This is a genomic window from Pelagerythrobacter sp. Soil_C_18, assembly GCF_057657235.1.
Map to the genome: position 1 here is coordinate 1 of NZ_JBDGIU010000004.1, position 110,578 is coordinate 110,578.

Sequence of the window (110,578 nt, forward strand, 5' to 3'; positions counted from 1 at the left end):
GCCGTGCTCGACAAGACCGGCCTCAGCCGCTCGACACTCTACCGCAAGATCGAGGAGGGCACGTTTCCGAAGCAGATCGTGATCGGCGCTCGCTGCGTCGCCTGGCTGGAGGCCGACGTGGAGGAATGGATGCGCAAGCCGATGTGCTACAAAGTCGAAGATCAATTGCAGGCAGCGGAGTAGCGCCCTGTGGCGCCCCTCAATGGGCGGAGCGACCAGCAGATGATCAAGCCATACCGCCCCGCGGCATGCCCCGCTCAAACTGCGCACATGACCTATCCCTGCTGCCGGTCGTGGCGGCCCTTCTCTGCGCCAGTCGGATCGAGATTGCTTCTAGTGCCCGTATTTTTGCGAGGCAGATGTCGCGGCAAACTATCACCAGGGCCGCAATGGTTGCAGCCGCCTCAACCGCGATGGACAAAATTTTCACAGCGCGCGCGACTCTTTTTGTGGTCCTCGACCGTCAATGATTTGTGGACGCAAGTGCGAACAGGAGGCGCGCATCATGAACTTGGAGAACCAGACGGCCGTGGTCACCGGAGGGAGCCGCGGCCTTGGGCTGGGCGCTGTCGAGGCGCTCGTTGATCATGGCGCGACGGTGACAGTCATTGCCCGGACCGCCAGGGACCTGAAAGTCGTCGAAGATAGACTCGGGGTCGCGACGATCGCGGCTGACGTCACTGACCGTGAGGCCGCAATGACAATCCTCGCGGAGGTTAAACCGACGATCCTGTTGCTCAACGCAGGCGCCCCTCCCGCAATGGCGCTACTTGACGAACATACGTGGGATTCGTTCAGCAACACTTGGGAGACGGACGTAAAGGCCGGGCTTCACTGGCTTCAGGCAGCGCTTTCGACGCCGCTCGAGCCCGGAAGCCGCGTGCTGGTCGGATCCAGCGGCGCCGCGATCGGTGGTTCGCCGATGTCCGGCGGCTATGCCGGCGCGAAACGCATGTTATGGATCATGGCCAATTATGCGGAGCGGCTGTCCGCGGAAAGGAATCTGGGCATTCGATTCCAGACGGTCGTGCCGCGTCAGATGATCGCTGGAACCGGGACCGGCGACGCCGCATCATCAGCCTACAGCACCAAACTGCGGATCCCCATGGACGAGTACATGCAGCGGTTTGGTGCGCCAATGCCGCCCCGCCAGTTCGGCGAGTACATCGTTTCCATTCTCACACAGCCCGAATTCGAGGAGCACCGGGCGTTCAACGTCAGAGGCTACGACGGCGTAACGGTTTTAGAGGAGGCCGGCAGATGATGGAGCGGCCGATGCGCAGAGTAGGGAAGAAGGGAGTATCCTGCAGGCTCACCCGCCTCCGTACCACTTGGGGCCCGGATTGGCAGGTGCCGCAATGATCCAGCACTCCGAGCTCGGCACGCCGCGGCTTCGCGTTCGGCCGTTTCGAAATAGCGACCAGGATGCGCTCGTTTCGCTGTTCGTCGACCCCCTGGTGGCCCGCTACGTGGACGAAGGCCGGCCGTTGAGCGAGGCCGCCGCCAAACTCTGGATCCGACGCTCCAGGGAAAACCTCTCCTTGCACGGATACGGAACCGGTGCGGTCGTGGAGAAGGGTTCGGATGCGTTGGTCGGGTGGGCGGGCTTCGCCCGGCCCGATGGCGGCGATCAGGAAATCATCTACGGGTTGGCGCGCGCTCATTGGGGAAAAGGCTACGGGCGCGAGCTTTTGGGGGGCCTCGTCACGTTTGCGCGACAGAAGAAGATCGATCCGGTCAAGGCGACGGTTCATCCGGCGAACGCGGCATCGATCCATCTTCTCGTATCGAGCGGGTTTAGGCGTGTTCTCGAGAGCCCCGACGAGGACGAACTGACGCATGTCTACTGCCTCGAGCGCTGAGCGCGTAGCCTGCTGCGACGTGTCAGCGCTATCTCATCGAAGACATCCTTTCGAGGCGGCTTCGAGCTATTGCGCAGACGGCGCCGTCGGCGGGAGTGTCCCTTCCGGCGCCTCGTTGGTCGCTGCTACAGACGGGCGAACATTCGCGGAAGTGAACCTGCACGGGTGTCCAAGCGAAATCGTTCTGTGCTGAAGGATCCATAATGTCGACCGACAGCCGTTATCGCGGCTTCCTCGAAACGGCGTGGCACGTTCGTGAGCGACTGCACCGCTATTGCACCAGGATGACCGGCTCTCCGCTGGACGGCGAGGACGTGATGCAAGAAGCGCTGCTCGAAGCCTATCGAAAGCTCGGCGACCTGGATAATCCGTCTGCGCTCGGCTCCTGGTTGTTCCGCATAGCGCACAACCGGTCGATCGACTTTCTCAGGCGGCAGGAGCTTCGTCCTGCAGCCGAGGCTGCCTTTGCCGACGACGAGCTGGTCGACCTCACCATTCCAGGAGATCCCGGCGTCACGCACGCGATCGAGCGGCTCGTCCTGCAGCTCCCGCCCAAAGAGCGTGCTTGCGTCCTGCTGATGGACGTTTTCGACTATCCCCTGGCAGAAATCGCCGAACTCACCGGCTCAACCGTCGACGGGGTGAAGGGGGCGCTTTTCCGCGCTAGAACGAAGCTGGCGGCTCTTCCCGGCGAAGCCGGCACGGCGCCGACCGTGCGAGCCGATCCGCAGCGCGCCGAATTGCTGCGTCTATATGTAGAGCGTTTTAACCGACAGGATTGGGACGGCGTGCGCGAACTGATCAGCGCCGATGCCCGGCTGCGTGTCTACGATCGCTTCGAGGGACTCATGAGCGAGTCACCCTACTTCCTGCGCAACGAGCAGTGGCTGCCATGTTCAGCCGTCGTCGCCACGCTCGGATCCGAGGACGTGATTGTGATCCTGCGGGAGTCGGATGGTCGAATGTCCTTGGGCGCGGTGGTGCGGATCGAAACGGCAAGGGACAGGATAGTTGGGGTGCGAGACTACCGTCATTGCCCTTGGGTCAACCGAAGCATTGCCGGTCTAATCACGAGCCATATGGGCGCAAGGCGTGGCTAATTCCGGTCCAGCCCCGCGCCCCTCCGATGGCGCGAGTGTGCCGAAGGGTGCCCCATGGGCCAGAAAAAAGGCGGCACGTCCTTTCTTCGGCCGCGTTCTGCCTACGCCAGCGAAGGAACGGACGTCGTCTCGGCGACATGGAAAGGCGAAGCGCGCGGCTCGCGGAAGGCCGAGGCCGCGCGCAGCCGCCCCTAATCCGAGCCGAACCGCTCGATCACTTCCTCCAGTTCGACATGGCCGCGGCATGCTCCGCTGCCTGGTTGCATCTCCCGGTTTTCCAGCGCCGTCGCATACACGACTGCTGGGTCGGATTCGATGCGCGCCCTGAGTGCGGAGAGCTTCGGCCAGCGGGTCTTGTCGGCGACCTGGTGGAAGTCGAGCCATCGGGCCACGCCAACCAGGATCCCATCGGCCAGCGTGGGATGGTCTGAGATCATAAACGGGGTGTCCCCGAGCATTTCTTCAAGCTTGTCGTGGCGTTCGATGACGCCCTCGCTCCCCCATTTCTTCAGCGCAGACTGAAGCACCGGATCGGGAGATTGCATTTCCATCGCCGCCCAGAGAGGCCCGAATGCGCCGGTGAAGCCGGTGTTGATGAACGCCATGAACTGGTGCATCCGATCGGCTTCGAACGACAGCGGATCGAAGCTTACCCGGCGATCAGTGTCCCGCACTTCGAGCCATCGGGCGATCGCCATGGTTTCGGTGATCACGTCGCCGCGATCGGTGATCAAGGCGGGTGTTTCGACGCGAGGGTTGATGCGCTTGTAGGATTCCTCGCGCATTTCGCCCAACATGTCGACGCGGCAGAGCTTGTAGGGCTTGCCCAGCCACTCAAGAGCGGCGACGAGCCCCATGGAGCTGCCCGCGGGGTAGCCGTATACGAGGATAGGTTCCATGTTTATGGTTCTCCGTGATTTCTTGTGACCACGCTGCGCAGCGAAACCCGGCACTAGCTGACGGCTGCACCAAGTAAATTACGCACCTTTTTGTTACCACGAGAATAGTATGAAAGACCTTGTTTCCCGCTGCCCCATCGAAGAGGTGATGCAGATCCTCAGCGGTCGGTGGCCGACCTTGCTGATCTACTATCTGCAGGAGGGAACGAAGCGGTTCAGCGATCTTCGCCGGGACAATCCGACGATTTCGCACAAGATGCTGACGCTCGAGCTGCGCAAGCTGGAAGACGCCGGCATCGTCCGCCGCACGGAATTCGGAGGCTATCCGCTTCGTGTCGAGTACGACTTGACCCCTGCAGGAGTGCGATTGGTGCCGCTCATCGATGCACTGGGCGATTGGTGGGAAGCTGGTGACGGCAATAATGAAGAAGTGGGTTCGGAAACCGACAATGTCGTCGGTCAGCAGGCCAGTGCTGCGTGAACCGCAGACAAAGGCGGCTTGTGGCATCGACCGCCGTTATGGCGCATTCAAATGAAGGCGCTGAAGAGACGCTCTAGCCCTCTCGATCTTTGCAGGCGCTCGCTGCGGGCGGGCCGGGAGCCGCTTGCCGCGCCATTAGGGGCTCCCGCACCTTGCGCCGCGCTAGCTGCGCAATCAGCCGCGGCACGAAGTCAGAAATCAATCTCGTCACCTTCCTTCGGCTCGATCGACGGTTCAGCTCCTCGGGAGAGTTCGGTTGACCTATGGGACGCCTCAATCGCATCCGCATACGAATCGATCTCGCGCTGAAGACGCTGAAGGCCGGCTGCCGCGTTAGCCTCCGCCGGCGCGCCGACGTAACCGCGGGGAGTAAGCGCTTTCGCACGCGCTCCTCCCATTCGCCATTCGCGCAATCGCTCTGCGCTGAGTACAACCGGGGGGAGTTCCCTGGCCATATCCGCATCGACATCGCGCGGCGCTGCCAGGAGCATGGCCGAGGTCTCCGCGGCCCCGGCGTGGAGGTCTGGAAACCCACGCGTTTCAACGGGCGGCCAAGCGGCGAACACGAACCACGGGTCAGCCGGCTTAAGCCCAAGTCGCGCGCCCAGCGTGTCCGGAACGACAAACCTGGCTTCCAGGATGCCCTGCTCGTTCGCCGCTCTGACTGCTTCGGCGATGGCGCGTCCGTGTGCTGCATCGAAATGCCCTGTGATGCAGTAGACTTCGCGAAAACCGCTCTGTCGCAAGCTGCGGAACACGTCGAGCATCAGTTCGATCATGACCTCGGGGCGCACATGGATGGAGCCCGGGAACGCCCCCGTGACGGCGTTGACACCCCAATAGTACGGCGGGATGATTGCGCTCTCAATCCCGCGGCTCGCCAGCGCCGACCTTACGCCGCGCAGCTGCGCCGACGGAATGACGATGTCGGTTGAAAGCGGCAGATGCGGACCGTGCTCCTCGATGGCGCCGAGCGCCCAGAGCGCTACGGCCCCGTCCTTCATTGCAGCTTCGACCTCGACATAGGTTTCGTCGGCGATCGTGCCGCGCAGCACGTCCTGCGCATCCTTCACGTCTGCGGCGAACGCCGTGGCGCGCGTCATTGAGGCGGAGCTTTCCCACGCCGTCGTGTCGGGCTGCGCAAACGCGGCGGCGGGTGTGAGCAAGCCTACGGCCATTGCGCAAATGGCAGAAAGCAGGCTGCGCTCGAGTGCGTTGCTGTCGATCATGCTGGTCTTCCCAATGGTTGGAGGGCAGAGTCTACCTACCCCTGCTAGTGCGCGTCGGCGCGGCTTTGCCGCCGATTATCGGGTTCGTTGTGCGTCAACGCCTATTCTTCGAAAGGCGCGTCCCAGAGCGCGTCGACCGCAGACGGCGGACTGTAGTTCTCGACGAAGCGCCGGCCGAAGTCGGCTACCCAGCTTGCCCAAGTAGTGGCCGGACGCAAACGAACGTGCTGGCAGAGGCATTCGGTGAAGGCCGCCTTCATCGCCACTCGGGGAAATGCTTCCAAAATTGATCTCGTGCGCTCGTCGCCGATCTCGCTAAGAGCCACGCCCGCGTAATCCGCGACCACACCGGCATTTGTTAATGCCACTTCCGGCTCTTTAAAGCGCGCGATCGAGGAGGTGCCGTGGAGCGCGATCGCATCCCACACCCGCTGGCGGCGAACGGTATCGAGATTGCTCGCGAGCGCCCAGGCAGCATCCGCGCCGGCGACTTCGAACCTGACGTCTTCCCGCGGCTCGACCAGGCCCAGGTCATGTAGGATCGACGCCACCGCGAGAACTTCGGGGTCGTGCTTCATGTGCCGAACCTCGGCAAGGACCGAAGCGAACACCCAGGAGCGCATGACATGGTTGAAGAGCCAGGGCGGTGATGTGTCTCTGACTCGTTCGAGCGCCTGATCAACGAGCCGGCTATCCGGAAGCTGGAGATCCGCGGCGTGGTGTGCACGCGAGCGGGGCGTCACCACCGGAGGTCCAGCCGATAGGTGACGAATTCAGTGTCCAGCATCCAGCCGGCACTTTGGTACAGCCGCTGCGCCCCATCGTTCGTGCGGCTGGTGCTGAGGGCTAGCTTATCGATTCCGGCGGCTCGCGCTGCGGAACGTGATGCCTCAAGTAGGGCAGCGCCCGTTCCCCGGCCTCGCGCCGATGGATGGACGAACAGGTCGTTCAACACGAGCATCGGTGCGAGCGCCAGAGAGGACAAGCAGCGATAGAGCTGCGCGAAGCCCGTAAGATGGTCGCCCTCGTCGGCGACGATTATAATGCTATCGCCTTCGGCCATGCGCATCGCCAGGAATGCGCGCGAACGCTCAGCGTCCGTTGGCTGGTGGTAGAACCCGCGATAGGCCTCAAAGAGCGGAGCCAGTCGGTCGAGATCGCCGGCGTCTGCACTCCTGATGCTATACACCGGCGATTACCTCAGGCGCGAGCGAGATGTCGGCGAAAGCGTCAGAACCTGAGGCGCGCGTTCCTCGTAGTCTTTCAGGCGCAGTCCAGCATCGTCGCGCCACACCTTGCTCTTCCGTAGTTCTCCGAGCACCTGGTTGTAATGTTGCTTGTCGCGCGCGAGTGTAAACCAAACAAAGACTTTCTCGCCTTCCCGGACGGGGAGGCGCGGGAAATTGTTCCTCACCTTCGCGCGTACATAACTCGACAGGACCGGCAGGCCTGCGGCTTCAAGCAGTGGTCTCACCGCCTCGTGGTAGAATGCGCTGAAGCCTTCGTCGGGATCCTTCCAGAGGTAGTGGATCGTGGCGATAATCAGGTTTGGCGCGACGGCCGCCGCTTCCTCCCCAGCGGACGAGGTGAAGCCGCTGTTCGGCGTCGCAGGCCGCAACAGCAACACGTTGTCGTTGTCTACGAGGAACGGGTTGGCCTCGCTCCGAAGGGCTCGCCAGACGGGGCCAAAATAGAAGTCGTGCAAGCTCTTTTCGCGCTTCTCGTAGCTCGGAAACTCACGCATCCAAGTGAAGCGATCTGGATCGTCGAGATCCCGGAAGAGGCCCACAAGGCGCATGCCGAGAGCTTCCTGTCCGTCGACGAGTTCGCGCTCAAAGAGCGTGACGAACGCGTCGCGCTGATCCTCGACGATTTTGTACTGTCTGAGTTCCAGCAAGCGGTCGTCGGCTGATTCGCCAGCGAGCGTCTTCGAGCCCAAGGCTAGCGTGCTGATGGCCGCTGCAGTCATCATGTTTCTCCTGGTGAAGCTCATCGAAAACGCTCAGTCGCGCTCAAACTGCATGATCCAATTGGTTTCCCAGGTGGCGCCGCCGTCTGCCGAAAAAGCCTGCTCCCAAAGGGCCGAGCTCTGTGCGATGTTCGTCCACAGGAAGCGAATGCGGATCGGGCGCCCTTCGAACGTGTCAGTGCCGAAGAAGATGCCGCGTCCATCGCTAAACTTGCCATACATCGGTGCATCGAGCTTGGGATCACGGCCATCGATCCAATGGATGCTCCACTGGCTCTCGTCGATATGGAACATCCGCAGCGTACAGGCATGGTAGCGCCCTTCCGGGAGATCGAGCACATTTTGATCGAAGTTGCCCAGCCCATCGAGAATATGATCCGCCGACATCGTGCCTTCGAATTCGAACCACTCGTCACTGCCGATGAGGCGTTCCCTCAGCTTGCGATGTCGAACGCGCCAGGATCCGATTAGGAAGTCGAACCCCTCCGCGCCGGCAGGTCGGGTTTGATTTTTGCTGCCGTTCACGAGCCCCTCCGGGTGAAATCCATGATCCAGTTGACCTCCCAGGTCGCGCCACAGTCCGCCGAGAATGCTTGGGTCCATTGCGCGTTGCTCACGTCGAACGACTCATAGGTGGTCCGAACGCGGATGGGATGGCCCTCGAAACTGTCTTCGGCGAAAAACTGCCCTTGCGGGCCGGCAAAATTGCCAACCACCGGTGTATCGGTTGTCGGGAAGCGCCCGTCTAACCACCAGATCGACCACGTGTCCGCGGCGGGATTGTAAAGGCGCAGAGAGTGCGCCCGATAAGGCCTGTCTGGGTCATCGAGCCAGTTGTCGTCGAAATTGCCGAAACCGTCGAGAATAGGTGCAACGTCGAGCATTCCGGGGAAGCTGTACCAGTCGGTGTCCCCCGCCAGCCGGCTCTTGAGCTTGCGGTGGGTGACGTTCCAGCTCCCGTGCAGGAAATCGAACTTCGAGCGTGCCTCACGCTCTCGGCTTGAGAGCGCGGATGTCTGCGCAAGCGCGCTCCCCGCGTGCGCCGCCATGAGCGACGCTGTGGCGCCGCTCACCATGTCTCGTCGGCTCATGACCAACTGCTCGGGTTCCGAATCATAGTCCATAACAGACAGGTCATTCGGTTTGTTGTCAACACATTTGCAAAGAAGACGAAGCGGAGGATATGATCGGCTCATGGCAACGAAGGAACGGCCGGCGCGACGGCGAACCAACGATCCGGAGGCGACGCGCGGGCGAATTCTCGACGCGGCTGCGGACCTGCTCCAGCGAAAGGGTTTTCACGACACCTCGGTGCAGGACATTCTAGTCGCAGCCGGGGTGACTTCAGGGGCGTTGCACCACCATTTTCCTTCGAAGAAGCAACTGGGGCTGGCGGTAGTCAACGACCGCGTGGCTGCCGAAGTGCAGGCGACATGGATCGAGCCGGTGGAAACGGCGGAAGACGCCGCGACCGGCATCCGTGCCGCCTTCATCGCAAGCGCCAACGCGCTTCGGGATCAGGGCTTCGTGCGGGGATGCCCGCTCAATAACCTGGCGATCGAACTCGCTTTTGCTGATCCTGATTTCCGGCGTGCGCTCGACGCGGTCTTCGACAGATGGCGGCAGGCCATCTCGATCAGGCTAAAGGAGAGATCGGACGGGGCGAGCGAGGCGTATGCCGATGAACTCGCCACACTGGTTGTTGCGTCCTACTCAGGCGCGATGACAATGGCGAAAGCCAAGCAGACGCCCGAGCCGCTCTACAAGGCTCTACGTGGTCTGGAGCGACTTCTCGGGTTTTAGAGGGTGAGCTCGACAGGACCGAGGGCTCCGCGACGAGAAAACGCTCGACGCACCGCCATCGCACTGCATTGCTTTCGGCTGGCGGCGCGTACCGGATTGCGGGCTTTAGTCGCGAACCTGCGGCCCTCTCTTCGCAACAATCACACCAGCTTGTTTTCGAGCGCCGCACGATAGGGCCGGCTACCGCGCAGTGTTCGTCCGTTCGCGAGCATGACGGTGAAATCCTCGTTGCGACAAGCCAACTGTTGCCATTCTCCGACGAAAGCAAGGACCTCGGTAAGGTCCGAGATCGCGAATGTACTTGTACGCCGCGCCACCGGGATTATCGGTCTCGGCGGAAAGCGGCAACTCGCCGGAGACACTAGTTGGCCGATACAGGGCGCAGGTCTGTGCTCATGGCGATTGGGTAGGCAACTTTGCCATGACGCCGGCGAACTTCGCCAGAAGGGAAACCGCGTGGCATGACACGATTAGCAAGGCTGCCGTACCGGCTCGAGGGATGCGGCAATGCTTCGAAGCTGTTGCTCGGTGAGCCTGTCGAGTTGCTCAAGAGGGGCAAGGAACGCATCGTGGCCCTTGATATCCGTTGCGATCTACAGCCTCTTGTTCGGCGGGACGAGCGGATATGGAATCGCCAACAAGCGACTGATGGGCGAGCTAGCCGAGTGGATTGCCGCGCACGACGACAGCGCCAACAATGCATTGAGAGCGAACCGGATCTCCGACAGCCTCGCCCGGTACTCAACTTCGGCGTCCGCCAATGGGCAGGTGCCGATGAGCGTTGGTCCGAATGCCGCCATCGCCCGATTTGCGTTCGGTTTGCGCCTCCAATCGCTGACTTCTTCGGCCAGACGGCCCGGCGGATTGTGCCTGAAAATGAGCCAGTATAGCCTGCCGCATGGATCCCTCCCAACCGCAAGTGTATGGGACGGCCGATAGGGGATACGCCCGGAAGCGTCAGCACAGGCGCATTCTCGGTAGAACGCTTCGACTTCGGTGATCTCTGCGCCGGCTCGCGTTGGCAGCGGCAAATCACGGCGCTTCGTTTACGTCCGGCAAACGGGAGCTGCGACTGCAATGGTACAAGAACAAGTGCGTGCCGAACGATGTAGATAGATTAGCTTTGACTAATTGATTATCGGCAGTCTATTCGACAGGTATGGATCAAACATCCGCAATCACAGCCACTATGCGCGCGCTCGCCGATCCAACACGCAGGGCGATCCTGGAGCGGGTCGCGCGGACCGGCGAAATTACGGTTGCCGAACTCACACGCGAAAGTGGGGTTACGCAAGGGGCCGTCTCACAGCATCTAAAGCATTTGAGGCTGGCGGGTCTTGTGGCGGAGCGGCCGGAGGGCCGGAATGTCTATTACCGCGCCCAGCCGAAGGGGCTGGCACCGCTCGTTGACTGGATGGATCACTACGCCGCCTTCTGGCGTGATCGGTTCGACGACCTCAAATCCCTTCTGAAGGAGATCGATCAGTGAGCAGCGCTGGACTAAAGTCCGCCACCCGAGAAATCGTAGTCGACGAGGTCTTCCCCCATGCGGCCGAGATGTTGTGGAAGACATTAACAACCCCCGAATTGATGGGTCGCTGGCTCATGGCGCCGACCGGCTTCGAGCCCATCGCGGGCAATCGATTTACCTTTCAGACCACACCGGCCGGTGAGTGGGACGGCGTCATCCATTGTCAGGTGCTGGAAGCTATCCCGAACGAGCGACTGGTTCATACCTGGCAGGGCGGAAGTGAGTCCAACGCCGGCTACGGATCGCGTCTGGATACGGTCGTCACCTGGATGCTCTCCGAGGTAGCGGGTGGCACAAGGGTTCGCCTTGTTCACTCGGGCTTCTGCATGCCCCGCAACGATTTCGCGCTCCGCAACATGAGCGATGGTTGGCCGAAGGCCATTCAGGCGATCGGCACAGTTGCAGAAGGCAACCCATGAAGATGGCGGGCGAGCAATAACCCTGCGCGTTCATGGTCGCGCTCGGCGATCGCAGTGAAGATTTGGCGATGCTCGTGGTTGGAGCGCGGCTGCCAAGTCGACGACCGCCCCATCGCGATGACGATACGTGAGTGGGCGAGCCGAAGTTGATCGAGCAGCGTCAGCAACCGCTTCATGGGACACGGCGCGACCAGGGCTGCGTGGAACTCGCGATTGGCCCGCTCCCACTCGGCCACCGATTGGGCGCGCTCGCCTGCCTCGACGGCAACCTCGATGAGAGCGATATGTCGTGCATTGAAACGCTGCCTAGCGTGATCGAAGGCTAGCCGCTCCAGGACTGCGCGCAACTCCATCACCTCCTGCTGATGGACAGCGTCCATCGGCGCAACCCGCATTCCCCGCCTTGCCTCGCTTACAGCAAGACCCTGCGCCTGCACGAGTTGCAGAGCCTCACGTACCGGTACATGGCTCACGCCGAACTCGGTCGCGACGTGGTCCTGCCGCATGGGCGTGCCGGGGGCCAGTTCACCCGTAACTATGCGCTCAATCAGAGCATCCGCGATGCGATGGGCAACAGAGGGCGATCGTGGTGGAGCCTGAATCATAGATTATCTACTGTAATTCTTAGTGCATACGCGATCATGCATTGATAATCTGGCTACGCCAACAGAATTATAGATAATACGCACAGTTCTCCGGACCATTATGCTGGCGCGACTTGCATAGCGCTCCGGATCTTACTTTGGAGGATCCTCTGGCACATCATCTGCAAACACGCCCTGGATCGCGCGTGCTGATCCGAACCGACTGGAGCCGGGAAGAGATTGCGGAGATCCACGACCTACCTTTGCCGGATCTCCTCCACCGGGCACAGGACGTGCACCGGCGCTTCTTTAATCCGTCGCAAATCGAGGCAGCGAGCCTACTTAGCGTGAAAACCGGCGGCTGCCCTGAGGACTGTGGCTACTGCTCCCAAAGCGCACGCTACAAAAGCGGTGTGGAGGCTTCGCGGCTGATGAATGTTGAGGCGGTCGTTGAGGCCGCCCGTGCGGCACGGGAGGCTGGAGCTTCGAGGTTCTGTATGGGGGCCGCTTGGCGAAACCCGAAAGATCGCGACATAAGCAAGGTTTGCCGGATGATTGAGGGCGTACGAGCCCTCGGGATGCAGACCTGTGTGACACTCGGCATGTTAACCGCCGACCAAGCGGCTAAGCTCCGCGATGCAGGGCTCGATTACTACAGCCACAATATCGATACCTCGCCCGAGTACTACACCCGGATTATCACTACCCGCACACTCGAGGATCGACTGGAAACAATTGATCGCGTTCGCGATGCGGGCATACGACTCTGCTGCGGTGGTATCGTCGGCATGGGCGAACAGCCCTCCGATCGCCTTGGGATGCTGCATCTCCTGGCCTCGCTTGATCCACACCCCGAAAGCGTCCCGATCAACCAGTGGAACGAGGTCCGCGGTGTGCCTGTCGCCGACACCGCCGAAAAGGTTGATCCGCTCGGGTTCGTTCGTCTCATCGCGGTAGCACGAATCGTGATGCCGAAGAGTGTGGTACGCTTGTCGGCCGGCCGCACGGCCATGAGCGAGGAGCTACAGGCGCTCTGTATCGCTGCGGGCGCGAACTCGATCTTCATTGGAGACCGTCTGCTCACGACTGAAAACCCTGTGCTCGATCGAGATCTCGCGATGCTGCGGAAGATGGGCCTGGAGATCGTCTCCTCGCCGGCGGCTGGCGCCATCGAGGCTGGAGATCGTTCGACTGTATCCTCGACTTCGCAGATATGAGATGCTCGTTTCGTCAGTGCGAAGAATGCATCGCACTGACGGACATCGATCGCGTGCGCATGAGAACCCTGACTGACCACGGGTCTCCCGAGTAGCTTTAGCCTGATCAGTCCTGAGTTTCGCCGGCAAGCGGCGTAGCCCGCATCGAAGGCCGCTGAACGAAAGTGTCGAACCAAGAGCTTAACCGAGAAGATGTGCGGAACGACGGGAGTCCGCGGAACTCAAGCCAGTCAAGGGCGGTGGCTAGGGCAATATGGCCGACGTCCACAGCCTCGTCCGACCAGACTTGATTCTCAAGCCAAGCATAACTCTCGCTCAGCTTCAGCGCATATCCATCGGCGAGAGGCGGGTACCGCAACCTTTCCGGTCGCCGCGCCTGTTCCCACCGAATCTGGATCCCGGCATCCGCAAGGCCTTGGGCGACCGCTTCCAAGCGTAGCGCGCGCCAACGTGCCTCACCCTCTGCGGGGATGAGCCTCGGTCCGGCGTGGAGGGTATCGAGGTAGGCACAGATCACAGCCGAATCGAATATCGGCTCCTGACCTTGCCTCAGCAGGACGGGAACTTTGCCGAGGGGGTTCTCGGCGAACACCGTTGGATTTGCGCGAGTCGGGCTTGTCTCGTGGTGCTCGACCGTGAGCTGATCGCCCAAGCCCGCTTCGAGTGCGAAAACCAGAACCTTGCGAGCGAAGGGAGAATGGGTCTGATAAAGGAGCTTCATAACTCAGCGGTCTTTCATATGGTGAAGGATATAGGCCAGCGCGGCGGTCAGCTTGCGCGCCGTGGGCAGGTGAAGAAATTCGTTGGGGCCGTGCGCGTTTGATTCCGGGCCCAGAACGCCCGTCACTACAAATTGCGCTCCCGGAAATCGTGCGCCCAGCATCGAGAGAAAGGGAATACCGCCGCCGCCACCGATTGTCGCAGCAGGCCGTCCGAATGTCGCCTTGGATGCTGTATCGACGACTTCAGCCAAATGCGGGCTGAAGCATGGCGCCTCCCAGCCCGAAGAAAGCATGTCGAGACTGAAATCGACGTTGCAAGAGTAGGGCGGATCCTTCTCCAAAAGCTCTTTGAGCGAGGCCCCCGCTTCAATCGGGTCCAGCGTCGGTGGAAGGCGAAGGCTGATCTTCATTGCGATCACTGGCCACATGACGGGCGCCGCATCAGCAACGCTCGGCAAACCCTTGATCCCGGTAACCGCAAGCTGCGGACGCCAGGCGCGGTTAAGAAGTTGCTCCGCCGCACTCCCGGTGACAGGCAAAGTACCATGCGAGAGAGGCAGCGCTGCGTCCAACTGGCCGATCGCTTCACCCGTCGCGAGCGCCTCCGCCTGCCGCTCGCTCGGTATCGGCACGTGGAACGCCGGGCTAATAATTTCTCCTGAGACCGGATCTTCGATCTTGCTCAATAGGTGTCGGGCGATGCGAAATGGCGAAGGCACGACGCCCGAGGCATCGCCCGAATGCACCGCCTCGCGCATTGTTCGCACGGTCAGCGTACCCGCGACCTGCCCGCGCAACGAGGTCATCGTCCAGAGCTGATCGTAGTTGCCGCACGAGCCATCTAGGGCGATCACGAGACCCGGGATGCCGAGCCTGGAGCTTAGATGCTCAATCGTTGGTTCGAGATCTCCGCTTCCGGACTCTTCTGTTCCTTCGATGAGGATTTTAACCGGAGGGCAAGATGCGTTCTGAGCTCTTAGTGCCAACACGGCAATCACGGCGCTGAAGATCGCGTACCCGTCGTCCGCGCCGCCACGTCCATAGAGCCGATCGCCTTCGAGGACCGGAATCCACGCCCCTTTGCCAGGATGCCAGCCCTCCATCGGAGGCTGCTTGTCATAATGTCCATAGCAGAGCACCGGCGCTCGATCATCGTCACCCGGAATGTCGATATAGACGGACGGGGTTCTCGCGGGCAGCCGGACTACTTCGACGATTGCGTTCGGGATGCCAGCTAGGTGAAATTTTGCCCAATTCGCAAGCAAGTCGACGGCACGATCGAGGTGGCCATGTTTTTCCCACTCGGGGTCAAACGCGGGAGACTCCGCTGGGATCGCGATATATTCCCGCAGCCTCGGCAGAATGTCGCGGTTCCAGGCATCCGCCACGAACGCCTGCACTTTCGAATAATCCATCGCACGAAGACTCCGACCTGAGCGAAGCGGGAGACTACGAGGGCGCGCCGCCGCTTTTCCGCGAGTTCAGGGGTCGTTCCGCCTTCAAACGGCGCAAAAAGGCGGTACCGTAGCGCGATGAAGCTCGACACTTTCGATCGCCGCCTCCTTGAGCTCGTGCAGGAAGATTCTTCCTTGACGGCGGAGCAGCTCAGCAACTTCGTGGCGTTATCGATCTCGGCCATTCAGCGTCGGCTGCGTCGCCTACACGAAACCGGCGTCATCGAGCGGAATGTCGCAATCGTCGATCCCCAGCTTGCGGGTCGACCTACGCTCTATGTCGTGGCTCTGCAGGTCGAGCGCGAACGGCCGGAATTGCTGGCTCAGTTTCGGCGTTGGCTCGCGAACGAAGTCCAGGTTCAGCAGGCGTTCTATGTAACCGGCGAGGCCGATTTCGTGCTCATCATAACTGCGCCAGACACCGCCAGCTACGACGCTCTAATGTCTCGGATGGTCAAAGAGCATGCAAATATACGGCGCTTTACAACCAACGTTGCACTAGAGGTCGTCAAGCGCGGCCTGACCATTCCGGTCCCGATGAACGGAGCGGAATGACTGCCCAAGGCGTGATTGCGCAGCTTTAACGTGGATTGGCCCGGCAGATCGGGAAAATGCGGCGCGATTCGCCGTGCATTATCGCGACATGCTGAACTTCGCTATTTCCGAGAACGGGTTGATCCTTCCTGCCACATCGCTGCGCGACGCTCCGGCGCTCGCGAGGCGCACCGGCGTGGCGCGAACATTCGTCAAGCTCGAGAACGAGCGCCCGTTGGGGAACTTCAAAATTCTTGGCGGCATGTATGCGGGACTTCGTGTTCTGGCTGATCGGCTGGGGTTTTCCGTGTCAGAGCTCGTCGAGCATCGAGGGCGCCGCGGCGAGTTGCCTCAATTGATCTGCGCCAGCGATGGCAATCACGGGTTATCTGTCGCGGCCGCTGCAAGTGTGGCTGGAGCGCAGGCGACGGTCTACCTCCACGGCGGCGTCGGGGAACACCACGCGAAGCGCATCAAGGAATTTGGCGCATCGATCGTTTGGTCCGATGGCACCTATGATGACGCAGTAGACGCGGCCGCTGCCGCTGCGCGCGCCGGACGCGGGCTGCTTGTTCCCGACACGTCTTCGGACCCCGATTGCCCGGTCGTACAATACGTAATGAAGGGCTACGGGCTTCTTGCGAACGAACTGCTCGCCCAACTGGGCCATCTCGGAGCTGGCCTGAGCCATAGCTTTGTCCAAGCGGGCGTGGGCGGCCTGGCGGCGGCCCTCGCTGACGGGTTGCAGCAGACCAGCGCCGCAATGGTTGTGGTCGAGCCGGAAAATGCGGCCTGTGTTGGGCATGCCTTGGCAACAGGAACGCCCGGTCGGCTGAAGGGCGATCTAGTTACCTCCGCCCAAATGCTGTCATGCGGCCAGGCGTCAGCACAGGCACTGAAAATCCTCCTGAATCATCGTGCACGTGCGGTCACGGCGAGTGAGCCTCAACTCTCCGCTGCCGTTCGTATCCTTGAGGAAGACATCGGCGTCGAGACCACTCCTTCCGGTGCGGCTGGCCTCGCCGGCTTTCTGCGTGTGGCGGCGGATCCGAACCTGCGGATCGTGCATGGCCTCGATCGCGAAAGTGTAGTGCTTCTCATTGTTACCGAGGGCGCCGGCCTGCCGTCCGCGCGGATCCGCGATCTGGAGCCAGAGATCCGATTTCGCCGAAATTTTGAAAGCCGCTAGATAGCTGGTCGCAAGTAGCGCAGCTACCGTGGCCGGACCGAGCACAGACAGCGCTGACCGCAGGCCCCAACGAGACAATCAAAAAATCCCGACCAACTGGCACGATCCTGGATGCCCTTGCTCGCCGCCGTGCCGGTCGATGCAAAGGTGTTTTCAGGTTAAGATTAGCGTTGACTAATCAATTAGCGTGTACTAATATGTCGGCATGCTGGGAAACACCCGCAGTCGACGCGATCATGCGCGTTTGCGTATCCGACACGCGGGTGTGGATAGAGTCCGTCATCCTCAACGGCGAGATCACTGCGGAAATGACACGTACAAGGAAGGGCCACCGAATTTCGACAATTCCCCAGCATCCGCAACCGCTCAATCGGCTGAGCGGGTTCCGAGCGCCCGTGAGTCCGACGTGTTTAATCATGCCGAACCCGCGGGCGTTGGCGCCGCGGCTCGACTGGAGGAGTCATCACGCGCTCTTCGGGCGCGAGCGTACCGCCGACATCCACACATTGTTGAAAGGACTCAATCTATGAACGCTACAGCATTGCATGCCGACACCCATGACATCGTCGTGGACGAAGTCTTCCCCCACGCGCCCCAGACGATCTGGAAAGCGCTGACCAACGGAGAGCTTATCGGCCGCTGGTTGATGGTTCCGTCCGGCTTTGCTCCCGTTGTCGGAACCAATTTTACGTACAAGACCGCGTCCGCAGGCAAATGGGATGGGACGATCGATTGCGAGGTGCTCGAAATAGTGCCGAACGAGCGGCTCGCCTATTCGTGGAAGGGCGGAGACGCTGAGAACGTCGGCTACGGATCGCTACTGGACACCGTGGTCACTTGGATACTCCAACCTGCCGAGAACGGCACGCGTGTGCTCCTCGTCCACGCCGGCTTTGTGCTGCCGCGGAATGAGAGCACGTACCGCAATCTGGCGGAAGGCTGGCAGAGCGTCGTCGGTAAGATGGTCGACATCGCCGTGAAGGCGGCTGCCGATGAGTGAGCCCTACACTGGCGGCTGCAAATGCGGTGCCATCCGCTACGAGATATCCGGCGAGCCTGCCGCGATGCTCTATTGTCAATGCCGTCAATGCCAACGCGACGCTGGCACTGGGCATGGAGCGCATCTGACGTTCATCGGCGCGTCAGTGGTGCTGGCGGGAAAGGCAAGTCAGTGGACGGTCACGGGCGACATGGGAACACGCAAGGCTCGCGGCTTTTGCTCCGATTGCGGTGCGCCCGTCTACCTGACTTTCCCGGACAATCCCGAGGTCTTCGTCGCAAGTGCGACTAGTCTCGACGACCCGAGCCGCTTCAGGCCTGAGTTCGTCACTTGGACCGACTCGGCCCAGGCTTGGGACCAGATCGACCCGGCACTACAGCGGTTCGGCAAAATGCCGCCGAATGGATCCTCCCAGTGACCTGACCCTCTGATTTTCCTCAACACTCGATTAGCGCCCGGGCCTGGTTGCACGGTTACCCAACCTTGGGCCACTCGGGCCTGGAGTTTTCCGCTTTGCTCAGGTCCGGTGGGCTGGTTGCACCGGCTGAGTTTGCCAGCAAGATCGGGGGGATATTCCCGATCGCGCTGTGCGGTCGCTCTTCGTTGTAGTGTCTACGCCACGCCTCCAGCTTTTCGCAAGCATCTTGCAGCGACAGGAACCAGTGCGCGTTCAGGCATTCGCTTCGCAGCTTGCTGTTGCACGCGTTATCTGTGGCTTACCAGGGCGGGAGAAGTCCAGGATCACACCGCGCTGGTAAGCACACAGATCCGTGTCGCGCGAGATGAACTCGCTGCCATTGTCCACCCGTATCGTCTTTGGGTAGCCGATCTTCCGGCAAGCTCTTTCCAGCGTCACAACCACGTCCTCGCCGCGATAGCTGAACCTCGGATCGATCACCGGCGACAGACGCGAGAGCGTGTCGACCACCGCCAGGATCCGCAGCTTCCGTCCCGTCGCCAGCTGATCGTGAACAGTTTCGAAGCGAAGCGGAGAAGGGCAAGCGACGCGCACCCAACTCCATCGCCCACACATCGTTCGGTCGGATCGCCGTCGTGCGATCCTCCCGCAGCTTCGCTTTGACCCGACGCTTGGGCGCCTTGTTCCTGAGCTGAAGACCTTACTCCCTGTAAAGGCGATAGACCTTCTTCATGTTCACAACCCGGCCGTCGCGGCGAAGAATGTAGTACACGCGCCGGTAGCCGTAGCGGACATGCGTCTCGCAGATCTCCTTGATACGCTTCTTCAGAAAGGCCGGATCGGTGCGGCGGGACCGGTAGTGATAGGCCGAGCGATCAAAGTGCAGTGCGGCACATGCCCTGCGGATCGTCACCTGCCAGTCCTGCCGAACCTCGTCGATGATCTCGCGCTTCCGAACCGGCCTTAGAGCTTTCGCTTGATGACATCCTGCAGCATCTCGCGGTCCAGCGTCAGGTCCGCCAATGCAACGGACCGTCAAAAGATGAGTGCCAGCGGCGCGGGGAGCACTTCTTTCTGAGGTCGGCGCGAGGCACTGCGACGCGTAGCAAATTGCGCCCCCCCCCCCCCCGGTACAACAACCCTGCTACTTCACATTTGCTGCATTCGTAGCGATCGCTTCTACTATGTTGCGCGTCTGCTCAGGCGGCAGGTCATGCCCCATCCCGGTCACCAACAGGAACTGCGATCGCGGGATTGCCTCGGACACCTCACGGCCGAGTTGAGGAGCGATCAGCGGATCGTCGGTGCCGTGCAGGACGAGCGTGGGAGCCTCGATGTCAGACAGCCTTTCACGAATATCTCCCAGCACAAGAAGGGCCGCCCCCTGGCGAGCAAAACCATAGGGATCGCGGTCCCTCTCTACCGCCCGCTCCATTACTGTGCGCGTTCTGGTCTCGTCGAAGGTCGCGTCAGGCGCCGCAAGAGCGTGAGCTGTGACAATGCGCCGCCGCACAGCGTCTGCGTGCGATTCGTCCGGGTGCGGCTGAGGCAGGCCAGCGAGGCGATCGGGTTGCGCCGGTATCGCAACCGCGGGGTTCCCGGAGTTCGCCGCGATGAGATTCAGCGAGCGGACGAGGTCCGGTCTGTCCAGTGCCACGAGACTCCCTATCGTCGCCCCTCCGGAGATCCCGAGAATATCAGCGCGATCGATCTCCAGATGCTCGAGAAGTGCAACAGCGTCGTCGCGCATGTCGGCAGCAGTGTAGGGTAGGGTGACCTCCTTTCCTGCCGCCATCACAGCAAAGTCGGGAACTCCGGCGGCGGCAAAGTGGCTAGAGGCACCGGTGTCGCGATGTTCGTAAGCGATGACACGAAATCCGCGGCTCACCAACTCGTCGATAATCTCCGGCGGCCATTCAATGAGTTGCATGCCGATCCCCGGGATGAGCAGAATCGGACGCCCCTCCGCCGGACCGGTGGCGCTGTAGGCGATAGTGATGCCATTGACGGCAGCGGTTCGAATCCGCTGCACTTCCTCGGCAGAGACGGGGGCGGGGGCAGCGCTAGCCTGAGGGGCGGAAGCCATCATGCAGCAGCTCAGCGCAATGCACCAAAAGTTCATTTCATGTCTCCCAGATTGGACGAGGTCGCGTTTGTCATCACCGATCCAGGAACTGCTTTTAGCGTAATGTAATTTATGTGTCACGATAATTATTTCTTGATATACGATCTTCTGCGGCGTATATCCGGTCAGCGCTATCAATGGAGATGGAGACCTGCCAATGTCCCTTCGCTTTCTCACCGCAGCCCTCCTTATTGCTCAGCTCATGCTGCTGATTGCGGCGCTCGTGGTCTTGCTGACGTTCGTCCTACAGGTCGTTCAGGGCGGGCCGTTCGTCACCAGTTGGCCAGTTGCTTCTGAGACCGCCATCGCTGCCTTCCCGCTATCGGGGAGTGAAGGCGTGATACGGATCGACAAGGGAGTCCTGACGATTAGCGGCGCCGACTGGAAAGCGGAGTTCGTTCAGTTGATCGTGTTCGGCATCGTCGTAACCGGAGCATACTTCGCGATTGAGCGGCTGAAGCTGATTGTTGCAGCCATCGCCGCCAGGAAGCCGTTCAGCGACGAAGTCGTGCGCGGACTGCGTGTGATTGGCTATCTGATGCTCGGGTGGATGGCACTCGACTTGATCGAGGCATTTCTGATCCAGCCCGCGCTCATCGAGGCCTATGCGCCCGCGGGCGATTCAATTGCGGTTCACAGTCTTCCGTGGGCGCACAGCAGTGATGCAGAGCGCTCCTTTCATCTCACGCCCGATCTCGATCTGCTGAAGATCATCGCCGGATTGGCCGCACTCGCGATGGCTCACGCATTCGCGATCGGCGGGGCCTTGGCTGAAGAGAACGAGGCGATCGTCTGATGCCGATAGTCGTGACACTCGATGTTATGCTCGCGCGGCGCAAAATGATGTCGAAGGAGCTATCCGAGAAGATTGGGATCTCCCTTCCCAACCTGTCGCTGCTGAAGACGGGTAAGGTGAAGGGCATCCGCTTCCAGACCCTGGAGGCCATTTGCCGTGAGTTGGACTGCCAGCCGGGAGACATACTCGAATATGTCCCTGAGGATCCGGGGCCGGAGCAAACTAAAGGTGCCTCGTAATCTTTGCAGGCAGGTCTAGGATCCGCCTAAGCCGGCAGAGCAGGCTATCTCTCGAACGTAAGTCTAAGCGACTCTTTTCCCGGATTTGGCCGACTGCCTGGATGCGATTAAGGTCAGCATTCAGCACCTCTCTATCGGTAAACGTGGCCTCATGGCGCTATTACGTGACGGCACTCTCGCGCCCACCGTTCCTCGCCGTGACCTTGATCCGAAAAAAAGCGACGCTTAGCGGCGCTGCATTTGAAGGTCCTGCCATTCTCAACCAGCATCGTTTGATCGTGTGACAGAACGGGAGGCCAGGATTGTTTCAGATCGCGATACCTTTCTGAATGGCTATCCGCGGCCGCCCGCCAAACTCCAGTAAGGCCGCCCTGGGTGATGGCGCCCCATGTTGCGGCCCGGCTCGCGTTGCGTTTGCATCGAGTTGTCGCTGTGTGGGACAGGGTGCCGCCGTTCGCGTAGAACGACGCTCGCGCGGTCTCACGCCATGAGGAACACATGACGCATCCCTCCTCCTACGCGCTTGGCTTCACAACTTTGGCGCGCGAAGAACGCCAGCTGATGCTTGCGGTATCCGGCACGCTGCCGGGATGGTTGGCTGGAAGCCTGATCCGCACCGGCCCCGCTCGCTTCGAGGTGGGGAAGACCGCCTATACCCATTGGTTCGATGGCCTCGCCATGCTGCACGCCTTTGAGTGCGATTCCGGCTCTGTGCGCTATTCCAACCGGTACATTAGCTCGGACAGCTGGCGCGATGCTGAAGAGCAGGGCCGCATCGCTCGTAGCGAGTTCATGACCGATCCCTGCCGGACGATCTTCGGCCACCTGTGGGCACTCTTCAAGCCAAAGCGGACCGACAACGCCAATGTCAACGTGGACGTGCTGGCGGGGCGAGTGGTCGCGCTCACCGAAACGCCGATGCCGATTCAGTTCGATCCGCACACGCTTGAGACCCAGGGCCATCTGACACTGGACGACGCACTGAACGGGCAGGTGTCAACGGCGCATCCGCATAGCGACGGAGCACGCACTTATTCTTACGTCATCCAGATGGGTCGCAAGAGTTCATATCGTCTGTTCGTTGACGAACAGAGTGATCAACGCGTGATCACGGAGCTGCCGGTCGAGGAGCCAAGCTACATGCATTCGTTCGGAATGTCGGAAAGGCATCTTATCGTGGCCGAGTTCCCGCTGTGCGTGAACCCGCTGCGTATGGCACTGTCGCGCAAGCCCTTCATTAACAACTATCGCTGGAAGCCGGAGCGGGGCACGCGCCTGACTGTGGTCGACAAGGTGAGCGGCGACGTGGTTGCTCGAGCAACGGCACCGCCCTGCTTCAGCTTTCATCATGTCAACGCTTTCGAAGAGAACGGTGCGGCAAACGTCGATCTGGTTGCCTACCCCGATGCATCGATAATCGAGCGGCTTCGGCTTGATCGACTGCGAGCGGGTGATCCGCCGCTGGTGACGGGGAAACTGACACGATTTTCTATCCCCCTCGACGAGCGTGCGGATTCCGTCTTCATTGAGGGAAAGGTCCTTTGTGACACTGAACTCGAGCTGCCACGCATCGACTACCACCGAAGGGCGGGTCAGAGGCATTCCTGCGTCTGGGGAGTGGGACAGAATGATCCGCAGGCCTTTCACGACACCATTGTAAAAGTCGACCTGTCGGGTGAGCGTGCGGTGTTGAGGCGGTGGCGGGAAGATGGCTGCTATCCGGGTGAAGCGGTGTTCGTCGCTCGTCCCGCAGGCCATGCTGAGGACGACGGGGTGCTGCTGTCGGTGGTCCTCGATACGCGTTCAGGCACCTCGTTTCTGCTCGTACTGGATGCCGCAACACTGTCGGAATGTGCGAGGGCAGTGGTTCCACACCACATTCCTTTCGGTTTTCATGGCAATTTCTTTTCCGCCGATCGCACCGGCCGCGTGGAGGAGGCATCACCGTCGCAAGGAATCTGACTTTGCGCCGAGGGAGATTGGCCAATGCCTCGTTCCGAGAGCAGACGAGCGCTCGATAGGAGGGATGCGGCGGGTCTGGAGAATGCCGCCGAACTTGCGTTGACGGCATTCTGCTGGTGGCGCGCCGACATCGCGCGGCAAGTCTGCGAGACCTACTGGCGCGACGTGCATGGGATTTTGTTCGCCCGCGCTCCAGGCCTTTGGCAATGTCGGCAGCTGCATCTCGCAGCGAACCGGTCGGATTTCTGGCGGGAAGTCCCAGGAATCTCGTTCACTGCACCGGAAGCGGCCCAGCCACATGGCATCGGACATGCGCTCTTCCTGTCGAGGGACGATCTCGAAGCATTCGGCAGCCACCCTCTCCCGAATAAGGTCATCCCTGAAGACGCACACAACTTTATCGGTCGCATCGGCGCCCTGCTTTCGGATCGTAGCAGTGGTCGCACGTTCGTCGACCGCATCAACGATCCCGCCATCCAGGGAGCACCTCCGGCACCAACCTTTGTTCTCTGCTTTGTCCCAAGAGCAGAAGCTGCGCCAAGCGAATTCCATCGCTATCTGATTGAGCATCTTGCGCCGATGTGGAGCGGCCATTCCAACGTAGTTCGCTTACGGGTCGAGCCGCTCCCACCGTACGAACTATCGGCAATGGCGTCGCCAGGGCTGCCGCACCAGTGGCCGAATGAGCAACCCTACCTAGGCTGGGCCGAACTGACGGTGCGCGATGTCGGTGTGATTGGCGATCTCATGACAGACATCGCCGTTGACGAACTTACCCGCCACATCAGGGCCATCCACACCTACCCGGTTCGCGAGATCTATACGATCGTCTCCGCGGGGCAACCAACCGAAGTCGGTCTGCGCGGCTATCCGGCGGTACAAACGATCATTGCTGCGGACGCTGAGAACCAGCGCAGCAAGGCCATTCTAGATCTCCTTTATGGCTGAGCTGCGAGAGCCTCTATCTAAATGAGACTGGTTTGATTTGGTGGCTCACACTGAGCCTCGAACCGTCACTGTTCGCCTGACCACTCCCAACGCGATATCGCCACGTAGATGCGGCGCGCGCCAGAAAGTGGTGTCCCCGCGATGCACGACATGCCCGCGCACGTGGTGCAGTCGCGGCGTTTGCCGGGTTTTCGCATTCGCCCCGTGCTCGCCCGACAGGATGCTCCTCCGCGCGAGGTCGAGGCCGACTTCGGCATGATCGAGCAATGGGTGTTTTCCCCTCCGTCGTCGCGCCTTGTTCAGCCGGGACAAGTCGCTCGAGGAAAATGTCAGGGGTGTGCGGCTTTCTAGGACAGAGACGAACGCCAGGATCTGAGGGAGAAGATACCAGGTGTTCTCCATGCAATGGTGCATTAACTGAGGAAAGCGCTCAGGTTCGCGGCGAGCGAGAAACTCCTCCCACGTAGGATCCAGCCAGGCAACGACGTGCGAAAGCAGTTGGTCGAGCTGCGGAAGTGCGGCGTTGCGCACGGCGAACGCGTTCCTCCCGTTTGCCGCCGTTGCCATTGGCAGGTCCAAGTCGAACTTGACCGAGAGGATATTCAGATCTGGCATTGCACCCTCGCCCGCCCACCAGGAGCGAATTTCTCCGCTGCGACCGTCGGGGCCCGAGGTAACGAGAGTGCCAAAGTAGTGCCGAGACGTCGTGTCTTCCGATGGCCACTCCAGCCAGAAGGCGGGATGAGGCATCTTCATGCGTGGATTGCGGGTATCGAGATAGCTGTCTGCCGAGCGGACGATCTCGGAGCACCAGGATGCAACCTCCGGCCGCAGGATATATCGCACCGGCACGTTTGCGATCTCTTTGTTTCGACAGCCCACGCCTGTCAGAAGCATCGGCTTTGGCAAGCCATTCGAAATCCGGACTTTAGGAGGACAGATCATGATCCTGTCCGCCAGCCGCGCTGTCCGCGCGGCCAACGTGCGGAAATCGGCGATATTGCCTCTGTCCATGATCTCGCCCGGGCGGCCAAGTGCCCCGTCCCGCAACTTCGTCGCCATGCGTCCAGCCCCTTTGTAGACACTCGGGAGCAAGCGTGAAGGGTGGGCTTCGAGATCGCAGTGATCGACTCTGTCAGCGGCAAAACAATGTAGCTGAGCGCATCGGGAGTCTGCCGAACGCTACATCCGCGCCGATCAGCGCTGCCTGGCGAGGCGCATTCGGCTCATCCGCGGCGGACTGCATCACCGGACGCATGGCCTCAGAACCGCGCCGTTCGGCGACTTCGGTGTGGGAGGATCAGTCTCAGGTTGGAATTGTCCCGGTGTGCAGAGGACAACGTAAGATGACCCGAAGAACTGTTTTCAAAGCCGTCTTGATTGCAGGAACACTCGATATCCTGTCGGCTATCGTGCTGACCGTCATGGCGGGGCAGCCGGTGGACCGGATGCTCGCGGGCATTGCCTCGGGACCGATGGGCGATGGGATATTCGCCCTTGGCGTCACCGCGTCGATATTGGGATTGGCCACTCACTACGCTCTGATGACCGTAATGGTGCTCGTATTTGCCTGGCTGGTCTGGCGCTACCCTGATTTTGGCCGTCGGGCTGTCGCTGCAGGTATCCTGTACGGGTTAGCGATCTATACGGTCATGTACTGGCTCGTTCTCCCAGCGCGCTGGCCGGACGCGGCGCAGGTAGTCACAATACGAACAGTGGCCATTCCGATGCTCATCCACGTCGCGCTCGTTGGGCTGCCTATATCGCTGATCGTTTCGGGTGCTGGTCTCCGCGGCACTCACCTGTCTCCCGGGCTCGGCTCGGCGAACGAAAAGGCTTGAAGTGGCTCGGGCGGCAACGTGAAAAATCATCCGATTGAACGCGAATGTCGCCCGATCCGCGTGATCACGCGAACGCTGACCGGGGCGAAATAGCCGTTCGGCGAATGCCCTCCGTTCAGCGGCATTGAACGGCCACTCACCGGCAAGGCCCAAGTCATTCGAATTCTCCGCTCCTAGCAACAACGAGCCAAGTCCGAGCAGTGGACCCGCGCCGAGCCTTCGTGCGCACGTGCGCAACGGCAACCGCCTGTTCCTCCGCTCAGTGACCGCAAACAAAGAAGTACACAGGGAGGAAGTAATGAGGACCAGAATTCGGGCACACCTGTTCGCATCAACCGTACTTGTCGCGGGGCTTGTCGTGCCAGCGCACGCGCAGACTGCGGATGCTACACAAGCTCCAGAAGCGGGGGCCGGGGCGACCGAACCACCGCTGATCGTCGTGACGGGCTCGCGCATCTCGAACCCCAATCTGGATCAGTCGAGTCCGGTCCAGGTGGTGGGAGATGCCGAGATCAGCCTTCGGCAAGCAACGAACGCAGAAGAACTCATCGGCGAACTTCCGGGCGTGTCTCCAGGTGCCGGCGCGGGCGTCAACAACGGCAGTGGCGGCTTCGCGTCGCTCAATCTTCGCGGAGTAGGAACCAACCGCAACCTGGTCTTACTCGACGGAACGCGCCTCGTCCCCTCATCGCTGTTGAGCGAGACTGATCTGAACATCATTCCCGTGGCTTTGGTCGAGAGAGTCGAGATCGTCACAGGCGGTGCGTCTTCGGTCTACGGCGCCGACGCCATCGCCGGGGTTGCGAACTTCATCACAAAGACGGATTTCTCAGGCGCCGAACTCGCAGGGACGCTGGGTATCAATGAGCGCGGCGATGGTGCACGCTACCGGGCGGATGTCACCCTTGGCGCGAACTTCGACGACGGGCGCGGCAATGCAGTGCTCAATGTCGGATACCAGAAGGTAGAGCCAGTTTTGCAAGGCGACCGCGCGGTTTCGCGCGACACCTACTCCATTGGCGGCGGACAGATCGGCTCCGGGACAACATCTCCGACGCGGATCAACGAGCGCATCTACAATCCGGAGACTGGCTCCCTGCGAGACTACGTTAGCTCGAGGGATGCATTCAACTTTGCACCGGACAATTACTTCCAGACGCCGCTTGAACGCTATAACGTCTTTGGGGCCGCCCGCTACGAGATCGCCGACGCGATCGAGGTGTACGCCAAGGGCATGTTCACCAAGTCCACGGTCCAGCTCAGCTTGGCTCCGTCTGGCATGTTTGGCGACACCTGGCTCCTGCCGCTGAACAATCCGTTCCTGCCCGATGCCGTTCGAGGCGAAGTTTGCGCTTCCAACGGAATCTCGGCAGCCGACTGCGCAGCCGCCGCGGGCGCCACCGATCCGACCGACCCGAACTATCGCGAAGTCGCGGCGACCATCAATCGGCGGTTTATCGAGCAGGGGCCGCGCCTCAGAAATCTCACGACCAACCAATTCCAGGTCTGGGCAGGTGTGCGCGGCGAGATTACGGACACGATCGACTTCGACGTATATGGACTGCACGGCGAGTCCGACCGCAAGAATAGCAACATCAACTGGGGTCTGAAATCGCGCGTCCAGCAGGCGCTCCGCGCCGTCAGCGAGACCGAGTGCGCGGATCCGTCCAATGGATGCGTGCCGATCAATCTTTTCGGCGACGGAGCCGACATCTCACCAGAGTCGACCGCCTTCTTCAACCAGCCGGCCGGTGCGACCATCAGCACGCGGCTTTCGGTCGTTAGCGGAAGCGTCTCGGGCGAGGTCGGCAACTTCCTCGCCGGTGAGACGCCGATCGGCTACGCATTGGGCGCAGAGTACAGGAAGTACGGAGCGTCGCAGGTCTCGGACGTCGCTTTCGGTACGCAGGACGAGGTGCTGGGGACTGGTGCACCGTCGCCCTCGTTCTCCGGCGCCTACGATGTCAAGGAGGTGTTTGCCGAAGTCATCATCCCGCTGGTCGAGGATGTACCTGGTATCCACGGGCTGACATTTGAAGGCGGTCTGCGCCTCTCCGATTACTCCAACACCGGCGGGAGCACGACCTGGAAGGCCGGCGGCACCTGGGAGCCAATCCGGGGCTACAAGATTCGCGGAATCTTCCAGCACTCTGTGCGGTCTCCCAACATCTCCGAATTGTTCACGCCGGTAACGACCGGGCTCTCGAACTTGGCAGAAGATCCGTGCGAGGGGACGAACCCTGTCGGAAATCCTGAGTTGACGGCGATCTGTATCGCGCAGGGCGCGCCTCCGGCCACCATTGGGCGCATTCCATCGCCCTCGGCCGGACAGATCAACCTCACAAACGGAGGAAATCCCGACCTTGGGGTCGAAACCGCGGATTCCTACACGCTCGGGGTTGTCCTGACGCCGCCCCAGATCCCCCGGTTGGCGGTGACGGCAGACTACTATCACATCAAGATCACCGACGCGATTACGCTGCCTACACCTAATGACATCTTCGGACCGTGCTTCGACGAAGGTGATGCCGACGCTTGCGCCCGGATCAGGCGGAATCCCTTAAACGGTTCGCTGAACGGCGGTGGGGATACGCCGGGTCTCATCACCGTTCTGAGCAACCAGGGCACCATCGTGACATCCGGCGTTGACCTGCGGATAAATTACGACCTGCCGACGAGCTTCGGAGGGTTGAATTTCGATCTGACAGGCAACTGGACCGAGCAGTCTAAGTTCCAGGCATCGCCAACTGCGATCAATCGCGAGTGTGTGGGCCAGTACAGCTCGAACTGCGGCTTCTTCGCAGGCGAGATCACACCGGAATTCAGCGTCAACCTCCGCACGACGGCGAGTATCGATGAGGTAGGCGACATATCGCTGTTCTGGCGCTGGATTGATGGTGTAGATTACGAGAGGGTTCTCTCCAGGGACGGTGTCCACCCCGACTATCTCAGCATACCCAGCTACAGCTACCTCGACCTGACGTTCCGCACCGAGATCGCCGACACTCTGGGCCTCACGTTCTCGGTGCAGAATCTGCTCGACAAGGATCCGCCAAACGTCAGCAATTATGTCGGAACCACGGCGCAGAACTCAGGCAACACCTACCCCAGCACGTATGACGTTCTCGGCCGGCGGTACAGCATCACGGCGACAATGAAGTTCTAGCCATTCTCCCGGAGAGGTACTGCTCACATTCTTGAGGAAAATACCCAGCGGATGAAAGCTTGCCCAAAGCTTTCATCCGCTTCATTTTGACGGTCTAGGTTAGCTGTCCGAGAGAAGATCATTCTTCCTGAAAAGGTCGCGCAGCGTGCGAAAATTGACCCGTCCCGCAGGGATCTTCTCCCCGTTTTTCAGGATCACTTCGCGTCGCCCCGAAGGCGAGCGCCGCACCTCGGCGATTGAAGCCAGCCGGACTAGTGCCGACCGATGAACGCGTACGAACTGGCCCTCGTCCAACTTTGGCTCGAGCGCACGAATAGATGATCGTACAAGATGTGTCGTTCTGTCGAGGTGAAGCCGGACGTAGTCGTCTTCGCTGCTGATCCAATGAACGTCAGGCAGCGACACACGGCTGAAGCTGCCGTTCGCACTTCTGATCCATAGTTCGCCGTCATCCGCATCCTTCTGTTGCTCATGAAGAGCAGCGCGCAGGTTCTCGATGACTTCCTGCATTTCCTCGATGCGCGAACTCCCTCGCTCCTCTTCGTAGCGACTTCGTACCCGGCCCAATGCGCCTTCGAGACGCTGTGCGTCGATCGGCTTCAACAGGTAATCGATAGCGGCCTGTTCGAACGCCCTGACCGCGTAGTGATCGAACGCTGTCACGAATATCACATACGGCTGGCGATCTTCCCCCTGGTTCTCGATCACGTCGAAGCCGGTCCCGTCGCGCATCCGGATATCGAGCAGAAGCACGTCGGGCGAACTTGCTGCGACCACCTCCAACGCCTCCGCACAACTGGACGCAGCCCCCACAAGCTGCACATCCGGCATTTCCGCGAGCAGGAGCTTCAATCGCCTTAGCGCGAGCGGCTCGTCGTCGACGATGACCACACGGAGCGGCAGCATCAGACGAAGGCCAGCGGGAACGAGAGCTTCACCTCGAACCCGTCCTCTTTCGTGATGGTGACCAGCTCCTGCTCGCTGCCAAAGCGCTCGCGCAATCGGCTTCTGATGTTATCGAGGCCGATTCCATGCCCATCGCCCCACGGCGCGCGCGCTTCTATCGCTCCCCCATTTTCCACGCTCAGAATGAGCCTCTCCGGGTTCGCGTCGGCCACGACGCGGACGAAGGTCGGGGGTCTCGATCGGGCGACGCCGTGTTTGATTGCGTTGTCGATGATCGGCTGCAGGATCAACGCGGGCACCGCGGCGTGCCGCAGGCGATCGGGCAAATCGATCTGCACCTGCATGTCGGGATAGCGCAGCTGCTCGACCGCGAGATACGTGCGGTGGAAATCGATCTCCTTTGATAACGGCAAATCAGCAACGGGATCCAAGCTCAGCGACTGCCGGAGGTAGGATGACAGGAGGCCCAAGGCCTTGTCCCCGTCCTCGCGCCTTCCTTCCAGCACGAGCGCCGAGATCGAGTTCAGGCTGTTGAACAGGAAATGGGGATTGAGCTGGTTCGACAGAGCCCGGAGCTTCGCGCGATGCGCATGAATTTGCAGTTCGGCAGCGCGCTGCTGCTCTCCTCGCGCAAGGAAGCTGTACTCGATCGCCAGGTACAGCCCGGACCACGCGATGAAGAACCAGGTATAGAGGAGCAACTGGCGAATGGCCGCATTCCAATCCTCTACTACGAACGCCAGGGGCGCGCCGGAGAGCCATGCGAACCCGAAATAGTTAGTCCACGCGAAGATTTCGGCCACGACGGGCGCCGCAACAATCAGTGTCGCGGCTCGTGTCGAGAACCGGTGCGACCGCATCGACTGTAACAAGCGATGCAGCGCGTAGCAGAACCCGATCCCCAGAAGCATCACCGCGGCTCGCATTGCCGCAGCAGGACCGAACGCCCGCTCCGATTCGATAAAGCTGAGAAGCGTGAATGCTATGAAGGCAGAACCCCACATCGCAAGCGTCAGCCAGACCTTCGCTCTGTTCTCAGCACGGTGATAGTGCGATCGCCCGCCTTGAGAAGGCGAGGCGCCGAGAGATGGACCCGCGTCCAGAATAGGCATGACGTTCATTTCGACAGTTTCGCAGAGCGGCGCAAATCTGTCGATGTACGCTCGGCCGCAGAAAGATGACGTTCGGGCATCCCTGCAAGGCAACGCCCAACCGGAGGTTAGGAAAAAGATTCGCCAGGCACACGCGCGTTCGGCGGCCGATGTGCCGATTATCCCTACGTTGGGCCGCAGAATCGCTACGCCCGCCGGATTGCATGTTTGGTCGGTTGGACATGTCGACCATCGGGCAGGTGACCGGATAAACAGCGGAGAGGTTGCTCTTGAGGCATCGGCGGTACTGGATTTTGGCGGCAGCGATTGTACTTGCCCTCGCGGGCTTCGGCGTCTGGCTTTTCAGTCTGCCGGCGTCGGGCGCCGGTGCCCCGGCACCGCCGGTTCCAAGACGTGAGCAGGCCGCGATGCTTGCGGCGCTCCGCCCCACCGATAATGAGCGGCCCTTGATAGCGGTAGTTGGGGTCAATGATGCAACCGAGACGACCGATTATCTCATGCCGGCAGGTATCCTCAGGCGGGCGGACATTGCTGAGGTAGTGCTTTTAGCAACAGAGCCTGGTCCTGTGCACCTTTACCCGGCCCTGAAGGTGCAACCCGACGCGACCATCGCCCAGTTCGATGCGGCGCATGCTCGCGGGGCAGATTACGTGATCGTTCCAGCAATGAGCCGCGACGACGACCGGGCAGTGCTTGAGTGGTTGAACGAGCAGGCTGAAAAAGGAGCGATCATCATAGGCATCTGTGCCGGTGCAAAGGTCGTCGGTGCAGCCGGTCTTCTCAATGGCAGACGGGCCACCACGCACTGGTACTACCTGGATGAGCTATTAACCCGGCATCCGACGATCCAGTACGTCAAGGACCGCAGGATGGTGGTGGACGAACGCGTCGCAACAACCACCGGGATCTCGGCCTCCATGCCCATGATGTTGACACTCATTGAGGCGATAGGAGGCCGTGCCAAGGCGGAGGAGGTCGCCGGCGAACTCGGCCTTGGCGATTGGAACGCCCAGCACGCCAGCGATTCCTTTCGGCTCACTCGCGACTTCGCCACGACAATCATGGGCAATCGAGCAGCATTCTGGAGACATGAGGACCTCGATCTTCGGCTTGAGCCGGGCATGGACGAAGTATCGCTCGCTCTGGTGGCTGACGCTTGGTCCCGAACATACCGCGCGAACGTCACTTCATCTGCATCATCGGCATCGCCCGTCATAACCGCGAACGGTGTCCGCATCCTTCCGGATGCGACGCCGGCAGCCCCAATGAGTGGCGGGGAGCTCTCGACCTATGTTTATAATCCCCCAGCGGCGGCACTCGACCTGTCACTCGAAGCTCTCCGCCGACGGTATGGTGACAAGACTGCCGAAGTCGTTGCGATGCAGCTCGAATATCCGGCTGAGCGAGCACGCTGATGGCCCGCTCGAGCTGCCCGCCGCAGAGCGACTGTTGCTGGACACAGGGGCCAAGTTCTTGGCAGTTGAATCGCGGTCGATGTAAAGCTTATCCGCGGCGGGCGCTCGGTGCGAGAGCTGCGGGAGTTCGGGGTCGAGATGGACGAAAATGACCTAGGTGACCGGTTGAATGATCTCGAGGTTCGGCTCAGCAGTTCGAGCGATTCCAGCGCTGCCGCGCTCAACAAGCTGCTGCGGCTTTTGCCGCTCTTCACGGCGGCACAACTGCTATTTGCGGTTCCAGCATTGATCGGTTCTCTGGCTCTGGCCTATTTTGCCTTTGTCCAGGCGGACGCCACCAGAAAAATGCAGGTCGGAGGTGCGATGCCGTTCGTCACCTACGGTACCAGCAATGTCGATGACCAGGGCGGCCGCGAGATTTCACTTTCGCTGGCCAATAACGGCCTCGGGCCTGCGATCCTCGGCCCGATCGAAATCCGGTATGAGGGCAACATTATCGACAGCCCTGCCGATCTGCTGGAGCAATGTTGCGGCTTCAAACCGAACAGCGGCCTCGCATTCATGACCTCGCCCGCGAGCAATGTAGCGGTGAGACCCGGCGAAAGCGTCCAGTTCTTTCGTTTGAAGCGCACGGTCCAAAACAGTTCAACCTGGGACCAGCTAAACGAAGAACGTTGGAAACTGCAGGTTCGTGCCTGCTATTGCTCTATCTATAACGACTGCTGGGTAATTGAAGGCGCTCAGACCATTCCAACGCCAGCGGCTCAGTGTCCGTCGACTTGGAGGGCATTTAGCGACGGTGCATCCCGTTAGCGCTTGGCTGCATCGGTCCACACTGCAACCGGCAAGAGAGGAACAGGCCGATGAAGCGACTTCTGGCGATCACACTCGCCTGCACCTCAATCGTGGCAACTGCTGCCGAACCCGCGCCCGACGTGAGCCTCACCCGTCTCGATTGCGGACGCGCGACCGAGCCCTGGCCGCTCGATGGGTTCGACGATACCGGCGGCGCGGACGGTATGAAGAAAGCCATCGTCGGATCGTGTTATCTCATCCGGCACGGCGAGCGGCTCATGATCTGGGACACGGGCATCGACCCGGCCACCAGCGGAGATCCCGATGGAGGCTTCTTTCTCGATCGCACTCTGGTCGACCAGTTGGGGCAGCTCGGCATCGCCCCCGCCGACGTGGAGTTGGTTGGTATCAGCCACTACCACTACGACCATACGGGCCAGGCAAAAGCCTTTCCGCAGGCGACCCTGCTGATCGGCGAGGAGGACTGGCAGGCGATCACGCACGATCCACCGCTTGGCAACGCGAACCCCGCGGACTTTCCAGCCTGGGTATCCGGCCAGGCGAAGGTCGAAGCTTTCGCCGGCGACAAGGATGTCTTCGGCGACCGGAGCGTGAGAATCATAGCCACTCCAGGTCACACGCCGGGGCACCATTCGCTGCTCGTGCGCCTGCCGGAGACCGGGCCGGTGCTGCTCACCGGCGACGTTGCGCATTTCACCGCGAATTACGAACGTGAAGGGGTGCCCACCTACAACACCGACCGGGCCGATACGCTCGCTTCGTTCGACCGCTTGAAGAAGATGGCGAAGAACCTGGGCGCGAAAGTGATCATCCAGCACGAACCGGCCGACGTCACCAAGCTGCCCGCGTTTCCGAAGGCGGCCCGCTAGACGCCCGAAAGGCCGTATACGCCGCTTCGAGCAAGGTTGAATTTCGCTGCTCTGCAATGGCTGGCCGCGATGGCGGGATTTCGGAAGTATTGCGGTTCAAATGCGAGCTGGTTGCTCTCCCGGGGTTCCTCGCCGAGGACGTGAGCGGAGCGACTATACACGTTCAGGAAAAAAACGGGAGCTCGGCTGCAACTGGAATGAGTTCTCATTCGGAGCATACCAGCGGAACGACGGAATCGACGTGGAGGGCGAAAATGATTGCCAGGATGCTTGCGGCGATGCTGTTAACCCTGACCATTGAGGGGGCAGCTTTCGGGAACGGTGTTCCCGATCTGAGCGGCGCACAGTGGCGCGAAGATGTCGCTGCGCTTGTCGCTGGGATAGAACAGAACCACCGTGACGCATGGAACTTTGCCTCGAGGGTCGAGGTCAGACATCTGGCAGATGATGTCATCGAACAAGCGGACGGCGCCGAAGATTATGAGATGCTCGTTTCGCTGCAACGGATCGCTGCAGCGATCGGGGATGGCCACACCTTTCTCGCGACGTCCGACATATACTCGCGATATCCGTTGGAAGTTCGACCAATTGAGGGTGATCTTTATGTCACACGAACGGCGCCGGCGCATAGTTCCAAACTCGGCGCCAAACTTATAGCAGTTGATGGGACACCGATCGAATGGGTCGTCGAAAAGCTGTTAGCGCTGGTGCCCCGCAATGAAAATCGCTGGTATGAGCAAGACGCGGTCGCTCGCCTGCTGACACAAGCTGAGCCCTTGGCGGCGCTCGGCATAATCCGCAGTCCCGCCAGCGCCAATTTTACGTTTGAGCTGGCGGGCGGACGTCGCGAGCATGCGCACTTTGAGCCCGATGATCCCTCTAATCGTCTGAGTTTGGTGACGATCGGTCCCGAAGGCGAGCTTGTTGCTGCGGAGCCGAAACTCGGCCTGGAACTGAGCATCATAGATGATGTCGCCTATCTGGATTTTGAGAGCTACCACGATCTTGAAACGAGGAGCGCTGAGATTTGGGCTGCAATTGATGAGGCTCGCCCCCGCGCATTGATCATCGATTTTCGAAGCAATCGCGGCGGCTCGCTGCCGGCTGGACGCCGGCATATCGTCTATCCGACATGGGAGCGGTCGCAACTTAACCGGAAGGGCTGTCTCTTTGTGCTGATCGGGCCCGCTACGTTCTCCGCAGCTATGACGAACGTTACCGATCTGCGGAGAGAGACAGAGGCCACTATTATCGGCCTACCCACTGGCGCTCGGCCGAATGGATACCAAGAGAACAAATGGTTTACCCTGCCCAACTCCGGGCTGCGCGTTTCGGCCGCGCAACGTCGCTATCGGTTCGGTGTACCAGGCGAAACAGCCGTAATGCCTGACCTTGAAGTGGCACAAACAATCGAAGATTGGCGCAAGGGTCGGGACACCGCCTTGAACGCTGCCGTGTCAATGGCGCAAAGATGCGACGCCAGCTCGATGGCTGCTTGGAAAATGGACTAGATCGAGGCGAATGAGATTCGAAATCGCCCAAACGATGAGCGGCTTCGCAATGGCAGCGGAACCGAGACGTACGGGGAAGCGACCGCTCGCTCGAACGGTGCCTCCGATTGGGTGCTACGTGGGTGGACGTAGTGTGACTGCTTCTTCAGGGTCGCCGGTGGTGAGTGCGAATAGGACCGAACCCCTCGGACCTAGGAACCCCGCACGAGAGGAGGCCTCGGCCTTGCCTGGCCGTGGAACCTCTTCAGACCCTGAGACCGGCGGACCATGCGATGCACTCGCCGCTTGATCGCCTACGGCAAAGACTGGACGCCAACGCGCGCCTAGCTTGGCACAGTCACGCCGACCCCTATGCGGCGCTCGTGTTGGACGGTGACTATGAAGAGTGCGGTGACGGGGGGCGCCGCCGCGTGGGCCCCGGCCATCTCGTCATCCATCCGCCCTTCTCGGCGCACGCCAATGTCGTCGGCAGACGCGGCGCGACCGTCGTGAACCTGCCGCTGACCGTCGCGGAGGCACTAACGCTGCGATCGGGCGTACTGTCGGAGCCGGAAGCAGTCGTGCATCGCTATATGGACGATCCCGTCTCCGTCAGCGACGCTTTGCGCTCGGGCGTCACTCCGGTAGCCCAGCTGGACGATATTCCGGATCGCCTTGCCGCTGCACTCGCCTTGCCGGGACGGGTGGCAATCGCCGAGTGGGGCGCCTTGCACGGTATTTCGGCTCGATCCGTCACGCGCCACTTCTCGGCTGCCCTGGGTCTTCCGCCGGCACAATTTCGCTGGCGTGCGCGGACGCATGGCGCCTTACGCGCCCTGATCACGACTGCTCGACCACTGGTCGAGATCGCGCACGACTGGGGCTTCTCTGACCAAGCACACATGACACGTTCAATTCGTCGGCTAACTGGCAGGTCCCCAACTGCGTGGCGCGCGACCGTGTCCGATTAATTCAAGACCTAGCCTCGGGGGCGAGGCAATGACCGTGGGTATGAGAACACTGCTTTTCGGCCTGCTGCTTAGCTTCATGGCAAGCTCTGGCGCCGCTTCCACCTTTACCGAAGCCCAAGCCGCCTATGGGGTGTACGACGTCAACAAGGCGGAGTCGCTCTATCGCCAAGTCGCCTCGGACCCTGCCGCACCAGCCAAGGACCGGTCCTCTGCAAACCGAGAGCTGGCGCGAATCGCTTGGCTTGTCGACGGGCAGCGCGACAGGGCCCTTGCGATTCTTACCGCAAGTCTCCCGGAGGATCCCGACCCGTGCCCAGCCGCGAACCTATATGCCCGAATTCGTAACGAGGGATTGCACTTCAAGTCCAACCCTCTCCTCGCTCGGCTTGAAATCCAGTGTCTCGAGACCGAGCCCGGTGTTGCACTTGAGGGTATCCGCTCGCTGAAGCTCGCGGCGCTCGATGTGGCCGGTAACGGAGCTCAGCGCTCGGCCGCAGTCGCGGCGCTACGCCGATTGGATGCTCTTCCTGAACCTGCGCGCTTCTCCGCGCAGGGAGCGAAGCTGAAGTTGTCGCTCGGCATCCTAGCAGCGGACGCGGATGTCGCGCTGACCGGCTGGCGAAGATATTTCTGGCTCGGTGACCGCACGCATGCGCCCCAGGCGATAAAAGCGGATGTTCCTCGCGTGTTTCGTGAAGGTCTCGCGCCACAACCGACGACTGGCGCGGCGCTTCGGTTCGCAGGCTTGTTGATGCGCACAGGCTTTTATGAGGAACTACAGGCCTACGCTGAACGACACCAATTGGAGCGAGTTGAGGGATGGGAACCGATCGGCGTCTACTTGGACTTACATGACACGCTCACCGGCGAGATACTTGCACACGACCGACGCTATGCGCGGAACGGCCCCGCCGACGAGAACGCCTTCGAGGAGAAGCTGACAAGCATACTCGCGAGCGCCGCCGAGCAGGTCGCTCCGGGCGCGGATTGGCAAGACGCACTGTACCGCGCGTTCGGACTGTGGGGAACGAAGCCAGGCAAGTCCAACGGCGTATCCGGCGTTCACTTGGGTCACGTCGTGGTCGACCAGCGTCAGAAGGTGATGCAGGACGACCGCACCGGTGAGATCCGCTTCATCGTGCTGGACAATATGGTCCATAACTCATTTTCCGCCTGGCTGATGGATGGCGCTTCGGCACCGGGAGGTTGGGCGGTCGACGGCGCGACGATCGTGCAGGTCCGACCCCGCTATCTTACCTTGATCGACGGCTTCACCCGTATCGCCCGCCCCGGTGCCGCGCGAGAAAAAGCGTTTGTGGAGGCCGAGGCGCAGCGCGCAAGCGACAGGGAGATAGCAACCAGAACGCCGATAGCCTTCCTGAGCGGTGTGCGATCCCGGCTCCGATTGGCTGGCATCGATACTTTGGCCGCCAGGGTGCGCGCGACCTTGGGCCCCCACGAAAGCTTCGAAGCGGCATTCAAGAAGGCTTACTATGGCGCCCTCGTAGAGAGCGCGATCACCGCTCACGAGGGGCGGCACGTCCTCGACCAGGCAACCTTCCAAGGGCCTTGCGAATTAGAGAACGCTGAACTCGAGTACCGGGCAAAGCTGTCAGAGATCCGGTTCGCGCCGAATGCGAAGCTGGCGCTGTCGTCGATCTACAGTCCGCTGTTCGGCGGGACGAGTGGACATGGCGTGGCCAACGAGCGCCTCCTGAGGGAGATTGCCGAGTGGATTGCCGCACACCCGGAGGAGATCGAGGACTACGATGCGTCTCTGACTCCCCTCGAACAGCTCGACAATCTGACCGAGCAACAAATCCGAAGCATCGCGTCGTCTCTCGAACCAGAGATGATGCCTTGCTGATCGCGCGATCGTGACCGTTCTTGGGAAGTGCCGGCCCCTGCAAAAACTCAATACTATCCATGGAAAAATCGCCCTCTCCCATCCCTCGGGATCAGGCTGTTCTCTAGCGATTCTCCAATTCAAAGAACCAGCAGCGGCCGGCGGCTTTTGCAAGCATAGGGTATTGCGGATCGCGCATTCGACAGGGCGGTAATTCTCGCTGCGCAAGCGTTGTGATCATTGTGTCGAGAAACTGACTCTGGGTTGCAGACTCGGACCTTTTCAACACATGAAGACGCGTTGTTGACCGAAAGGTCGCGCCAGAAGCCGCTTTTCCGCGGGGGCTTCTGATAGCCCGGCCTATTCAGAGCGGCTGCCCCGTTCTGCCGATTTCGCGGCATGTGGTGCAGAGACTTCTGGTCTGCTTTCAGTCTGCCCGCTCGCAGTCGAGATAATCCCCCATGGTCCAGCGTCCTTCGGCCCGTGCCACCTCCCATACCTTCGTTAAGCGGCCATTCGCTATAGTGTAGGTGAAGCGGTTCGGCGCAAACGGATCTGTGAGAAGAGCCCGCTGGACCAGCGTCAGTGAGCTTTTCGTCCAAGTCTCGGCGACATACGTTACCGCGCTCGGTTCGGCGGTTCGGCCTGACCCGGTCAGTGCGAGCGAGACAATATGCCCGCTCTCTCGATCGAAACCCCAGTGCGACTCCTGACGATAGCTGTGCGGGGGCCGATCGACATGGGAGAAGCGAGTTCCGAGCCCATCGAAAACAGGCTCAAAACGTAGGTCGGCCTCTATCGCACGCCCGTCTGCAAACGCGCCGCGGCAGCGCCATTGGCCTTGGACGGCAGTCATTAGCTCTCGCGCCTCCGCCTGCCGCGGATGTGGCGTGGGTGTCGTCGACTGAATGACGAGGGCAAGCAACGGCGGAACAAGAGACATAGTGACTCCACAGTAGCGGTGACGACATGTCGCTTGATAACGGTCTAAACCAGGCTCTCTCGATAGCCGCACGGGCAACGGTCGCTTTTATGCCGCTGAACGCACGACAGCGGCAGCCCGGCTGACGGCGAACCTGCACTTGCTTTGCTTGCCCGGGCACCGAGGACCGAATGAAAGAATGCTTCTGATGTTCCTGAAGGCCGCCCGGCAGCAGGAAGTCGACGTTGCTCGCAAATCCATTTGGGCATTGCTGCGGTGCGATCAATCATTGGAGGTGCGGCCGCCGACCGCCCTGAATGCCAGCAGGGGAGCAGCAAGTGTGTCATTAGCTCGCGTTCAACATTTCTCCATCTCGCTAGACGGCTTCGGTACCGGTGAAGGTCTAAGCCGTGAAGCTCCGTTCGGACACGCCGGTGAAAGACTCCATGACTGGATGTTCGAAGCGCGGTGGGGCCGCAAGTTGCTCGGACGAGCCGGGGGAAGTGGCGGCATCGACGATTCCCTGCTGCGCTTGTTCTCGCCGGGAATCGGTGCCGAGATCATGGGCGCAGGCAAGTTTGGCTATCCTGGATGGGAAGATGATCCGAACTGGCATGGCTGGTGGGGTTCCAACCCGCCATTCCATACACCGGTCTTCGTACTAACCCATCACCCGCGTCCGCCGATAGAGATGGAGGGCGGTACCACATTTCACTTTCTCGACGCCTCGCGCGAGGAAGCATTCGCTGCCGCTCGCCAATCGGCCGGCGGTCAGGACGTGCGCATCGGCGGAGGCGTTTCGGTTATTCGGGATTTCCTTGCAGCGGGGCTTATCGATCACATGCACTTGGTCGTCGTGCCAATCCTGCTGGGACGAGGCGTTCGCCTCTGGGATGGAATGGAGGGACTGGAGGAAAGCTACGATGTCGAAACCGTATCGTCCTCAAGCGGCGTCACGCATATGATGTTCAACAAGGCCAACGGATGATTGCTGGATTGGGCGCCCCTGAAGTCCGCACGCGCCGTTCAGTTGGCAGCGTTTAAGCGTAAGCGCCCTCGCTCGAGAGGGGCGTCTTCCGCGCAACGACCGGCTGCTGCGCCAGCGGCACTGTCGAGTCGAAGGCATGCGCCTTTCGTCGTTGCTGCTAGAGCAACGCCAGTTTATCGGAACGCGACTTCGATTGCGGGAGGCGTGCGGACCGGTAGCGACCGGTTACTGGGAAGGGCAGTCGGTCGGGCTGCCGAAAATGTTGGTGCCACGTCCAGCTCGGCGAGCGCTTCGACGAGCTTGAGGCAGGCGGGCGTAGGGGCTGCTACGACGCCGAGAAAATCCGGGCGGCTGTCGATTTCAAATGACGCCAGATTGTCCAGAGACAGCCATTGTACGACATATGTGTCAGCGGTTGGAGTGCGCAGCCATGCAGTCCTGTCTGGCTCGCTTGTCCGCGAGGTCCGTCACGCAGCGTCACCAGTCTCAGAGTTGGCCGCACTTGGGCATCGCCCTGCATGCCAAGAGTTCCGGCAGGATCCGCCCCGACAGCGCCCAACCAGCACAGAAAATAAGGTGATCGCTGCTGGCGCGGGCAAGCGTCGGTATCAGGTTGGTCGGCGAAGGCCCTCCGGGCCAGGATTCAGGCGTGCAGCTCTGGACGGTAGACAAGTTCCTGGATCCGGCCATCGAGAAGCTGACTCGAGACCAGGTCGAGATCGAAATCCGCCGCGCCATCAAAGATCGGTTCGGCGCCTGACTGACCTGTAATCACGGGGAACACCGTCACCTGGACGAAATCGACAAGGCCGGCTGCCATCAGCGCCCGGTTCATCGACAGGCTTCCGTGAGAGCGCAGGGGTAAATCCGACTCTTCCTTGAGCCGAGCAACGACCTCGATTGCATCACCGCTCTCTAGTGTAGCGCCTGGCCAGTCGAGGGGGCCTTCGACGGATCTCGATACGACAGAGGTCGGCAGATTCCGCATGCGCGCAACCCATGGGTCGTGCAGTTCGGATTCAGCTCCGGTCGCCGCCAGCATCCGCGTGAAAGCACGATATGTGTTGGCTCCAAGAACCATTCGTTGGTCCTTTTGGTACAGATCAAGGCGATGCGCGAGCAGTTCAGGCCCCTGCTTGCCCCAGTATCCGCGCCACCCGCGGCCGGCGGATCCGGAGCCGTCGAGACTCATGAATACGTCGAAAGTATACCTCGCTGTCATGTCTTTGCCTTCCCCAAATCTTCGGATCGGGAGCTCTGAATGGCTGATCCGATACTTCGAGCCTCCGCAGCCATATCTGGGATGCCGGCGCTCGCTCGATCGCTGCACCATTGATGGACGGGACCCACGCTGCGAGTTTGATACCGGACGCTAACGCCGTTGACTTGGCGAAGTTGGATTCGTCGCGGATGCCGGTTGTGGCATCTGAGGACCATCCTGCGCCGGTGTTGCGATCGCTGCGCAAGGTCGACAGCTATGCTAGACGCCGAAAAAGTACTGTACATTTGAGCATTTCTTCATCTCCTAGGGTCGGCCGCGCGACACGTGTCGCAATGATCGACGCGATGAGCATGCCCAAACCGAACGCAGCCAAGCGTCGCTTTTTAGCGGGCATACGGCGAACCAAGCTTGATCAGGAACGAATCTGACGACGCGTCCGCCCGCCCCACACCGGGACGAGATGCTGCGCACAAACGCCGCCATGAGCAGCGACGGCAACGTTTGCACCCGGTTTGCTGAGTGCGATCGCGATCGCACGACCAATGTCGGAGTTCGCGCCGGTAACGACGTATTTTTGCCTGTAGGGCCAAAGTGAAGCTGCATGTGGAGGACTTCCAGATAAGTATCCGCAACAAACCGCACCAGGCGCCTGGCGGCTCCCTCTGTTGACGTCATTTGACGTCGATCAGATGCGGGTCTGGTCAGCCATGATGCCTCTCACGTGGTTCCGACACTAGCTCGCAGTTTGTATTGCTACTCGGAAAAGACGCATCCTGACTGCTGACGCCCCGGGTTGTCTAGTCGCTATCCAGCGGCAGTCGGTGTCGAGCCACCCGTGTAGTGATGGACAACCGAGCCTAGGTAATGAGCTGACGTAGCTAGTTCGCGTGACTCGACGGCAGCAAGCCCGCATTCCCTTCTGCAAGCTGCCCGTCTCTAAACTGGCCGGCTTCTTCCAGCCCGCCAAGCAACCGTCGGGGTGATTCAGCGTCGGCTCGAACCTTGCGGGACCGCAGTGGCGGCGCCTAGCACGCCGGATCGCGCGCGATCCGATCCTCGGCGACATACTAGCAATGGGCGATATCGATCAGCTCCTCGTGGCTAACGACAATCAGGAGATCGAAATCCGACTGATAGCCATTCTCCGGCTCGTCCACTGCATTGCGGATTACGAGTATGGCGGCTGTGCCTTTTGATGTTGCCGCGGGCCGTTTGACCACAGTCGAGCGGCAATCAGCTCCTCTTGGAGTGCCAGGTCACAGACGGGGAGCGAAATCACCAGCCCAAGAATTCAGTCGCACTTTCGCCCGATGCCGACGGTCATCGAGCCGTCCATGCTGGTAACGGGGCGTGAGACAGCGCGGCAGTTCTTCCCTTTTGCCGGCGGGCGAAGGGCTTTTCGTTCAGCGGCCGTCATGCACACCTGTTCGTAGAGCCATCGATCAGCGAAAGCCTTCCCATCGAGGCGAACCCGGCGTCGGTAGCGAGACTGATAACGCGACTTGTCTGCCGGAGACAATGACTGAAAGGTGCATTTTTCCGGTGGCTCCGCCGCCGTTGCCCGAGCCATTGCGGGGGAGGAAAGTAAAGCCAGAAGGCCTGCAACAAAGATTGCGAGGAAAAGCCTGATGCGCATGCGGAACCTCGCGGGACGTCGGTTTCGGGTGCAGGATAGCTGTCCGTCCACCTCGAACAAGTGAGAAGTGCAGGTGGCCGATCAAGCCGCCTACCAGGAGGATCTGCAGCCCGCGGCACTATAGAGCCCCGTCGCAGCCGCTTGCGGCAAGGCCGGAGCGGCAAGCGCGGCGCCCACCCAACCAGCGGGACAACGGCCATTCGAGAACGGCGAGCGGCTTTGATCACGCGTCGCGATGCGATTGCAGCTCCGATTGTGGCCCGAAAGTCGGAAGAATCCGAAACTCAGCACTCCTAGAACGCGAGCGAGAACGTCGCCTTGCCGCTGTGGTTTTGTGCACGCGAGGCCGCATCTCCGCTGTAGGCCACGTCGAGCCGCGCCCGACTGGATAGATCGAGGCCGAGGCCGATGTCAGCCGACAGCGCATCGGCCCGCGCCTATCAGCGCGATCTACCGGACGCGGAGTTCCACATCCTCAACGACGCAGGACACTGGCTGCTGGAAACCCCATTTTGAGGACGCGCTGCCGCTCGTCCGCCAATTCCTTTCGCGAACGCTGCGCTGAGCGCTGTGCAATCGACGTGGCGGCACGAAGGTCGTGCCAGTGCATCGAAGCAGGCCGACCGCTATCACGTCCAGCAAGACCTCCGCACGACTGCCCTCGGGCGGCAACGGAGAAGATCCGCTCGGTGGTAGACGGGTGGTAGACGGCCCATGAGAGCCATCCCCCCGCTTTACGGGTGCGAAAGTAACTCCCTGAATTTCTCGGAATTTTTGGAGCGGGCGAAGAGATTCGAACTCTCGACCCCAACCTTGGCAAGGTTGTGCTCTACCCCTGAGCTACGCCCGCTCACTTGGCGCTGCCGGACGCCTGGCGTTCCGGCTGGAGGCGGCGCGATTAGCAGTGGGGACCCAGGGCCGCAAGGGGAAAATCGCGCGGCGCTTTTTCCTTCACAATCCGGGCAAAACACCCACATTGGCCGCTTGTCCGAACACCTAACGAATGGGAGCGCGCCTTGGCTAGCATGGGCCTCAATCTCGACGAGCAGAAGGCGGTCGATCGGTTCCGCAAGGATGTCGTCGAACCGTCGATGTCGAAACTCGTCATCCTCGATTTCTGGGCCGAGTGGTGCGGGCCGTGCAAGGCGCTTGCGCCGATGCTGGAGAAAGTCGCCGCCGAATATGCCGACAAGGGCGTGATGCTCGCCAAGCTCAACGTGGACGAGGAGCAGTTCATCGCGAGCCAGTTCCAGGTCCGCTCGATCCCGACCGTCTATGCGCTGTTCCAGGGCCAGCCCGTCGCCGACCTGACCAATGCGCGCAGCGAATCGCAGTTGAAGCAAGTGCTCGACCAGTTGCTGGAGCAACTTCCGGTGAACGGCGGGGACGGCGGCGCCGCGCAGCGGCAGGAGCAGGACGTTGCGCAGTTCGTCGCCATGGGAGAGCAGATCCTTGCCGACGGCGATGGCGAACGCGCGGCAGGCATCTTCGCGCAGGTGACCGAGATGACGCCGGACAACGCCGCAGCGCAGGCCGGGCTGATCCGCGCGCTGATTGCCGCCGGGCGGCCCGACGAAGCGCAGGCGGCGCTCGACGCGCTCGATCCGGCGCTCGCTGAAGACCCGGTGATCCGCACCGCGAAGAGTGCGCTCGAGCTGGCCGGAACGCAGGTCGACGAAGGCGAGCTCCAGGCGCTGCGCGCCGCGGCGGCCGAAGCGCCGGCGGATATGGACAAGCAGCTCGCCTTCGCCGAGGCGGCGTTCGCGGCGAACCGGCGCGACGAGGCGGCGGACACGTTGCTGGCTATGATCGAGCACGACCGCGAATGGAACGATGGCGCCGCGCGCGCCAAGTTGCTGCAGATCTTCGAAGCCGTCGGGCTCGAAGATCCGTGGGTCGTCGCGACGCGGCGGCGATTGTCCAGGATACTGTTCGGATGAGGCGATGCCGGGCCCGGTGGAGCAGGGATCGGTCAGGCCGATGACCACCCGCCTTTCGATCTTCCCCCTGCCGGGCGTGATCCTCTTCCCGGGGCTGCAACTGCCGCTGCACGTCTTCGAGCCGCGGTACCGCGCGCTGGTCGGCGACGCGCTCGCGCGCGACCGGCGGATCGGGATGATCCAGCCGCACCGCGCCGCGGAAGGTGCGCCGCTGTTCGCGATCGGCTGCGTCGGCCGGATCGGCGAAGTCGAGGCGCTGGAGGACGGGCGCTACAACATCGTGCTCGACGGCGAGGCGCGCTTCCGCGTGCTGCGCGAGGTCGAGAGCGCCACGCCGTTCCGCAAGGTCGAGGCCGAACTGATCGGCGACGATGCCGACGAGGTGCTGAGCAGCATCGAGCGCGCCGGCTTCGAGCGCGAGGCGCGCCGCTTCGCCGATGCCCAGGGCTACAGCGTCGACTGGGAATCGGTCGCCCGGCTCGACGACATGTCGCTGATCAACGGCGTGTCGCAGATCGCGCCGTTCGATCCCGCGTCGAAGCAGGCTCTGCTCGAAGTCGATACGCTGCGCGAACGCTGCGAGCTGCTGATCCAGCTGATGCAGTTCTACGGCCGCCGCGACGGCGACGAAGATCGCGTAACGCTGCAGTAAACGCCCTCAAGCGCCGGGCGCGGGCCGTCCGGCCCGCTTGGCTTTTCTCGCCTAAGCTCGGGCGCGCGGTCGCGCTTGCGGTCGGCTGCGCCGGCCGGATCTGCACACCTCCGGCAATCTAGAACCCGAAGCTGCCGCGCAGCCCGTCGATCACATATTGCGAGGCAAGGGCAGCGAGCAGCACGCCGAGCAAGCGCGTGATGACCGCCTCCACCCGGTCGCCGAACAGCCGCATCAGCGGCCCCGCGGCCATCAGGGCCAGCATCGTCAGCAGCAGTACGCTGAACAGTGCGGCGAGCACGGTCAGCATTCCGTTCATGTCGGTCCCGCTGGTGAGCAGCATGATCGAGGCGATTGCGCCCGGCCCGGCGAGCATCGGCATGGCCATGGGGAAGACCGACACGTCCTCGACCTCGGGGGTTGCCTCGTTCTGCGCCATGATCTTCTCGGCCCGGTCCTCGCGGCGCTGGGTCCGCTTCTCGAACACCATCTCGAGCGCGATCACGAACAGCATGATGCCGCCCGCGATACGGAAGCTCTCGAGATCGATGTGCAGCGCGCCGAGCAGCGCCTCCCCGAAGAAGGCGAAGGCCAACAGGATCGCACCCGCGATCAGGGCCGCGCGGATCGCCATGTTGCGGCGCTGCGCAGCGCTCGCGTCCTTGGTCAGCCCGGCGTAGATCGGCGCGCACCCCGGCGGGTCGATCACCACGAACAGCGTGACGAAGGCGGAGATGAAGAGCTCGACCATTCAGCCGCCACCGGGCGCGGCAACCGCGACCGTCAGGACGTCCTCCGCCTCGCCGTCGATCAGCATGGTGACCGTGACGGTGCGCGAGAGATCGGGCGCGACTTGCCAGGTATAGGTGAGCGTGCGGTCGCGGGAGCGGCCCGATCCGGCGGTGGCGCCGGGCTCGGACGCGGGTGCGACGGGCAAGCCGTCGCCGCCGCAGTCCGCCACCGTGGTCCGGATGATGTCCGGCTCGGGCAGCGGTTCGGCCAGCGTGTCGCCCTGGTCGAGCACCCAGCGGTACTCCTCGTCCCCCCGTCGGCCCTCGCGGCGCCACACGGTCGTGAAATAGCCGGTGCTGCCGTCGGGCCGCTGCCAGGCGCCCCTGGTGACCGAGAGCGAGCCGTCGCAGCTCGACCAGACCTGGTGCGGCTGCCACTGCACCGGCTGCGGCGGATCGGCGCGGTTGGACAGCCAGTCGCGCGCCTTCACCGCTTCGGGCACAAACATCACCGCATCCTCGGCGGCGAATTCGCGGAAGGCGGTCCACTGCCCTTCCTCCCGCGCCTCGCGCGCGAAGGCGAGCTCGGTGGCGATTACTGCGCTCGGGTTCGCCCGGGGCGCAAGCGAGCGGTAGAAACGCTCGCGCGGATCGTTGCTGCCCGACGCGCAGGAGGCGAGCAGGCCTGCGAGGAGCACGGCGCCGATCGCGCGCTTCATATCGCATCCTCCGCCAGCGCGATTCCCGCATTGCGGTGCGCGGCGACGAGCGTGTTCCTGAGCAGGACCGCGATGGTCATCGGCCCGACCCCGCCCGGCACCGGCGTGATCGCGCCCGCGACCTCGCGTGCCTCATCGAAAGCGACATCGCCCACCAGGCGGCCTTTCGCCGCGCCGGGCTCCGGCTCCAGCCGGTTGATGCCGACGTCGATCACGGTCGCGCCCGGTTTGAGCCAGTCGCCCTTCACCATTTCCGCGCGCCCGACCGCGGCGACGACGATGTCCGCCCGCCGCACCACATCCGGCAGATCCTTCGTGCGGCTGTGCGCCATGGTGACGGTCGCATTGGCGCCGAGCAGGAGCTGCGCCATCGGCTTGCCGACGATGTTCGAGCGGCCGATCACGACCGCCTCGAGCCCCGAGAGGTCACCCAGCCGGTGGGTCAGCATCATCATGCAGCCGAGCGGCGTGCAGGGCACGAAGCCGGGCTGGCCGACCGCGAGTCGGCCGGCATTGATGACGTGGAAGCCGTCGACGTCCTTGTTCGGGTCGATCGCGGCGATCACCGCCTGCTCGTCGAGATGGCCGGGCAGCGGAAGCTGCACCAGGATGCCGTCGACGGCCGGGTCGCGGTTCAGCCGGTCGACCAGCGCCAGCAGCTCCGCCGCGCTGGTTTCGGTCGGAAGGCGGTGCTCGAAGCTCGCCATGTTGGCGGCGACGGTCGCCTTGCCCTTGCTGCCGACATAGACCTGGCTCGCCGGGTCCTCGCCCACGAGCACGACCGCGAGGCCCGCCTTGCGCCCGGCCTGCGCCTCGAACGCGGCCGCCAGCGCGCCGACCTTCTCGCGCAGGGACGCGGCGAACGCCTTCCCGTCGATGATCTCGGCCGCCATTACTGGCCGTAGACCGCGTAGATCAGGATACGCATGAAGATCTGCAGGCCGATGATCAGCACCAGCGGCGAGAAATCGATCGTTCCGGTCTGCGGCAGGATTCGCCGGATCGGCGCCAGCACCGGCTCCAGCAGCGAGTTGATCGAGTTGTAGACCTGCCAGAGGAATTCGTTGCGCTGGTTGATCACGTTGAAGGCGAACAGCAGCCCGATGATGAACTGGATGATGACCAGCATTACGATCACGTTGATCAGCATGCCGAGGATGTCGATGATGAGACCCACGTATTGTCCTTTCCTGGCCGCGTTGCGGTTCGGCCGCCTTCCTACCCGCTTCGTGGCGGCTGTATCAACTGCCTAAGACGGTCGCACGACCATCCTCATTCTGCCCGTATCAGCGTGCCCGCGCCATGCGCCGTGAAGAGTTCGAGCAGCATGGCATGGGGCACGCGCCCGTCGATCACCACTGCCGCCTCGCACCCGGCCTCGACCGCGTGGACGCAGGTCTCCAGCTTCGGGATCATTCCGCCGCCGATCGTGCCGTCGGCGCGCAGCCGCTCGATGTCGGACGGTCGGAGATCGCTGAGCAGCGCGCCCTGCTTGTCGAGCACGCCCGGAACGTCGGTCAGCAGGAACAGCCGCGCCGCGCCCAGCGCCGCGGCGATCGCGCCGGCCATGGTGTCGGCGTTGATGTTGTAGGTCTGCCCGTCCTCGCCTGCGCCGATCGGGGCGACGATCGGGATCATCCCGGCGGCGACCGCGGTGTCGATGATCGTCGTGTCCACCGCCGACGGCTCGCCGACGAAGCCGAGGTCGACCGCCTGCTCGATATTGCTGCCGGGAGTTTTGACCGTGCGCTGCACCTTGGACGCGGTGACGAGCCGCCCGTCCTTGCCGGAGATGCCGAGCCCCTTGCCCCCCGCCTGGTTGATCCAGCCGACCAATTCCTTGTTGATCGCGCCCGACAGGACCATTTCGGCGATTTGCGCCGTCTGCGCGTCGGTCACGCGCAGGCCGTCGACGAAGGTGCTCTCGACCCCGAGCTTCTTCAGCATGGCCCCGATCTGCGGCCCGCCGCCGTGGACCACCACCGGGTTGATCCCGACGGCCTTCAGCAGCACGATGTCCTCGGCGAAGTCGCGCGCGGCGGCCGGGTCGCCCATCGCGTGGCCGCCGTATTTGACCACGAAAGTGCGCCCCGCATATCGCTGGAAGTAAGGCAGCGCCTCGATCAGCACCTGGGCCTTGGCGATCGTCGCCATCTCGTCGCTGCCGTTCATTCGAAAAACCTTCTGCCTGCGCAAGCCCGGCGCGCTTAGCGGCTGTGCTGCGCGCTGGAAAGCGCCATCGACCGGGAGGGCCGGAAGCTAAACCCCCGATTAACGGGCTCACCTCGGCGATCTTACGGCGCGGATCGCCGCAATTCGGGGACCTTTCACGGGGTCGGCACGTCCTAGCCATCCCAGCCAACGGGATTAAGGATGGACTCGATGAAGAAGATGATTTCCCTTTCGCTCGCCCTGGCGCTTGGCGCTGCCGGCTCGGTCGCCCATGCGCAGTCGGTCGACGATGCCACCGGCGCGGTCGGCCCGGTCACCGGCGAAGTCGACGTCAGCGCGGACGCGCAGACCGGCCTCGAAGGTCCGGTGAACACCGCGACCGACGCAGTGGCCGACACCGTCGACCACACCAAGGAGCATGCGGACGACGCAGCGGACGCGAGCGTCGAAGCCGATGTCGCGGCGGACGCCGAAGTGGGCGACACTTCTGCGTCGGCCGATGCCGACGCAGAAGCGGAAACCGATCCCGAAGCCTAACGCCCGGATCGCGACGAACGGAAAAGGGCGGCAGCATTGCCGCCCTTTTTCTTGCGCGCCAGCCTCTTATGCGGCGGCGCTCGCCCGGGTGACCTGGCGCCCGTCGCCCGCGAAGGCGGCAAGCTCGATCGCCTCGCCCGCCCCGCGCATGACGAGGTGCAGCGGTTCCCCCGCGATCGCCGGGCTGAGGCCGCGGAAGGCGAAGCGCTTCAGCGCGTTGTCGCCCAGTTCGCGCGCGGCGAGCTGCAGCAGCAGGCTCGCGGTCAGCGGCCCGTGGACCACCAGCCCGCGATAGCGCTCGACCTCGCGGGCATAGGGCGCGTCGTAGTGGATGCGGTGCGTATTGAAGGTAAGCGCCGAATAGCGGAACAGCAGCCGCGGATCGGGATGGACCACGCGGTGCGCCGCATCCCAGCCTGCGGCGTCGAAAGTGTCCTCCGTCGGCGGCGGCGGCGCAAGCGGCGCGTCGGCCGCCGCGGCCTCGCGGTAGACCAGCGTCTGCGTCTCGCGCACGGCGAGCGCGCCGCCTGCCGACGTCTCATGAACGACCTCGACGAAGGTCATCGGTCCGCTGCGCCCGTCCTTCTCCGCGATAGCCGCCACGCGCGAGACCCGCTCGACCGGCGCCCCGACTGCGATCGGACCGAGGAACGCGACTTCGCTCGCGGCCCACATCCGGCGGGGGAGCGGCACGGGCGGCAGGAAGCTCACCGCACTGTCGTCGCGCTGCGGATGCCCGTCCTCGCCGAGCTGCGCCGTCGGCGCCTCGGGCGTGCAGAGGCAGAAGTGGATCCCCTGCGGCATGGCCTCGCCCGCCGGCGCCGGCAGGTCGAACGTCGCACACCAGCGCGCCGCCAGCGACGGGTCGAGCCGGTCGGCACTCCGCTGCTCGCGGCCGATCCAGGCGTCCCATTCAGTCATGCTGCACTCCCGCATTCGTCATCCCAGCGAAAGCTGGGATCGCTGTCCGCCAGGTCGTACGGTGCTGCGCGCGATTCCAGCTTTCGCTGGGATGACGGGCGAAGACCCATACTCTCTCACGCCGCCCGCTCGAACAGCGCGGCAATCCCCTGGCCGCCGCCGATGCACATGGTCTCGAGCCCGTAGCGCACCTCGCGCCGGTGCATCTCGTGCGCCATGTCGGCGAGAATGCGCAGGCCGGTCGCGCCGATCGGGTGGCCGAGCGAGATGCCCGAGCCGTTGACGTTGAGGATCTCGCGCCGGCTGTCGTCCTCCGACCAGCCCCAGCCCTTGAGCACGGCGAGCACTTGCGGCGCGAAGGCCTCGTTCAGTTCCACCAAGCCGACGTCGTCCCATCCCTTGCCGGTGCGCGCGAACAGGCGCTCGACCGCGGGGACTGGGCCGATGCCCATGCGGCTCGGGTCGCAGCCCGCTGCGGCATAGCCGGAGAACCACAGCATCGGCTCGAGCCCGAGCTCCTCCAGCTTGTCTTCGGCCACGACCAGGCACGCGGCCGCCGCGTCGTTCTGCTGGCTGGCGTTCCCCGCCGTGACGACGCCGCCTTCGAGCGGGCGCAGGCGCCCCAGCGTGTCCATGCTGGCATCGGCGCGAAAGCCCTCGTCGCGGTCGAACGCGACCGGATCGCCCTTGCGCTGCGGCACTTCGAGCGGGACGAGCTGCGCGTCGAACCGCCCCGCGTCCCACGCCGCCGCCGCGTTCCGGTGCGAACGAACTGCGAAGGCGTCGGCCTGCTCGCGCGTGATGTCGTAATCCTTGGCGAGATTCTCCGCCGTCTCGATCATGCCGCTGATCACGCCGAAGCGCTCGATCGGCTGGCTCATCAGCCGCCCGCGTGTCAGCCGGTCCCACAGCTCGACATTGCCCGCCTTCACGCCGCCGCGCAGCGCCGTGGTGTAGTGCTCGACGTTGGACATGGATTCGCACCCGCCGGCGACGACCACGTCGGCATGCCCCGCCTCGATCATCATCGCCGCGTTGACCACCGCCTGCAGGCCCGACCCGCAGCGCCGGTCGAGCTGATAGCCGGGGACCTCCAGAGGAAGCCCCGCCGCGAGCCAGGCCCAGTGCCCGATCGCCGGCGCCTCGCCGTTGCCGTAGCCCTGGCTGAATACCACGTCGTCCACCCGCGCCGGATCGATCCCGCTCCGCTCGATCAGCGCCTTGAGGATCGCCGCCCCGAGATCGCCCGCCGTCAGCGGCGCCAGCGTGCCGAGGAAGCGTCCGACCGGCGTGCGCAAGGGACTGACGATGGCGGCGCGGCGTTTGGTCATCTGAAAATCTCCGAATCTCGGCCGGTTGTATAACCGAATAATCTACTCATGTCAATAAAAAATAACCAAATAGGAACATTCTTGTCAGGCAGTTCCCCGGAAGGATTCCCTGTCGCTCGGTGCCACCACGCCCCGGTCGATCAGGTCGCCGATCGCACCCGAGGACAGCCCCAGCCGCTCGGCGAGCACTTCCTCGCTGTGCTGGCCTAGGTAGGGCGCGGGCGCGGGATCCCCGGCGGCGCGGCCGGGCAGGTTGGCGAGCGAGCGGGCCGCCGGATAGGCGAAACCGCTCGGATTGGCGGGCGAGGGGCCGAACAGCGGGTTCTCGGCGACGAGCACCGGATCGGTCACGGCCTCGTGCATCGTGCGGTAGCGTTCGAACGTCGCACCGGCCGCCGCCAGCCGCTCTGCGAGCACCCCGTAGTCCTCGCGCCCGGCAGCCTCCTGTACGATCGCGAACAGCGCCTCGCGGTGCTCGAACCGGTTGCGGTCGGACCGGGCGAACGACAGGCCCGTCTTCGCCTCCAGCGCCGCGACCGGCTCCGCGATGCCCAGCGCCTCGACCATCGCCGCCCACTGCTTGGGCGTGAGCACCGCGACCATGAAGCGCTTGCCGTCGCGGCTGGTGAAGTCGCGCCCCAGGGCGCCCCAGATCGCATTGCCGAGCCGCTCGCGGTCCGCCCCGCGGTAGAGCATCTCGGCCATGGCGCCGCTGTTGGCGACCGTGCCCAGCGCGACGTCGCCCAGCGGCACGCGCACTTCGCTTCCCTCGCCGGTCGCCGCGCGATGGTGCAGCGCGGCCATCATCACGAACGCGCAGTAGGCGCCGGTGATGAAGTCCCACGCGGGCAGGATCTGGTTGACCGGCGGCGCGGTCTGCAGGTCCCATTCGGCCGGGCCGGTCATCAGTGGATAGCCGCTCGCGGCGTTGACCGTGAAGTCCATCGCCTGGCGCCCGTCGTGCCAGCCCATGATCCGCACCGAGATCATGTCCGCCCGCCCCTCGCTCACCGCCGCGTGGCTGAGGAAGCTCTTTTCGGGCAGGTTGGTGATGAGCTGGCCGGTCCTGCGCGCCAGCTCGACGCACAGCTCGCGCCCCTCCGCACTGCGCAAGTCCAGCGCGACGCTCTTCTTCGCGCGGTTGAGGTTCTCCCACGACAGGCTGCGCCCCTCGGCGGTCTGCATGTAGCGGTCGTAGTCGAGCCCGCCGCCGATCTGGTCGACCCGCACGACCTCCGCTCCCATCTGCGCGCAGTAGAGCCCCGCCGTCGGCGAGGCGACGAAGCTCGACACTTCGACGATCGAGAGGTCGGAGAGGAGGCTATACATCGTGCGGAGCCCACCCCGCTGCGACTAGCCGGCAAGCCGGCAAGTCTCGCTCCCTTCCCGCTTGCGGGAGGGGAATGAGGCTTCGCGAGCCGCAGGCGAGCCTAGCTGCAATGGGGTGGGCCCGAGCCACCTCTGTCGTCACGACCCCGCCGCGAAGTCGCGCAGCATGTGCTTGGCGATCTGAAGCTGGAGGATCTGCGTCGTGCCCTCGTAGATGCGGTAGATCCGCGCGTCGCGGAAGAAGCGCTCGGCGTCGTATTCGGCGAGGTAGCCCGCGCCGCCGTAGACCTGCACCACCCGGTCGACCACGCGCCCGCACATCTCGCTGGCGAAGACCTTGAAGGCGGCGGCCTTGCGCAGGATGTTCTCGCCCGCGTCGGCGCGCGCGGTAACGTCGGCCATCATGCATTCGGCGGCATAGATCTCGGTCTCGCTCTCGGCGAGCATCTGCTGGATGAGCTGGAAATTGGCGATCGGCTCGCCGAAAGCCTTGCGCTCGGTGGCGTAGCGTAGCGCCGAATCGAGCGCACGGCGCGCGTAGCCGGTGGACGCCGCGCCGACCGAGATGCGCCCGTTGTCGAGGCTCTTCATCGCGAAGACGAAGCCCTTGCCGGTCTCCCCGCCGAGCAGGGCATCGCCCGGCACGTGCACGTCTTCCAGAATGATGTCCGCGATCTGCGCCCCCGACTGGCCCATCTTCTTGTCCGCGCTGCCGACCGAGACGCCCGGCGCGTCCATCGGCACGATGAAGGCGGAGACGTGCGCGTTCTTGGGCAGCGCCTCCTTTTGGGTGCGGGCCATGATCAGGCCGACTTTGGCCTGCGGTGCGTTGGTTATGTACCGCTTGGTGCCGTTGAGGATCCAGCCGTTGCCCTCGGGATCGGGCCTGGCGGTCGTCTGCATGGCCGCGCTGTCGCTGCCCGAACCGGGCTCGGTCAGACCGAAGCAGGCGATCTCGCCTCCGGCGATCCGCGGCCACCACTCCGCCTTCTGCGCCTCGGTCGCGCCGTTCTTGATCGCCGAGTTGAACATGCCGACGTTGATCGAGAAGATCGATCGGAACGCGGGCGCGGCGTAAGCCATCGTCCTGACCACGCGGGCATATTGGCTGGTGTTGAGGCCGGCGCCGCCATAGTCCTCCGGCACGGTAAGACCGAACAGGCCCATGTCGCGCATCTCGGTCAGGATCGGCTCGGGTATCGAATCGTGCTCGATCACCTCGCGCTCGGCCGGGATCAGCCGTTCGCGGACGTAGCGTTCGAGCTGGTCGATGAACTGCTCGAAAAGTTCCGGGTCCATGCCGCTTTGAGCCATGCGTCTTCGTGTCCTCTCGCTGTGATGAAATTCGGGGCGGAGCTATCCGGCGGGTGCCGGCTCCGCCGTCGGGGTCGCGGCTGGGGAGGATGGGGTTTCGGCGCCCTCGTCGAGCGCGTCAGGCGGCAGTCGCTGCTGATCGAGCATCTCGGCCGCATCGTCGAGCGCCTTGGCCTCGCCCACCGTGACTCCGCCGGGGCCGGGCTGGTTGTCGGCCGGCTCGCAGGCGGCGAGCAGGAGCGGGAAGGCGAGAAGGGCGAAGCGCGTCATCGCCGCGCACCATAGCGAACGGCGGACAAAGGAAAAGCGGGCGAATCGCCTGAACGATCCGCCCGCTTCATCGATTGGCTGCGGCCCCGCGAAGGGCGCGCGGACAAGCTTACTCGGTCGTCTCTTCCGAAGCGGCTGCGGCTTCGGCCGCGACGTCGGCGGCCGCGGCAGCGGCGGCTGCACCCGCCTCGTCGGCGGCGGCATTGGCGTCGACGGCCGTCGTGTCCTCGGCGGTCGGCTCGGCCACCGGCGCTTCGACCGGCTCTTCGGTCACGGGCGCGAGCGCCTCGTCGGCCGGCATCTCGACCGTGTCCGCCTCGGCATCGGCCGACGCGTCTTCGGAGCTGCCGCAAGCGGCGAGCGCAAGCGCCGCCGAAGCCGCGAACGCGCTGGCAAGGATCTTCCTCATCGATTGTTCTCCTGTGAATTCCTGCCCCGGCATGGCCAGGGCGCGCGCACGCTAGCGGCGCACAAGTCCTCCGGCAAACGGCAAATGATCCGATTGGCCGTTCACCTGCCGCGCCGCATCTGCCATGCGGATCCGCGATGGACGCGGGGCACCAAAGGATACAGCCGCTCGACACGGCACGCGCGGAGCTGCGCCGGCTGTTCGGGCACGACGACTTCCGCGGTGTCCAGGCGCGCGTGGTCGAACGCGTGCTGGGCGGCGAATCGACGCTGGCCGTCATGCCCACCGGCGCGGGCAAGTCGCTGACCTACCAGCTTCCCGCGACGATACTGCCAGGCACCTGCGTCGTCGTCTCGCCGCTGATCGCGCTGATGCACGACCAGCTCCGCGCCGCGCGGGCGAACGGGATCGAGGCGGCAGCGCTCACCAGCGTCGATGCCGACTGGCGCGAGACAATCGACGCCTTCCGAGCGGGCGCGCTCGACCTGCTCTACGTCGCACCGGAACGCGCCAGCCAGCCCGGTTTCCGCGAGCTGCTTTCTTCGGCCCAGCTCGCGCTGTTCGCGGTGGACGAGGCGCACTGCGTTTCCGAATGGGGGCACGATTTCCGCCCCGACTACCGCCAGTTGCGCGGGCTCATGGATGCTTTCCCGCACGTCCCCCGCCTCGCGCTGACAGCGACGGCCGACGCGCATACGCGGGCGGACATTCTCGAGCAGCTCGGCATTCCGGCGGAAGGGCTGGTGCTGGCCGGGTTCGACCGCCCCAACATCCGCTACGTCATGCGCCACCGCGACAATCCGGTGCGCCAGCTCGCTGCACTTATATCGGAGGAGCAGGGCCCCGGGATCGTCTATGCCCCGACCCGCCGGAAGGTGGAGGATCTGGCGGAAAAGCTCGCCGGCGCGACCGGGCGCCCGGTGCTGCCCTACCATGCGGGGCTCGATCCCGCCGTGCGGTCCGCCAACCAGGCCGCCTTCGTCGCGAGCGAGGACATGGTGATCGTCGCCACGGTCGCCTTCGGCATGGGGATCGACAAGCCCGACGTCCGCTTCGTCGCCCATGCCGGCATCCCCAAGTCGATCGAGGGTTATTATCAGGAAACCGGCCGCGCCGGGCGCGACGGCGATCCGGCACGGGCGGTCATGCTGTGGGGCGCAGGCGATTTCGCGCAGGCGCGCCAGCGATTGAGCGAAGTGGACGAGGCGCGGCGGGCCGGCGAACGCGCGCGGCTCGATGCGCTCGCGGGCCTGGTGGAGACCGCCGGGTGCCGCCGCGCGGTTCTGCTGCGCCATTTCGGCGAAAGCCCGCCCGAGAGCTGCGGCAATTGCGACAACTGCCTCTCCCCGCCCGGCGTCACCGATGCTACCGAAACCGCGCGCAAGCTGCTCTCGGCCGCCTATCGCACCGGGCAGAGCTTCGGCTTCGGCCACCTGCAGAAAGTGCTGACCGGGGCGGAGGACGAGCGCGTGCGCCAGCGCGGGCACGACCGACTGAGCGTGTTCGGCATCGTCGATGGGGAGGAGGCGCGCCTGCTCCAGCCGCTCTCGCGCGCGCTCCAGGCGCGCGGTGCGCTGGTCTCGAACGAACACGGCGGCCTCGCCCTCGCCGGCGACGCGCGCGCGATCCTGAAGGGTGAGCAGACGGTCGAGATCGTCCTTCCCCCTCGCAGCGAACGCCAGCGCCGCCGCCGCGACAGCGGACCGAATCCGGTCGGCGATCCGCTGTTCGACGCGCTGCGCGAACTGCGCCGCGAGCTCGCGATAGAGGCGCAGGTGCCGCCCTACGTCATCTTCCACGACGCCACCTTGCGCGAAATGGCCGCCCGCCGCCCCTCCTCGCTCACCGAGCTGGGCGAGATCGGCGGCGTCGGCGCAAAGAAGCTGCAGGCCTATGGCGAACGCTTCCTCGACGCGATCAGGCGCCATTGACGGAGGATCCGGGTCGGGGTTGCATGACTGCGCGATCTCGTCGATGGCGCGCGGCCAGCGTTGCATTGAGGTGAGGGGAGTTTGGCGCCGATGAATCCGATCGATGCGGACGATGCGCTGATCTGCCTGCGCGCCGGCGATGCCGCGGGGCCGGTCATGCCGCCGATCGTGCAGGCCTCGCTGTTCCGCTTCGAAACGCTCGAGGAACTGCATGCCGCGCAGGCGCGCGAGAACGAGGTCTGCGTCTATTCGCGCGGCACCAACCCGACCGTGCGTGAGCTGGAGGAGACGCTCGCCCGGCTTGAAGGCGCCGAGGCGGCCAAGTGCTTCGCCAGCGGCATGGGCGCGATCTCGGCCACGCTCTTCGCGCTGCTCGCCGAGGGCGATCACGTGCTGTTCTGCGGCGACATCTACGGCCCGACGATCGAGTTCGCGCAGCGGCTGGAGGATTACGGCGTCACACACAGCCGGTGCTTCGCCGCCGGTATCGACGAGATCGAGGCGGCGCTGACGCCCGCTACGAAGATGATCTACTTCGAAAGCCCCGGCTCGATGCGGTTCGAGCTGCTGCCGATCGCGGAGATCTGCGGCCTCGCCAAGGCGCGCGGCATCCTGACTGCGGCCGACAACACCGTGGCGACCCCGCTGCTGCAGAAGCCGCTCGCAATGGGCTGCGACCTCGTGCTCCATTCCCTGACCAAGTACATCGGCGGGCATTCGGACACGCTCGGCGGCGCAGTCGCCGGCTCGGCCGAACTCGTCGAGCGCGTGTTCCGCCGCGGCTACATGCTGATGGGCGCGGTGACGGCGCCGTTCGACGCCTGGCTGCTCCTGCGCGGGCTCGCGACATTGCCTGCGCGGCTGGCCCGGCAGCAGGCGGATGCGCTCGCGGTCGCGCGCTTCCTCGCGGATCATCCGAAGGTCCGCCAGGTGTTCCATCCCGCGCTGGCCGAAGGTGCGCAGGCGGCGCTGTTCGCGCGGCAGATGCGCGGCCACTCCGGCCTGCTCTCCGCCGAATTCGACCTGCCCGATCATGCCGCGGCGCTCGCGCTCGGCAACCGCCTGCGCCTGTTCGGCAAGGCGATAAGCTGGGGCGGCGTCGAAAGCCTGGTGTCGAGCGCGCACCGGACCGATCCGGGGCCCGATCACGGCGGCCGCATGCCGCGTACCCTGCTGCGCTTCTCGGTCGGGCTCGAAGGCGCCGAGGCCCTGATCGCCGATCTGGAGCAGGCACTGGCATGAGCGACATCGAACGGACCGAGCGGACCCCGCTGCCGCTGGCCCTCGCGCTGGCGCCGATAGTGGCATTGTTCGCAGCCGGAGTCGGCGGCGCGGCGGTGTTCGGCTTCGGCGGCGAGCCATTGCTGCTGGCGCTGCTCTTCGCCGCCGCTGTCGCGGCCGGGATCGCGCGTGCGCGCGGGCACGGCTGGGCAGAGGTCCAGGCCGCGGCCGGGCGGCTGCTGGCCGAGGCGCTGCCCGCGGTGCTCATCCTGCTCGGCATCGGCGCACTGCTGGGAAGCTGGATGTTCGCGGGCACGATCCCGCTGCTGGTGGTACTCGGGATCGACCTCATCAGCCCGCAGTGGATGGCGCTGACGGCGTTCCTTGCGACGGCGGTGATGTCGGTCGTCTCGGGCACCTCGTGGGGCTCGGCAGGCACGATCGGCGTCGCGCTGATGGGCGCGGCCGAGGCCATGGGCCTGCCGCTCGCGCCGATCGCGGGCGCCGTCGTCTCCGGCGCCTATTTCGGGGACAAGCTCTCGCCGATCTCGGACATGACCAATATCACCGCGATCGGCGCCGGGGCGGAACTCTACGCCCATATCCGCCACATGCTGCCGACCAGCCTGCCGCCCGCGCTGATCGCGATCGCAGCCTTCGCGCTGATCGCGCCCGGCGCGGCGCTGACCGGGGCGAACCCGGCCGAGGCGATCCGGGGTGAACTCGTGGGCCTGTTCGCGCCCGGCGTCTGGGCCGCGCTGCCGCTCGCGGTCGCCATCGGCGGGATCGCGCTGCGCTACCCACCGGCGCCGGTAATCATCGCCTCGGCGCTCGTGGCGCTCGTGATCGGGGTCACGGTCAACGGGTTCCCCGCCGCTGCGGGCGTGCATGCGTTCGTCGCCGGCTTCACGCTCGATCAGGTGGCGCCTGACGCCACCGTGAGCGAGCAACTGACCGGCCTGGTCGAGCGCGGCGGCCTCTATGCCATGGCGCCGACGCTGGTCTTCATCCTTGCCGCCTTCCTGCTGGCCGCGGGAATGGAAGTCTCCGGCGCGCTCGATACGCTGCTCACGCGGCTGCTGGGCGCGGTGCGCGGCGCTTTCGGGCTGGTGGCCGCGACCATGGCGGCGGGCGCGACGATGGTCGGGATGACCAGCCACGGCGGCGTCACCTCACTGGTCGTCGGCGGCCTGTTCCGCCCGTCCTATGCCGAACGCGACCTCGCCCCCGAAAACCTCGGCCGCGCACTGGCCGACTCGGTCACGATCACCGAGCCGCTGATGCCCTGGACCGTCTCGGGCCTGTTCATGGCTTCGACCCTCGGCGTCGCGACTCTCGCCTACGCGCCCTGGGCCGTGTTCTGCTGGCTTGGCCCCGTCTTCAGCCTGCTGATGGCCCTGCGCCACCGCCTGACGGGCAAGGGACTGAAGCCAGCCGCCTGACTTGCCACGTGCCGCGAATTGCGACAGTCCCGTCCGGCGCACGAGGACGGAGGAACACCATGAAAACCGCGATTACCGAGATGTTCGGGATCGAGCATCCGATCATCCAGGGCGGGATGCACTTCGTCGGGCTGGCGGAGATGGCGGCGGCGGTGTCGAATGCGGGCGGCCTCGGGATCATCACCGGCCTCACGCAGAAGACGCCGGGCGATCTCGCCAACGAGATTGCGCGCTGCCGGGATATGACCGACCGGCCGTTCGGCGTGAACCTGACGTTCCTGCCCACGGTCAACGCGCCGGATTATCCGGGCTACGTCCGCGCGATCATCGAGGGCGGGGTCAAGGTGGTCGAGACCGCCGGAAACAATCCGCAGGCCGTGCTGCCGTACCTCAAGGATGCCGGGATCAGGGTGATCCACAAGTGCACCAGCGTGCGCCACGCGCTGAAGGCGCAGTCGATCGGGTGCGACGCGGTCTCGGTCGACGGGTTCGAGTGCGGCGGCCACCCGGGCGAGGACGACGTGCCGAACTTCATCCTTCTGCCCCGCGCGGCGGACGAGCTGGAAATCCCGTTCGTCTCCAGCGGCGGCATGGCCGACGGGCGCAGCCTGGTCGCCAGCCTGGCGTTCGGCGCGGCGGGCATGAACATGGGCACGCGCTTCATCGCGACCACGGAAGCGCCGGTCCACGACAACGTCAAGCAGGCGATCCTCGCCGCGAGCGAGCTCGACACGCGGCTGGTCATGCGCCCGCTGCGCAATACCGAGCGCGTGCTCAACAACGCCGCCGTCGAGCGCCTGCTGGAGAAGGAGCAGGAACTCGGCGCGGACCTCAAGTTCGAGGACATCATCGAGGAAGTCGCCGGCGTCTATCCCTCGATCATGCGCGAGGGCGAGATGGATCGCGGCGCGTGGAGCTGCGGCATGGTCGCCGGGCTAGTGTACGACATTCCGACCTGCAAGGAGCTGATCGACCGGATCATGCGCCAGGCGAGCGAGATCATCGACCGGATGGACGCGCTGCGCGCCGCCTGAGCGCCGCCCGCTACCAGGCGAAGCCCTGCGCCACCGCGCGCTTCTCTGCCGGCGTCGAGCGGCGGCCGAGCACCGGGTTGCGGTGCGGGAAGCGGCCGAAGCGGGCGATCATCCGGTGATGGCTGACGGCGAAGCCGCGATTCCCCGCCTCGCGCGCAAAGAAGGCGAGTGAGGCGCGCTGGTCCGCGATCGTCTCGCTGTGCATCAGCGCCATTCCGGTGAAAGCACGCATCCGCCGCGGCAGACGCTCGTGCCAGCCGCACGCGATCATGCCTCTGGCAATGGCGAGCGCGAGCCGGTCCGAGGCAAACGCACGCGGATCATTCCGAAAGATATTACGCGGCACCTGGTCGAACAGCAGCACCGCCGCCTGCGCGGTCAGCGGATCGGTCAGGAACTCGGGCGCCGGCCGGTGCCGCAGCACATGCCACTCGCGTGCGAAGCGGCGGCGCAGCAGTGCGTCGACCTCGGCGTCGCCGCCGAACCAGTCGGCCGGGCCGAGCCTGTGAAACCAGAGATGGAGCAGTTCCGCCGCCCAGCGGCGCGGGGCGGCAGTCATGCGTCAGATCAGCTTTCGACCTTCTTGTAAGGGACGAAATCGCCGAGGAAGATATTGCCGGTGTAGAACCCGCCCGTGCGATCGAAGGTCGTCACCATGTCCGTGCGGCAGAGCTGGCTGCTCGTGCGGCGGATCTTCATCGCATCGCCCTCGTCCAGCGATTCGGGATGCTGGGGGATGTTCACGTAGAGCGTGCTGCCCCGCTCGATCACGATCGCCGTGCCGTCGATGATGCGCATGTGCGTGTTGGGGAAGGTCTGGACGCAGTTCTGCGGTTCGCCGGCCACGCGGCCTTCGAGCAATTTGGCGAGCTCGGCCTGGCCCTTGGGCTTGGCTTCCTCGGCCGCGGCCGGCGCGAACAGGGCGCCCGCGGCGATTGCGGCAAAGAGGGTTGCTGTTTTCATCGGTCAGCCTCCTTCGGCGGCCTCCTGATCGTCCGCCTTCGTGTATGGGACGAAGTCACCGAGCGCCAACCTTGGTCCCGGCATCGTGCCGCTGCCGAGCCGATCGCGCAGTTCGACCTGATCGAGACGGCAGAGCTGCGAGCTGAACTGGTGGAACACCGGCAGGTCGCCGCGCGAGAGAAACTGCGCGCCGGCCGGGCGGTTGACCCACAGCGTGCCGCCGTCGCGGAACACGATTGCCGTGCCGTCGACGATCTGGATCGAGTCGCGCTGCGACTCGCTCAGGCAGTCGACCGGCTCGCCGGCCACGCGTCCTTCCAGCATTTCGGCGAGCTTCGTCTCGCCGCGCGTCGGCTCCTCCGCAGAAGCGGAAACCGTGCCGGCGAGCGCGAGCGACGCCAGCAGAACTGAGATGGACTTGGTACCGATCATGCCAGCCTTATAGCACGTCCGGAGTGAATGCGCGATGAGCGGCGGCGCAGCGGCGTCAGGCCGTTCCGCCTACAGTGAGCCGGTCGACCAGCAGCGTGGGCTGGCCCACGCCGGCCGGCACGCTCTGCCCGGCCTTGCCGCACACGCCCACGCCTTCGTCGAGCGCGAGATCGTTGCCGATGCCCGAGACGCGGGTCAGCACGCTCGGTCCGTCACCGATCAGCGTCGCGCCCTTGATCGGCGCACCGATCACGCCGTTCTCGACCCGGTAGGCCTCGGTGCAGGAGAACACGAACTTGCCCGAGACGATATCGACCTGCCCGCCGCCGAAGCTCTTGGCGTAGATGCCGTTCTTCACGCGGCCGAGCAACTCGGCCGGATCGTCGTCCCCCGCACGCATGAAGGTGTTGGTCATGCGCGGCATCGGCGCATGCTGGTAATCCTCGCGCCGGCCGTTGCCGGTTGCCGCGACGCCCATCAGCCGCGCGTTCAGCCGGTCCTGCATATAGCCCTTGAGGATACCGTCCTCGATCAGCACGGTCTCGCCGGTCGGCGTGCCTTCGTCGTCGATCGAGAGCGAGCCGCGCCGGTCGCGGATCGAACCGTCGTCGACCACGGTCACGCCCGGCGCCGCGACCCGTTCGCCGATCCGGCCGGAGAAGGCGCTCGTGCCCTTGCGGTTGAAATCGCCCTCGAGGCCGTGACCGACCGCTTCGTGCAGCAGCACGCCGGGCCAGCCGGGCCCGAGCAGCACGGTCATCTCGCCCGCCGGCGCATCCACGCTGTCGAGATTGACCAGCGCCTGGCGCACCGCCTCGTCGACCGCGCGGTTCCATCCTGCGGGGTCGAACAGCGAATCGTAGAGATAGCGCCCGCCGAAGCCGAAGCTGCCGCGTTCGCGCCGCCCGTTCGCTTCGGCGACCACGCCGACGTTGAGGCGCACCAGCGGCCGCACGTCGGTGGCGACGAAGCCGTCGGGCCGCACGATCTCGACCACGCTCCAGCTCGCCAGCAGGCTCACGTTGACCTGCACCACGCGTGGATCGCGCGCGCGGGCGGCGGCGTCGATCGCCTGCAGCAGCCTGACCTTTTCGGCGAAGGGCACCGCGTCGAGCGGATTGTCGGCGGTGTAGAGGTGGCGGTTGCTCCGGCGCGGCGGCGCGGCCAGCGCGCTCGCCGTCGGATCGAGCAGTCGCAGGGTCTCGCCCGCGCGGCGGATCGCCGCGTCGCTGATCTCGTTCGCATGGGCGAAACCGGTCGTCTCGCCCGAGATGCCGCGCAGGCCGAAGCCCGAATCGCGCGCGTAGTCGGCGGTCCTGAGCCGCCCGTCCTCGAACGCGAGCGCCTCACGCGCGGTATATTGCAGGTAGAGCTCGCCGTCGTCGCAGCGCTTGAGCATCTCGGCCGCAAGCGCGGGTGCGCGTTCGGGCTCGAGCCTGCCTTCGCCGTAGAGAAAGGCGCGTGGGTCGGCTTGGGGGTCGGCTTGGGGGTCGGCTGATGGGGTCATGGCATGCGATATAGGCATGCCCGCGCGAATGTCAGCCGTAACCCGTCAGCGGTGGCCGGGATCGCTTCCGGCGGAGATATCCTCCAGCGCGGCCTGCGTCGCACCCTCGGCCGGTCCGCCGCGCAGCACGAAGCGGCGGTCGCAATAGCCGCAGTCGACGTAGCCGTGCTCGTCGATCTCGAGCCAGACGCGGGGGTGGCCGAGCGCGGAGGGGCGATAGCGGTCGCCGCCGCGGATCGCTTGCGCGCCGTCGCACTTGACGCGGCGATGATCGACCAGAGTCACTTCGGGCGGTGCGATGTCCATGCGCCGCCCGATAATGCGAAGCGCGTCCGCACGCAACTGCGCGTGCGTGATCGTAATGGGGCCTTCGCCCTTTACGGATCGGGCGGGCGACGCCAAGTGAGCGGCATGACCGCTTCTCCTCCTGCCGAACCCGCTATCGCCATCTGCGACCTCACCAAGCGCTACGCGGGAGTGAAGGGCGAGGAAGGCAAGCTCGCGCTCGACGGGGTCAGCTTCGACGTGCCGCAGGGGCAGATCTTCGGCCTTCTGGGCCCCAACGGGGCGGGCAAGTCGACGCTGATCAACATCCTCGCCGGGCTCGTGCGGAAGACCGGCGGCAGCGCCGAGATCTGGGGCTTCGACATCGACCGGAACCCGCGCAACGCCAAGCGGATGATCGGCATCGTCCCGCAGGAAATCGTCTTCGATCCGTTCTTCACCCCGTTCGAAGTGCTGGAGAACCAGGGCGGGTTCTACGGCATCGGCAAGCGCGACCGGCGCAGCGAGGAACTGCTCGCCGCGGTGCATCTGGCGGACAAGCGCGACGCTTATGCCCGCACCCTGTCGGGCGGGATGAAGCGGCGGCTGCTGATCGCCAAGGCGATGGTCCATTCGCCGCCGATCCTGGTGCTCGACGAGCCGACCGCCGGGGTCGACGTCGAGCTGCGGCGGCAGTTGTGGGAACTGGTGACCGATCTCAACCGGCGCGGCGTCACCGTGGTGCTCACCACCCACTATCTCGAGGAAGCCGAGCAGCTCTGCGACCGGATCGCGATCATCAACCGCGGCAAGCTGATCGCCAACAAGCCGACCCGCGAACTGGTCGGCATGGCGCGCGAGAAGATCGTGCGGGTCACGCTCGACAGGGACATTGCCGGCCCGCCGACAGACGACGGCTTCGTCAAGGCCGAAGCGCTCGATCCGCGCACGCTGGAGATCACTTACGACCGCGACAAGGCGAGCGCCGGGCAGGTGCTCGCGCGAATTCAGGCCCACGGCTACGTAATCGAGGACGTCACCACGCGCGAGCCGGACCTGGAGGACGTGTTCGTCCAGCTGACCAGCGCGGGCTGAAGCGGACCTTCAGGATTGCGCGGCGCGGCGGAAACGGGTCGCGGCGCTGAGGGCGCGATCCTTCGTGTTGTCCTCGCAGTCGGCGTCGGCCAGTTCCTCGATCTCCGTGGCGGCGCGGTTGAGCAGCCGCTGCATGATCGCCTTGTCGTGCTCGGCCGCGTCACGCTCCTGGCGCAGCCGCTTCGTTTTCGTGTCTTCCATGTCCTCTGGACCTCGTTGCCGAACTCGCCGGTACGCCTCAGCGGCGATGACGCCAGAAGAAATACCACATCGCTTCGTTATCCGCGACCCATTCGTGGCCACGCCTCGCCACGAGGCGGCCGATCACCTGCGCGCGGCCCCGGCATCGGCCGTAGCGCTGCTCCTCGACCGTCTCCGACAGGGCCGCGGTCTCGGGCCCGGTGCGGCAATCGCCGAGCTCGGCCCAGCGCGCTAGCGCCGCGGACATCGGGTACTGCCAGTATCCCGCGCCGCCTCCGGCGACCGGATTGACCGTGTCGGTCTCCCCCGCGAATGCCAGCACCGGCATCGGATGCTCGGGCCGGCAGGTGGCCGGATCGGGGCGCTGCGGATCGGAGGCGAGCGGATTGCCCGCGCGCAAGCCCACGACCGGCGCGATCGCCGCAAAACGGTCCGACGCGACGCAGCCCAGCCACGACGTCATCCGCCCGCCGCCCGAAAGGCCGGTCGCATAGACCCGCTCGGGATCGACGCACCCGCTTTCCGCCAGCCAGTCGATCGCGGCGGTGAGGAAGGCGACGTCGTCAGGATCCTCGGAGGTCGGGATCTCGCCGGTGATCGTCGGCACGCCGGGAATGTTCCACACGAAGCCCTTGTCGACCGGAATGCCGGCATCGGGCGCGGCGAGCAGGAAGCCGTGATGGTCGGACGTCGCGGCCAGCCCCGAGCTGTCGAGCATCGCCGCGCCCGTGCCCCCGCTGCCGTGGAGCAGGAACACCAGCGGCAGATCGCGCACGCGCTCCACGCCGACGGGGATGTGGATCAGCATGGACCGGCCCGTCTCGCCTACCGCGACGCGCTGCGTCGTGCCCGGTGCGCCGATCGCGCAGACGGGCGCGGCCGCGGCGGGCTGCGCGAGAGCGGCGAGGCCGAGCACGAAGGCGAGGCAGGCGGCAAAGCGGGCAAGCGTCATCGGATCAGCGCCTCGTCAGGGTGGCAGCGACGCCGAAGTGGTCGGACGGATACTCGCCGTCCGCCGCCCGGTCGCCGATCACCCGGGCCTCCACGACTGCGAAGGCGGAGCGTTCGGCGAAGATATGGTCGATCACCCGCGGCTCGTGCCCGCGCGCGGTGTTCAGCGTGGTCTCGGCCGCGCCGGGCGGCAGCGCCGATACGAACCGCGGCGGCCCCATCGTCTTTAGGCCGGGGTCGTCGAGCGGCGCGTTGAAATCGCCCATCACGATCAGCGGCGTCCCGTCGTCCGGCAGCCAGGCGAGCAGGTCGGCAAGCTGCTCCGCGCGCACCGGCCCCTGCTCGGGCTTCCACGCGAGATGCGTTCCGACCACGTCGACCGGGCCGGCGTCCGTCCTCACCCGAACGCGGATCGCAGTGCGGTAGTCGGACAGCGGCTCCAGCTTGCGCCGCGCCACTTCGATCACCGGCAGGCGGGTGAGGATCGCATTGCCGTAGCGCTTGGGCGCGCCCTCAGGCTCGACGGCGACGAAATGCACTTCGGGATAGCCGAGCTCCGCCGCGATCGTGTCGGCCTGGTTGGGCAGGCCCTTGCCCGCATCCTCGAGCACTTCCTGCAGCGCGATGACATCGGGATCGGCCGCGCGCAGCACGTCGGCGAGCAGCCCCAGCCGCACCGGCCAGTTGCCGCCCGCGTCGTGCCAGATGTTGAACGTCGCGGCGCGCAGGCGCCCTTTCGCCCCGCCCGCAAGGCCCGGCGCGCAGGCGGCGAGCGGAAGCGCCGCCATCCCGGCGAGCACCGCGCGGCGGCCAAAGCCAGCTTCACCCATGGCGATGATTCCTCTCGCGGCTCTCATCGAATCCTCTCTGTCGCGCCGCCGCGCGCTGTGCAACAGAAGTGCCATGAACGACACCGATATCATCGTCATCGGCTCTGGCGCTGCGGGGCTCAGCGCGGCGCTCGCCCTGGCGGAGACAAAGAAAGTGCTGGTCCTCGCCAAGGGGTCGCTGACCGGCGGCAGCACCGCCTGGGCGCAGGGCGGGATCGCCGCCGTGCTCGACGCAGGCGACACCTTCGAGCACCACATCCACGACACGATGGTCGCCGGCGCGGGCCTCAACCGGCGCGAGACGGTCGAGTTCGTGATCGAACGCGCACCCCACGCGATCGACCGCCTGATCGAGCTCGGCGTGCCGTTCAACCGAGAGAGCGGGGACCTGCACCTGACCCGCGAGGGCGGCCATTCGCACCGCCGCATCGTCCACGTCGACGACGCGACCGGCTGGGCCGTGCAGGAGGCGCTGCTCAAGGCAGCCGAGGCGCATCCCAACGTCACGCTCCTGCCCGGCCAGGCCTGCATCGACCTGATCACCGGGCGCAACCAGCAGACGTTCTCCGGTTCCGGCCGCGTCTGGGGCGCCTATGCGCTCGACGAGGCGAGCGGCAAGGTCGTCGCCCATGTCGCCCGCGCCACAGTGCTGGCGACCGGCGGCGCGGGCCGCGTCTACCAGTTCTCGACCGCGCCGCGCGGCGCGACCGGCGACGGCATCGCCATGGCCTGGCGCGCCGGCTGCCGCGTCGCCAACATGGAGATGATGCAGTTCCACCCGACCTGCCTCTACAATCTCGACGTCAAGAACTTCCTCATCACAGAGGCCGTGCGCGGCGAAGGCGGGCACCTGCTCCATCCGGAGACCGGGCACCGCTACATGCCCGACTACGACCCGCGCGCCGAGCTCGCCCCGCGCGACATTGTCGCTCGCGCCAACGACGACCAGATCAAGCGCTACGGCCTCGACTGCGTCCACCTCGACATCAGCCACCGGCCGCCCGAATTCGTGCGCCAGCACTTCCCGACGATCCACGAGAAGCTGCTCGGCCTCGGCATCGACATGACGAAGGAGCCGATCCCGGTCGTGCCCGCGCAGCACTACACCTGCGGCGGCATTCCCGTCGGCCTCGACGCGCGCACCGACCTGCCGGGCCTGTGGGCCGCGGGCGAATGCACCGAGAGCGGCCTCCACGGCGCCAACCGCCTCGCCTCCAACAGCCTGCTCGAATGCTTCGTCTTCGGCGAGGCCGCCGCGCGCGACATCGCGGAATGCTGGGACCAGCTCGACGACCCGCCGCCGATCCGCGAGTGGGACGAGAGCCGCGTGACCGATTCCGACGAGGAAGTCATCATCAAGCAGAACTGGACCGAGATCCGGCGGATGATGTGGAACTACGTCGGCATCGTGCGCACCACCAAGCGCCTCGAGCGGGCGCAGCACCGCATCGAGCTGCTCGCGCAGGAAATCGAGGACTACTACGGCTCCTTCCGCGTCACGACCGACCTGATCGAACTGCGCAACCTCCACCAGTGCGCCGACCTGATCGTCCGCAGCGCCCTCAAACGCCACGAAAGCCGGGGGCTGCATTTCACGCTGGATTACCCGGAGACACTGACGGAGGCGCGCGACACGGTGCTGGTGCCGTGACGTTCCAGACCCACCCCCGGCCCCTCCCGCAAGCGGGAGGGGAGTGAGACTTGGCGAGCCGAAGGCGAGGTTAGTCGCAACGGGGTGGGCCCTCGCGCAACACAGGCAGTTTGAAGGTTGGCGCGGCCGCGCTATGTCCACCACGGCCTTTCCGCGAACGGAAAGGGAGGAGGGGGACCGATGACACAAATCACCGCCAACGGCATCACGCTGGAATACGAGGACTACGGCAACCCGGGCGATCCGCCGGTGCTGCTGGTCATGGGGCTCGGCGCGCAGCTGACCTTGTGGCCGATCGAGCTGGTCGAGGCACTGGTGGCGCGGGGGTACCGGGTGATCCGCTACGACAACCGCGACATCGGCCTCAGCCACAAGTTCCACGGCGTGAAGGCGCCGGGCATTCTCAAGCTCATGCTGCTCGGCCGGCTCGGCCTGACCCCGCGCGTGCCCTATACGCTGGCCGACATGGCGGCGGACGGCGTCGGGCTGCTCGACGCGCTGGGGATCCGGAAGGTGCACGTGGTCGGCGCGAGCATGGGCGGGATGATCGCGCAGCATATCGCCTTCACTCACCCCGAGCGGGTGCTCTCGCTCACCTCGATCATGTCGACCACCGGCAACCGCCGCCTGCCGGCCGCGCAGAAGCAGGCGATCGACGTCCTGACCAAGCGCCCCGTGTCCGATGACGAGGAAGTGCTGATCGCGCACGGCATGAAGATCGCGCGCACGATCGGCAGCCCCGGCTACCCGGCCGACGAAGCGCGGCTGCGCGCAAACGTCACCGCCGGCGTGCGGCGCAGCTATTACCCAGAGGGGCTCTCGCGCCAGCTCGCCGCAATCCTCGCCGATGGAGACCGGCGCACACGGCTCAAGGCGGTTACCGCGCCGACGCTGGTTATTCACGGGGAGGACGATCCGCTCGTCCCGTTCCCGGGCGGACGGGACACCGCGGCATCGATCCCGGGCGCCACGCTGCGGAGCTTCCCCGGCATGGGCCACGACCTGCCGCTCGAACTGGTCGAGCCGATCGCCGACGCCATCGCCGGACATACCCGGATGGCCGCAGCAGCATGACGCCGCAGGGCCGCGCGACGCCACGAAATTGCGCGGCCCGATTCGATTGATTCAAAGGCCGGCGATACCCACTTTCCGCATATAAATTTTTTCACGGATTCATTTTGGGGCTTGCACCGGCGCAGACCCAAGGAGTTCCCACGCGTCGCGGTGTGGCATCTGGATAGAACACCTCGCTCTGCGAGGGTTTCGGGGCATTTACCCCCTTGCACCCGACTCGCCGGTGATTCAGTATCTAGTGGTCAGGAATGCGGGGGGACCCACTAGATCGTGTTGCCGCCGAGCAAATGCCCTCCGGGGCGCGGGCGGCGATCGGTCTCGGGAATCCCCCTCGCAGGAGCCGGGCCGGGGCGGATCGGGGGATAAGTAATTGCCCCCCGTTCGCCGGGAAATGCTAGGCGGGAGCAGGCTTCCGCCGAATCGAACGGAAGCGGAACATCGCGCCTGCGGCGCGATTGTTCGGCAGTGGCGCGAAACGGGTGGGGCGAACATGGATTTCAGAACCGGGGACGATGCGGCGATGGGACTCGATCAGACGGACGGCATGACGCTCGAGGGTGACGAAACCCTGGCGGACGCCAAGCCCGGGAAGGCGATGAAGATGGACAAGGCGGACAAGGGCAGCGAGCAGCTCGTCGCGGAGAAGGCGGGCGAGGCGATCGCCGGCGCCATGGCCGAAGCGGCCAAGGCTTCGGTCGAGCAGCACGATTCGAAGAAGATCCTCGACCGCCGGTTCGATATCACGATCGACGAATCGCGCGACGCGCTCTTGACCGAATTCGGCAAGGAAACGCTGATCGACCGCTATCTGCTGCCGGGCGAGAAGTTCCAGGACCTCTTCGCCCGCGTGGCCGACGCCTATGCCGACGACCAGGACCACGCGCAGCGGCTCTACGACTATATCTCCAAGCTGTGGTTCATGCCCGCGACGCCGGTGCTGTCGAACGGCGGCACCAACCGCGGCCTGCCGATCTCCTGCTACCTCAACTCGGTCGAGGACAGCCTGGAAGGGATCGTCGGCACCTGGAACGAGAACGTCTGGCTCGCCAGCCGCGGCGGCGGCATCGGCACCTACTGGGGCCAGGTGCGCGGGATCGGGGAGCCGGTCGGCCTCAACGGCAAGACCAGCGGCATCATCCCCTTCGTGCGCGTGATGGACAGCCTGACGCTGGCGATCAGCCAGGGCTCGCTGCGGCGCGGTTCGGCCGCCTGCTACATCGACATCTCGCACCCCGAGATCGAGGAATTCCTCGAGATCCGCAAACCTTCGGGGGACTTCAACCGCAAGGCGCTCAACCTGCACCACGGCGTGCTGGTGACCGACGCCTTCATGGAAGCGGTGCGCGCCGGCGAGACCTTCGATCTCGTCTCCCCGCGCGACGGCAGCGTGCGCAAGACGATCGATGCGCGCAGCCTGTTCCAGAAGCTGGTCGAGACGCGGCTTGCCACGGGCGAGCCCTACATCGTCTTCTCCGACACGGTGAACCGGATGATGCCCAAGCATCACCGCGATCTGGGCCTCAAGGTCTCGACGTCGAACCTGTGCTCGGAAATCACCCTGCCGACCGGCCGCGACCATCTCGGCAACGATCGTACGGCGGTCTGCTGCCTGTCCTCGCTCAACCTCGAGAAGTGGGAAGAGTGGGACGGCGACAAGCTGTTCATCGAGGATGTCATGCGCTTCCTCGACAACGTGCTGCAGGATTATATCGACCGCGCCCCGCCCGAAATGGCGCGGGCGAAGTATTCGGCCATGCGCGAGCGCAGCGTCGGCATGGGCGTGATGGGCTTCCACTCGTTCCTTCAGGCGAAGGGCATCGGCTTCGAAAGCCCGATGGCGAAAGTGTGGAACCTCAAGATGTTCAAGCACATCAACGCCAAGGCGAACGAAGCCTCGATGATGCTCGCCAAGGAACGCGGCCCCTGCCCGGATGCCGAGGACATGGGCGCGATGGAGCGCTTCTCCTGCAAGATGGCGATCGCGCCGACCGCGTCGATCTCGATCATCTGCGGCGGCACGTCGGCCTGCATCGAGCCGATTCCGGCGAACATCTACACGCACAAGACCCTGTCGGGCTCGTTCGTGGTCAAGAACCCCTATCTCGAGAAGCTGCTGCGCGAGAAGTCGAAGGATTCGACCAACGTGTGGAACTCGATCCTCGAGAAGGGCGGATCGGTCCAGCACCTGGACTTCCTGACGCCGGAGGAAAAGGCGACCTTCAAGACCAGCTTCGAGATCGACCAGCGCTGGCTGCTCGAATTCGCGGGCGACCGCACGCCCTACATCGACCAGGCGCAGAGCCTGAACCTGTTCATCCCGGCCGACGTCGACAAGTGGGACCTGATGATGCTCCACTTCCAGGCGTGGGAGAAGGGCATCAAGTCGCTCTACTACCTGCGGTCGAAGTCTGTGCAGCGCGCCGGCTTCGCCGGCGGCGTCGAGGCCGACAACACGCCCGACGCGGCCAAGTACGAGCTCACCGCCGGCGAGCAGACCGACTACGAGGAATGCCTGGCCTGCCAGTAAGCCTTATCCCTCTCCCACCGGGAGAGGGAGGGAGCGCCGCAGGCGCGGAAGGGTGAGGGCGCTCGGCCGGTGAAGAGCTACCGCAGCGCTCCCTCCGGCGCGGTCGACCGAGCCCGTCGCCTGCGCCGCGATATGACCGATGCAGAACGCCTGCTCTGGCGCGCAATGCGCAAGGCGTTCCCCGAAGCGAAATTGCGGCGGCAAACCCCGCTCGGCGCCTACATCGCCGACTTCCTGACCTTCCGGCACAAACTTGTGATCGAAGTGGATGGCGGCCAGCACGCAGAAATGCTCGAAGCCGACGCTCGCCGGACACGCTATATCGAAGCGGAGGGCTTCTCTGGAACAGCGAGGTGATGGACAACCTCGACGGCGTGCTCGATACGATAGCATCCCATCTTGACGGGAGGTCCGAATGACACCTCGCATCCACCCTCACCCTCCCACGCCGCTGCGCGGCGCGGGCCCCTCCCTCTCCCGATGGGAGAGGGGCCTAACGGCCGTCCTCCTCCTCACCGCCCTCTCCGCCTGCGCGTCACAAGTCGACGCGGGCGTGTCGCAGGATCCGGGCGCGCCCGGCTTTCTCTGGGGCCTGTGGCACGGGTTCGTCTTCCCGTTCGCCTGGATCGGCTCGCTGTTCGACCCGGAGATCGCGGTCTACGCCGTGCCCAACCGCGGCGGATGGTACGACTTCGGGTTCTTCCTCGGGATCACCGTGCTCGGCGGCGGATCCTGGTTCGGTTCGCGCAGGCGTAGCTAAGGCGAGGCCGGCGCCCTCGGGCGCCGGGACTGCCTGCCCGCGAGCTCAGGCCCGTGTGGCGCTCGTGCCGAGGCCGCTGGGCACCCGCGCGCCTTCCTTCAGATAGATGCGGTTGTCGTCGATCGACTCGATATCCTCAATCGTGAGAAAGTGGTGCATCTCGTCCGCGCTGTCGGAGCGGGTCAGCTTGATCGCGTCGCCGTCCACTTCGTCGACCGTGCCGACGTGCTGGCCCTTGCTGTCGGCCACTTCCATGTGTTCCTTGATGCGCATTTTCTCGAACATGGTTCCAGTCCTTTCGCTTGCCCCACGCGGGACCAACGGAGGCCGGCGGGCGCCCGTTCCGTGACTGGGCGCACGCGAGGAACGGCTCGTTCGAGGCCGCGGGATCAGACCGGCCGCTCGGCGTCCGCCCTGGCCCGCCGCGCCGGATCGTCGGAGGTCTCGCCGACCACCGGCTCGCCCGCCTGCGCCTGCCGCTCGCCGATCGCGCCGGTGTTGAGGTCCTGCACCTTGCCCTCCTGCGGACGCTTGTCGCCCTTGCGGGTCTCGCCCTCGCGCGGGCCGGTGCGCTCGATGCCGCCCGGCTCCGGCCCCGGCCTCAGAGTGACGTTGCGGCTGTCGTCCGGCTCGTATTCGCCCATGGCAATTCTCCTTTCGCGAGCGACCAACGGCCGGCCGCACCCGGGCGTTCCGCGGCCGCCACCGGTTATCCCCACCCTATCGCGCGCGCCGGGTTTGGTGCGCCCGGCGGCGGGCATAGTGTTGTTCGCCTGATGCGCACGCCGGGGAACGATTCGCGGGTGCGGGGCCTTGCCGCCTCGTGCGGTCCGCCCCTCGCAAAGATCCCTCCGGCGCCCGCAAACCGATTCACATATCCGCCCCGATACGCTATATGTTGGGGCCAACGCCAACCGGAGACGCCAGATGTCCCTTCTCGAAGCCCGCAAGACCTACAAGCCGTTCGAATATCCGTGGGCTTACGACTTCTGGAAGCGCCAGCAGCAGATCCACTGGATGCCCGAGGAAGTGCCGCTGGGCGAGGACTGCCGCGACTGGGCGCAGAAGCTCTCCGATCACGAGCGCAACCTGCTCACCCAGATCTTCCGCTTCTTCACCCAGGCCGACGTCGAGGTGCAGGATTGCTACCACGACAAGTACGCCCGCGTGTTCAAGCCGACCGAGATCAAGATGATGCTCGCCGCCTTCTCCAACATGGAGACGGTGCACATCGCCGCCTACTCGCACCTGCTCGACACGATCGGCATGCCCGAAAGCGAATACGGCATGTTCCTCGAATACGAGGAGATGAAGAACAAGCACGACTATCTGCAGAACTTCGGCGTCGACACCGACGAGGACATCGCCCGCACGCTGGCGATGTTCGGCGGCTTCACCGAGGGGCTGCAACTGTTCGCCAGCTTCGCCATGCTGATGAACTTCCCGCGCTTCAACAAGATGAAGGGCATGGGCCAGATCGTGAGCTGGTCGGTCCGCGACGAGAGCCTGCACTGCGAAGGCATCACCCGCCTGTTCCACGCCTTCGTGCAGGAGCGCGACTGCCTGACCAAGGCGGTCAAGGAAGACATCATGGACATGTGCCAGAAGACGGTGCGGCTGGAAGACGCCTTCATCGACCTCGCGTTCGAGCAGGGCCCGGTCCCGGGGATGACGGCGAAGGAGATCAAGCACTACATCCGCTACATCGCCGACTGGCGGCTGGGCCAGCTCGGCCTGCCCGCGATCTACATGGTCGAGGACCACCCGCTGCCCTGGCTCGCCCCGCTGCTCAACGGCGTGGAGCACGCCAACTTCTTCGAAACCCGCGCGACCGAGTATTCCAAGGGCGCCACCAAGGGCAACTGGCAGGACGTCTGGTCGAGCTTCGACCAGCGCCAGAAGGCCCGGAAGGGCGAGGAAGCGAACGACCTCGGCGACGAGGGCCCGGGGCTGTTCGGGGATGATGCGGAAGGTGGGAGTGTGGCGGCGGAGTAGAAAAGGAGAATTAGGATGGCGAAAGCACCAAAAAATTCTGGAAAGAACTGGACGTCGAACGATGTACGCCAATTGAAGGGCTTGGCGTCGGGTAATACTCCAACTCGAGTGATCGGTTTGAAAATGGGCCGAACACCTGGCGCGATTCAGACAAAGGCATCCAACGAGGGGATTTCCTTGAAGCCGACCAATCAATCACCATACGGGACCAAAAAACGGTGAAGATCAAGCAGCTCGGCTGGGCGCCGTGGCTGATCATTGGTCTCTGGGTGATTTGGTTTGGAAGCGTGGTTGCTCACGGTTTCGGGGTAGATCTCTGGCCTGGGCGAAATCCGAACTTTGAATCGTCGGGCACGTTCGGCGATTCTTTTGGATCACTTGCTTCGCTAATGGCCGCCCTAGCGGCTGCTGGCGCTCTTCTTACTCTGCGCCAGCAACAGAAAGAAAGCTCACGACAAAACTTCGAAAACAACTTCTTTGGACTGCTTGACCATTTCCAAAGCCTCGCTCAAGCTACCCAAGCTCATAATTGGGGGAGGGAAGTTGCTGAGGATGGGACCGAAACCGATTTCGTGAGTCATTCCTTTCACGGTCACCAAGCATTCAGAGCGTTGCTCGACGAGCTTAGACAGGACTTGCGGCCTGCGGATTTCAGGCATCCCGAAAAGGTTAGGCGTAAGTATGACAAGTTTTACGAAGAGTTTCGAGATGATCTGGGCCACTATTTCAGACTGCTCTATCATCTTTTCAAGATGATATCGGATCGCTGTGAAGAATCTGAGGATCTGAAATACTATTACTCTCAATTGGTGCGCGCCCATCTCTCTAGTTCAGAACTTATACTTCTCGCGTATAACTGCATTTCTGGCGAGGGGAGGCATAAATTTGTCCGCTATCTAAAAGAATTTGCGGTTTTGCACAATGTAGGTTTTAATTCAGACCGATTTGGTCACGCGGAAAGGAAATTCATCGAGTCCTCGTTGCCGGCTGAGGTCTTCATTAGCCGATCTCAAGCTGCGGAAAATGCAGCCTTGGCCAATACCTCCGAACTGCGCCCCGAGCGCAAATAAGTTTCATCCTAGATTCGGCGGCGCTACATTGCGGTGATGGCCCGCATTTTTTCCCTCTTCGCTCCTGTCCTCGCCCTCACCCTCGCCACGCCCGCCGTCGCCTGCTCCGTCACGGCCGATTACCACGTCCCCACCAACCTCGAACTTGCCCAAGAGGCAGAGCTGGTACTGCTCGGGCGGGTAGTCGGGGAGGTCGAGGGGGCAGACCCGTGGGATAGGAAGCTGCTGGTCGAGCCGGTGCAGGCGATCAAGGGTGAGATGCTGGAAGGCACGGTGTCGCTGGCGGGCTCCGGGCTCGTTCCGGAGGACAAGCCGGGCTTCGCCATTCTCAGCAGTCCCTACGAGCTGAACCAGGCGCATCCGCTCAGCTATATCGGCGGCTGCATCCGCTATATGTTCCCTGCCGGCACCACGGCGCTGTTCTTCCTCGAGCGCGCGCCGGACGGCGAGGGCTGGCGGCCGTCGGGCGGGCCGTTCTCGCGCTGGGCGGAGGACGTGCTGGTCGAGGATGCGCCGTGGCTGCGGCTCACCCGGTTCTACGCGGAAGTCGCCGCCGCGCCCGAGGGCGAGCGGGCGGCCCTGCTCGACGCCGAGCGCGCGCGCCTTGCCGCTCTTGCGGAGGATCCGGTGGCGCAGCTCATGGCGGCCGATATCGCGCGACAGATCGAAGGGCCGAGCCCGACCTGGCACGAGGTCATGCGGCGCGGGATCGAGGGCGAGTAACCCTCCGCTGCGCTCACCCAGAGGGTTTTCACGCAAAGGCGCGAAGAGGAGTCACCCGGCGGCGAAGCCGTCCTTCACCCTCTTAGTGGCTTAGTGGCTTAGTGCGCGCACATCTTGTCTCGCACTAAGGCACTAAGACACCAAGTTGGTGCGCGATGCCGACACACCGCGCCCTCCGCACGAATTCCAGTTCGGTTTTGAGGCGCGGCTTCGCCGCGGGCGCTTCTTCTTCGCGCCTTTGCGCCTTTGCGTGAACAAAAATCCCGCGGCCCCCTCCGCCCGGCCTGCGCGTTGGTCCCGCATGCCGTCGACCGCGATCGCACGCTTCGCCTATCGCCCCGCGCTGGGGGCGCTCGACGTGCAGTTCGTCGGCGGGCGGGTCTACCGCTACTTCGACATGCCGGAGTCGGTTGCGCAAGCGCTCGCCCGGTCGGGATCGAAGGGCGGCTACTTCAACCGCGCGATTCGCGACCGCTACCGCTTCGAGCGGCTGCCGCGGTGGGAGGACGCCGCTGCGGACTCTGCATGCGACGAGTTGCAAAAGTCCCAACATAAGTAAATTCCTCACCGAAATTCAGCAACTTGGCGCTCCCGGCCTTCGCTTTGGCGCATGCGCGGAAACCGCGGGGCGGCTCCGCGGCTTGATGAGGCAGGTCCCGTCACAAGCGGACCACTGGAGAGAAGGAGATATAACCGTGAACAACAACAACCAGAACCAGGGCGGCGGCCAGCGCCAGCAGGGCGGCGGCGGCCAGCAGGACCGTCAGCGCGAGCAGCAGGGCGGCAACCAGCGCCAGCAGCAGGGCGGCGGCAACCAGCGCGAACGTGAGCGCGAACGCGAAGACCAGGGCGGCGGCGGAAGCCAGCGCCGCTGACGAACCGACGCACGGAAATGCGAGCGGCGGCCGTTCTCCAGCCGGGAGCGGCCGCCCATTCCTGCCAACAGGGGACCCAGGGCCGATGGCCGATTACGAACCGCAACCATCCGGCGCGGCCCTTCCGCCGCGCGAGCTGATCCACAATCCGCACATCCGCCTCCACGGCGAAGTCGATCATGCCATGCTCGACACGATGCTCGACGGCTTCGCCTCCGCCGAGGGCGGTGAGGGCCCGATCGCGCTCGAGGTATGCACGCTTGGCGGCGATGCCGAAGTGGGGCGCCGCATGGTGCTCGAAATCGGCCTCGCCCGCGAACGGCTGAAAGGCCGGCGCCTGATCTTCATCGGCAAGACGATCGTCTATTCCGCCGGGGTCACGATCATGAGCGCCTTCCCGCGTGACGACCGCTTCGTCACATCCGACGGGGTGTTCCTGATCCATTGCCGCCAGCTCCAGAAGACGGTCGAGCTCTCCGGTCCGATGCGCGGCAGCCTGCCGCTCGTCGAGGCATTGTGCCGCCAGCTCAAGCTCGGCTGCGAGATGGAGGTCGACGGCTTCGAGCGGCTGATCGCGGGCAGCGAGATCGAGATCGACGAAGTGCTCGAACGCGGGCTGCACAACTGGTATCTCACCGCAGAGGACGCGCTGGAGCGCAAGTTGATCGCGGGGATCGTCGACGGCGGCTGACCGGGCGGGGCAGTCGGGCGGACGCGCGAAAAACCATTTTCCTACATGGAACAAATGTGGTTCATCATGCGGGATGAAGCGCAATCCGTCCCCTCAGCCCGCTGGCGGGCCAGCCCCCGAGCCGCGGCGGACCCGCCGCCGTATCCCCGCCTTTCATCCCGTGCCGGTCGGCCCGCGCCGCGACGGCTGGGCGCCCGAACGGCAGGCGGCCTTCATCGGCTACCTCGCCGAAACGCGCTCGGTCCTCGCTGCCGCGCGGGCGGTCGGTATGGGGCGCGAAAGCGCCTATCGCCTGCGCAAGCGCCCGGGGGCGGCCGGCTTCGCCGCTGCCTGGGACGCGGCGCTCGGAAGGTTACACTCCCCTGTCAACTTGGCCTCGGCGAAGTCCACAGGCCTCGATGCCGGTTATCGGGCCGAGCACGGGCTGATCCAGATCGTCATGGGCCGCGGGCGCTATGCCGGAAGGTATTGGAAACGCGACATGAATGCGCTGCTTCAGCATCTCGCGCGGCTGGACCGGGTGGGGCGCCGCCCCCCGCTTCCGCCACAAGGTTACACGGCGTAAAACTTGGCGGAGCGTCAACACCCGGCGGCCCGCTTGATCGGGACGCCGCCGCCCCCATCTGCTAGAGATACCAGGTTAGAGAGAGGACCGATCCCCACGATGCGCACCGAATCCGAAGTCGCCGCCATGCAATGCCCCGTCTGCCGCGTCCCCCTTGCCATGAGCGACCGGCAGGGGATCGAGATCGACTACTGCCCGCAGTGCCGCGGCGTCTGGCTCGACCGCGGGGAACTCGACAAGATCGTCGAGCGCAGCGCACCCCAGGCCGCCCCCCAGCGCCCCGCGCCGAACTACGCGCGCCACGGCGGCCAGGCGCATTCGGGCTACGGCCACGGCCATCACGGCAAGCCGTACAAGAAGCGCAAGAGCTGGCTGGAGGAAATCTTCGACTGACGGCGCCGCGCGCCATTTGTCAGCCACCCGCGGCGGTGTTATTGGTTACAGGAGAAACCATGGCAACGATCGCACCTCAGGAACACGACTTCACGGCTCTCCCCGAGATGCCGGCGGACGTCTTCACCGCCCCGCTGCAGAAGCCGGCGCACGTCGGCGACGACTGGCTGGAGCCGAAGCAGACCGACTATACTGCCGAGGACGATGCGATCTGGAACGATCTCTTCGCCCGGCAGATGGGCGTCCTGCCCGGCCGCGCGGCGAGCGCTTTCATGGAAGGGCTGGAGAAGCTCGACCTCGGCCAGGGCGGCGTGCCCGAGTTCGGCCGACTGTCGGAAGATCTCGGCAAGCTGACCGGGTGGAGCGTCGTCCCGGTGCCGATGCTGATCCCGGACCACGTGTTCTTCTGGCACCTCGCCAACCGCCGCTTCCCGGCGGGCAACTTCATCCGCACCCGCGAAACGTTCGACTACATCCAGGAACCCGACGTCTTCCACGACGTCTTCGGCCACGTCCCGATGCTGACCGATCCGGTCTATGCCGACTACATGCAGGAATATGGCAAGGCCGGGTGGAAGGCGATGCGCTACAACCGCCTGAAGGCGCTCGGTGCGCTCTACTGGTACACGGTGGAATTCGGCCTGATGCTCGAGCGCGGCGAAGTGCGGGCCTACGGCGCCGGCATCCTCTCGGGTCCGACCGAGGTGGTCTTCGCGGTCGAGGGCCAGAGCCCCAACCGGATCATGCTCAACGTCGACCGGGTGATGCGCACCGATTACGTCATCAGCGACCTGCAGCCGACCTACTTCGTGATCGAGAGCTTCGAGGACCTCTACCGCCAGACAGTGGAGCGCGACTTCGACCGCCTCTACCGCAACCTGCCGCCGGCCTTCACTTACGCCAACTCGGCCGTGATCGACGTCGACAACGTGATCCACCGCGGCACCCAGGAATACCTCCTGCGCGGCGGCCGCGGGAGCGGGGCAACGCCGGTCTGACCGGCCGCAAAAGAAAAGCCGGCCCGGGCTGACCCGGACCGGCTCTCCTGAATTCGAGAAGCGAAGAGCTTACTCGGCCGGCGGCGTCGCGGCGTCCGTGGTGGCATCGCCCTCGGCAGCGGCTTCGGCCTGGTCTTCCATCGCGTCCGCCTGATCTTCGGCGGTATCGGTCATCGCATCGGCTTCGGCGTCGGTGATCTGGCCGGTGTCTTCCATCGCTTCGGCCTGCTCGTTCACCATCTCGGCGTTCTGCTCGCCGGCATCCTCGGCCGCGTTCTCCTGCGCGCTGTCGCAGGCCGCGAGGCTGAGGCCCATGACGGCAACCGAAGCAACCATCGCGCTCTTGAAAATGCTCTTCATCTCAGTCTTTCCCCTTTGCTGTTGGGCGGGCCGACTTGTACACATATGTCAGCCCGGCGTGAATAGCGTTTACCTGCGGTGCCCGTCGAGCCGGTTTCGAAACAGGGCCAAGGCACCGAGGAGGATCAGCGCGCCGACGGCGGCGACCGGTATCGAGATCGCGCTGAGGCCGGACAGGATCGACCCGCGATTGCCGACGACGCCGCCGATGACGGCCCCGAGACTGCCCGCGGCCACGTTGGCCATAATGCCGCGCCCGTCCTCGATGCGCAGCACAATCGCCGCGAGCCAGCCGAGAAGCGCGCCACCCGCAAGAAAAAAGATCAAACCCATGATGTTATCGTTTGCGAACCATCCTGCCCGATACAATCCGGGGCGGCTGCGAAACGTTCCGGTCCTTGCGACCGGCCGAGCAGGATAGTTGCACCCGGGCAACTATCCCCCGAGACCGATCAGCCCAAAGTGAGCCAGGCGATCGCGCCCAAGCCGAGCACGATCCGGTACCAGGCGAAGGGTGCGAAGCCGTGCCGGCTGACGTAGGCGACGAACGCCCGGATCACGACGAGCGCGACCAGGAAGGCGGCGAGGAATCCGAGCGCGATCTCCCCCCAGCCGACGGTCGCCTCGCCCGCCAGCAGCGCGGGTTCGTCGAGGACCTTGACCGTCGCCGCGCCCAGCATCGTCGGAACCGCGAGGAAGAACGAGAACTCGGCCGCCGTCTTGCGCCCCACCCCCATGGCCAGCGCGCCGAGGATGGTTGCCGCCGAACGGCTGGTGCCCGGGATCATCGCCAGGCACTGGGCGAAGCCGACCGCGATCGCCGTCTTCCACGACAGGCCGGCCACGCCCACATCCTCGCGCACCGGGATCGTCCTCTCGAGCGCGAGAATGGCGATGCCGCCGATCACCAGGGCCACGGCCACCACCATCGGCGTGCCGAGCATGACGTCGATCGCATCCTTGGCCAGCAGTCCGATCACCGCCGCGGGGAGGAAGCCGAGCAGGATGTTGCGCACGAACCGCAGGGCTTCCGGTTCGAGGCGGAGAAGCCCCATGCCCATCGCCCAGAACGTCTTCCAGTACGTCACCACGACCGCGAGGATCGCACCGAGTTGGATGACGATGTTGAACTGCCGCCACTGCGCCGGATCGTAGCCGAAAAAGGCCTGCGCGAGGATCAGGTGGCCGGTCGAGGAGACGGGGAGGAACTCGGTCAGTCCTTCGAGGATGCCGAGCAGGATCGCGGTAAGAGTAAGGCTCATTACGCCCGGGTCATGGCGATGGCGCGCGGCGTGTCAAACGCAAATCGGCCGCCGCGCACAAAAAAAGCCCCCGACCGCGTGGGTCGGGGCGATTCTTGATGACGCCAATGGTGCTTACCAGATGTGCACGCGCTCCTCGGGCGGGAGGTAGAGCGCGTCGTTGGCGGTCACATTGAACGCCTCGTACCATGCATCCATCTGCCGCACCGCGCCGTTGGTGCGATACTGCTCCGGGCTATGCGGGTCGGTCCGCAGGCGCTGACGCGCGGCGTCCTCGCGCTGCTGCGAGCGCCAGACCTGCGCCCAGGCGAGGAAGAAGCGCTGGTCGCCGGTCAGGCCGTCGATCACCGGCGCTTCCTTGCCGTTCAGCGAGAGCTTGTAGGCACGGTAGGCGAGGCTGAGGCCGCCCACGTCGCCGATGTTCTCGCCCAGCGTCAGGCGTCCGTTCACGCAGGTCTCCCCGCCGTCGAGCGGGCAGAACTTGCCATACTGCTCGACCAGCGCGTTGCCGAGCTTGTCGAACGCGGCGCGGTCCGCCTCGGTCCACCAGTTGCGCAGCATGCCCGTGCCGTCGGACTTGGAGCCCTGGTCGTCGAACCCGTGACCCATCTCGTGCCCGATCACCGCGCCGATGCCGCCGTAGTTGATCGCCGGGTCGGCCGACACGTTGTAGAACGGCGGTTGCAGGATCGCAGCGGGGAACACGATCTCGTTCTTCGTGGGGTTGTAATAGGCGTTCACCGTCTGCGGCAGCATGCCCCATTCGGTGCGATCGATCGGACCGCCGAGCTTGGAGAGCATGTCGTTCCACTGCCACTCGGCCGCGGCGATGCGGTTGGCGAGCGGCGTGCCGGCGCCGATCGCGAGGCCCGGATAAGTCTCCAGGTTCTCGCGGTAGCCGATCTTGGGGTCGAAGCTGTCGAGCTTGGCGACGGCTTCCTGCTTGGTCGCCGCACTCATCCAGGCGTTCTCTTCGATGCTGATCGCCAGCGCCTTGCGCAGGTTGACGACCAGATCTTCCATCGCCGCCTTGTTCTCCGGCGGGAAGTAGCGCTCGACGTAGGAGGCGCCGACGAGTTCGCCGAGCAGGCCCTCGGTTTCCGCGGTCGCCCGCTTCCAGCGCGCGCGCTGCTCGGGCGTGCCGGTGAGCGTCTTGCCGTAGAAGGCGAAGTCCGCTTCGTCGATCGCGCTCGGGAGAACCGCCGCGTTGCCGGCGAGGAATTCCTTGACCGTCCACGCCTGCAGCACCTCGACCGGCGTTTTCGCCAGGAGCGCGAGCATCGCGGGCGTGCCGCCGCCGATCTTGGCGAGGGTATCGTCGGTCAGGCCGAGTGCGGTCGCTTCCTGGTCCGTCGGCGGCAGGTCGTAGACGACAAAGCGGTCGGTTTCGCCGAAGCCGCTCGCATCGAGCATCGCGGCCAGTGGGAAGCCGCCCGCAAGATCGCCGAGTTCGGCGGGAGTCACGGCGTTGTAAGTCAGGTCACGGTTGCGGCGCGTGGCGCGATCCCAGGCGATATTGCGCGCAACCGCGTCTTCGAGCGCGTAGACCTGCTGCGCTGTCGCGGCGGGATCGGCATAGCCGGCCTGCTGGAACAGGAAGGCGAGATATTCGCGGTACTTGGCCTGGATCTCGCGGCCCTTCTCGGTCTCGTCGAGATAGTAGTCGCGGTCGGGCAGGCCGAGGCCGCCGGAAGCGACGTAGACCGAATAACGCGTCGGTTCCTTGGCATCGACCGTCACGAAGCCGCCCACGGGCGAGGAGTAGCCGGGCGTGCCCCACAGCGTCGCCAGCTCCGCCAGAGTCGCGGCGTTCTCGATCCGGTCGAGGTAAGGCTTGGCCGGCGCGAGCCCGGCGGCATCGATCGCGGCGGTGTCGAGGAACGCGTTGTAGGCATCGACGATGCGCTTCTCGTCAGCCGAAAGGCTTGCCGGATCCTTCGCCACGAGTTCGTCGACCAGCGTCTTCACGTCGCTCGTCGATTTCTCGCGCAGCAGGTTGAACGCGCCGAAGCGCGAGAACTCGGGCGGCAGCGGATTGGCTTCGAGCCACTTCTCGTTCGCGTAGGCGAAGAAGTCGTCGCCCGGATCGACGGTCTTGTCGAGGTAGGCGGGATCGAAGCCCCACTCGCCGAAGCTCATCGTCGGCAGCGGGGTTTCCTCCGCCTTGGCGGCGGGCGCCGCAGCGCCGGCATCCTGCGCCAGCACCGGAACGGCAAGGGTCAAGGCGAGAGCGCTGGCCCCCGCGGCAAGCATGGTGCGGATCATCGTGGAATTCTCCCGGAAATTTTCAGTCAGCCCCAAGGATGCAGAGATCCCCTGCCTCCAGCATAGGCCACGGCGCGCATGCAGCGTCGCCGTTCGTCGGTTTCAGTTGCAACTTCATAGATTGCCGCGGCTGTGCCTCGGCTGAACGCAGGGCTCGCACGAGTGTCAGGCGGCTTCGCTGGGGGCGAACTGGAGCGCGGCGAGTCGGCTGTAGAGCCCGCCCGCCTCCGTCAACCGCGCATGCGTGCCCTGCTCGACGATCCGGCCCTCGTCCATCACCACGATCCGGTCGGCGGCGCGCACGGTGGCGAGGCGGTGGGCGATCACGAGCGTCGTGCGCTCCGCCATCAGCCGGTCGAGCGCCTGCTGCACTAGCCGCTCGCTCTCCGCATCGAGCGCACTGGTCGCCTCGTCGAGCAGCAGGATCGGCGCGTCGCGTAGCAGCGCGCGGGCGATGGCGAGGCGCTGCTGCTGCCCGCCGGAAAGCCGCGTGCCGCTCTCGCCGAGATAAGTGTCGAGCCCTTCGGGAAGCTCGCGCAGGAAGCGCTCGGCATTGGCCGCGCGGGCCGCTTCCCAGATGTCCTCGTCGCTCGCATCCCAGGCACCGTAGCGCAGGTTGTCGCGGGCGTTGGCTGAGAACAGCACGCCGTCCTGCGGAACGAGGGCAATGCGCTTGCGTATCTCGGCCGGATCGGCGCTGGTGAGCGGCACGCCGTCGAGCCGGATCGTGCCCGCCTGCGGATCGTAGAACCGCTCTGCGAGCTGGAATACGGTCGACTTGCCCGCGCCCGAAGGCCCGACCAGCGCGACGGTTTCGCCCGGCTCGATCTCGAGCGTGAATTCCTTGAGCGCCGGGGTTTCGAGCCGCGTCGGATAGCGGAAGGACACGCCGCGGAACGAGAGGCTGCCGCGCGGCGGCTCGGGCAGCGCGAGCGGGCGCGCCGGCGGGGCGATCGCGGGCTTTTCTTCCAGCAGTTCCTCGAGCCGGCTGGCGGCGCCCGCGCCGCGCAGGAGCTCGCCGTAGACTTCGGTCAGCGCGCCGAAGGCTCCCGCGACCAGAATGCCGGTAATGACGAAGGCGGCGATCGTGCCGCCGCTGATCTCGCCGCTCGTCACCGCGATCGCGCCGCGCCACATGACCAGCGTGATCGCGCCGAAGACGACGAAGATGATCGTCGCGGTCATCACCGCGCGCAGCAGGATGCGGCGTTTCGCGGTGGCGAAAGTGCGTTCCACGGCGACGGCGAAGCGCTCGCCTTCGCGCTTTTCCTGATTGAACGCCTGGACGATCTTCATCGCTGCGAGCACTTCCGCGATCATCGCCCCGACGTCGGCGATCCGGTCCTGGCTCGAGCGCGAGACGTTGCGGATGCGGCGGCCGAAGAACATGATCGGCAGGATCACGACCGGAATGCCGATCACCAGCCCCACGGTGAGCTGCGGCGCCAACCAGAACAGATAGGCCGTGCCGCCGACTGCCATCAGCGCGTTGCGCAGCGCGGTCGAGATTGTCGTGCCGACCACCTGCTCGATCAGCGCGGTGTCGGCCGTCATCCGGCTGGCGATCTCCTTCGGGCTGTTCTCCTCGTAGAAGCCGGGCGCGAGGCGCAGCAGGTTGTTCTGCACTTTCAGCCGGATGTCGGCGACCACGCGCTCGCCGAGCCAGCTTACGAAGTAGAACCGCAGCGCCGTGCCGATCGCCAGTACGCCGACGATCACAAGCAGGTACTGGAACCAGCGGGCGATGTCGCCGGGGTCGCCTTGCGCGAAGCCGCGGTCGATGATGAGCTTGAAGCCGTTGGGGATCGCAAGCGTCGCCGCGGCGGTGATCACCAAGGCGACGAGCGCCAGCGCCACGCGGCCGGGGTAGCTCGCCGCCTCGCGAAAGATCATCTTGAGCGGGCCGAGCGTGCGTGCGGGCTTGGTTTCCCCTTCGATCGCCGTGCTGCGACTGAAAAAGCCGCGGCGCGCGGGGCGCGCTTCGGGTTGGGGGGTGTCCGCGTCCATGCGGGGCAGGTAGCGATGCGGCGCGGCAAAATCCACTCATCCGCACACGCCGCAGGCACGAAAGCGCAAATGATGCGTTGCACAATGCCACGCGACCCGTCAGTGTGCAGTGCACAATCGACCACGACAGCCGTCCGCGGCGGACGCTCGGCAAGGGAAGAACGCGACTTGCTCTATCACGCCTACGAACTGCAGCGCGCCTGGCTCAGCGGCGCGAGCGCGCTCGCCTCGATCGGTGCCGAAGCGCTGTCGAACCCTTATCTGCCGGTGGGCTACATGGGTTTCGGCCAAGTGGGCGCCAGCGCGCTGGAAGTCTTCGCTCATGCCGCAGCCCCGCGCGGCAAGCCCGCGTTCGGGATCGACTTCGTCGAGGTAGCCGGTGAACCTTGCGCGGTCGAGGAAGCCACGGTGGTCAACCGCCCGTTCGGCGATCTCAAGCGCTTCACCCGCGAAGGGCTGCCTGCCGATGCGCCGAAGCTGCTGATCGTGGCGCCGATGAGCGGACACTACGCCACGCTGCTGCGCGGCACCGTGCGGCGCATGGTCGAGAGCTGCGAGGTCTACGTGACCGACTGGGCCGACGCGAAGACGGTGCCATTGTCGGAAGGCCGCTTCGATCTCGACGACTACATCGACTATCTGATCGAATTTCTCGAGCATATCGGTCCGGGAACGAACATGATGGCGGTCTGCCAGCCATCGGTGCCCGCGCTCGCGGCCACGGCGATCATGGGGGCGGACAAGCACCCGTGCCGCCCGGCGACGCTGACCATGATGGGCGGACCGATCGACACGCGCGAGAGCCCGACCACGGTCAACGATGTCGCGATGGACCGTCCGATCGAATGGTTCCGCAACACCGTGATCGCCACCGTGCCGATGCAGCATCGCGGCGCGGGGCGGCGGGTCTATCCGGGCTTCCTTCAGCTCGCTGGGTTCATGAGCATGAACCTCGGTCAGCATATCCTCAGCCACTACGAGATGTTCAAGCATCTGACGGTGGGCGACGAGGACAGCGCGCAGGCGACCAAGGATTTCTACGACGAATACCGCTCGGTCTGCGACATGACCGCGGAATTCTACCTCCAGACGGTGGAGGAGGTATTCCAAGAGCATTCGCTGGCGAAGGGCGCCTTCGTCCATCGCGGCAAAGCCGTCGACCCCGGCGCAATCCGCGACACTGCGCTGCTCGCGATCGAAGGCGAGCGGGACGATATCTCGGGCATTGGCCAGACCCGTGCCGCGCTCACGCTGGCCACGGGCCTCGCGAAGACGAAGAAGCAGTACCTGCTGGCGGAGGGGGCCGGGCACTACGGCATCTTCAACGGCAGCCGCTGGCGCACGAAGATCGCCCCGGCAGTCGAAGCCTTCATGGCGCGGCACGGCAAGGCGGCTGCGAAAATGGCAGCCTGAGCAACAAATCCTCCCCATTCGCGCCATGGGAAAAATGGGAGGATCAGGCGCCTAGCCCGACGCGTTTCTCTGCCCGAAGAGCCGCCGCACCATCCGGCGCGCCAGCAGCAGGAGCCACGCCGTCAGCGCCAGCAGCACCAGCGCGATCGCTCCGGCCACGTAAGGATACTCGTAGGCCGCCCAGAGGAGGCCCGCGGTCGCGACGTCCTCCACGGCCGACACGGCGACGTTGCTCACCGGCTCCGGGCTGGTGTTGACCATTCCGCGTGCGCCGGCCTTGCCGGCATGCGCCGCGAAGGCCGCGCTGCCGCCGAGGAGGAAGGCAATCACTTGCGTCGCCGGGTCGGACGGATCGACGATCGCCAGCGCCAGCAGCGCGCCGCCGACGGGGCGCACGAAGGTGTGCACCGCATCCCACGCCGAATCGAGCCACATGACCTTGTCGGCGAAGAATTCGCACAGCGCCGCAACGGCTGCGATACCCATGACCCACGGGTTCTCGAGCACGGCGAGACTCGCCAGGTGCTCGGGCACCGGGATCGCGTCGAGCCGCATGGCGAGCCCGGTGGCGAAGACGCACAGATAGAGCCGCCATCCGGCAAGCAGGCTGACGCTGCCCGCGATGCCGATGATCTCCATCACGCCCATCGCACTCTCCTCCGCTGCGAGAATGCGCCGCATTGGCGCGCGCCGCAAGCGTTAGGGTCAGGACCTTGACCTTAGCGTGCGTTGCCGACCACTTGCATTTCGTCGATACCGCAGCGGAAATCGTGCGCACGCGTGTCGGCGATCTCGCGCGCGACGCGGTTCGCATCGGGCGTTTCGCCTGCGATCTGCGCCACGCGGCAGCCCGGCTTGCCCGCCCGCCCGATCTTCTCGACTCCGATCACCGTACGCCCGTCGCTTTGGGGCGCGACGTCGCGGTAGCGGAAGATCACTGCGAACGGCGACCCGTCCTTCATGCGCCACTCCAGCCGCTCGCCAAGCTCGTTGAAGGCGCCGATGGTCGTGAACTCCTCGCCATCAACGCCGGCGTCGATGTCGAGCCGCCCGTCGCCGAGATGGACGAAGATCGGGACGCCGGCGCGGCCGGAGCATGCGTAGTCGACGCTCGCGCCCTCGCTCGATTCGCCGGTTACACGGCAGGCTTCGAGGTCGAAGGCGGTGTAGGCGGACGAGTAGCCGCCCGCATTGATGGGTTCTTCGGCCGCAGGATCGGGCGTCGGCTCCGCGGCCGAAGTTCCGGCGTCCTGCGCATCGGGCGAGGGGTGCGCCTCGACCGGCTCACGCTCCGGGGCTTCCTGCGAGCACCCGGCGAGCGGCAGCGCGGCTGCCAGCCATAGCCAAACGAACGGGCGGCGCATGCGGTTCTCCTTCGGTACGAGGCACGAAGAAGAACGCACGAGCCGCCCGCCCGTTCAAATATCGATGAATCAGAGGACTTCGAACATCCCCGCAGCACCCATGCCGCCGCCGACGCACATGGTCACGACGACATACTTCGCGCCGCGCCGCTTGCCTTCGATCAGCGCGTGGCCGACGCAGCGCGCGCCGGTCATGCCGTAGGGGTGGCCGATCGAGATCGAGCCGCCGTTGACGTTGAGCAGTTCGTTCGGGATGCCGAGTTCCTCGCGGCAGTGGATCACCTGCACCGCGAACGCCTCGTTCAGTTCCCACAGGCCGACGTCCTCGAGCTTGATGCCGGTCCGCTCGAGCAGCTTGGGGATCGCGAAGATCGGGCCGATGCCCATCTCGTCGGGCTCGGTGCCCGCTACCGCCATGCCGACATAGCGGCCGAGCGGGGTGAGGCCGCGCTTCTCGGCGAGCTTCGCCTCCATCAGCACGCTGGCCGAGGAGCCGTCGCTGAGCTGGCTCGCGTTGCCTGCAGTGATCGTGGTGCCCAGCCCCATGACCGGCTGCAGCGCGGACAGACCTTCGAGGGTGGTCTCGGGCCGGTTGCCCTCGTCCTTGGCGATGGTGACTTCCTTGTCGGAAACCTCGCCCGTTTCCTTGTTCGTCACCTTCATCGTCGTGGTGACGGGCACGATCTCGTCGTCGAACTTGCCCGCGGCCTGCGCGGCTGCCGTGCGCTGCTGCGACTGCAGGGCGTATTCGTCCTGCGCCTCGCGGCTGATGCCGTAGCGCTGCGCGACCGTTTCGGCGGTCTGGAGCATCGGCATGTAGATCGCGCCGTGCATGTTGATCAGCTCGGGATCGGGCATCACGCGCATTTCCTTGGTCTGCACGAGGCTGATCGATTCCTGTCCGCCGGCGGCGACCACATCCATGTTGTCGATCATGATCTGCTTGGCCGCTGTGGCGATCGACATCAGGCCGGACGAGCACTGCCGGTCGATCGTCATGCCTGAAGTGCCAATCGGGCACCCGGCGCGCAGCGCGACCTGGCGCGCGAGGTTGCCGGATTGCGTGCCCTGCTGGAGCGCCGAGCCCCAGAGCACGTCATCGATCTCGCCCGGCTCGATTCCGGCCCGCTCGATCGCGGGCGCAAGCGAATAGGAGCCGAGCGTGGCGCCCCTGGTGTCGTTGAACCCGCCCTTGTAGGCGCGGCCGATGGCGGTGCGGGCGGTGGATACGATGACTGCGTCGCGTGACATGGAAAAACTCCTTCGAAAATCAGGCCCGCCCTTCAGGGAGCGGATCGGGAGAGGCCTTGCACCACCGCTAGCGGCACCCGCCTTCTCCTTCCCTCCCCAAATGGGGGGTGGTCGTTCAGACGAAAAGCTGCGTGATCCATTCGGCGATGAGGGCAGGCTTCTCCTCGCCTTCGATCTCGATCGTGATCTCGTGCGTCTGCTGCCACTGGCCCGGGCGCTTCTCGACCATTTCGAGCAGCTTCCAGTGGCCGCGGATGCGCTTGCCCGAGCGGACGGGATTGATGAAGCGCGTCTTGTTGCCGCCGTAGTTGACGCCCATCTTCACGCCCTCCGGCCGCGGCAGCTCCGACTTGGCGCTGAGGTAGGGGATCATCGACAGGGTCAGGAAGCCGTGTGCGATCGTGCCGCCGAAGGGCGTCATCTTCGCCTTTTCCTCGTCTACATGGATGAACTGGTGGTCGCCCGTCGCATCGGCGAACTTGTTGATCCGTTCTTGGCTCATTTCGACCCATTCGCTGGTGCCGATCTGCTGGCCGACCTTTTCTGCGATTTCCTGCGGGGTCACTGCGCCTCTCCTTTGCCGCGGTTTTGACTTGAAACCGCGGCTTCATGGCGCATCGTCAGGGCTAGCGCAACGCGCCCGCGCCTGCCGCTACGGCATCGCCGGAGGGCGCGGGCACGACGGGCGGCCAGCGCAAGCGGCGCGCCTCTCGCCCCTGCGAATCAAGCCGTTTGCAGTAGGACCAGAGGCCGATCTGGAGGCCGATCAGCATGAGCACGAACGGCTGATAGGCGATGCCCTGGAACAGCGACCCGACGAGGTAGATGATCTGCGCCACCTGCAGCGCACTGGCGAGCGGTGCCTGCCATTGCTCGGCCGCGCCGGTCCGCCCGCGCCACCGGCGACGAATCCGCTCCATCTGCCACAGACCGAGCACATGGATCCAAAGCCACAGTGCAAGGCCCGGCCAGCCCTGTTCGCCTAGCACTTCGAATATCGCGGAATGATAGGCCCGCGCTTTGTCGACGACGTCCCTGTACTCGATCGCGGTCGTATTGCCCTGCGTCACCAGCACCGGCATCTTGTAGGCGAAGCTGTTGCCCCGATAGGCGTCGAACCCGCCACCGAAGGGATTCTCGGTGGCATAGTCGAACGTCCATTGCCAAACGGCGACCCGGGTCGAGGCAGACTGGTCCTGATCGTGGCTGCCGATCGTCGACATCCGCTCGTAGTAGCTCTGCGGCAGGAAGGGCAGAGCCATCAGCCCCAACGCCGCACCCGCGGCAAGGAAGGTGAGACGGCGCTTCACGTCGCGCAGGGCGACCACCGCCAATACCGCGATGCACAGCAGCCCGGTGCGCGCCTCCGTCCCCACCGGGATCAGCAGACAGGCGAAGATCAGTGCGTAGCCGAACGCCTTCACCCGCCAGTCGGGAGGAAACACCGTGCCGTGGCGGATGAACCAGACGATTAGCGGAATGATCGCGATCGCCACCGTCGCCAGCGTCGAGCTCTCGTACATCCCGCTATTGTCGTTGACGAAGAAATAGAGCGAGGCATAGCCGCCGCCGCCCAGCGCGGTCTTCAGGCCCGCGCTGATGATGATCGCGCCCGCGGTAAGCACCATGATCAGCGCCATGCCCTCGATTCTGAGGCGGGTGGTGAGCGTCAGCGGAAGGAAGATCGCGAAGACCAGCGCTTTCCACACCCAGTCCCACTTCTCCAGCGCCTCGACCGGAAAATCGGCCGTCTTGGTGGTCCAGAAACAGTAGAGCAGCAGCGCGGACAGCAGGAACTGGCGGAAAGTGAAGCGCACGTCCTTCTTGCTGTCGGTCAGCAGCCATCCGGCAAAGGCGGCGCAGAAGGCGATCAGCGAAATCGGCAGCGCCGAGGTGATCGACCAGCCGATCTTCTGCGGCGCAAGAATGTCGATGTAGCAGTAGGCAAGCACCCACAGGAACGGGCGGCGCAGGCCGATCGCGAAGAACGCCATGACGAAGCCGAACAGCGCGAGGTCAAGCATCGGACGCCTGCCCGGCATCGCCGTTGTCGCCGCGCACATCCTCGAAAGCCGGATCGCGGTCGGTCGCGTCGCGCCCGGCGAGCCGCAGCAGCGCGAGCGCGATCAGCGCGTGGATCAGGCCGAGGGCGAAGTAGTCGATCAAACCGGAAAAGTGCTTTCGATTGGCGCGCGTCGATGCCGACTAGCACCCGCCGGTTGACGCCCCGTTAAGCTTGCTGTGGCACCAGCCGCTGCCATGACCCGGGTGCTGCACGTTCTCGACCACTCGCTGCCGCTGCACAGCGGCTACACCTTCCGCACGCGCGCCATCCTGAAGAGCCAGGAGGCGGCCGGACTGGAGGTGCGCGGCGTTACAGGCTTGCGCCATGCGGCGGACGGGCCGGGAGTGGAGACGGTGGACGGGCTCACCTTCCATCGCACCTCCGGTTCGGCGTCGGGGCCGGCGGGCTGGCGCGAATGGCGCGAGATCGCGCGTTTCGCGGACTCGATCGAGCGAGTCGTCCGGGAATGGGAGCCCGACGTGCTTCACGCACATTCACCGGCACTGTGCGGTGCCGCGGCGATGAAGGTGGCGCGCCGCCATGGCATCCCACTGGTCTACGAAATCCGCGCCTTCTGGGAAGATGCGGCGGTCGGCAACGGCACCGGACGCGAAGGCTCGCTCAAGTACTGGCTGACACGCACGCTGGAGAACCGCGTCGTCGCAGGTGCGGACGCGGTGTTCACGATTTGCTGGGGCTTGAAGGACGACCTTGTGGTGCGCGGCTTCGCGCCCGGAAAAATTGACCTCTCGCCCAACGGGGTCGATCTGGCGCTGTTCGGTAAACCCGTCGCTCGCGACGAAGTTCTCGCTCAAGAGCTGGGTCTCGGGAGCGGCCCGGTGATCGGCTTTATCGGCAGCTTCTACGACTACGAGGGGTTGGATGATCTGATTGCTGCCATGCCCCTTCTGCGCGCGGAGGTACCGGGTGCGCAGCTCCTCCTGGTCGGCGGCGGACCGATGGACGACGCGCTGCGCGCGCAGGCCCAGGCAAGCCCGGCACGCGAGGCGATTCGCTTCACCGGCCGGGTGCCGCACAAGGCGGTCGAACGATACTATTCGCTGATCGACGTGCTCGCCTACCCGCGCAAGCGCAGCCGGTTGACCGATCTCGTGACGCCGCTGAAGCCGCTCGAGGCCATGGCGCAGCGCCGGCTGGTCGCGGCCTCCGACGTGGGCGGCCACCGCGAACTGATCGCGGACGGGGAGACGGGCGCACTGTTCGCCGCCGACGATCCGGCAGCCTGCGCGGCGGGGTTGGCGAAGCTGCTGCGAAGCCAGGGCGCATGGGATGCGCTGCGCGAGCGGGCACGATCTCACGTCGCGGAGCACCATGACTGGGCACGCAACGTTCGTCGTTATCAAGACGTTTACCATCGCGTGCTAGCCCGCTTGCCGAATGAGGCAATGCCCGCCGCTGCATGAGGCGCGCAGTGCCCGGACAACGGGGAAGAACGAAGTGGCAGCCACGCACATCGGCACGACCGCCAGCAAGCCGCCGATCAGCCAGCATCCGGCGTTTCCTGCCATCGTGGCGCTATGGTTCGCCGCGCTGCTCGGCATCGGCAGCCTCGTCCTGCCTGTCACCCTGTTCGAGAGCTTCGTAATCGCGACGGGCCTGCACACGGTCGTTCCCGCTGCGGAACCCCCGCTGGGGATCGCCGCGCGCATCCTGATCGCGCTGGTCGGCGCGGGCCTAGGCGCCCTTGCGGGACTCTACATCGCACGCAAGGTTGCCGCGGCTCAGGCCGCGCCGCGCTTCGTCCCCGCCCCCGTGCGGCGCGAGCCGACGAGCACGCGCCCCGCCAAGCGCCCGATCTCGGCGCATGAGGAGCTCGGGGCCGACGGCTTCGACGAACCGGTCGAGGATCTGCGCTCCGCGCCTATCCCCGGGCGCCGCCGCGCGCTTTCGCTGACCGAGGAGAGCGGGCCGAGCGAACTGCTAGACTACGCGCCGCTGCCAGGTGCGGATGCCGAGATCGTGATGCGCCCCGCGGAGGAGTCGGCGGCGCTCGAAGACGAGACGCTCGATCTCACCGCGTTTGTGGACCACTCGCCTGCACAGGTCGAGGAACCCGAAACCGCGCGTCCGACGGAAACGTCGGTGCATGGATCCGACGAAGACCCTGTGGTCGCGCCGGCGCCGGTCGCGGCCGAGCAGGTGCGTCGCTTCGACGTGCCGCCCGCCTTCGACGTGCCGGAAATCGACCCGATCGACGTGCCGCTCGCCGCGGAAGCACCCGTCGATGCCCTGCGCGATGAACTTGGCCTTGCGGCGGCGCCCGCACCGTTCGGCGACCCTTTGATGGCGGCCGAGAGCGATGCAGGCGAGTCGTTCCCCGTGCCGGCTAGCGGACCCATCGGCGCGAAAGACCGGCCGCTGCAAGAGCTGTCCATCGCCGAGCTGGTCGACCGATTCGCGATCTCGCTTCAGCGCGCGGCCGAACGGGCCGAGACGGAACTTCCCGCCGCCGAGATGCCGGCCCGCTACGTGCCCGATCTCGGTGTAGAGGCGGTGGAAGCGCCACGCCTTGACGCGAAGCTTGCGCCGGAACCGGCGCCGCCGGCCTGCGCCGAAGAGGCTGCCCCAACGCCCGATAGCGTTGCACCGGGGGGAGCGGTCCCTGCCGCGCTGCGCCCGCTCGCGCTGGACGACGAGTTCGTCGATGAGGAGGACGACGATCTCGCGCTGACGTTGTCCCTATCGCCCGACGCGCGCCCGTTTGCTTCGCCGACCTCAGAGGTCATGGGGAAGGGCGACGAAAGCGACGACGCGCCTGCCGAAGCGGCATACAGCTCGCTGCTCAGCATCCGTCGGCCAGAGCGCGAGCGCGAGTTCGTACGCATCGAAGAGGATCTGGATGACGGCGCGGACGAGGCATTCGAGCCCGTGGTGGTCTTTCCCGGTCAGGAGGAGCGCCGTGTCGCGCCAGCGCCGGCGCCGCTCATGGCGCCGGAGCGCCCCTTCGACGCGCCCCGCAGCCTCCGTGCAGCGCCGCCGGCAGGCGAGATGCCGCCGGTCGATCAGGCCCAGGCCGAACGCGCCCTGCGCGAGGCGCTGCACAAGCTTCAGCGGCTGAGCGGCGCGGCCTGAGCGCCGCCGCGCACTTTTGCGCGCGCAAGAATTACTAATACCTATGCGCTGCCTTCGCAGTTGCAAAAATCCGTTCGTATCGTCATGAAGCGCCTTCGCGATAATTTTCGTGCGCGATTGCGCGCCACGGAAAGCGCTTCATTGCCGGAGCGTGGGGGAGGCACGCGCTTCGGCACCTGACACGACGAGGTTTCTGGATGGGATTTCCCACGCCGACAGGTCTGTATGATCCACGCAACGAACATGATTCGTGCGGCGTCGGTTTCGTAGCGCATATCAGAGGCCAGAGAAGTCACGCGATCGTCGCGCAGGCGCTCGAGATTCTTGCCAACCTCGACCATCGCGGCGCGGTCGGCGCCGACCCGCTTCTGGGCGACGGCGCGGGTATCCTGCTTCAGGTTCCCGATCCACTGTTCCGCGACTGGGCGGCGGAGGCGGGCCGCGACCTGCCCGCCGCTGGCGACTATGCGGTCGCGCAATGCTTTCTGCCGCAGGACGAAGAGGCGCGCGCTTTCGTCGCCGAACAGCTCGAAAAGTTCGTCGCCAAGGAAGGCCAGCGTCTGGTCGGCTGGCGCGACGTGCCGGTCACGCTCGACGGGCTCGGCAAGGCGGTCGTGGAATCGATGCCGGTCATGCGCCAGTGCGTGGTCGCGCGCGGCGACAACTGCGCCGATCGCGACGCATTCGAGCGCAAACTGATCGTCATCCGCAAGCAGACGCTCAATCCGCTTGCGAAGCTGGCCGAGAAGCACGGGATGCCCGCGCTGACGCAGACTTACATCCCGAGCTTTTCCAGTCGCACGATCGTCTACAAGGGTCTGCTGCTCGCCAACCAGGTCGGCAGCTTCTACGACGATCTACGTGATCCCCGCTGCGTCTCCGCCCTGGGCCTCGTGCACCAGCGCTTCTCGACCAACACCTTCCCGAGCTGGCGCCTCGCCCACCCGTACCGCTTCATGGCGCACAACGGCGAGATCAACACCGTCCGCGGCAACGTGAACTGGATGGAAGCGCGCCGGCGGACGATGGAGAGCGAACTGCTCGGCGCCGATCTCGACAAGATGTGGCCGCTGATCCCGCACGGCCAGTCGGACACCGCCTGCCTCGACAATGCGCTCGAACTGTTGCTCGCCGGCGGTTACAGCCTCGCCCATGCGATGATGATGCTCATGCCCGAAGCATGGGCCAAGAACCCGCTGATGGAGCCGGCCCGGCGCGCGTTTTACGAGTACCATGCCGCACTGATGGAGCCGTGGGACGGGCCGGCCGCGGTCGCCTTCACCGACGGGCGTCAGATCGGCGCAACGCTCGACCGCAACGGCCTGAGGCCGGCGCGGTACTGCGTGACCAAGGACGATCTCGTCTGCCTCGCCTCTGAAAGCGGCGTGCTGCCGTTCGCGGAAGCGGACATCGTGCGCAAGTGGCGTCTCCAGCCGGGCAAGATGCTGCTGATCGACCTCGAACAGGGCCGCATCGTCGAGGACGCCGAGCTCAAGGCCGAGCTCGCCGCCGCGCACCCCTACGAGAAGTGGCTCGAGCAGACGCAGTACAAGCTGGAGGATCTCGACATGATCGAGCCCGAGCTTGCTGCGATCCCCGACCACACGACCGCACTGCTCGAACGCCAGCAGGCCTTCGGCTATACGCAGGAGGACATTGCCCGCTTCCTCGAGCCGATGGCGCTGACCGGCGACGATCCGATCGGCTCGATGGGCACCGACACGCCGCTCGCCGTGCTCAGCCAGCGGCCGCGGCTGCTCTACGACTATTTCAAGCAGAACTTCGCGCAGGTCACCAACCCGCCGATCGACCCGATCCGCGAGGAACTGGTGATGAGCCTGCTGTCGATGGTCGGCCCGCGCCCCAACCTGCTCGGCCGCGAGGCGGGCACGCACAAGCGGCTCGAAGTCAGCCAGCCGATTCTCACCAACGAGGATCTCGCCAAGATCCGCTCGGTCGAGGCCGCCCTCGACGGAGCCTTCCGCACGCACACGCTCGACGTGACCTGGGATGCACACAGCGGCGCAGACGGGCTCGAAATGGCGCTCAAGGAGCTCTGCTGGGCCGCGACCGAGGCGGTGCTGCTCGATCACAACATCCTGATCCTATCGGACCGCGCGCAGGGATCGGACCGCATTCCCATCCCCGCGCTGCTCGCCACGGCGGCGGTTCATCACCACCTCGTGCGCCAGGGCCTCAGGATGCAGACCGGCCTGGTGGTCGAGACTGGCGAAGCGCGCGAGGTGCATCACTACTGCGTGCTCGCCGGCTACGGTGCCGAGGCGATCAACCCCTACGTCGCATTCGAGACGATCGAGGCGTTGCGCGCCGAGCGCTTCCCCGAGATCGCGCCGGCGGACGCGCGCCGGAACTACATCAAGGCGGTCGGCAAGGGCATGCTCAAGGTCATGTCAAAGATGGGCATCTCGACCTATCAGTCCTACTGCGGGGCGCAGATCTTCGATGCGGTCGGCCTGTCGAGCGCCTTCATAGATAAGTACTTCACCGGCACGGCGACGACCATCGAAGGCATCGGCCTTGCCGAAGTGGCGGAAGAGGCGGTCCGCCGCCACGCGCTCGCGCATGGCGACAACCCGCTCTACCGCGGCATGCTCGATGCGGGCGGCATCTACCAGTACCGCCTGCGCGGCGAGGACCACGCCTGGACGCCGGGCAGTGTCGCCAGCCTGCAGCACGCAGTCCGCGGCAACTCGCGCGAGCGCTACGAGGAGTTCGCGCGGGAGATCAACGAGCAGTCCGAACGGCTGCTGACGATCCGCGGGCTGATGGACCTGAAGCCGGCCGAGACCCCGGTGCCGATCGAGGAGGTCGAACCGGCGAGTGAGATCGTCAAGCGCTTCAGCACCGGCGCGATGAGCTTCGGCTCGATCAGCCGCGAGGCGCACACCACGCTCGCGATCGCGATGAACCGGATCGGTGGCCGCTCCAACACCGGGGAAGGCGGCGAGGAACCCGATCGCTTCACGCCGATGGACAATGGCGATTCGATGCGCAGCCGCATCAAGCAGGTCGCCTCGGGCCGCTTCGGGGTGACCACCGAGTACCTCGTCAATTCCGACGACATCCAGATCAAGATGGCCCAGGGCGCCAAGCCCGGCGAGGGCGGTCAGCTCCCCGGCCACAAGGTCGACAAGACGATCGGCGCGGTGCGCCACTCGACCCCCGGCGTCGGCCTGATCAGCCCGCCGCCGCATCACGACATCTATTCGATCGAGGATCTCGCGCAGCTCATCCACGATCTCAAGAACGTGCAGCCGAGCGCGCGCATCTCGGTCAAGCTGGTGAGCGAGGTCGGGGTCGGCACCGTCGCCGCCGGCGTGTCCAAGAGCAAGGCCGACCACGTCACCATTTCCGGCTACGAAGGCGGCACCGGCGCTTCGCCGCTGACCAGCCTGACGCACGCCGGCTCTCCGTGGGAGATCGGCCTGGCCGAGACGCAGCAGACGTTGCTGCTCAACGACTTGCGCAGCCGGATCGCGGTGCAGGTCGACGGCGGGCTGCGCACCGGGCGCGACGTCGCGATCGGGGCGCTGCTCGGCGCCGACGAGTTCGGCTTCGCCACGGCGCCGCTGATTGCCGCCGGCTGCATCATGATGCGCAAGTGCCATCTCAACACCTGCCCGGTCGGCGTCGCGACGCAGGATCCAGAGCTGAGGAAGCGCTTCACCGGCACGCCCGAGCACGTGATCAACTACTTCTTCTTCGTCGCCGAGGAACTGCGCCAGATCATGGCCGACATGGGCTTCCGCACGATCGAGGAGATGATCGGCCGCGTCGACAGGATCGACACGCGCCGGGTGAAACGCCACTGGAAGGCGCACGGCGTCGATCTGTCCCGCGTGCTCCAGGTGGCCGCGCCCCAGGGTGGCGGCGCGCTGCATCACACGCAGGTGCAGGAGCACGGCCTCGCCGCCGCGATGGACAATGAGGTGATCGAAGCCTGCCGCTCCGCGATCAGCAGCGGCGCGCCGATCCAGCTCGAGCGCGAGATCCGCAACGTCAACCGCACGTTCGGCGCGATGCTCTCGGGCGAGATCGCCCGCCGCCACGGGCACGCCGGCCTCAAGCCGGAGACGATCCGCATCAACCTGGCCGGTGTTGCCGGCCAGAGCTTCGGCGCGTGGCTCGCACACGGGGTCACGCTGGATTTGACGGGCGATGCCAACGACTACGTCGGCAAGGGCCTGTCGGGCGGCCGCATCATCGTGCGCCAGCCGGCCCATGTCGCACGCGATCCGGGCGAGAACATCATCGTCGGCAATACCGTGCTCTACGGCGCGATCTCGGGCGAGGCCTACTTCGCAGGCGTCGCGGGCGAGCGCTTCGCGGTGCGCAATTCGGGCGCGGTCGCCGTGGTCGAGGGCACCGGCGATCACGGTTGCGAATACATGACCGGCGGCGTTGTCTGCGTACTCGGCCGCACCGGGCGCAACTTCGCCGCCGGAATGAGCGGCGGCGTGGCCTACGTCTATGACGAAGACGGCGACTTCGAGCACCTGTGCAACCCGGCGCAGGTCGATCTGCTACCAGTGCCGGCCGCACCCGATGCCGAGGAAGGCACGGGCCGTCCGCAGCAGCGCGCCCGCTCGGTCCACGACCTCGGCATGGGCGACATGCTGCGCCACGACGCGGAGCGCCTGCGCATCCTCGTCGAGCGGCACAAGCTGCACACCGGCTCGGCCAAGGCCGCGGCGCTGCTCGAGAATTGGGATGTGGCGCTGACACGCTTCGTCAAAGTCATGCCGCGCGATTACGCTCGCGCGCTCGAGCAGCTCGAAAGCGAGCGGATCGAGGCCGAAAGCGTGGCAGCGGAATGATGCGGCACGCTCTCGCCCTCCCCGCCAGCCCGGCGAAAGCTGGGGATGACGAATTGAATTGGATGTAACCGCCATGGGCAAGGAAACAGGTTTCCTGGAATTCGAACGCGAGGATGGCGGCTACGCCGATCCGGCGGAGCGCCTTGCGCACTACAAGGAATTCGTCGTCCCCCTGCCGGACGACAAGCTGCGCAATCAGGCGGCGCGCTGCATGAACTGCGGGATTCCCTATTGTCACACCGGCTGCCCGGTGAACAACCTGATCCCCGACTGGAACCACCTGGTCTACGAGGCGGACTGGAAGCGTGCGCTCGACACGCTCCATTCGACCAACAATTTTCCCGAGTTCACCGGCCGCGTCTGCCCTGCGCCGTGCGAAGCGGCCTGCACGCTGAACATCGTCGACAGCCCGGTGACGATCAAGTCGATCGAATGCGCCATCGTCGACCGCGGCTGGCAAGAAGGCTGGATCAAGCCGCAGATCGCCGAGAAGCCCACCGGCAAGTCGGTCGCGGTGATCGGATCGGGTCCCGCCGGGCTCGCCTGCGCGCAGCAACTCGCCCGCGCGGGCCACGCCGTCACGGTGTTCGAGAAGGCCGACCGGATCGGCGGACTGCTGCGCTACGGCATTCCCGACTTCAAGATGGAGAAGCACCTCATCAACCGCCGCGCGGTGCAGATGGAGGCCGAAGGGGTCCAGTTCCGCACCAACAGCGAAGTCGGCGTCGAAGTATCGTTCACCGCGCTCAAGGAGAACTTCGACGCGATCGTGCTGGCGGGCGGCGCAGAGAAGGCGCGCCAGCTCGACATCCCGGGCGCCGAGTTGCCTGGCGTGCGGCTGGCGATGGAATTCCTGACGCAGCAGAACAAGCGCAACGCCGGCGACGACGAAGTGCGCGCCGCCCCGCGCGGCTCGCTGACGGCGACGGGCAAGCACGTGATCGTGATCGGCGGCGGCGACACCGGCAGCGACTGCGTCGGCACCTCCAACCGGCAAGGCGCTGCGAGCGTGACCCAGCTCGAGATCATGCCCAAGCCGCCGGAGAAGGAAGACAAGGCGCTGACTTGGCCCAACTGGCCGCTCAAGCTGCGCACATCCTCCAGCCATCAGGAAGGCGTGGACCGCGACTGGGCCGTACTGGCGAAACGCGTGATCACGCAGAACGGCGAAGTGGCGGGGCTCGAATGCGTGCGCGTCGAATGGTGCGGCGGACGCATGCAGGAGATCGAAGGCAGCGAATTCACGCTGCAGGCCGATCTGATCCTGCTCGCGATGGGCTTCACCGGCCCCAAGCGCCGCGGGCTGCTCGACCGCGCAGGCGTCGACCTCGACGCGCGCGGCAATGTCGCCGCCGACACGCAGAGCTACGCCACGAGCGAGCCCAACGTCTTCTCCTGCGGCGACATGCGCCGCGGGCAGAGCCTCGTCGTCTGGGCGATCCGCGAAGGCCGTCAGGCTGCCCGTGCCGTCGACGAAGCCCTGATGGGCGCGAGCGAACTGCCGCGCTAGGGCGCGCCTAGACTCGCCAGTCGATCGCGCCGCGGCCGTGCGCCTCGAGGAAGGCGTTCGCCTTGCTGAACGGGCGCGAGCCGAAGAAGCCGCGATGGGCGGAAAGCGGGCTCGGGTGCGGCGAGCGCAGCACGAGGTGCCGGTCGCTCTGCGCGAGTTCGGGAATGCGCGCCGCCTTACCCTGCGCATGGCTGCCCCAGAGGATGAACACGCTCGGCTCGGTCCGGGCCGCGACGGCCGCGACGCAGGCATCGGTGATCATCTCCCACCCTTTGCCCGCGTGGCTGCCTGCGCGCCCCGCCTCCACCGTCAGCGAATTGTTGAGCAGGAGCACGCCCTGCCGCGCCCAGGCGCTCAGATCGCCGTGGTCGGGCCGCGGCAGGCCCAGATCGGTTTCCAGCTCCTTGTAGATGTTGACCAGGCTCGGCGGCACGCGGACGCCATGCGGCACGGCGAAACACAGGCCCATCGCCTGATCGGGCCCGTGATAGGGATCCTGCCCGAGGATCACGACTTTCACGTCCTCCAGCGGCGTCAGGTCCAGCGCGGCGAGCCGCGTGCCGCGGGGGGGATAGATTGTCCGCCCGGCCGCCTCCTCGGCGCGAAGCCAGCCGCCCAGCCGCCTCGCTTCCGGGGCGGAGAGCACCGGATCGAGCACCGGCAGCCAGCTCTGGGGTAGAGTGTCGCTCATGGCCGGGCAGGATAGGCCGCGCGCGCGCCGCGTTCCAGCAGCCCTTTCCCTCAATCCCCAATGCGCCTAAGAGCCGCGCCTTATGGCAGTGCATTTTCACGAAGAAGACCTGCCCGCCGGCGTGCTCGCCGACGGGCCGATCGCGGTCGACACCGAAACGATGGGTCTCATCACCCCGCGCGACCGGCTCTGCGTCGTCCAGCTCAGCGACGGCCACGGCGACGAGCACCTCGTGCGGTTCCGCGTCGGCAGCCCCTACGACGCACCGAACCTCAAGACCGTGCTGGCCGATCCCGCCCGGCTCAAGCTCTACCACTTCGCGCGCTTCGACCTGGCGGCGATCGAACACTATCTCGGCGTCACCGCCGCGCCGGTGTTCTGCACCAAGGTCGCAAGCAAGCTGACGCGGACTTATACCGACCGGCACGGGCTCAAGAACCTGGTGCAGGAACTGCTCGGCGGCGAAATCTCGAAGGCACAGCAGAGCTCCGACTGGGGCGCGCCGGAGATCAACGAGGCACAGCGCGAATACGCGGCTTCCGACGTGCGCTTCCTCCACCGCCTGCACGCCATCTTCGTCGAGCGGCTCGCGCGCGAGGGCCGCACCGAGATCGCTCAGGCCTGCTTCGACTTCCTGCCCACCCGTGCGCGGCTCGACCTCGCCGGATGGGCCGAGAACGATATTTTCAGCCACGCGTAGTCCTTCCGGGTAGGCGCAAACGATGGTGACGAAACGGCGGATCGAGACACAGGAGGCGGCCCGGCTGAGGAGCGAGCGGCAGCACTTCGCCGCGCCCGGCGGGTCGCACGACCGGCTCGTCTCGCTTCTCGCCAAAGTTCTGCCGATGGGTATAGGCGTGGTCGCGGCCTTGATGGTGATCACCCCGCTCAGCCCGCGCGGCGAGGTCAGCTTCCTGCTCGATCGCAACGAAGTCGCCATGATCGACGAGCGTCTGCGGGTCGATAACGCGATGTACCGCGGGCAGGACGACAAGGGACGGCCGTTCTCGCTGACCGCCGGCGAGGCGGTGCAGCGGTCGAGCGCGGAAGGAATCGTGCGGATGAACGACCTCGTCGCCCGGATCGCATTGCCCGAAGGCCCGGCGCGCCTCGGCGCGCAGGCGGGCGCCTACGATATCGATGAGGAAGTCGTCTCCGTCTTCGGACCGGTCCGTCTGACCGCGGCCGACGGCTATCGCATGGTCGCACGCGGGGTTTCGGTCGATCTCGCATCGAAGCGCATGGTCGGGCGCGGCGGGGTCGAAGGCGAGATCCCGGCCGGCACGTTCTCCGCCGACCGTCTGATCGCCGACATGACCGAACGCACGGTTACGCTTGACGGCAACGCCCGCTTGCGGATGATTCCGGGCGAACTGAGGATGCCCTCATGACATCGCACCTTTCCACCGCGTCACCCCTTTCCACTGCAGTGCGTTGGGCGCTCGCCGGCTTCGTCGGCGCTCTCGCCGTGTTCGCGGGGATGCAGATCAACGCCCAGGCGATCGCCGGGCACAACTCGAACGCACCGGTCAACTATGCCGCCGACCGGATCGAGCTGCAGGACCGGCAGAACCGCGTTGTCCTGTCGGGCAACGTCGACATCACCCAGGCCGGCCTGCGCCTGCGCGCGGCGCGCACGCTGGTCAACTACAGCGACGCCGGTTCGCTGAGCATCCAGCGCATCACCGCGACGGGCGGCGTGCAGGTGACGCGCGGCAGCGAATCGGCGACCGGCGACGTCGCAGTCTACGACTTCAACCGCCGGATCATCACCATGGCCGGCAACGTCCGCCTGCGCCGCGGTACCGACACGCTCAACGGCGGGCGGCTGGTGATCGATCTGAGGACCGGCGTGTCGAGCGTCGATGGAAGCGCCTCGGGCATGTCGACCACGTCTGACGGGCGCGTATCGGGCACGTTCCAGGTCCCCGAGAACTAGTCGAGCCGCTCCGCACGTCCCGGATTGCTGCACGCGATCCCGGCTTATGCTGGGATGACGGAGATGCAGGTCACCGCCGTGCGGCGCGGCGGGCGATTTCGGCGAGGCCCTGTGACAGCAGCAGCTCGGCCGACTGGCTGTTGGCGAGCAGCGCGCGGTGGAGCGCGACGAGCTTCGCCACCAGCCGGTCGAGTTCGCGCCCGCGCCAGTGCTTGAGCTGGGCGGCTAGGTCGCGTTCATCCTTCCAGAAGATGCGACGGGCGCGCTTCTCCGCGTCCAGCGCCGCCGCCACGTTGCCGCGCGGCCCGATCTTCGCGGCGATCTGCGCGAGCTGAGCGGCGCGCCGCTCGATCGCCAGCAGCACGCCGACCGGATTGAGCGACAGCTCGCGCAGCCGGTGGAGTTCGGCCGGAATCTTGCGCGTTTCGCCCGCGAGCACGGCGTTGACCAGCGGCATGAAGCCGTCTTCCTCGGTCGAGGCGCCGATGGCGTCGAGCGCGGTGGCGTCGGCATTCTTCGGCGCGGCCGGCGAAGCATCGAGATAGAGCGCGAGCTTGTCTACTTCGGACTGCGCGAGCCGCACGTCGAGCCCGGCGGCGCGCGCGATCCGCTCGGCGATGTCGCCGTTGAGGCGCAGGCCCGCCGCATCCGCCATCCCGCGCACGCCGGCGGTGACGGAGGCGAGATCGGGCGGCCAGAACATCGCCACCAGCGCGTCGTCACGCTTCTCCAGCAGCTTTGCGGTGCGCGACTTGTCGGTGGCGGAGGTGGCGACGATCAGCACCGGGCAAGCCTCGCCCGTACCCAGCAGCAGGTTGCCGATCGCGTCCAGCGCCTCGTCACCGCTCGCGCGTACGTAGATGTGGCGCGCATCGCCGAACAGCGAGCCCGAGCGGGCCTCGTCGCCGAGCAGAACAGGATCCTTGCGCAGGGCCGCGCCCGACATCTCGATGCGTTCGCCCGGATCGTCGAGCAGTTCGACAATCCTGTCCGCGGCGGCCGAGGCGCCGGCTTCGTCGGGCCCGCAGAAGAAGAACACCCGGCACTGCTGCGCCGCGCGCCGGGCGGCAGCGGCGAAGTCGCGCTGGGTTGCCTTCACCGCTCTTCGCGCAGCGTGAGCGAGAGCTGCGTCACGATACGGTCGGCCACCTCCTGCGCGAGATTCTCGAGCGCGGTCTGCTCGGCGGCGATGGTGGCATATTCGCTGGAGACGACGTCGATCCCCGCGTCGGAGCCGGCGGTCGCATCGAGCAGGATCGAACCGTCAGCGGTGTCGACAAGCTGGTAACGGGCGCGCAGCGTGCGGCGTTCGCGCCCGATCGTGTCGTCGCTCAGCACGCCGAGTCCTTCGAGGCGATCATCGAGCCGCACGTCGAGACGATAGCGCGGGCTTTCCTCGCCCGCCGCGCCAAGCCGGTCGCGCAGGGCATTGCGCACCAGCCAGCCGGCGCGCCCGTCGATCGGGGGCACTTCGACAGCGGCGAGCCCGCGCGCCACCGCGCCGCTTCCGCCGCCCGCGTACATAGGCTGCAGCGAGCAGCCGGACAGCGCGACCAGAGCCGCGGCGAGGGCGCCCGCGCGGATCACGTGACGATGTTCACCAGCCGGTCGGGCACGACGATCACCTTGCGCACGGTTGCTCCATCGATCGAACGCTGAACCTTCTCGCTCGCCAAGGCAAGCGCTTCGAGGTCTTCCTTCGGCGCGCCTCTCGGGGCGGTCAGCGTGTCGCGCAGCTTGCCCATGTGCTGGATGGCGATGGTCACCTCGTCCTCGACCAGCAGCGCCGGGTCGACACTCGGCCATGCCGCGTTCGCGATCAGGCCTTCGCCGCCCATCGCCGCCCAGCCTTCCTCGGCCAGGTGGGGCATCATCGGGCTGGCGAGCAGCAGGGCCGTGCGGATGGCTTCGCTGCGCGTGGCGGAAGGCTGCGCCTTCTCGATCGCGCCGGTCAGTTCATAAAGCCGGGCGACGGCCTTGTTGAACGAGAGCGCCTCGACGTCCTCGGCAACCGCGGCAATGGTCTGGTGCGTCTTGCGCAGCAGCGTCTTGTCCTCGCCGATTGCCGCCGCATCGTATTGCCCGAACAACCGCCAGAGGCGCTGTACGAAGCGCCAGCAGCCCTCGATTCCGGCTTCCGACCACGGCAGGTCGCGCTCGGGCGGGCTGTCGGACAGCATGAACCAGCGCACCGCGTCGGCGCCGTATTTCGCGACGATCTCGTCCGGGTCGACCGTGTTCTTCTTCGACTTGGACATCTTGATCACGCGGCCGATCGCGACCTCGCCGCCGTCGTCCTTGAGCAGCGCCCGTTCCGCCTCGCGGCTGACCTCGTTCGGCGCATAGTAGACGGTGCGCCCGTCGATCTCGCGGCTGTAGGTCTCGTGCGTCACCATCCCTTGCGTGAACAGGCTCGCGAAGGGCTCGGCGAAGTCGAGCTGGCCGATATGCCGCAGCGCGCGGGTCCAGAAGCGGGCATAGAGCAAGTGCAGGATCGCGTGCTCGATCCCGCCGATATACTGCTCGACCGGCAACCATTTCGCCACTTCGTCGCGGTCGAACGGCTTGTCGGCCGGCTGGCTGGCGAAGCGCAGGAAGTACCAGCTCGAATCGACGAAAGTGTCGAGCGTGTCGGTTTCCCGCTCCGCCTTGCCGCCGCATTTGGGGCAGTCGGCGTGCTTCCAGGTCGGGTGGCGCAGCAGCGGGTTGCCGGGCGTCTTGAAATCGACGTCTTCGGGCAGGACGACGGGCAGCTGGTCCTTGGGCACCGGCACCACGCCGCAGGCGGCGCAGTGGATGAACGGGATGGGCGTGCCCCAGTAGCGCTGGCGCGAGACGCCCCAATCGCGCAGGCGCCAGACGGTCGTGCCCTGGCCCCAGCCGTCTTTCTCGGCGCGCGCGATCACTTCGCGCTTGGCCGCCTCGACCTCCATGCCGTCGAGGAATTGCGAGTTGACCAGCACGCCGTCGCCCGCCTCGGCCTCGCCGGCGAAAGGCTTGCTTGCCTCATCGGCGCTCGCAGCCACTACGCGCGGGATCGGCAAGCCGTACTTGGTCGCGAATTCGAAGTCGCGCTGGTCGTGCCCGGGCACCGCCATGACCGCGCCGGTGCCGTAATCCATCAGCACGAAGTTCGCGATGTAGACCGGCAGGTATTCGCCGGTGAACGGATGCCGCGCGCCGATGCCGGTGTCGAAGCCGAGCTTCTCTGCCGTTTCGAGCTCGGCCGCGGTGGTGCCGCCGCGCTTGCACTGTTCGATGAACTTGGCCGCGTCGCAATTGATCATCGCCGCACGCTGCGCGACCGGATGGTCGGGCGCCACGGCGACGAAGCTCGCGCCGAAGATCGTGTCGGGCCGTGTCGTGTAGACGGCCAGGCTTTCGCCGTCCGACAGATCGAACGAGAACTGCAGACCGCGGCTCCGGCCGATCCAGTTCTCCTGCATCAGGCGGACCTTGTCGGGCCAGTCATCGAGCTCACCCAGCCCGTCGAGCAGTTCCCCGGCGAACTGGGTGATCTTGAGGAACCACTGGTTGAGCTTGCGCTTCTCGACCTCGGCGCCCGAGCGCCAGCCCTTGCCGTCGATCACCTGCTCGTTGGCGAGCACGGTCATGTCGACCGGGTCCCAGTTGACCTCACTCTCCTTGCGATAGACCAGCCCGGCTTCGTAGAGGTCGAGGAACAGCGCCTGTTCGTGCCCGTAGTAGTCCGGATCGCAGGTCGCGAGCTCGCGACTCCAGTCGAGCGCGAAACCGATGCGCTTCAACTGCGCCTTCATGTTGGCGATGTTGGCACGGGTCCAGCCGCCGGGGTGGACGCCTTTCTCCATCGCCGCGTTTTCGGCCGGCATGCCGAAGGCGTCCCAGCCCATCGGATGCAGCACCTCGTGCCCGGTCATCCGCTTGTAGCGCGCAAGCACGTCGCCCATCGTGTAGTTGCGCACGTGCCCGATATGGATGCGCCCCGAAGGATAGGGGAACATCTCCAGCACATAGCTCTTGGGCTTGGTCGAATTGCTGTCGGCCTCGAAACAGCGCGCGTCGTCCCATGCGCGCTGCCAGCGCCCGTCGGCCTGCGACGGATCGAAACGGTTCTCGGTCATGGAAACCCCGTTAGGGAGAATTGTATTAGGAAACCACCGCCTGGCGGCGCAGGTCGCGAGCCTTGGTGAGGATGATGCCTTCGAGCTTCTGCACCGTCGCCGCCTGCACCGGCGCATCGACCCAGGTTCCGCCCTGCGCAACCTGACGGCTGGCAGCGACGCGCACGGCGTCGGCGCGCAGGTCCTGGTCGAGGATCGAGACCGTCAACTTGACTCGCTCGCTCGGGTTCTCCGGGTTCGTGTACCAGTCGGTCACGATCACCCCGCCCGCGCTGTCGGTCTGGAGCAGCGGCGCGAAGCTCACCGTCTCCAGCGCCGCGCGCCAGAGGTAGGAATTGACGCCGATCGTGGTCACCTGGCTGGCGGCGAGATCCGAAGCGGGACGGCCGCCGCCACCGCAGGCCGTGAGGCCGGCGAGCGCCAGCGAGGCGAGCAGGCCGCGGGAAACGGTCGAAGCAAGGCGGTTCGCGTTCATGATGATCGGGTCGTATCCTGTCAGTGTTCTCGTCCATCTCTATAGCCCGCGCGGCGCGAGCGGCAAGCACAGCGTGGACTGCATGTTCGGAAGCCCGGATTGACCCGCGGGCGTTTGAACCGCGCCTTAATCGCTCGGCGGCCTGTGTGCATGGTGCAACACCCCCGCCGAATTCGCGGGGCGCCCCCTGTGGAAAACGCTGGTCAAGGCGGTGGATCGATCCTAGCTTTCCTTTCGACTCTCTTGCGCCCGAGTCTCACCGGGGCGAATGGCGCGGCAAAGTCAGGAACTGTTCAGGCCCGATCGGCTTGGATGGCGGGGGAACAAGGGGAAGGACGCGCTACAATGTCTGGGTCACGCAAGATGACACGCAAGAGTGGGTTTGCGCCCACACTGCTGTCTGCTGCGTGCCTTGCGTTCGCGATTCCTTCGGCCGGCCTGGCGCTCGTCGGGCTGGAGAATGGGGAAACCGCCGCCCCTGCGGCCGGGCAGTTCGCTCCCTTCACGCCCGCATCGGTCGATCCGCAGCTCGCCCGGCGAGTCGCACAGCAGGTCGCCGCACACGGCCAGATGCTGCGCTTCACGCCCGCCGGGCCCGCCAAGCCGCTCGACCGCACCGTGACCGTGGCCGTCCGCGTCGACAAGGAAACCGCGCGCGCGATCTCGTTCCGCTCGACGCTGGCCTCGATCGCCGGAGAGCCGGGAACCGGTGCCGCGACGATCGCCTCGACCCGCTACAATCT

The 110,578-nt window shown here is 65.1% G+C and carries 111 protein-coding genes, 1 tRNA gene and 1 pseudogene (1 of these 113 cut by a window edge); 58 read left to right on the forward strand and 55 right to left on the reverse strand.

The genetic code is table 11. The features are described from left to right. From AC3A5N_RS10190 to AC3A5N_RS10205, 4 genes are all read left to right on the forward strand, one after another. Positions 1-183: helix-turn-helix transcriptional regulator (locus AC3A5N_RS10190; RefSeq protein WP_487737213.1), on the forward strand; the 183-nt coding region annotated here is incomplete at its 5' end. 322 nt (positions 184-505) lie between these two features. Continuing rightward, positions 506-1,264, forward strand: a complete 759-nt coding sequence (locus AC3A5N_RS10195; protein ID WP_487737214.1) for an SDR family NAD(P)-dependent oxidoreductase — start codon at positions 506-508, stop codon at positions 1,262-1,264. Positions 1,265-1,358: 94 nt separating this feature from the next. Next, entirely contained in the window at positions 1,359-1,862 is a 504-nt protein-coding gene (locus AC3A5N_RS10200) for a GNAT family N-acetyltransferase (protein WP_487737215.1), read from the forward strand. A gap of 203 nt (positions 1,863-2,065) precedes the next feature. Then, positions 2,066-2,962, forward strand: coding sequence for an RNA polymerase sigma factor (locus AC3A5N_RS10205; RefSeq protein ID WP_487737216.1), 897 nt, complete (start codon positions 2,066-2,068; stop codon positions 2,960-2,962). A gap of 191 nt (positions 2,963-3,153) precedes the next feature. Here the strand turns inward: AC3A5N_RS10205 and AC3A5N_RS10210 are convergent, their stop codons facing one another. After that, positions 3,154-3,861, reverse strand: a complete 708-nt coding sequence (locus AC3A5N_RS10210; RefSeq protein ID WP_487737464.1) for a glutathione S-transferase family protein — start codon at positions 3,859-3,861, stop codon at positions 3,154-3,156. A gap of 109 nt (positions 3,862-3,970) precedes the next feature. On the opposite strand from AC3A5N_RS10210, the gene AC3A5N_RS10215 reads away from it, so the two are divergent. Next, positions 3,971-4,342: a winged helix-turn-helix transcriptional regulator gene (locus AC3A5N_RS10215; protein ID WP_487737217.1), complete on the forward strand. Its 372-nt coding sequence runs from the start codon at positions 3,971-3,973 to the stop codon at positions 4,340-4,342. 191 nt (positions 4,343-4,533) lie between these two features. Here the strand turns inward: AC3A5N_RS10215 and AC3A5N_RS10220 are convergent, their stop codons facing one another. The 6 genes from AC3A5N_RS10220 to AC3A5N_RS10245 all read right to left on the reverse strand — a co-directional run bounded on the left by AC3A5N_RS10220 (position 4,534) and on the right by AC3A5N_RS10245 (position 8,664). After that, on the reverse strand, positions 4,534-5,571 hold the full coding sequence (locus AC3A5N_RS10220) for a creatininase family protein (RefSeq protein ID WP_487737218.1): 1,038 nt from the start codon (positions 5,569-5,571) through the stop codon (positions 4,534-4,536). Positions 5,572-5,672: 101 nt separating this feature from the next. Then, positions 5,673-6,194, reverse strand: coding sequence for a hypothetical protein (locus AC3A5N_RS10225; protein ID WP_487737465.1), 522 nt, complete (start codon positions 6,192-6,194; stop codon positions 5,673-5,675). 116 nt (positions 6,195-6,310) lie between these two features. Continuing rightward, complete coding sequence (locus AC3A5N_RS10230; RefSeq protein ID WP_487737219.1) at positions 6,311-6,760, reverse strand: N-acetyltransferase family protein; 450 nt, start codon at positions 6,758-6,760, stop codon at positions 6,311-6,313. 6 nt (positions 6,761-6,766) lie between these two features. Then, the gene (locus tag AC3A5N_RS10235) at positions 6,767-7,564 is read right to left on the reverse strand and encodes an NIPSNAP family protein (RefSeq protein WP_487737220.1); all 798 of its coding nucleotides are present in this window, start codon (positions 7,562-7,564) and stop codon (positions 6,767-6,769) included. A gap of 9 nt (positions 7,565-7,573) precedes the next feature. After that, positions 7,574-8,065, reverse strand: a complete 492-nt coding sequence (locus AC3A5N_RS10240) for a DUF1579 domain-containing protein (RefSeq protein ID WP_487737221.1) — start codon at positions 8,063-8,065, stop codon at positions 7,574-7,576. After that, on the reverse strand, positions 8,062-8,664 hold the full coding sequence (locus tag AC3A5N_RS10245) for a DUF1579 domain-containing protein (RefSeq protein WP_487737222.1): 603 nt from the start codon (positions 8,662-8,664) through the stop codon (positions 8,062-8,064). The genes AC3A5N_RS10240 and AC3A5N_RS10245 overlap by 4 nt, the downstream gene beginning before the upstream one ends. 70 nt (positions 8,665-8,734) lie before the next feature. Between AC3A5N_RS10245 and AC3A5N_RS10250 the strand changes: the two genes are divergently transcribed. From AC3A5N_RS10250 to AC3A5N_RS10260, 3 genes are all read left to right on the forward strand, one after another. Then, the gene (locus tag AC3A5N_RS10250) at positions 8,735-9,343 is read left to right on the forward strand and encodes a TetR/AcrR family transcriptional regulator (RefSeq protein WP_487737223.1); all 609 of its coding nucleotides are present in this window, start codon (positions 8,735-8,737) and stop codon (positions 9,341-9,343) included. Between the two features lie 1,159 nt (positions 9,344-10,502). Further along, complete coding sequence (locus AC3A5N_RS10255; protein WP_487737224.1) at positions 10,503-10,832, forward strand: ArsR/SmtB family transcription factor; 330 nt, start codon at positions 10,503-10,505, stop codon at positions 10,830-10,832. Continuing rightward, on the forward strand, positions 10,829-11,293 hold the full coding sequence (locus tag AC3A5N_RS10260) for an SRPBCC family protein (protein ID WP_487737225.1): 465 nt from the start codon (positions 10,829-10,831) through the stop codon (positions 11,291-11,293). The genes AC3A5N_RS10255 and AC3A5N_RS10260 overlap by 4 nt, the downstream gene beginning before the upstream one ends. On the opposite strand, the gene AC3A5N_RS10265 is transcribed toward AC3A5N_RS10260, so the two are convergent. Then, positions 11,257-11,898: a GntR family transcriptional regulator gene (locus AC3A5N_RS10265; protein ID WP_487737226.1), complete on the reverse strand. Its 642-nt coding sequence runs from the start codon at positions 11,896-11,898 to the stop codon at positions 11,257-11,259. The two genes, AC3A5N_RS10260 and AC3A5N_RS10265, sit on opposite strands and share 37 nt — an antisense overlap. Positions 11,899-12,089: 191 nt before the next feature. Here AC3A5N_RS10265 and bioB point away from each other — a divergent pair, with 191 nt between their 5' ends. After that, a complete protein-coding gene (bioB, locus tag AC3A5N_RS10270; RefSeq protein WP_487737466.1) occupies positions 12,090-13,094 on the forward strand; it encodes a biotin synthase BioB in 1,005 nt (334 codons plus the stop codon). A gap of 106 nt (positions 13,095-13,200) precedes the next feature. On the opposite strand, the gene AC3A5N_RS10275 is transcribed toward bioB, so the two are convergent. Then, a complete protein-coding gene (locus AC3A5N_RS10275) occupies positions 13,201-13,815 on the reverse strand; it encodes a glutathione S-transferase family protein (protein ID WP_487737227.1) in 615 nt (204 codons plus the stop codon). Between the two features lie 3 nt (positions 13,816-13,818). Next, positions 13,819-15,231, reverse strand: a complete 1,413-nt coding sequence (locus AC3A5N_RS10280) for a M20/M25/M40 family metallo-hydrolase (protein WP_487737228.1) — start codon at positions 15,229-15,231, stop codon at positions 13,819-13,821. Between the two features lie 117 nt (positions 15,232-15,348). On the opposite strand from AC3A5N_RS10280, the gene AC3A5N_RS10285 reads away from it, so the two are divergent. The 4 genes from AC3A5N_RS10285 (at position 15,349) to AC3A5N_RS10300 (ending at position 18,411) form a co-directional block, all read left to right on the forward strand. Continuing rightward, on the forward strand, positions 15,349-15,825 hold the full coding sequence (locus AC3A5N_RS10285; protein ID WP_487737229.1) for an Lrp/AsnC family transcriptional regulator: 477 nt from the start codon (positions 15,349-15,351) through the stop codon (positions 15,823-15,825). Between the two features lie 73 nt (positions 15,826-15,898). Further along, positions 15,899-16,993 (forward strand): pyridoxal-phosphate dependent enzyme, encoded by a 1,095-nt coding sequence (locus AC3A5N_RS10290; protein ID WP_487737230.1) that lies wholly within the window; start codon positions 15,899-15,901, stop codon positions 16,991-16,993. Positions 16,994-17,519: 526 nt separating this feature from the next. After that, on the forward strand, positions 17,520-17,993 hold the full coding sequence (locus AC3A5N_RS10295) for an SRPBCC family protein (RefSeq protein WP_487737231.1): 474 nt from the start codon (positions 17,520-17,522) through the stop codon (positions 17,991-17,993). After that, on the forward strand, positions 17,986-18,411 hold the full coding sequence (locus AC3A5N_RS10300) for a GFA family protein (RefSeq protein WP_487737232.1): 426 nt from the start codon (positions 17,986-17,988) through the stop codon (positions 18,409-18,411). The genes AC3A5N_RS10295 and AC3A5N_RS10300 overlap by 8 nt, the downstream gene beginning before the upstream one ends. Before the next feature lie 55 nt (positions 18,412-18,466). Here AC3A5N_RS10300 and AC3A5N_RS10305 read toward each other — a convergent pair. Both AC3A5N_RS10305 and AC3A5N_RS10310 read right to left on the reverse strand, forming a co-directional pair. Next, positions 18,467-19,434 (reverse strand): annotated as a pseudogene (locus AC3A5N_RS10305) (IS3 family transposase); the annotation flags it as partial. Between the two features lie 121 nt (positions 19,435-19,555). After that, on the reverse strand, positions 19,556-20,674 hold the full coding sequence (locus tag AC3A5N_RS10310) for an alpha/beta fold hydrolase (protein ID WP_487737233.1): 1,119 nt from the start codon (positions 20,672-20,674) through the stop codon (positions 19,556-19,558). Between the two features lie 19 nt (positions 20,675-20,693). On the opposite strand from AC3A5N_RS10310, the gene AC3A5N_RS10315 reads away from it, so the two are divergent. From AC3A5N_RS10315 to AC3A5N_RS10330, 4 genes are all read left to right on the forward strand, one after another. Then, positions 20,694-21,332 carry a hypothetical protein gene (locus tag AC3A5N_RS10315; RefSeq protein ID WP_487737234.1) on the forward strand — a complete coding sequence of 213 codons (639 nt, stop codon included), beginning with the start codon at positions 20,694-20,696 and terminating at the stop codon, positions 21,330-21,332. After that, positions 21,332-21,571: a helix-turn-helix domain-containing protein gene (locus AC3A5N_RS10320; RefSeq protein WP_487737235.1), complete on the forward strand. Its 240-nt coding sequence runs from the start codon at positions 21,332-21,334 to the stop codon at positions 21,569-21,571. Before AC3A5N_RS10315 ends, AC3A5N_RS10320 begins: the two co-directional genes overlap by 1 nt. Positions 21,572-22,069: 498 nt before the next feature. After that, on the forward strand, positions 22,070-23,533 hold the full coding sequence (locus tag AC3A5N_RS10325) for a carotenoid oxygenase family protein (RefSeq protein WP_487737236.1): 1,464 nt from the start codon (positions 22,070-22,072) through the stop codon (positions 23,531-23,533). A 24-nt stretch (positions 23,534-23,557) separates the two neighbouring features. Beyond that, positions 23,558-24,481 carry a hypothetical protein gene (locus AC3A5N_RS10330; protein ID WP_487737237.1) on the forward strand — a complete coding sequence of 308 codons (924 nt, stop codon included), beginning with the start codon at positions 23,558-23,560 and terminating at the stop codon, positions 24,479-24,481. Positions 24,482-24,526: 45 nt separating this feature from the next. Here the strand turns inward: AC3A5N_RS10330 and AC3A5N_RS10335 are convergent, their stop codons facing one another. Beyond that, complete coding sequence (locus AC3A5N_RS10335) at positions 24,527-25,543, reverse strand: hypothetical protein (protein WP_487737238.1); 1,017 nt, start codon at positions 25,541-25,543, stop codon at positions 24,527-24,529. Between the two features lie 284 nt (positions 25,544-25,827). On the opposite strand from AC3A5N_RS10335, the gene AC3A5N_RS10340 reads away from it, so the two are divergent. Further along, positions 25,828-26,322, forward strand: coding sequence for a hypothetical protein (locus tag AC3A5N_RS10340; RefSeq protein ID WP_487737239.1), 495 nt, complete (start codon positions 25,828-25,830; stop codon positions 26,320-26,322). Between the two features lie 298 nt (positions 26,323-26,620). Continuing rightward, positions 26,621-29,488, forward strand: a complete 2,868-nt coding sequence (locus AC3A5N_RS10345; protein ID WP_487737240.1) for a TonB-dependent receptor domain-containing protein — start codon at positions 26,621-26,623, stop codon at positions 29,486-29,488. 99 nt (positions 29,489-29,587) lie between these two features. Here AC3A5N_RS10345 and AC3A5N_RS10350 read toward each other — a convergent pair whose 3' ends face one another. Both AC3A5N_RS10350 and AC3A5N_RS10355 read right to left on the reverse strand, forming a co-directional pair. Beyond that, positions 29,588-30,394, reverse strand: a complete 807-nt coding sequence (locus AC3A5N_RS10350) for a LytR/AlgR family response regulator transcription factor (RefSeq protein WP_487737241.1) — start codon at positions 30,392-30,394, stop codon at positions 29,588-29,590. After that, complete coding sequence (locus tag AC3A5N_RS10355) at positions 30,394-31,506, reverse strand: sensor histidine kinase (RefSeq protein ID WP_487737242.1); 1,113 nt, start codon at positions 31,504-31,506, stop codon at positions 30,394-30,396. Before AC3A5N_RS10355 ends, AC3A5N_RS10350 begins: the two co-directional genes overlap by 1 nt. Before the next feature lie 293 nt (positions 31,507-31,799). On the opposite strand from AC3A5N_RS10355, the gene AC3A5N_RS10360 reads away from it, so the two are divergent. From AC3A5N_RS10360 to AC3A5N_RS10390, 7 genes are all read left to right on the forward strand, one after another. After that, complete coding sequence (locus tag AC3A5N_RS10360) at positions 31,800-32,921, forward strand: DJ-1/PfpI family protein (RefSeq protein WP_487737243.1); 1,122 nt, start codon at positions 31,800-31,802, stop codon at positions 32,919-32,921. A 138-nt stretch (positions 32,922-33,059) separates the two neighbouring features. After that, positions 33,060-33,734, forward strand: a complete 675-nt coding sequence (locus tag AC3A5N_RS10365) for a hypothetical protein (RefSeq protein WP_487737244.1) — start codon at positions 33,060-33,062, stop codon at positions 33,732-33,734. A 50-nt stretch (positions 33,735-33,784) separates the two neighbouring features. Then, positions 33,785-34,606, forward strand: coding sequence for an N-acyl homoserine lactonase family protein (locus AC3A5N_RS10370; RefSeq protein ID WP_487737245.1), 822 nt, complete (start codon positions 33,785-33,787; stop codon positions 34,604-34,606). A 254-nt stretch (positions 34,607-34,860) separates the two neighbouring features. Continuing rightward, positions 34,861-36,117 (forward strand): S41 family peptidase, encoded by a 1,257-nt coding sequence (locus AC3A5N_RS10375; RefSeq protein WP_487737246.1) that lies wholly within the window; start codon positions 34,861-34,863, stop codon positions 36,115-36,117. A 365-nt stretch (positions 36,118-36,482) separates the two neighbouring features. After that, entirely contained in the window at positions 36,483-37,067 is a 585-nt protein-coding gene (locus tag AC3A5N_RS10380) for a helix-turn-helix domain-containing protein (RefSeq protein WP_487737247.1), read from the forward strand. Between the two features lie 28 nt (positions 37,068-37,095). After that, positions 37,096-38,934, forward strand: a complete 1,839-nt coding sequence (locus tag AC3A5N_RS10385; protein ID WP_487737248.1) for a hypothetical protein — start codon at positions 37,096-37,098, stop codon at positions 38,932-38,934. A gap of 1,100 nt (positions 38,935-40,034) precedes the next feature. Next, positions 40,035-40,823, forward strand: a complete 789-nt coding sequence (locus tag AC3A5N_RS10390; protein WP_487737249.1) for a dihydrofolate reductase family protein — start codon at positions 40,035-40,037, stop codon at positions 40,821-40,823. Between the two features lie 643 nt (positions 40,824-41,466). Here AC3A5N_RS10390 and AC3A5N_RS10395 read toward each other — a convergent pair. The 3 genes from AC3A5N_RS10395 to AC3A5N_RS10405 form a co-directional block, all read right to left on the reverse strand. Next, positions 41,467-42,156: a dihydrofolate reductase family protein gene (locus AC3A5N_RS10395; protein WP_487737250.1), complete on the reverse strand. Its 690-nt coding sequence runs from the start codon at positions 42,154-42,156 to the stop codon at positions 41,467-41,469. A gap of 956 nt (positions 42,157-43,112) precedes the next feature. After that, positions 43,113-43,265 carry a hypothetical protein gene (locus AC3A5N_RS10400; RefSeq protein WP_487737251.1) on the reverse strand — a complete coding sequence of 51 codons (153 nt, stop codon included), beginning with the start codon at positions 43,263-43,265 and terminating at the stop codon, positions 43,113-43,115. Between the two features lie 1,191 nt (positions 43,266-44,456). Next, positions 44,457-44,531 (reverse strand) — tRNA-Gly (locus tag AC3A5N_RS10405). A 175-nt stretch (positions 44,532-44,706) separates the two neighbouring features. On the opposite strand from AC3A5N_RS10405, the gene AC3A5N_RS10410 reads away from it, so the two are divergent. Continuing rightward, entirely contained in the window at positions 44,707-45,621 is a 915-nt protein-coding gene (locus tag AC3A5N_RS10410) for a tetratricopeptide repeat protein (protein ID WP_487737467.1), read from the forward strand. A gap of 40 nt (positions 45,622-45,661) precedes the next feature. Then, complete coding sequence (locus AC3A5N_RS10415) at positions 45,662-46,273, forward strand: LON peptidase substrate-binding domain-containing protein (protein WP_487737252.1); 612 nt, start codon at positions 45,662-45,664, stop codon at positions 46,271-46,273. 118 nt (positions 46,274-46,391) lie between these two features. On the opposite strand, the gene AC3A5N_RS10420 is transcribed toward AC3A5N_RS10415, so the two are convergent. The 5 genes from AC3A5N_RS10420 to argB form a co-directional block, all read right to left on the reverse strand. After that, positions 46,392-47,024: a MarC family protein gene (locus AC3A5N_RS10420; RefSeq protein WP_487737253.1), complete on the reverse strand. Its 633-nt coding sequence runs from the start codon at positions 47,022-47,024 to the stop codon at positions 46,392-46,394. Next, positions 47,025-47,723 (reverse strand): hypothetical protein, encoded by a 699-nt coding sequence (locus AC3A5N_RS10425; protein ID WP_487737254.1) that lies wholly within the window; start codon positions 47,721-47,723, stop codon positions 47,025-47,027. Continuing rightward, positions 47,720-48,616 carry a bifunctional methylenetetrahydrofolate dehydrogenase/methenyltetrahydrofolate cyclohydrolase FolD gene (gene folD / locus AC3A5N_RS10430; protein ID WP_487737255.1) on the reverse strand — a complete coding sequence of 299 codons (897 nt, stop codon included), beginning with the start codon at positions 48,614-48,616 and terminating at the stop codon, positions 47,720-47,722. The genes AC3A5N_RS10425 and folD overlap by 4 nt, the downstream gene beginning before the upstream one ends. Further along, positions 48,616-48,900 carry a YggT family protein gene (locus AC3A5N_RS10435; protein ID WP_487737256.1) on the reverse strand — a complete coding sequence of 95 codons (285 nt, stop codon included), beginning with the start codon at positions 48,898-48,900 and terminating at the stop codon, positions 48,616-48,618. The genes folD and AC3A5N_RS10435 overlap by 1 nt, the downstream gene beginning before the upstream one ends. Before the next feature lie 95 nt (positions 48,901-48,995). Then, positions 48,996-49,895, reverse strand: a complete 900-nt coding sequence (gene argB / locus AC3A5N_RS10440) for an acetylglutamate kinase (RefSeq protein WP_487737257.1) — start codon at positions 49,893-49,895, stop codon at positions 48,996-48,998. A gap of 210 nt (positions 49,896-50,105) precedes the next feature. On the opposite strand from argB, the gene AC3A5N_RS10445 reads away from it, so the two are divergent. After that, positions 50,106-50,432, forward strand: a complete 327-nt coding sequence (locus tag AC3A5N_RS10445) for a hypothetical protein (RefSeq protein WP_487737258.1) — start codon at positions 50,106-50,108, stop codon at positions 50,430-50,432. A 66-nt stretch (positions 50,433-50,498) separates the two neighbouring features. On the opposite strand, the gene AC3A5N_RS10450 is transcribed toward AC3A5N_RS10445, so the two are convergent. The 6 genes from AC3A5N_RS10450 to AC3A5N_RS10475 all read right to left on the reverse strand — a co-directional run bounded on the left by AC3A5N_RS10450 (position 50,499) and on the right by AC3A5N_RS10475 (position 56,006). Further along, positions 50,499-51,353: an HTD2 family dehydratase gene (locus tag AC3A5N_RS10450; RefSeq protein ID WP_487737259.1), complete on the reverse strand. Its 855-nt coding sequence runs from the start codon at positions 51,351-51,353 to the stop codon at positions 50,499-50,501. 116 nt (positions 51,354-51,469) lie between these two features. Then, positions 51,470-52,684, reverse strand: coding sequence for an acetyl-CoA C-acetyltransferase (locus AC3A5N_RS10455; protein WP_487737260.1), 1,215 nt, complete (start codon positions 52,682-52,684; stop codon positions 51,470-51,472). A gap of 84 nt (positions 52,685-52,768) precedes the next feature. After that, positions 52,769-54,013, reverse strand: a complete 1,245-nt coding sequence (locus tag AC3A5N_RS10460) for a CoA transferase (protein WP_487737261.1) — start codon at positions 54,011-54,013, stop codon at positions 52,769-52,771. Positions 54,014-54,151: 138 nt separating this feature from the next. Next, complete coding sequence (locus AC3A5N_RS10465) at positions 54,152-55,327, reverse strand: acyl-CoA dehydrogenase family protein (protein ID WP_487737262.1); 1,176 nt, start codon at positions 55,325-55,327, stop codon at positions 54,152-54,154. Between the two features lie 42 nt (positions 55,328-55,369). Further along, a complete protein-coding gene (locus AC3A5N_RS10470) occupies positions 55,370-55,597 on the reverse strand; it encodes a hypothetical protein (protein ID WP_487737263.1) in 228 nt (75 codons plus the stop codon). A 109-nt stretch (positions 55,598-55,706) separates the two neighbouring features. Further along, entirely contained in the window at positions 55,707-56,006 is a 300-nt protein-coding gene (locus AC3A5N_RS10475) for a hypothetical protein (protein ID WP_487737264.1), read from the reverse strand. A gap of 137 nt (positions 56,007-56,143) precedes the next feature. Between AC3A5N_RS10475 and recQ the strand changes: the two genes are divergently transcribed. The 4 genes from recQ to AC3A5N_RS10495 all read left to right on the forward strand — a co-directional run bounded on the left by recQ (position 56,144) and on the right by AC3A5N_RS10495 (position 61,634). Then, positions 56,144-57,937 (forward strand): DNA helicase RecQ, encoded by a 1,794-nt coding sequence (recQ, locus tag AC3A5N_RS10480; RefSeq protein WP_487737265.1) that lies wholly within the window; start codon positions 56,144-56,146, stop codon positions 57,935-57,937. A gap of 90 nt (positions 57,938-58,027) precedes the next feature. Then, positions 58,028-59,179 (forward strand): trans-sulfuration enzyme family protein, encoded by a 1,152-nt coding sequence (locus AC3A5N_RS10485; protein WP_487737266.1) that lies wholly within the window; start codon positions 58,028-58,030, stop codon positions 59,177-59,179. Then, positions 59,176-60,600, forward strand: a complete 1,425-nt coding sequence (locus AC3A5N_RS10490; RefSeq protein ID WP_487737267.1) for a Na+/H+ antiporter NhaC family protein — start codon at positions 59,176-59,178, stop codon at positions 60,598-60,600. The genes AC3A5N_RS10485 and AC3A5N_RS10490 overlap by 4 nt, the downstream gene beginning before the upstream one ends. Positions 60,601-60,659: 59 nt before the next feature. Continuing rightward, complete coding sequence (locus tag AC3A5N_RS10495; RefSeq protein WP_487737268.1) at positions 60,660-61,634, forward strand: NAD(P)H-dependent flavin oxidoreductase; 975 nt, start codon at positions 60,660-60,662, stop codon at positions 61,632-61,634. Positions 61,635-61,644: 10 nt separating this feature from the next. Here the strand turns inward: AC3A5N_RS10495 and AC3A5N_RS10500 are convergent, their stop codons facing one another. The 5 genes from AC3A5N_RS10500 to AC3A5N_RS10520 are packed head-to-tail and all read right to left on the reverse strand — an operon-like array spanning position 61,645 to position 64,842. Beyond that, on the reverse strand, positions 61,645-62,193 hold the full coding sequence (locus AC3A5N_RS10500) for a DUF924 family protein (protein ID WP_487737269.1): 549 nt from the start codon (positions 62,191-62,193) through the stop codon (positions 61,645-61,647). 8 nt (positions 62,194-62,201) lie between these two features. Then, positions 62,202-62,597 (reverse strand): hypothetical protein, encoded by a 396-nt coding sequence (locus AC3A5N_RS10505; RefSeq protein WP_487737270.1) that lies wholly within the window; start codon positions 62,595-62,597, stop codon positions 62,202-62,204. 3 nt (positions 62,598-62,600) lie between these two features. Then, on the reverse strand, positions 62,601-63,029 hold the full coding sequence (locus AC3A5N_RS10510; RefSeq protein WP_487737271.1) for a hypothetical protein: 429 nt from the start codon (positions 63,027-63,029) through the stop codon (positions 62,601-62,603). A 55-nt stretch (positions 63,030-63,084) separates the two neighbouring features. Then, the gene (tldD, locus tag AC3A5N_RS10515) at positions 63,085-64,536 is read right to left on the reverse strand and encodes a metalloprotease TldD (RefSeq protein ID WP_487737272.1); all 1,452 of its coding nucleotides are present in this window, start codon (positions 64,534-64,536) and stop codon (positions 63,085-63,087) included. A 45-nt stretch (positions 64,537-64,581) separates the two neighbouring features. Further along, entirely contained in the window at positions 64,582-64,842 is a 261-nt protein-coding gene (locus AC3A5N_RS10520; RefSeq protein ID WP_487737273.1) for a zinc-finger domain-containing protein, read from the reverse strand. 105 nt (positions 64,843-64,947) lie between these two features. Here AC3A5N_RS10520 and AC3A5N_RS10525 point away from each other — a divergent pair, with 105 nt between their 5' ends. Further along, positions 64,948-65,895, forward strand: coding sequence for an ABC transporter ATP-binding protein (locus tag AC3A5N_RS10525; protein WP_487737274.1), 948 nt, complete (start codon positions 64,948-64,950; stop codon positions 65,893-65,895). A 9-nt stretch (positions 65,896-65,904) separates the two neighbouring features. Here AC3A5N_RS10525 and AC3A5N_RS10530 read toward each other — a convergent pair whose 3' ends face one another. Genes AC3A5N_RS10530 through AC3A5N_RS10540 form a run of 3 tightly spaced genes read right to left on the reverse strand, consistent with a single transcriptional unit; the run spans position 65,905 to position 67,904 of the window. Next, positions 65,905-66,096 carry a hypothetical protein gene (locus tag AC3A5N_RS10530; protein WP_487737275.1) on the reverse strand — a complete coding sequence of 64 codons (192 nt, stop codon included), beginning with the start codon at positions 66,094-66,096 and terminating at the stop codon, positions 65,905-65,907. A 37-nt stretch (positions 66,097-66,133) separates the two neighbouring features. After that, the gene (locus AC3A5N_RS10535) at positions 66,134-67,048 is read right to left on the reverse strand and encodes a CE1 family esterase (RefSeq protein ID WP_487737276.1); all 915 of its coding nucleotides are present in this window, start codon (positions 67,046-67,048) and stop codon (positions 66,134-66,136) included. 4 nt (positions 67,049-67,052) lie between these two features. Next, on the reverse strand, positions 67,053-67,904 hold the full coding sequence (locus AC3A5N_RS10540) for an endonuclease/exonuclease/phosphatase family protein (RefSeq protein WP_487737277.1): 852 nt from the start codon (positions 67,902-67,904) through the stop codon (positions 67,053-67,055). Positions 67,905-67,950: 46 nt separating this feature from the next. Between AC3A5N_RS10540 and nadB the strand changes: the two genes are divergently transcribed. The 5 genes from nadB to AC3A5N_RS10565 all read left to right on the forward strand — a co-directional run bounded on the left by nadB (position 67,951) and on the right by AC3A5N_RS10565 (position 73,889). Next, on the forward strand, positions 67,951-69,528 hold the full coding sequence (gene nadB / locus AC3A5N_RS10545) for an L-aspartate oxidase (RefSeq protein WP_487737278.1): 1,578 nt from the start codon (positions 67,951-67,953) through the stop codon (positions 69,526-69,528). A 180-nt stretch (positions 69,529-69,708) separates the two neighbouring features. Next, on the forward strand, positions 69,709-70,602 hold the full coding sequence (locus AC3A5N_RS10550) for an alpha/beta fold hydrolase (protein WP_487737279.1): 894 nt from the start codon (positions 69,709-69,711) through the stop codon (positions 70,600-70,602). A gap of 490 nt (positions 70,603-71,092) precedes the next feature. Then, entirely contained in the window at positions 71,093-73,129 is a 2,037-nt protein-coding gene (locus tag AC3A5N_RS10555; protein WP_487737280.1) for a ribonucleoside-diphosphate reductase subunit alpha, read from the forward strand. A gap of 69 nt (positions 73,130-73,198) precedes the next feature. Further along, positions 73,199-73,486 (forward strand): endonuclease domain-containing protein, encoded by a 288-nt coding sequence (locus tag AC3A5N_RS10560; RefSeq protein ID WP_487737281.1) that lies wholly within the window; start codon positions 73,199-73,201, stop codon positions 73,484-73,486. Positions 73,487-73,544: 58 nt separating this feature from the next. Then, positions 73,545-73,889, forward strand: coding sequence for a hypothetical protein (locus AC3A5N_RS10565; protein ID WP_487737282.1), 345 nt, complete (start codon positions 73,545-73,547; stop codon positions 73,887-73,889). 45 nt (positions 73,890-73,934) lie between these two features. Here the strand turns inward: AC3A5N_RS10565 and AC3A5N_RS10570 are convergent, their stop codons facing one another. Beyond that, positions 73,935-74,174, reverse strand: coding sequence for a DUF2171 domain-containing protein (locus AC3A5N_RS10570; protein WP_487737283.1), 240 nt, complete (start codon positions 74,172-74,174; stop codon positions 73,935-73,937). A gap of 104 nt (positions 74,175-74,278) precedes the next feature. Then, positions 74,279-74,533, reverse strand: coding sequence for a hypothetical protein (locus AC3A5N_RS10575; protein WP_487737284.1), 255 nt, complete (start codon positions 74,531-74,533; stop codon positions 74,279-74,281). A gap of 283 nt (positions 74,534-74,816) precedes the next feature. Here AC3A5N_RS10575 and AC3A5N_RS10580 point away from each other — a divergent pair, with 283 nt between their 5' ends. From AC3A5N_RS10580 to phhA, 10 genes are all read left to right on the forward strand, one after another. Further along, positions 74,817-75,884: a ribonucleotide-diphosphate reductase subunit beta gene (locus AC3A5N_RS10580; protein ID WP_487737285.1), complete on the forward strand. Its 1,068-nt coding sequence runs from the start codon at positions 74,817-74,819 to the stop codon at positions 75,882-75,884. A 15-nt stretch (positions 75,885-75,899) separates the two neighbouring features. Continuing rightward, entirely contained in the window at positions 75,900-76,106 is a 207-nt protein-coding gene (locus tag AC3A5N_RS10585) for a hypothetical protein (protein ID WP_487737286.1), read from the forward strand. Further along, complete coding sequence (locus tag AC3A5N_RS10590; protein WP_487737287.1) at positions 76,103-76,954, forward strand: putative phage abortive infection protein; 852 nt, start codon at positions 76,103-76,105, stop codon at positions 76,952-76,954. The genes AC3A5N_RS10585 and AC3A5N_RS10590 overlap by 4 nt, the downstream gene beginning before the upstream one ends. Before the next feature lie 36 nt (positions 76,955-76,990). After that, the gene (locus AC3A5N_RS10595; RefSeq protein WP_487737288.1) at positions 76,991-77,677 is read left to right on the forward strand and encodes a hypothetical protein; all 687 of its coding nucleotides are present in this window, start codon (positions 76,991-76,993) and stop codon (positions 77,675-77,677) included. A gap of 301 nt (positions 77,678-77,978) precedes the next feature. Next, on the forward strand, positions 77,979-78,236 hold the full coding sequence (locus tag AC3A5N_RS10600; protein ID WP_487737289.1) for a KTSC domain-containing protein: 258 nt from the start codon (positions 77,979-77,981) through the stop codon (positions 78,234-78,236). Positions 78,237-78,372: 136 nt separating this feature from the next. Further along, the gene (locus AC3A5N_RS10605; protein ID WP_487737290.1) at positions 78,373-78,552 is read left to right on the forward strand and encodes a hypothetical protein; all 180 of its coding nucleotides are present in this window, start codon (positions 78,373-78,375) and stop codon (positions 78,550-78,552) included. Between the two features lie 85 nt (positions 78,553-78,637). Next, positions 78,638-79,243 carry a peptidase S14 gene (locus AC3A5N_RS10610; protein ID WP_487737291.1) on the forward strand — a complete coding sequence of 202 codons (606 nt, stop codon included), beginning with the start codon at positions 78,638-78,640 and terminating at the stop codon, positions 79,241-79,243. Positions 79,244-79,316: 73 nt separating this feature from the next. Continuing rightward, positions 79,317-79,808: a helix-turn-helix domain-containing protein gene (locus AC3A5N_RS10615; RefSeq protein ID WP_487737292.1), complete on the forward strand. Its 492-nt coding sequence runs from the start codon at positions 79,317-79,319 to the stop codon at positions 79,806-79,808. A gap of 99 nt (positions 79,809-79,907) precedes the next feature. Then, positions 79,908-80,201, forward strand: coding sequence for a TFIIB-type zinc ribbon-containing protein (locus tag AC3A5N_RS10620; protein WP_487737293.1), 294 nt, complete (start codon positions 79,908-79,910; stop codon positions 80,199-80,201). Positions 80,202-80,260: 59 nt separating this feature from the next. Continuing rightward, entirely contained in the window at positions 80,261-81,199 is a 939-nt protein-coding gene (gene phhA / locus AC3A5N_RS10625; protein ID WP_487737294.1) for a phenylalanine 4-monooxygenase, read from the forward strand. Between the two features lie 69 nt (positions 81,200-81,268). Here phhA and AC3A5N_RS10630 read toward each other — a convergent pair whose 3' ends face one another. From AC3A5N_RS10630 to AC3A5N_RS10650, 5 genes are all read right to left on the reverse strand, one after another. Further along, entirely contained in the window at positions 81,269-81,559 is a 291-nt protein-coding gene (locus AC3A5N_RS10630; RefSeq protein WP_487737295.1) for a hypothetical protein, read from the reverse strand. Positions 81,560-81,628: 69 nt separating this feature from the next. Next, the gene (locus tag AC3A5N_RS10635; protein ID WP_487737296.1) at positions 81,629-81,892 is read right to left on the reverse strand and encodes a GlsB/YeaQ/YmgE family stress response membrane protein; all 264 of its coding nucleotides are present in this window, start codon (positions 81,890-81,892) and stop codon (positions 81,629-81,631) included. A 119-nt stretch (positions 81,893-82,011) separates the two neighbouring features. Next, on the reverse strand, positions 82,012-82,821 hold the full coding sequence (locus AC3A5N_RS10640; protein WP_487737297.1) for an undecaprenyl-diphosphate phosphatase: 810 nt from the start codon (positions 82,819-82,821) through the stop codon (positions 82,012-82,014). 114 nt (positions 82,822-82,935) lie between these two features. After that, positions 82,936-85,086 (reverse strand): M13 family metallopeptidase, encoded by a 2,151-nt coding sequence (locus AC3A5N_RS10645; RefSeq protein WP_487737298.1) that lies wholly within the window; start codon positions 85,084-85,086, stop codon positions 82,936-82,938. Positions 85,087-85,251: 165 nt separating this feature from the next. Continuing rightward, a complete protein-coding gene (locus tag AC3A5N_RS10650) occupies positions 85,252-87,093 on the reverse strand; it encodes an ABC transporter transmembrane domain-containing protein (protein ID WP_487737299.1) in 1,842 nt (613 codons plus the stop codon). A 168-nt stretch (positions 87,094-87,261) separates the two neighbouring features. On the opposite strand from AC3A5N_RS10650, the gene AC3A5N_RS10655 reads away from it, so the two are divergent. Next, positions 87,262-88,506, forward strand: coding sequence for a polyhydroxyalkanoate depolymerase (locus tag AC3A5N_RS10655; RefSeq protein WP_487737300.1), 1,245 nt, complete (start codon positions 87,262-87,264; stop codon positions 88,504-88,506). Between the two features lie 51 nt (positions 88,507-88,557). Here the strand turns inward: AC3A5N_RS10655 and AC3A5N_RS10660 are convergent, their stop codons facing one another. The 6 genes from AC3A5N_RS10660 to AC3A5N_RS10685 form a co-directional block, all read right to left on the reverse strand. Then, on the reverse strand, positions 88,558-89,154 hold the full coding sequence (locus tag AC3A5N_RS10660; protein ID WP_487737468.1) for a DUF4126 domain-containing protein: 597 nt from the start codon (positions 89,152-89,154) through the stop codon (positions 88,558-88,560). A gap of 71 nt (positions 89,155-89,225) precedes the next feature. Continuing rightward, on the reverse strand, positions 89,226-89,870 hold the full coding sequence (locus tag AC3A5N_RS10665; RefSeq protein WP_487737301.1) for a hypothetical protein: 645 nt from the start codon (positions 89,868-89,870) through the stop codon (positions 89,226-89,228). A 69-nt stretch (positions 89,871-89,939) separates the two neighbouring features. Next, positions 89,940-91,121, reverse strand: coding sequence for an acetyl-CoA C-acyltransferase (locus tag AC3A5N_RS10670; RefSeq protein ID WP_487737302.1), 1,182 nt, complete (start codon positions 91,119-91,121; stop codon positions 89,940-89,942). Positions 91,122-91,236: 115 nt separating this feature from the next. Further along, positions 91,237-91,686, reverse strand: a complete 450-nt coding sequence (locus AC3A5N_RS10675; protein WP_487737303.1) for a MaoC family dehydratase — start codon at positions 91,684-91,686, stop codon at positions 91,237-91,239. Positions 91,687-91,747: 61 nt separating this feature from the next. Next, a complete protein-coding gene (locus AC3A5N_RS10680) occupies positions 91,748-93,145 on the reverse strand; it encodes a DUF5935 domain-containing protein (protein ID WP_487737304.1) in 1,398 nt (465 codons plus the stop codon). After that, on the reverse strand, positions 93,138-93,287 hold the full coding sequence (locus AC3A5N_RS10685; RefSeq protein WP_487737305.1) for a hypothetical protein: 150 nt from the start codon (positions 93,285-93,287) through the stop codon (positions 93,138-93,140). The genes AC3A5N_RS10680 and AC3A5N_RS10685 overlap by 8 nt, the downstream gene beginning before the upstream one ends. A 93-nt stretch (positions 93,288-93,380) precedes the next feature. On the opposite strand from AC3A5N_RS10685, the gene AC3A5N_RS10690 reads away from it, so the two are divergent. The 4 genes from AC3A5N_RS10690 to AC3A5N_RS10705 all read left to right on the forward strand — a co-directional run bounded on the left by AC3A5N_RS10690 (position 93,381) and on the right by AC3A5N_RS10705 (position 102,627). Then, positions 93,381-94,610, forward strand: coding sequence for a TIGR04063 family PEP-CTERM/XrtA system glycosyltransferase (locus AC3A5N_RS10690; protein ID WP_487737306.1), 1,230 nt, complete (start codon positions 93,381-93,383; stop codon positions 94,608-94,610). A gap of 34 nt (positions 94,611-94,644) precedes the next feature. Beyond that, a complete protein-coding gene (locus AC3A5N_RS10695) occupies positions 94,645-96,279 on the forward strand; it encodes a hypothetical protein (protein WP_487737307.1) in 1,635 nt (544 codons plus the stop codon). A gap of 197 nt (positions 96,280-96,476) precedes the next feature. Then, positions 96,477-101,117, forward strand: coding sequence for a glutamate synthase large subunit (gene gltB / locus AC3A5N_RS10700; RefSeq protein WP_487737308.1), 4,641 nt, complete (start codon positions 96,477-96,479; stop codon positions 101,115-101,117). Between the two features lie 73 nt (positions 101,118-101,190). After that, the gene (locus tag AC3A5N_RS10705; RefSeq protein WP_487737309.1) at positions 101,191-102,627 is read left to right on the forward strand and encodes a glutamate synthase subunit beta; all 1,437 of its coding nucleotides are present in this window, start codon (positions 101,191-101,193) and stop codon (positions 102,625-102,627) included. Positions 102,628-102,634: 7 nt separating this feature from the next. On the opposite strand, the gene ung is transcribed toward AC3A5N_RS10705, so the two are convergent. Beyond that, positions 102,635-103,318, reverse strand: coding sequence for a uracil-DNA glycosylase (gene ung / locus AC3A5N_RS10710; protein WP_487737310.1), 684 nt, complete (start codon positions 103,316-103,318; stop codon positions 102,635-102,637). Between the two features lie 82 nt (positions 103,319-103,400). Here ung and AC3A5N_RS10715 point away from each other — a divergent pair, with 82 nt between their 5' ends. Genes AC3A5N_RS10715 through AC3A5N_RS10725 form a run of 3 tightly spaced genes read left to right on the forward strand, consistent with a single transcriptional unit; the run spans position 103,401 to position 105,257 of the window. Next, positions 103,401-104,018 carry a ribonuclease D gene (locus AC3A5N_RS10715; RefSeq protein WP_487737311.1) on the forward strand — a complete coding sequence of 206 codons (618 nt, stop codon included), beginning with the start codon at positions 103,401-103,403 and terminating at the stop codon, positions 104,016-104,018. A 22-nt stretch (positions 104,019-104,040) separates the two neighbouring features. Continuing rightward, positions 104,041-104,709, forward strand: coding sequence for an LPS export ABC transporter periplasmic protein LptC (locus AC3A5N_RS10720; RefSeq protein ID WP_487737312.1), 669 nt, complete (start codon positions 104,041-104,043; stop codon positions 104,707-104,709). Beyond that, positions 104,706-105,257 (forward strand): LptA/OstA family protein, encoded by a 552-nt coding sequence (locus AC3A5N_RS10725; protein WP_487737313.1) that lies wholly within the window; start codon positions 104,706-104,708, stop codon positions 105,255-105,257. Before AC3A5N_RS10720 ends, AC3A5N_RS10725 begins: the two co-directional genes overlap by 4 nt. Positions 105,258-105,327: 70 nt before the next feature. On the opposite strand, the gene holA is transcribed toward AC3A5N_RS10725, so the two are convergent. From holA to AC3A5N_RS10745, 4 genes are read right to left on the reverse strand one after another with little or no spacing between them, the layout of a single operon-like run. After that, positions 105,328-106,356, reverse strand: a complete 1,029-nt coding sequence (holA, locus tag AC3A5N_RS10730) for a DNA polymerase III subunit delta (RefSeq protein ID WP_487737314.1) — start codon at positions 106,354-106,356, stop codon at positions 105,328-105,330. Next, entirely contained in the window at positions 106,353-106,844 is a 492-nt protein-coding gene (lptE, locus tag AC3A5N_RS10735) for an LPS assembly lipoprotein LptE (RefSeq protein WP_487737315.1), read from the reverse strand. The genes holA and lptE overlap by 4 nt, the downstream gene beginning before the upstream one ends. Then, entirely contained in the window at positions 106,841-109,360 is a 2,520-nt protein-coding gene (gene leuS / locus AC3A5N_RS10740) for a leucine--tRNA ligase (protein WP_487737316.1), read from the reverse strand. Before leuS ends, lptE begins: the two co-directional genes overlap by 4 nt. A 25-nt stretch (positions 109,361-109,385) precedes the next feature. Further along, positions 109,386-109,835, reverse strand: a complete 450-nt coding sequence (locus AC3A5N_RS10745) for a DUF3576 domain-containing protein (protein WP_487737317.1) — start codon at positions 109,833-109,835, stop codon at positions 109,386-109,388. A gap of 345 nt (positions 109,836-110,180) precedes the next feature. On the opposite strand from AC3A5N_RS10745, the gene AC3A5N_RS10750 reads away from it, so the two are divergent. Further along, positions 110,181-110,578 carry the 5' portion of a hypothetical protein gene (locus AC3A5N_RS10750; protein ID WP_487737318.1) on the forward strand. It continues 358 nt past the right edge of the window, so the window shows 398 of its 756 coding nt (coding positions 1-398); it begins with the start codon at positions 110,181-110,183; the stop codon falls past the right edge of the window.

What these genes read in the sequence shown, in the direction of transcription:
- AC3A5N_RS10475 (WP_487737264.1), bottom strand. Translation starts at nt 56,006, where the DNA reads ATGAGGAAGATCCTTGCCAGCGCGTTCGCGGCTTCGGCGGCGCTTGCG.
- AC3A5N_RS10720 (WP_487737312.1), top strand. Translation starts at nt 104,041, where the DNA reads ATGGTGACGAAACGGCGGATCGAGACACAGGAGGCGGCCCGGCTGAGG.
- AC3A5N_RS10540 (WP_487737277.1), bottom strand. Translation starts at nt 67,904, where the DNA reads ATGAGAGCCGCGAGAGGAATCATCGCCATGGGTGAAGCTGGCTTTGGC.
- AC3A5N_RS10660 (WP_487737468.1), bottom strand. Translation starts at nt 89,154, where the DNA reads ATGGGCGTGATGGAGATCATCGGCATCGCGGGCAGCGTCAGCCTGCTT.
- AC3A5N_RS10725 (WP_487737313.1), top strand. Translation starts at nt 104,706, where the DNA reads ATGACATCGCACCTTTCCACCGCGTCACCCCTTTCCACTGCAGTGCGT.
- AC3A5N_RS10600 (WP_487737289.1), top strand. Translation starts at nt 77,979, where the DNA reads ATGCCGTCGACCGCGATCGCACGCTTCGCCTATCGCCCCGCGCTGGGG.
- AC3A5N_RS10670 (WP_487737302.1), bottom strand. Translation starts at nt 91,121, where the DNA reads ATGTCACGCGACGCAGTCATCGTATCCACCGCCCGCACCGCCATCGGC.
- AC3A5N_RS10345 (WP_487737240.1), top strand. Translation starts at nt 26,621, where the DNA reads ATGAGGACCAGAATTCGGGCACACCTGTTCGCATCAACCGTACTTGTC.
- AC3A5N_RS10450 (WP_487737259.1), bottom strand. Translation starts at nt 51,353, where the DNA reads ATGACTGAATGGGACGCCTGGATCGGCCGCGAGCAGCGGAGTGCCGAC.
- AC3A5N_RS10215 (WP_487737217.1), top strand. Translation starts at nt 3,971, where the DNA reads ATGAAAGACCTTGTTTCCCGCTGCCCCATCGAAGAGGTGATGCAGATC.
- AC3A5N_RS10195 (WP_487737214.1), top strand. Translation starts at nt 506, where the DNA reads ATGAACTTGGAGAACCAGACGGCCGTGGTCACCGGAGGGAGCCGCGGC.
- AC3A5N_RS10635 (WP_487737296.1), bottom strand. Translation starts at nt 81,892, where the DNA reads ATGGGTTTGATCTTTTTTCTTGCGGGTGGCGCGCTTCTCGGCTGGCTC.
- AC3A5N_RS10645 (WP_487737298.1), bottom strand. Translation starts at nt 85,086, where the DNA reads ATGATCCGCACCATGCTTGCCGCGGGGGCCAGCGCTCTCGCCTTGACC.
- AC3A5N_RS10580 (WP_487737285.1), top strand. Translation starts at nt 74,817, where the DNA reads ATGTCCCTTCTCGAAGCCCGCAAGACCTACAAGCCGTTCGAATATCCG.
- AC3A5N_RS10505 (WP_487737270.1), bottom strand. Translation starts at nt 62,597, where the DNA reads ATGAAAACAGCAACCCTCTTTGCCGCAATCGCCGCGGGCGCCCTGTTC.
- AC3A5N_RS10535 (WP_487737276.1), bottom strand. Translation starts at nt 67,048, where the DNA reads ATGACGCTTGCCCGCTTTGCCGCCTGCCTCGCCTTCGTGCTCGGCCTC.
- AC3A5N_RS10395 (WP_487737250.1), bottom strand. Translation starts at nt 42,156, where the DNA reads ATGGTGCAGCGATCGAGCGAGCGCCGGCATCCCAGATATGGCTGCGGA.
- ung (WP_487737310.1), bottom strand. Translation starts at nt 103,318, where the DNA reads ATGAGCGACACTCTACCCCAGAGCTGGCTGCCGGTGCTCGATCCGGTG.
- folD (WP_487737255.1), bottom strand. Translation starts at nt 48,616, where the DNA reads ATGGCGGCCGAGATCATCGACGGGAAGGCGTTCGCCGCGTCCCTGCGC.
- recQ (WP_487737265.1), top strand. Translation starts at nt 56,144, where the DNA reads ATGGACGCGGGGCACCAAAGGATACAGCCGCTCGACACGGCACGCGCG.
- leuS (WP_487737316.1), bottom strand. Translation starts at nt 109,360, where the DNA reads ATGACCGAGAACCGTTTCGATCCGTCGCAGGCCGACGGGCGCTGGCAG.
- AC3A5N_RS10615 (WP_487737292.1), top strand. Translation starts at nt 79,317, where the DNA reads ATGAAGCGCAATCCGTCCCCTCAGCCCGCTGGCGGGCCAGCCCCCGAG.
- AC3A5N_RS10470 (WP_487737263.1), bottom strand. Translation starts at nt 55,597, where the DNA reads ATGACGCGCTTCGCCCTTCTCGCCTTCCCGCTCCTGCTCGCCGCCTGC.
- AC3A5N_RS10420 (WP_487737253.1), bottom strand. Translation starts at nt 47,024, where the DNA reads ATGGTCGAGCTCTTCATCTCCGCCTTCGTCACGCTGTTCGTGGTGATC.
- AC3A5N_RS10620 (WP_487737293.1), top strand. Translation starts at nt 79,908, where the DNA reads ATGCGCACCGAATCCGAAGTCGCCGCCATGCAATGCCCCGTCTGCCGC.
- AC3A5N_RS10460 (WP_487737261.1), bottom strand. Translation starts at nt 54,013, where the DNA reads ATGTATAGCCTCCTCTCCGACCTCTCGATCGTCGAAGTGTCGAGCTTC.
- argB (WP_487737257.1), bottom strand. Translation starts at nt 49,895, where the DNA reads ATGAACGGCAGCGACGAGATGGCGACGATCGCCAAGGCCCAGGTGCTG.
- AC3A5N_RS10665 (WP_487737301.1), bottom strand. Translation starts at nt 89,870, where the DNA reads ATGCGCCGCCCGTTCGTTTGGCTATGGCTGGCAGCCGCGCTGCCGCTC.
- AC3A5N_RS10200 (WP_487737215.1), top strand. Translation starts at nt 1,359, where the DNA reads ATGATCCAGCACTCCGAGCTCGGCACGCCGCGGCTTCGCGTTCGGCCG.
- AC3A5N_RS10415 (WP_487737252.1), top strand. Translation starts at nt 45,662, where the DNA reads ATGACCACCCGCCTTTCGATCTTCCCCCTGCCGGGCGTGATCCTCTTC.
- AC3A5N_RS10300 (WP_487737232.1), top strand. Translation starts at nt 17,986, where the DNA reads ATGAGTGAGCCCTACACTGGCGGCTGCAAATGCGGTGCCATCCGCTAC.
- AC3A5N_RS10745 (WP_487737317.1), bottom strand. Translation starts at nt 109,835, where the DNA reads ATGAACGCGAACCGCCTTGCTTCGACCGTTTCCCGCGGCCTGCTCGCC.
- AC3A5N_RS10715 (WP_487737311.1), top strand. Translation starts at nt 103,401, where the DNA reads ATGGCAGTGCATTTTCACGAAGAAGACCTGCCCGCCGGCGTGCTCGCC.
- AC3A5N_RS10680 (WP_487737304.1), bottom strand. Translation starts at nt 93,145, where the DNA reads ATGCTTGACCTCGCGCTGTTCGGCTTCGTCATGGCGTTCTTCGCGATC.
- AC3A5N_RS10375 (WP_487737246.1), top strand. Translation starts at nt 34,861, where the DNA reads ATGATTGCCAGGATGCTTGCGGCGATGCTGTTAACCCTGACCATTGAG.
- AC3A5N_RS10365 (WP_487737244.1), top strand. Translation starts at nt 33,060, where the DNA reads ATGGACGAAAATGACCTAGGTGACCGGTTGAATGATCTCGAGGTTCGG.
- AC3A5N_RS10650 (WP_487737299.1), bottom strand. Translation starts at nt 87,093, where the DNA reads ATGGACGCGGACACCCCCCAACCCGAAGCGCGCCCCGCGCGCCGCGGC.
- AC3A5N_RS10525 (WP_487737274.1), top strand. Translation starts at nt 64,948, where the DNA reads ATGACCGCTTCTCCTCCTGCCGAACCCGCTATCGCCATCTGCGACCTC.
- AC3A5N_RS10320 (WP_487737235.1), top strand. Translation starts at nt 21,332, where the DNA reads ATGCCGATAGTCGTGACACTCGATGTTATGCTCGCGCGGCGCAAAATG.
- AC3A5N_RS10495 (WP_487737268.1), top strand. Translation starts at nt 60,660, where the DNA reads ATGAAAACCGCGATTACCGAGATGTTCGGGATCGAGCATCCGATCATC.
- tldD (WP_487737272.1), bottom strand. Translation starts at nt 64,536, where the DNA reads ATGACCCCATCAGCCGACCCCCAAGCCGACCCCCAAGCCGACCCACGC.
- AC3A5N_RS10245 (WP_487737222.1), bottom strand. Translation starts at nt 8,664, where the DNA reads ATGGACTATGATTCGGAACCCGAGCAGTTGGTCATGAGCCGACGAGAC.
- AC3A5N_RS10610 (WP_487737291.1), top strand. Translation starts at nt 78,638, where the DNA reads ATGGCCGATTACGAACCGCAACCATCCGGCGCGGCCCTTCCGCCGCGC.
- AC3A5N_RS10325 (WP_487737236.1), top strand. Translation starts at nt 22,070, where the DNA reads ATGACGCATCCCTCCTCCTACGCGCTTGGCTTCACAACTTTGGCGCGC.
- AC3A5N_RS10340 (WP_487737239.1), top strand. Translation starts at nt 25,828, where the DNA reads ATGACCCGAAGAACTGTTTTCAAAGCCGTCTTGATTGCAGGAACACTC.
- AC3A5N_RS10445 (WP_487737258.1), top strand. Translation starts at nt 50,106, where the DNA reads ATGAAGAAGATGATTTCCCTTTCGCTCGCCCTGGCGCTTGGCGCTGCC.
- AC3A5N_RS10315 (WP_487737234.1), top strand. Translation starts at nt 20,694, where the DNA reads ATGTCCCTTCGCTTTCTCACCGCAGCCCTCCTTATTGCTCAGCTCATG.
- AC3A5N_RS10465 (WP_487737262.1), bottom strand. Translation starts at nt 55,327, where the DNA reads ATGGCTCAAAGCGGCATGGACCCGGAACTTTTCGAGCAGTTCATCGAC.
- AC3A5N_RS10455 (WP_487737260.1), bottom strand. Translation starts at nt 52,684, where the DNA reads ATGACCAAACGCCGCGCCGCCATCGTCAGTCCCTTGCGCACGCCGGTC.
- AC3A5N_RS10255 (WP_487737224.1), top strand. Translation starts at nt 10,503, where the DNA reads ATGGATCAAACATCCGCAATCACAGCCACTATGCGCGCGCTCGCCGAT.
- AC3A5N_RS10490 (WP_487737267.1), top strand. Translation starts at nt 59,176, where the DNA reads ATGAGCGACATCGAACGGACCGAGCGGACCCCGCTGCCGCTGGCCCTC.
- AC3A5N_RS10705 (WP_487737309.1), top strand. Translation starts at nt 101,191, where the DNA reads ATGGGCAAGGAAACAGGTTTCCTGGAATTCGAACGCGAGGATGGCGGC.
- AC3A5N_RS10355 (WP_487737242.1), bottom strand. Translation starts at nt 31,506, where the DNA reads ATGCCTATTCTGGACGCGGGTCCATCTCTCGGCGCCTCGCCTTCTCAA.
- AC3A5N_RS10265 (WP_487737226.1), bottom strand. Translation starts at nt 11,898, where the DNA reads ATGATTCAGGCTCCACCACGATCGCCCTCTGTTGCCCATCGCATCGCG.
- AC3A5N_RS10235 (WP_487737220.1), bottom strand. Translation starts at nt 7,564, where the DNA reads ATGAGCTTCACCAGGAGAAACATGATGACTGCAGCGGCCATCAGCACG.
- AC3A5N_RS10575 (WP_487737284.1), bottom strand. Translation starts at nt 74,533, where the DNA reads ATGGGCGAATACGAGCCGGACGACAGCCGCAACGTCACTCTGAGGCCG.
- AC3A5N_RS10565 (WP_487737282.1), top strand. Translation starts at nt 73,545, where the DNA reads ATGACACCTCGCATCCACCCTCACCCTCCCACGCCGCTGCGCGGCGCG.
- AC3A5N_RS10550 (WP_487737279.1), top strand. Translation starts at nt 69,709, where the DNA reads ATGACACAAATCACCGCCAACGGCATCACGCTGGAATACGAGGACTAC.
- nadB (WP_487737278.1), top strand. Translation starts at nt 67,951, where the DNA reads ATGAACGACACCGATATCATCGTCATCGGCTCTGGCGCTGCGGGGCTC.
- AC3A5N_RS10585 (WP_487737286.1), top strand. Translation starts at nt 75,900, where the DNA reads ATGGCGAAAGCACCAAAAAATTCTGGAAAGAACTGGACGTCGAACGAT.
- AC3A5N_RS10385 (WP_487737248.1), top strand. Translation starts at nt 37,096, where the DNA reads ATGACCGTGGGTATGAGAACACTGCTTTTCGGCCTGCTGCTTAGCTTC.
- AC3A5N_RS10690 (WP_487737306.1), top strand. Translation starts at nt 93,381, where the DNA reads ATGACCCGGGTGCTGCACGTTCTCGACCACTCGCTGCCGCTGCACAGC.
- AC3A5N_RS10225 (WP_487737465.1), bottom strand. Translation starts at nt 6,194, where the DNA reads ATGCGCTCCTGGGTGTTCGCTTCGGTCCTTGCCGAGGTTCGGCACATG.
- AC3A5N_RS10630 (WP_487737295.1), bottom strand. Translation starts at nt 81,559, where the DNA reads ATGAAGAGCATTTTCAAGAGCGCGATGGTTGCTTCGGTTGCCGTCATG.
- AC3A5N_RS10500 (WP_487737269.1), bottom strand. Translation starts at nt 62,193, where the DNA reads ATGACTGCCGCCCCGCGCCGCTGGGCGGCGGAACTGCTCCATCTCTGG.
- AC3A5N_RS10370 (WP_487737245.1), top strand. Translation starts at nt 33,785, where the DNA reads ATGAAGCGACTTCTGGCGATCACACTCGCCTGCACCTCAATCGTGGCA.
- AC3A5N_RS10595 (WP_487737288.1), top strand. Translation starts at nt 76,991, where the DNA reads ATGGCCCGCATTTTTTCCCTCTTCGCTCCTGTCCTCGCCCTCACCCTC.
- AC3A5N_RS10220 (WP_487737218.1), bottom strand. Translation starts at nt 5,571, where the DNA reads ATGATCGACAGCAACGCACTCGAGCGCAGCCTGCTTTCTGCCATTTGC.
- AC3A5N_RS10510 (WP_487737271.1), bottom strand. Translation starts at nt 63,029, where the DNA reads ATGATCGGTACCAAGTCCATCTCAGTTCTGCTGGCGTCGCTCGCGCTC.
- gltB (WP_487737308.1), top strand. Translation starts at nt 96,477, where the DNA reads ATGGGATTTCCCACGCCGACAGGTCTGTATGATCCACGCAACGAACAT.
- AC3A5N_RS10520 (WP_487737273.1), bottom strand. Translation starts at nt 64,842, where the DNA reads ATGGACATCGCACCGCCCGAAGTGACTCTGGTCGATCATCGCCGCGTC.
- AC3A5N_RS10335 (WP_487737238.1), bottom strand. Translation starts at nt 25,543, where the DNA reads ATGGCGACGAAGTTGCGGGACGGGGCACTTGGCCGCCCGGGCGAGATC.
- AC3A5N_RS10555 (WP_487737280.1), top strand. Translation starts at nt 71,093, where the DNA reads ATGGATTTCAGAACCGGGGACGATGCGGCGATGGGACTCGATCAGACG.
- AC3A5N_RS10350 (WP_487737241.1), bottom strand. Translation starts at nt 30,394, where the DNA reads ATGCTGCCGCTCCGTGTGGTCATCGTCGACGACGAGCCGCTCGCGCTA.
- AC3A5N_RS10485 (WP_487737266.1), top strand. Translation starts at nt 58,028, where the DNA reads ATGAATCCGATCGATGCGGACGATGCGCTGATCTGCCTGCGCGCCGGC.
- phhA (WP_487737294.1), top strand. Translation starts at nt 80,261, where the DNA reads ATGGCAACGATCGCACCTCAGGAACACGACTTCACGGCTCTCCCCGAG.
- AC3A5N_RS10280 (WP_487737228.1), bottom strand. Translation starts at nt 15,231, where the DNA reads ATGGATTATTCGAAAGTGCAGGCGTTCGTGGCGGATGCCTGGAACCGC.
- AC3A5N_RS10210 (WP_487737464.1), bottom strand. Translation starts at nt 3,861, where the DNA reads ATGGAACCTATCCTCGTATACGGCTACCCCGCGGGCAGCTCCATGGGG.
- AC3A5N_RS10330 (WP_487737237.1), top strand. Translation starts at nt 23,558, where the DNA reads ATGCCTCGTTCCGAGAGCAGACGAGCGCTCGATAGGAGGGATGCGGCG.
- AC3A5N_RS10570 (WP_487737283.1), bottom strand. Translation starts at nt 74,174, where the DNA reads ATGTTCGAGAAAATGCGCATCAAGGAACACATGGAAGTGGCCGACAGC.
- AC3A5N_RS10390 (WP_487737249.1), top strand. Translation starts at nt 40,035, where the DNA reads ATGCTTCTGATGTTCCTGAAGGCCGCCCGGCAGCAGGAAGTCGACGTT.
- AC3A5N_RS10295 (WP_487737231.1), top strand. Translation starts at nt 17,520, where the DNA reads ATGAACGCTACAGCATTGCATGCCGACACCCATGACATCGTCGTGGAC.
- AC3A5N_RS10285 (WP_487737229.1), top strand. Translation starts at nt 15,349, where the DNA reads ATGAAGCTCGACACTTTCGATCGCCGCCTCCTTGAGCTCGTGCAGGAA.
- AC3A5N_RS10250 (WP_487737223.1), top strand. Translation starts at nt 8,735, where the DNA reads ATGGCAACGAAGGAACGGCCGGCGCGACGGCGAACCAACGATCCGGAG.
- AC3A5N_RS10530 (WP_487737275.1), bottom strand. Translation starts at nt 66,096, where the DNA reads ATGGAAGACACGAAAACGAAGCGGCTGCGCCAGGAGCGTGACGCGGCC.
- AC3A5N_RS10425 (WP_487737254.1), bottom strand. Translation starts at nt 47,723, where the DNA reads ATGAAGCGCGCGATCGGCGCCGTGCTCCTCGCAGGCCTGCTCGCCTCC.
- AC3A5N_RS10410 (WP_487737467.1), top strand. Translation starts at nt 44,707, where the DNA reads ATGGGCCTCAATCTCGACGAGCAGAAGGCGGTCGATCGGTTCCGCAAG.
- AC3A5N_RS10275 (WP_487737227.1), bottom strand. Translation starts at nt 13,815, where the DNA reads ATGAAGCTCCTTTATCAGACCCATTCTCCCTTCGCTCGCAAGGTTCTG.
- AC3A5N_RS10640 (WP_487737297.1), bottom strand. Translation starts at nt 82,821, where the DNA reads ATGAGCCTTACTCTTACCGCGATCCTGCTCGGCATCCTCGAAGGACTG.
- AC3A5N_RS10205 (WP_487737216.1), top strand. Translation starts at nt 2,066, where the DNA reads ATGTCGACCGACAGCCGTTATCGCGGCTTCCTCGAAACGGCGTGGCAC.